Source organism: Serratia sp. CoH_134_PS_4 (assembly GCF_058190535.1).
Window position 1 is genome coordinate 57,078 of the sequence record NZ_JBXWKI010000003.1, and the last position, 113,333, is coordinate 170,410.

Annotated in this window: 109 protein-coding genes and 2 tRNA genes (2 of these 111 cut by a window edge); 53 read left to right on the forward strand and 58 right to left on the reverse strand. The window is 54.9% G+C overall.

Features of this window, described 5'->3' with window-relative positions; translation table 11 throughout:
- Positions 1–449, reverse strand: the start of a protein-coding gene (locus AC2FCQ_RS07245; protein WP_265556246.1) for a bifunctional 2',3'-cyclic-nucleotide 2'-phosphodiesterase/3'-nucleotidase. It extends 1,504 nt beyond the left edge of the window; 449 of the gene's 1,953 nt are visible here — the first part of the coding sequence; it begins with the start codon at positions 447–449; the stop codon falls past the left edge of the window.
- Positions 450–829: 380 nt separating this feature from the next.
- Between AC2FCQ_RS07245 and cysQ the strand changes: the two genes are divergently transcribed.
- On the forward strand, positions 830–1,570 hold the full coding sequence (gene cysQ / locus AC2FCQ_RS07250; protein ID WP_265556245.1) for a 3'(2'),5'-bisphosphate nucleotidase CysQ: 741 nt from the start codon (positions 830–832) through the stop codon (positions 1,568–1,570).
- A gap of 1 nt (position 1,571) precedes the next feature.
- On the opposite strand, the gene AC2FCQ_RS07255 is transcribed toward cysQ, so the two are convergent.
- Positions 1,572–2,129, reverse strand: a complete 558-nt coding sequence (locus AC2FCQ_RS07255) for a YtfJ family protein (RefSeq protein ID WP_037423240.1) — start codon at positions 2,127–2,129, stop codon at positions 1,572–1,574.
- A gap of 324 nt (positions 2,130–2,453) precedes the next feature.
- Here AC2FCQ_RS07255 and AC2FCQ_RS07260 point away from each other — a divergent pair, with 324 nt between their 5' ends.
- A complete protein-coding gene (locus AC2FCQ_RS07260) occupies positions 2,454–2,660 on the forward strand; it encodes a DUF1107 domain-containing protein (RefSeq protein ID WP_490307958.1) in 207 nt (68 codons plus the stop codon).
- A 68-nt stretch (positions 2,661–2,728) separates the two neighbouring features.
- Here the strand turns inward: AC2FCQ_RS07260 and paeA are convergent, their stop codons facing one another.
- Complete coding sequence (paeA, locus tag AC2FCQ_RS07265) at positions 2,729–4,060, reverse strand: polyamine export protein PaeA (RefSeq protein WP_209634314.1); 1,332 nt, start codon at positions 4,058–4,060, stop codon at positions 2,729–2,731.
- Between the two features lie 176 nt (positions 4,061–4,236).
- On the reverse strand, positions 4,237–4,875 hold the full coding sequence (gene msrA, locus AC2FCQ_RS07270) for a peptide-methionine (S)-S-oxide reductase MsrA (protein ID WP_265556264.1): 639 nt from the start codon (positions 4,873–4,875) through the stop codon (positions 4,237–4,239).
- 289 nt (positions 4,876–5,164) lie between these two features.
- On the opposite strand from msrA, the gene tamA reads away from it, so the two are divergent.
- The 3 genes from tamA to AC2FCQ_RS07285 are packed head-to-tail and all read left to right on the forward strand — an operon-like array spanning position 5,165 to position 11,066.
- Entirely contained in the window at positions 5,165–6,901 is a 1,737-nt protein-coding gene (gene tamA / locus AC2FCQ_RS07275) for an autotransporter assembly complex protein TamA (RefSeq protein ID WP_209634316.1), read from the forward strand.
- The gene (gene tamB, locus AC2FCQ_RS07280) at positions 6,898–10,716 is read left to right on the forward strand and encodes an autotransporter assembly complex protein TamB (RefSeq protein WP_490307959.1); all 3,819 of its coding nucleotides are present in this window, start codon (positions 6,898–6,900) and stop codon (positions 10,714–10,716) included. The genes tamA and tamB overlap by 4 nt, the downstream gene beginning before the upstream one ends.
- A gap of 2 nt (positions 10,717–10,718) precedes the next feature.
- Complete coding sequence (locus tag AC2FCQ_RS07285) at positions 10,719–11,066, forward strand: gamma-glutamylcyclotransferase family protein (RefSeq protein ID WP_209634320.1); 348 nt, start codon at positions 10,719–10,721, stop codon at positions 11,064–11,066.
- Positions 11,067–11,117: 51 nt separating this feature from the next.
- Here AC2FCQ_RS07285 and ppa read toward each other — a convergent pair whose 3' ends face one another.
- Positions 11,118–11,648 (reverse strand): inorganic diphosphatase, encoded by a 531-nt coding sequence (ppa, locus tag AC2FCQ_RS07290; RefSeq protein ID WP_209634322.1) that lies wholly within the window; start codon positions 11,646–11,648, stop codon positions 11,118–11,120.
- A gap of 256 nt (positions 11,649–11,904) precedes the next feature.
- Between ppa and AC2FCQ_RS07295 the strand changes: the two genes are divergently transcribed.
- Positions 11,905–13,458, forward strand: coding sequence for a methyl-accepting chemotaxis protein (locus AC2FCQ_RS07295; protein ID WP_265556242.1), 1,554 nt, complete (start codon positions 11,905–11,907; stop codon positions 13,456–13,458).
- 39 nt (positions 13,459–13,497) lie between these two features.
- Here the strand turns inward: AC2FCQ_RS07295 and fbp are convergent, their stop codons facing one another.
- A complete protein-coding gene (gene fbp, locus AC2FCQ_RS07300) occupies positions 13,498–14,502 on the reverse strand; it encodes a class 1 fructose-bisphosphatase (protein ID WP_099064485.1) in 1,005 nt (334 codons plus the stop codon).
- 168 nt (positions 14,503–14,670) lie between these two features.
- Here fbp and mpl point away from each other — a divergent pair, with 168 nt between their 5' ends.
- The gene (mpl, locus tag AC2FCQ_RS07305; RefSeq protein WP_209634325.1) at positions 14,671–16,050 is read left to right on the forward strand and encodes a UDP-N-acetylmuramate:L-alanyl-gamma-D-glutamyl-meso-diaminopimelate ligase; all 1,380 of its coding nucleotides are present in this window, start codon (positions 14,671–14,673) and stop codon (positions 16,048–16,050) included.
- Between the two features lie 200 nt (positions 16,051–16,250).
- On the opposite strand, the gene yhcN (AC2FCQ_RS07310) is transcribed toward mpl, so the two are convergent.
- The 3 genes from yhcN (AC2FCQ_RS07310) to argR all read right to left on the reverse strand — a co-directional run bounded on the left by yhcN (AC2FCQ_RS07310) (position 16,251) and on the right by argR (position 17,778).
- A complete protein-coding gene (yhcN, locus tag AC2FCQ_RS07310) occupies positions 16,251–16,514 on the reverse strand; it encodes a peroxide/acid stress response protein YhcN (protein WP_209635262.1) in 264 nt (87 codons plus the stop codon).
- Positions 16,515–16,638: 124 nt separating this feature from the next.
- Positions 16,639–16,902 carry a peroxide/acid stress response protein YhcN gene (gene yhcN / locus AC2FCQ_RS07315; protein ID WP_209634327.1) on the reverse strand — a complete coding sequence of 88 codons (264 nt, stop codon included), beginning with the start codon at positions 16,900–16,902 and terminating at the stop codon, positions 16,639–16,641.
- A 405-nt stretch (positions 16,903–17,307) separates the two neighbouring features.
- Complete coding sequence (argR, locus tag AC2FCQ_RS07320) at positions 17,308–17,778, reverse strand: transcriptional regulator ArgR (protein WP_020824937.1); 471 nt, start codon at positions 17,776–17,778, stop codon at positions 17,308–17,310.
- A gap of 465 nt (positions 17,779–18,243) precedes the next feature.
- Here argR and mdh point away from each other — a divergent pair, with 465 nt between their 5' ends.
- Positions 18,244–19,182 (forward strand): malate dehydrogenase, encoded by a 939-nt coding sequence (mdh, locus tag AC2FCQ_RS07325; RefSeq protein ID WP_490307960.1) that lies wholly within the window; start codon positions 18,244–18,246, stop codon positions 19,180–19,182.
- A gap of 67 nt (positions 19,183–19,249) precedes the next feature.
- Here the strand turns inward: mdh and AC2FCQ_RS07330 are convergent, their stop codons facing one another.
- Complete coding sequence (locus AC2FCQ_RS07330; protein WP_209634331.1) at positions 19,250–19,510, reverse strand: helix-turn-helix domain-containing protein; 261 nt, start codon at positions 19,508–19,510, stop codon at positions 19,250–19,252.
- A 181-nt stretch (positions 19,511–19,691) separates the two neighbouring features.
- On the opposite strand from AC2FCQ_RS07330, the gene AC2FCQ_RS07335 reads away from it, so the two are divergent.
- A complete protein-coding gene (locus AC2FCQ_RS07335) occupies positions 19,692–20,042 on the forward strand; it encodes a DNA-binding protein (protein WP_209635264.1) in 351 nt (116 codons plus the stop codon).
- A 48-nt stretch (positions 20,043–20,090) separates the two neighbouring features.
- Here the strand turns inward: AC2FCQ_RS07335 and ispB are convergent, their stop codons facing one another.
- Positions 20,091–21,062 carry an octaprenyl diphosphate synthase gene (ispB, locus tag AC2FCQ_RS07340; protein WP_209634333.1) on the reverse strand — a complete coding sequence of 324 codons (972 nt, stop codon included), beginning with the start codon at positions 21,060–21,062 and terminating at the stop codon, positions 20,091–20,093.
- A 269-nt stretch (positions 21,063–21,331) separates the two neighbouring features.
- Here ispB and rplU point away from each other — a divergent pair, with 269 nt between their 5' ends.
- From rplU to cgtA, 4 genes are all read left to right on the forward strand, one after another.
- Positions 21,332–21,643, forward strand: a complete 312-nt coding sequence (gene rplU, locus AC2FCQ_RS07345) for a 50S ribosomal protein L21 (protein WP_037423192.1) — start codon at positions 21,332–21,334, stop codon at positions 21,641–21,643.
- Positions 21,644–21,660: 17 nt separating this feature from the next.
- Complete coding sequence (gene rpmA / locus AC2FCQ_RS07350) at positions 21,661–21,918, forward strand: 50S ribosomal protein L27 (RefSeq protein WP_004933559.1); 258 nt, start codon at positions 21,661–21,663, stop codon at positions 21,916–21,918.
- 112 nt (positions 21,919–22,030) lie between these two features.
- Entirely contained in the window at positions 22,031–23,002 is a 972-nt protein-coding gene (locus AC2FCQ_RS07355) for a DMT family transporter (protein ID WP_209634335.1), read from the forward strand.
- Positions 23,003–23,018: 16 nt separating this feature from the next.
- Positions 23,019–24,191: an Obg family GTPase CgtA gene (cgtA, locus tag AC2FCQ_RS07360; protein ID WP_209634337.1), complete on the forward strand. Its 1,173-nt coding sequence runs from the start codon at positions 23,019–23,021 to the stop codon at positions 24,189–24,191.
- A 50-nt stretch (positions 24,192–24,241) separates the two neighbouring features.
- Here cgtA and pmrB read toward each other — a convergent pair whose 3' ends face one another.
- From pmrB to dacB, 3 genes are read right to left on the reverse strand one after another with little or no spacing between them, the layout of a single operon-like run.
- On the reverse strand, positions 24,242–25,306 hold the full coding sequence (pmrB, locus tag AC2FCQ_RS07365) for a two-component system sensor histidine kinase PmrB (RefSeq protein ID WP_490307961.1): 1,065 nt from the start codon (positions 25,304–25,306) through the stop codon (positions 24,242–24,244).
- Complete coding sequence (gene pmrA, locus AC2FCQ_RS07370) at positions 25,303–25,965, reverse strand: two-component system response regulator PmrA (protein ID WP_209634341.1); 663 nt, start codon at positions 25,963–25,965, stop codon at positions 25,303–25,305. The genes pmrB and pmrA overlap by 4 nt, the downstream gene beginning before the upstream one ends.
- An 8-nt stretch (positions 25,966–25,973) precedes the next feature.
- Complete coding sequence (dacB, locus tag AC2FCQ_RS07375) at positions 25,974–27,407, reverse strand: serine-type D-Ala-D-Ala carboxypeptidase (protein ID WP_400767683.1); 1,434 nt, start codon at positions 27,405–27,407, stop codon at positions 25,974–25,976.
- 256 nt (positions 27,408–27,663) lie between these two features.
- Here dacB and greA point away from each other — a divergent pair, with 256 nt between their 5' ends.
- Positions 27,664–28,140, forward strand: coding sequence for a transcription elongation factor GreA (greA, locus tag AC2FCQ_RS07380; protein WP_209634345.1), 477 nt, complete (start codon positions 27,664–27,666; stop codon positions 28,138–28,140).
- Positions 28,141–28,254: 114 nt separating this feature from the next.
- Here the strand turns inward: greA and yhbY are convergent, their stop codons facing one another.
- On the reverse strand, positions 28,255–28,548 hold the full coding sequence (gene yhbY, locus AC2FCQ_RS07385) for a ribosome assembly RNA-binding protein YhbY (RefSeq protein WP_004933536.1): 294 nt from the start codon (positions 28,546–28,548) through the stop codon (positions 28,255–28,257).
- Between the two features lie 144 nt (positions 28,549–28,692).
- On the opposite strand from yhbY, the gene rlmE reads away from it, so the two are divergent.
- From rlmE to yedF, 19 genes are all read left to right on the forward strand, one after another.
- Complete coding sequence (rlmE, locus tag AC2FCQ_RS07390; RefSeq protein ID WP_012004940.1) at positions 28,693–29,322, forward strand: 23S rRNA (uridine(2552)-2'-O)-methyltransferase RlmE; 630 nt, start codon at positions 28,693–28,695, stop codon at positions 29,320–29,322.
- Positions 29,323–29,378: 56 nt separating this feature from the next.
- Positions 29,379–31,310 carry an ATP-dependent zinc metalloprotease FtsH gene (gene ftsH / locus AC2FCQ_RS07395; RefSeq protein ID WP_037423171.1) on the forward strand — a complete coding sequence of 644 codons (1,932 nt, stop codon included), beginning with the start codon at positions 29,379–29,381 and terminating at the stop codon, positions 31,308–31,310.
- Positions 31,311–31,410: 100 nt separating this feature from the next.
- Complete coding sequence (gene folP, locus AC2FCQ_RS07400; RefSeq protein ID WP_209634347.1) at positions 31,411–32,244, forward strand: dihydropteroate synthase; 834 nt, start codon at positions 31,411–31,413, stop codon at positions 32,242–32,244.
- Between the two features lie 7 nt (positions 32,245–32,251).
- Positions 32,252–33,589: a phosphoglucosamine mutase gene (glmM, locus tag AC2FCQ_RS07405; RefSeq protein ID WP_490307962.1), complete on the forward strand. Its 1,338-nt coding sequence runs from the start codon at positions 32,252–32,254 to the stop codon at positions 33,587–33,589.
- A gap of 253 nt (positions 33,590–33,842) precedes the next feature.
- Positions 33,843–34,178 carry a preprotein translocase subunit SecG gene (gene secG / locus AC2FCQ_RS07410; RefSeq protein WP_020824951.1) on the forward strand — a complete coding sequence of 112 codons (336 nt, stop codon included), beginning with the start codon at positions 33,843–33,845 and terminating at the stop codon, positions 34,176–34,178.
- A gap of 77 nt (positions 34,179–34,255) precedes the next feature.
- Positions 34,256–34,342: transfer RNA gene (locus tag AC2FCQ_RS07415), tRNA-Leu, on the forward strand.
- A 60-nt stretch (positions 34,343–34,402) separates the two neighbouring features.
- A tRNA-Met gene (locus AC2FCQ_RS07420) sits at positions 34,403–34,479 on the forward strand.
- Positions 34,480–34,696: 217 nt separating this feature from the next.
- Positions 34,697–35,149 (forward strand): ribosome maturation factor RimP, encoded by a 453-nt coding sequence (gene rimP, locus AC2FCQ_RS07425; RefSeq protein WP_004952852.1) that lies wholly within the window; start codon positions 34,697–34,699, stop codon positions 35,147–35,149.
- Positions 35,150–35,170: 21 nt separating this feature from the next.
- Positions 35,171–36,679, forward strand: coding sequence for a transcription termination factor NusA (nusA, locus tag AC2FCQ_RS07430; RefSeq protein WP_012004946.1), 1,509 nt, complete (start codon positions 35,171–35,173; stop codon positions 36,677–36,679).
- 24 nt (positions 36,680–36,703) lie between these two features.
- Positions 36,704–39,391: a translation initiation factor IF-2 gene (infB, locus tag AC2FCQ_RS07435; RefSeq protein WP_209634351.1), complete on the forward strand. Its 2,688-nt coding sequence runs from the start codon at positions 36,704–36,706 to the stop codon at positions 39,389–39,391.
- A 68-nt stretch (positions 39,392–39,459) separates the two neighbouring features.
- Positions 39,460–39,870 (forward strand): 30S ribosome-binding factor RbfA, encoded by a 411-nt coding sequence (gene rbfA / locus AC2FCQ_RS07440; protein WP_037423156.1) that lies wholly within the window; start codon positions 39,460–39,462, stop codon positions 39,868–39,870.
- Positions 39,870–40,814: a tRNA pseudouridine(55) synthase TruB gene (truB, locus tag AC2FCQ_RS07445; RefSeq protein ID WP_209634356.1), complete on the forward strand. Its 945-nt coding sequence runs from the start codon at positions 39,870–39,872 to the stop codon at positions 40,812–40,814. The genes rbfA and truB overlap by 1 nt, the downstream gene beginning before the upstream one ends.
- 124 nt (positions 40,815–40,938) lie before the next feature.
- Positions 40,939–41,208, forward strand: a complete 270-nt coding sequence (rpsO, locus tag AC2FCQ_RS07450) for a 30S ribosomal protein S15 (protein WP_012004950.1) — start codon at positions 40,939–40,941, stop codon at positions 41,206–41,208.
- Between the two features lie 255 nt (positions 41,209–41,463).
- A complete protein-coding gene (pnp, locus tag AC2FCQ_RS07455) occupies positions 41,464–43,581 on the forward strand; it encodes a polyribonucleotide nucleotidyltransferase (RefSeq protein ID WP_209634358.1) in 2,118 nt (705 codons plus the stop codon).
- Positions 43,582–43,718: 137 nt separating this feature from the next.
- Positions 43,719–44,603, forward strand: coding sequence for a lipoprotein NlpI (nlpI, locus tag AC2FCQ_RS07460; protein ID WP_012004952.1), 885 nt, complete (start codon positions 43,719–43,721; stop codon positions 44,601–44,603).
- 244 nt (positions 44,604–44,847) lie between these two features.
- Positions 44,848–44,922, forward strand: coding sequence for a protein YrbN (gene yrbN / locus AC2FCQ_RS07465; RefSeq protein ID WP_223499600.1), 75 nt, complete (start codon positions 44,848–44,850; stop codon positions 44,920–44,922).
- Positions 44,912–46,870, forward strand: coding sequence for a DEAD/DEAH family ATP-dependent RNA helicase (locus AC2FCQ_RS07470; protein WP_209634360.1), 1,959 nt, complete (start codon positions 44,912–44,914; stop codon positions 46,868–46,870). The genes yrbN and AC2FCQ_RS07470 overlap by 11 nt, the downstream gene beginning before the upstream one ends.
- Before the next feature lie 146 nt (positions 46,871–47,016).
- On the forward strand, positions 47,017–48,231 hold the full coding sequence (yedE, locus tag AC2FCQ_RS07475; RefSeq protein WP_490307963.1) for a selenium metabolism membrane protein YedE/FdhT: 1,215 nt from the start codon (positions 47,017–47,019) through the stop codon (positions 48,229–48,231).
- Positions 48,228–48,467: a sulfurtransferase-like selenium metabolism protein YedF gene (gene yedF / locus AC2FCQ_RS07480; protein ID WP_004952879.1), complete on the forward strand. Its 240-nt coding sequence runs from the start codon at positions 48,228–48,230 to the stop codon at positions 48,465–48,467. The genes yedE and yedF overlap by 4 nt, the downstream gene beginning before the upstream one ends.
- Positions 48,468–48,501: 34 nt before the next feature.
- Here yedF and AC2FCQ_RS07485 read toward each other — a convergent pair whose 3' ends face one another.
- On the reverse strand, positions 48,502–49,515 hold the full coding sequence (locus AC2FCQ_RS07485) for a luciferase-like monooxygenase (RefSeq protein WP_490307964.1): 1,014 nt from the start codon (positions 49,513–49,515) through the stop codon (positions 48,502–48,504).
- A gap of 225 nt (positions 49,516–49,740) precedes the next feature.
- On the opposite strand from AC2FCQ_RS07485, the gene AC2FCQ_RS07490 reads away from it, so the two are divergent.
- Genes AC2FCQ_RS07490 through AC2FCQ_RS07500 form a run of 3 tightly spaced genes read left to right on the forward strand, consistent with a single transcriptional unit; the run spans position 49,741 to position 52,984 of the window.
- Positions 49,741–50,712 (forward strand): HlyD family secretion protein, encoded by a 972-nt coding sequence (locus AC2FCQ_RS07490; protein ID WP_209634367.1) that lies wholly within the window; start codon positions 49,741–49,743, stop codon positions 50,710–50,712.
- Positions 50,694–51,848, forward strand: a complete 1,155-nt coding sequence (locus tag AC2FCQ_RS07495) for an ABC transporter permease (RefSeq protein ID WP_209634369.1) — start codon at positions 50,694–50,696, stop codon at positions 51,846–51,848. Before AC2FCQ_RS07490 ends, AC2FCQ_RS07495 begins: the two co-directional genes overlap by 19 nt.
- A complete protein-coding gene (locus AC2FCQ_RS07500) occupies positions 51,845–52,984 on the forward strand; it encodes an ABC transporter permease (RefSeq protein ID WP_209634371.1) in 1,140 nt (379 codons plus the stop codon). The genes AC2FCQ_RS07495 and AC2FCQ_RS07500 overlap by 4 nt, the downstream gene beginning before the upstream one ends.
- Positions 52,985–52,999: 15 nt before the next feature.
- Here AC2FCQ_RS07500 and AC2FCQ_RS07505 read toward each other — a convergent pair whose 3' ends face one another.
- The 4 genes from AC2FCQ_RS07505 to ubiU form a co-directional block, all read right to left on the reverse strand.
- Positions 53,000–53,635, reverse strand: coding sequence for a CerR family C-terminal domain-containing protein (locus tag AC2FCQ_RS07505; RefSeq protein ID WP_490307965.1), 636 nt, complete (start codon positions 53,633–53,635; stop codon positions 53,000–53,002).
- A gap of 27 nt (positions 53,636–53,662) precedes the next feature.
- On the reverse strand, positions 53,663–54,919 hold the full coding sequence (locus AC2FCQ_RS07510; RefSeq protein ID WP_404760311.1) for a M24 family metallopeptidase: 1,257 nt from the start codon (positions 54,917–54,919) through the stop codon (positions 53,663–53,665).
- A 208-nt stretch (positions 54,920–55,127) separates the two neighbouring features.
- Positions 55,128–56,006: a U32 family peptidase gene (locus AC2FCQ_RS07515; protein WP_404760312.1), complete on the reverse strand. Its 879-nt coding sequence runs from the start codon at positions 56,004–56,006 to the stop codon at positions 55,128–55,130.
- 11 nt (positions 56,007–56,017) lie between these two features.
- Positions 56,018–57,013, reverse strand: coding sequence for a ubiquinone anaerobic biosynthesis protein UbiU (ubiU, locus tag AC2FCQ_RS07520; protein WP_209634379.1), 996 nt, complete (start codon positions 57,011–57,013; stop codon positions 56,018–56,020).
- A 257-nt stretch (positions 57,014–57,270) separates the two neighbouring features.
- Here ubiU and ubiT point away from each other — a divergent pair, with 257 nt between their 5' ends.
- Positions 57,271–57,792 (forward strand): ubiquinone anaerobic biosynthesis accessory factor UbiT, encoded by a 522-nt coding sequence (ubiT, locus tag AC2FCQ_RS07525; protein ID WP_209634381.1) that lies wholly within the window; start codon positions 57,271–57,273, stop codon positions 57,790–57,792.
- Complete coding sequence (locus AC2FCQ_RS07530) at positions 57,786–58,289, forward strand: GNAT family N-acetyltransferase (protein ID WP_209634383.1); 504 nt, start codon at positions 57,786–57,788, stop codon at positions 58,287–58,289. The genes ubiT and AC2FCQ_RS07530 overlap by 7 nt, the downstream gene beginning before the upstream one ends.
- On the opposite strand, the gene AC2FCQ_RS07535 is transcribed toward AC2FCQ_RS07530, so the two are convergent.
- The 4 genes from AC2FCQ_RS07535 to speFL form a co-directional block, all read right to left on the reverse strand.
- Positions 58,276–58,584, reverse strand: coding sequence for a GIY-YIG nuclease family protein (locus AC2FCQ_RS07535; protein ID WP_209635266.1), 309 nt, complete (start codon positions 58,582–58,584; stop codon positions 58,276–58,278). The two genes, AC2FCQ_RS07530 and AC2FCQ_RS07535, sit on opposite strands and share 14 nt — an antisense overlap.
- A 91-nt stretch (positions 58,585–58,675) precedes the next feature.
- Positions 58,676–59,992, reverse strand: a complete 1,317-nt coding sequence (gene potE / locus AC2FCQ_RS07540) for a putrescine-ornithine antiporter (protein WP_209634385.1) — start codon at positions 59,990–59,992, stop codon at positions 58,676–58,678.
- 63 nt (positions 59,993–60,055) lie between these two features.
- Positions 60,056–62,218: an ornithine decarboxylase SpeF gene (gene speF / locus AC2FCQ_RS07545; RefSeq protein WP_490307966.1), complete on the reverse strand. Its 2,163-nt coding sequence runs from the start codon at positions 62,216–62,218 to the stop codon at positions 60,056–60,058.
- Between the two features lie 276 nt (positions 62,219–62,494).
- Entirely contained in the window at positions 62,495–62,599 is a 105-nt protein-coding gene (speFL, locus tag AC2FCQ_RS07550) for a leader peptide SpeFL (protein ID WP_112363015.1), read from the reverse strand.
- 431 nt (positions 62,600–63,030) lie between these two features.
- Here speFL and AC2FCQ_RS07555 point away from each other — a divergent pair, with 431 nt between their 5' ends.
- Positions 63,031–63,465, forward strand: coding sequence for a YhbP family protein (locus AC2FCQ_RS07555; RefSeq protein ID WP_209634389.1), 435 nt, complete (start codon positions 63,031–63,033; stop codon positions 63,463–63,465).
- A gap of 172 nt (positions 63,466–63,637) precedes the next feature.
- Entirely contained in the window at positions 63,638–64,276 is a 639-nt protein-coding gene (locus tag AC2FCQ_RS07560; protein WP_490307967.1) for an NAD(P)H-binding protein, read from the forward strand.
- On the opposite strand, the gene phnP is transcribed toward AC2FCQ_RS07560, so the two are convergent.
- The 11 genes from phnP to phnF all read right to left on the reverse strand — a co-directional run bounded on the left by phnP (position 64,227) and on the right by phnF (position 72,589).
- Entirely contained in the window at positions 64,227–65,009 is a 783-nt protein-coding gene (phnP, locus tag AC2FCQ_RS07565; protein WP_490307968.1) for a phosphonate metabolism protein PhnP, read from the reverse strand. The two genes, AC2FCQ_RS07560 and phnP, sit on opposite strands and share 50 nt — an antisense overlap.
- Before the next feature lie 74 nt (positions 65,010–65,083).
- The gene (locus AC2FCQ_RS07570; RefSeq protein ID WP_209634397.1) at positions 65,084–65,686 is read right to left on the reverse strand and encodes a DapH/DapD/GlmU-related protein; all 603 of its coding nucleotides are present in this window, start codon (positions 65,684–65,686) and stop codon (positions 65,084–65,086) included.
- Entirely contained in the window at positions 65,683–66,252 is a 570-nt protein-coding gene (gene phnN / locus AC2FCQ_RS07575; protein ID WP_265556228.1) for a ribose 1,5-bisphosphokinase, read from the reverse strand. The genes AC2FCQ_RS07570 and phnN overlap by 4 nt, the downstream gene beginning before the upstream one ends.
- A complete protein-coding gene (gene phnM / locus AC2FCQ_RS07580) occupies positions 66,252–67,388 on the reverse strand; it encodes an alpha-D-ribose 1-methylphosphonate 5-triphosphate diphosphatase (protein ID WP_490307969.1) in 1,137 nt (378 codons plus the stop codon). Before phnM ends, phnN begins: the two co-directional genes overlap by 1 nt.
- A complete protein-coding gene (gene phnL / locus AC2FCQ_RS07585) occupies positions 67,388–68,092 on the reverse strand; it encodes a phosphonate C-P lyase system protein PhnL (protein WP_209634402.1) in 705 nt (234 codons plus the stop codon). The genes phnM and phnL overlap by 1 nt, the downstream gene beginning before the upstream one ends.
- A gap of 16 nt (positions 68,093–68,108) precedes the next feature.
- Positions 68,109–68,897, reverse strand: coding sequence for a phosphonate C-P lyase system protein PhnK (gene phnK / locus AC2FCQ_RS07590; protein ID WP_209634404.1), 789 nt, complete (start codon positions 68,895–68,897; stop codon positions 68,109–68,111).
- Positions 68,897–69,757 carry an alpha-D-ribose 1-methylphosphonate 5-phosphate C-P-lyase PhnJ gene (locus AC2FCQ_RS07595; RefSeq protein WP_037426030.1) on the reverse strand — a complete coding sequence of 287 codons (861 nt, stop codon included), beginning with the start codon at positions 69,755–69,757 and terminating at the stop codon, positions 68,897–68,899. Before AC2FCQ_RS07595 ends, phnK begins: the two co-directional genes overlap by 1 nt.
- Positions 69,750–70,835 (reverse strand): carbon-phosphorus lyase complex subunit, encoded by a 1,086-nt coding sequence (locus tag AC2FCQ_RS07600; protein WP_490307970.1) that lies wholly within the window; start codon positions 70,833–70,835, stop codon positions 69,750–69,752. The genes AC2FCQ_RS07595 and AC2FCQ_RS07600 overlap by 8 nt, the downstream gene beginning before the upstream one ends.
- Positions 70,835–71,416, reverse strand: a complete 582-nt coding sequence (gene phnH / locus AC2FCQ_RS07605) for a phosphonate C-P lyase system protein PhnH (RefSeq protein ID WP_209634408.1) — start codon at positions 71,414–71,416, stop codon at positions 70,835–70,837. The genes AC2FCQ_RS07600 and phnH overlap by 1 nt, the downstream gene beginning before the upstream one ends.
- A gap of 3 nt (positions 71,417–71,419) precedes the next feature.
- Positions 71,420–71,863, reverse strand: a complete 444-nt coding sequence (phnG, locus tag AC2FCQ_RS07610; protein WP_404760317.1) for a phosphonate C-P lyase system protein PhnG — start codon at positions 71,861–71,863, stop codon at positions 71,420–71,422.
- Complete coding sequence (gene phnF, locus AC2FCQ_RS07615; RefSeq protein ID WP_265556262.1) at positions 71,864–72,589, reverse strand: phosphonate metabolism transcriptional regulator PhnF; 726 nt, start codon at positions 72,587–72,589, stop codon at positions 71,864–71,866.
- 226 nt (positions 72,590–72,815) lie between these two features.
- Between phnF and AC2FCQ_RS07620 the strand changes: the two genes are divergently transcribed.
- The 3 genes from AC2FCQ_RS07620 (at position 72,816) to AC2FCQ_RS07630 (ending at position 74,552) form a co-directional block, all read left to right on the forward strand.
- Positions 72,816–73,874, forward strand: coding sequence for a permease (locus AC2FCQ_RS07620; protein ID WP_490307971.1), 1,059 nt, complete (start codon positions 72,816–72,818; stop codon positions 73,872–73,874).
- 103 nt (positions 73,875–73,977) lie between these two features.
- Positions 73,978–74,265, forward strand: a complete 288-nt coding sequence (locus AC2FCQ_RS07625) for a type II toxin-antitoxin system RelB/DinJ family antitoxin (RefSeq protein ID WP_261092233.1) — start codon at positions 73,978–73,980, stop codon at positions 74,263–74,265.
- Positions 74,266–74,273: 8 nt separating this feature from the next.
- Positions 74,274–74,552 carry a type II toxin-antitoxin system RelE/ParE family toxin gene (locus AC2FCQ_RS07630; protein ID WP_265556226.1) on the forward strand — a complete coding sequence of 93 codons (279 nt, stop codon included), beginning with the start codon at positions 74,274–74,276 and terminating at the stop codon, positions 74,550–74,552.
- A 2-nt stretch (positions 74,553–74,554) separates the two neighbouring features.
- Here AC2FCQ_RS07630 and nrdG read toward each other — a convergent pair whose 3' ends face one another.
- The 3 genes from nrdG to AC2FCQ_RS07645 all read right to left on the reverse strand — a co-directional run bounded on the left by nrdG (position 74,555) and on the right by AC2FCQ_RS07645 (position 78,398).
- Positions 74,555–75,019, reverse strand: coding sequence for an anaerobic ribonucleoside-triphosphate reductase-activating protein (nrdG, locus tag AC2FCQ_RS07635; protein ID WP_490307972.1), 465 nt, complete (start codon positions 75,017–75,019; stop codon positions 74,555–74,557).
- Between the two features lie 60 nt (positions 75,020–75,079).
- The gene (gene nrdD / locus AC2FCQ_RS07640; protein WP_490307973.1) at positions 75,080–77,218 is read right to left on the reverse strand and encodes an anaerobic ribonucleoside-triphosphate reductase; all 2,139 of its coding nucleotides are present in this window, start codon (positions 77,216–77,218) and stop codon (positions 75,080–75,082) included.
- A 271-nt stretch (positions 77,219–77,489) separates the two neighbouring features.
- On the reverse strand, positions 77,490–78,398 hold the full coding sequence (locus tag AC2FCQ_RS07645) for a LysR family transcriptional regulator (RefSeq protein ID WP_490307974.1): 909 nt from the start codon (positions 78,396–78,398) through the stop codon (positions 77,490–77,492).
- A 104-nt stretch (positions 78,399–78,502) separates the two neighbouring features.
- On the opposite strand from AC2FCQ_RS07645, the gene AC2FCQ_RS07650 reads away from it, so the two are divergent.
- Positions 78,503–79,027, forward strand: coding sequence for an NAD(P)H-dependent oxidoreductase (locus tag AC2FCQ_RS07650; protein WP_404760322.1), 525 nt, complete (start codon positions 78,503–78,505; stop codon positions 79,025–79,027).
- Positions 79,028–79,054: 27 nt separating this feature from the next.
- On the opposite strand, the gene treC is transcribed toward AC2FCQ_RS07650, so the two are convergent.
- Together treC and treB are read right to left on the reverse strand one after the other, a co-directional pair.
- The gene (gene treC, locus AC2FCQ_RS07655; RefSeq protein ID WP_490307975.1) at positions 79,055–80,719 is read right to left on the reverse strand and encodes an alpha,alpha-phosphotrehalase; all 1,665 of its coding nucleotides are present in this window, start codon (positions 80,717–80,719) and stop codon (positions 79,055–79,057) included.
- 65 nt (positions 80,720–80,784) lie between these two features.
- On the reverse strand, positions 80,785–82,200 hold the full coding sequence (gene treB / locus AC2FCQ_RS07660) for a PTS trehalose transporter subunit IIBC (RefSeq protein WP_209634426.1): 1,416 nt from the start codon (positions 82,198–82,200) through the stop codon (positions 80,785–80,787).
- Between the two features lie 299 nt (positions 82,201–82,499).
- On the opposite strand from treB, the gene AC2FCQ_RS07665 reads away from it, so the two are divergent.
- Complete coding sequence (locus AC2FCQ_RS07665) at positions 82,500–82,913, forward strand: Exc2 family lipoprotein (protein WP_209634427.1); 414 nt, start codon at positions 82,500–82,502, stop codon at positions 82,911–82,913.
- A gap of 42 nt (positions 82,914–82,955) precedes the next feature.
- On the opposite strand, the gene treR is transcribed toward AC2FCQ_RS07665, so the two are convergent.
- Positions 82,956–83,903 carry a trehalose operon repressor TreR gene (treR, locus tag AC2FCQ_RS07670; RefSeq protein ID WP_209634433.1) on the reverse strand — a complete coding sequence of 316 codons (948 nt, stop codon included), beginning with the start codon at positions 83,901–83,903 and terminating at the stop codon, positions 82,956–82,958.
- A 419-nt stretch (positions 83,904–84,322) separates the two neighbouring features.
- Here treR and mgtA point away from each other — a divergent pair, with 419 nt between their 5' ends.
- Both mgtA and AC2FCQ_RS07680 read left to right on the forward strand, forming a co-directional pair.
- Positions 84,323–87,031 carry a magnesium-translocating P-type ATPase gene (gene mgtA, locus AC2FCQ_RS07675; RefSeq protein WP_490307976.1) on the forward strand — a complete coding sequence of 903 codons (2,709 nt, stop codon included), beginning with the start codon at positions 84,323–84,325 and terminating at the stop codon, positions 87,029–87,031.
- A gap of 156 nt (positions 87,032–87,187) precedes the next feature.
- Positions 87,188–89,581, forward strand: coding sequence for a beta-N-acetylhexosaminidase (locus AC2FCQ_RS07680; protein WP_490307977.1), 2,394 nt, complete (start codon positions 87,188–87,190; stop codon positions 89,579–89,581).
- A 64-nt stretch (positions 89,582–89,645) separates the two neighbouring features.
- Here the strand turns inward: AC2FCQ_RS07680 and AC2FCQ_RS07685 are convergent, their stop codons facing one another.
- The 11 genes from AC2FCQ_RS07685 to AC2FCQ_RS07735 form a co-directional block, all read right to left on the reverse strand.
- Positions 89,646–90,374 (reverse strand): proteasome-type protease, encoded by a 729-nt coding sequence (locus tag AC2FCQ_RS07685; RefSeq protein ID WP_265556218.1) that lies wholly within the window; start codon positions 90,372–90,374, stop codon positions 89,646–89,648.
- Positions 90,375–90,448: 74 nt separating this feature from the next.
- Complete coding sequence (locus AC2FCQ_RS07690; RefSeq protein WP_209634444.1) at positions 90,449–91,243, reverse strand: transglutaminase family protein; 795 nt, start codon at positions 91,241–91,243, stop codon at positions 90,449–90,451.
- Complete coding sequence (locus AC2FCQ_RS07695) at positions 91,240–92,169, reverse strand: alpha-E domain-containing protein (RefSeq protein WP_265556217.1); 930 nt, start codon at positions 92,167–92,169, stop codon at positions 91,240–91,242. The genes AC2FCQ_RS07690 and AC2FCQ_RS07695 overlap by 4 nt, the downstream gene beginning before the upstream one ends.
- Positions 92,163–93,599: a circularly permuted type 2 ATP-grasp protein gene (locus tag AC2FCQ_RS07700; RefSeq protein WP_490308037.1), complete on the reverse strand. Its 1,437-nt coding sequence runs from the start codon at positions 93,597–93,599 to the stop codon at positions 92,163–92,165. The genes AC2FCQ_RS07695 and AC2FCQ_RS07700 overlap by 7 nt, the downstream gene beginning before the upstream one ends.
- A gap of 273 nt (positions 93,600–93,872) precedes the next feature.
- Entirely contained in the window at positions 93,873–94,259 is a 387-nt protein-coding gene (ridA, locus tag AC2FCQ_RS07705) for a 2-iminobutanoate/2-iminopropanoate deaminase (RefSeq protein ID WP_209634456.1), read from the reverse strand.
- 157 nt (positions 94,260–94,416) lie between these two features.
- Positions 94,417–94,881, reverse strand: coding sequence for an aspartate carbamoyltransferase regulatory subunit (pyrI, locus tag AC2FCQ_RS07710; protein WP_209634459.1), 465 nt, complete (start codon positions 94,879–94,881; stop codon positions 94,417–94,419).
- A gap of 12 nt (positions 94,882–94,893) precedes the next feature.
- Entirely contained in the window at positions 94,894–95,829 is a 936-nt protein-coding gene (gene pyrB, locus AC2FCQ_RS07715) for an aspartate carbamoyltransferase (RefSeq protein ID WP_490307978.1), read from the reverse strand.
- Positions 95,830–96,260: 431 nt separating this feature from the next.
- Complete coding sequence (locus AC2FCQ_RS07720; RefSeq protein ID WP_490307979.1) at positions 96,261–97,265, reverse strand: FecCD family ABC transporter permease; 1,005 nt, start codon at positions 97,263–97,265, stop codon at positions 96,261–96,263.
- The gene (locus tag AC2FCQ_RS07725) at positions 97,265–98,221 is read right to left on the reverse strand and encodes an ABC transporter substrate-binding protein (protein ID WP_490307980.1); all 957 of its coding nucleotides are present in this window, start codon (positions 98,219–98,221) and stop codon (positions 97,265–97,267) included. Before AC2FCQ_RS07725 ends, AC2FCQ_RS07720 begins: the two co-directional genes overlap by 1 nt.
- A 129-nt stretch (positions 98,222–98,350) precedes the next feature.
- Entirely contained in the window at positions 98,351–99,139 is a 789-nt protein-coding gene (locus AC2FCQ_RS07730; RefSeq protein ID WP_490307981.1) for an ABC transporter ATP-binding protein, read from the reverse strand.
- A 19-nt stretch (positions 99,140–99,158) separates the two neighbouring features.
- Positions 99,159–100,400 carry an amino acid deaminase gene (locus tag AC2FCQ_RS07735; protein ID WP_490307982.1) on the reverse strand — a complete coding sequence of 414 codons (1,242 nt, stop codon included), beginning with the start codon at positions 100,398–100,400 and terminating at the stop codon, positions 99,159–99,161.
- A 192-nt stretch (positions 100,401–100,592) separates the two neighbouring features.
- Here AC2FCQ_RS07735 and AC2FCQ_RS07740 point away from each other — a divergent pair, with 192 nt between their 5' ends.
- The 6 genes from AC2FCQ_RS07740 to AC2FCQ_RS07765 all read left to right on the forward strand — a co-directional run bounded on the left by AC2FCQ_RS07740 (position 100,593) and on the right by AC2FCQ_RS07765 (position 106,505).
- Complete coding sequence (locus AC2FCQ_RS07740) at positions 100,593–101,456, forward strand: MurR/RpiR family transcriptional regulator (protein ID WP_209634476.1); 864 nt, start codon at positions 100,593–100,595, stop codon at positions 101,454–101,456.
- Positions 101,457–101,494: 38 nt separating this feature from the next.
- Positions 101,495–102,955 (forward strand): N-acyl-D-amino-acid deacylase family protein, encoded by a 1,461-nt coding sequence (locus AC2FCQ_RS07745; RefSeq protein ID WP_490307983.1) that lies wholly within the window; start codon positions 101,495–101,497, stop codon positions 102,953–102,955.
- Positions 102,952–103,350 (forward strand): RidA family protein, encoded by a 399-nt coding sequence (locus tag AC2FCQ_RS07750; RefSeq protein ID WP_209634482.1) that lies wholly within the window; start codon positions 102,952–102,954, stop codon positions 103,348–103,350. Before AC2FCQ_RS07745 ends, AC2FCQ_RS07750 begins: the two co-directional genes overlap by 4 nt.
- A 136-nt stretch (positions 103,351–103,486) precedes the next feature.
- Positions 103,487–104,977: a sodium:solute symporter family protein gene (locus AC2FCQ_RS07755; RefSeq protein ID WP_490307984.1), complete on the forward strand. Its 1,491-nt coding sequence runs from the start codon at positions 103,487–103,489 to the stop codon at positions 104,975–104,977.
- A 15-nt stretch (positions 104,978–104,992) separates the two neighbouring features.
- Positions 104,993–105,904: a 2-dehydro-3-deoxygalactonokinase gene (locus tag AC2FCQ_RS07760; protein WP_490307985.1), complete on the forward strand. Its 912-nt coding sequence runs from the start codon at positions 104,993–104,995 to the stop codon at positions 105,902–105,904.
- On the forward strand, positions 105,891–106,505 hold the full coding sequence (locus AC2FCQ_RS07765) for a 2-dehydro-3-deoxy-6-phosphogalactonate aldolase (RefSeq protein WP_209634490.1): 615 nt from the start codon (positions 105,891–105,893) through the stop codon (positions 106,503–106,505). The genes AC2FCQ_RS07760 and AC2FCQ_RS07765 overlap by 14 nt, the downstream gene beginning before the upstream one ends.
- Here AC2FCQ_RS07765 and AC2FCQ_RS07770 read toward each other — a convergent pair.
- The 6 genes from AC2FCQ_RS07770 to arcA all read right to left on the reverse strand — a co-directional run.
- Positions 106,484–108,052, reverse strand: coding sequence for an ABC transporter substrate-binding protein (locus AC2FCQ_RS07770; protein ID WP_490307986.1), 1,569 nt, complete (start codon positions 108,050–108,052; stop codon positions 106,484–106,486). The genes AC2FCQ_RS07765 and AC2FCQ_RS07770 overlap by 22 nt on opposite strands.
- 355 nt (positions 108,053–108,407) lie before the next feature.
- Complete coding sequence (locus tag AC2FCQ_RS07775) at positions 108,408–108,899, reverse strand: arginine repressor (RefSeq protein WP_209634494.1); 492 nt, start codon at positions 108,897–108,899, stop codon at positions 108,408–108,410.
- Between the two features lie 61 nt (positions 108,900–108,960).
- Positions 108,961–110,391 (reverse strand): arginine-ornithine antiporter, encoded by a 1,431-nt coding sequence (gene arcD, locus AC2FCQ_RS07780; protein ID WP_490307987.1) that lies wholly within the window; start codon positions 110,389–110,391, stop codon positions 108,961–108,963.
- A 90-nt stretch (positions 110,392–110,481) separates the two neighbouring features.
- Entirely contained in the window at positions 110,482–111,486 is a 1,005-nt protein-coding gene (gene argF / locus AC2FCQ_RS07785) for an ornithine carbamoyltransferase (RefSeq protein WP_490307988.1), read from the reverse strand.
- 18 nt (positions 111,487–111,504) lie between these two features.
- On the reverse strand, positions 111,505–112,422 hold the full coding sequence (locus tag AC2FCQ_RS07790; protein WP_490308038.1) for a carbamate kinase: 918 nt from the start codon (positions 112,420–112,422) through the stop codon (positions 111,505–111,507).
- A 17-nt stretch (positions 112,423–112,439) separates the two neighbouring features.
- Positions 112,440–113,333: the 3' portion of an arginine deiminase gene (gene arcA / locus AC2FCQ_RS07795; RefSeq protein WP_209634502.1), read on the reverse strand. Its footprint extends 327 nt past the window's final position; only the last 894 of its 1,221 coding nucleotides appear in the window; its start codon lies off the right edge, out of view — the gene reads right to left on this strand; its stop codon occupies positions 112,440–112,442.

A 113,333-nucleotide genomic window follows, 5' to 3' on the forward strand; every position in this document is an offset into this window, starting at 1 on the left:
TGTGTTTTAGCGTCGATGACGTTGGCGTTGATATACGGGAATTTGGCTCCGGCAATGGCATTTTTCAGGTAGTCGAGCCCGTAGTTGAACTCGTGGTTACCGATGTTGCCAACCACATAGTTCAGGGTATTCATCGCTTTATACACCGGGTGAACATCTCCCGGCTTCAAGCCTTTGGCCGCCATATAGTCGCCGAGCGGGCTACCCTGAATAATGTCGCCATTGTCCACCAACACCGTATTGGCCGCTTGTTGACGAGCCTGTTCAATCAGGCTGGCGGTACGCACCAGACCGAATTTATCGGTCGGTTTATCCTTGTAGTAATCGAAGTCCATCATGTTGCTGTGCAGGTCGGTCGTTTCCAGCACGCGCAGATCGACCGTAGCCGCCTGCACCGAGGCGCAAACCAGTACAGCGAGGGCAGACAACGTCAGCGAACGCTTCATCATTTTTGGCTTTCTCCATTCCATTTTTCGAGTTTTATCGCAGAGGGACATGTAATTAACATTGGTTGTCTCACCAAACTGTGAAGTGTGGCAGAAAACTGACCGAGGTATCTGAGGAAATATCGCAGTTGTGACGGGAAAGACTTGAGTAATTACCGCAGGTTAAATCGTTATGATGGATATTCCCTGCAAAAAAAACTAGGCTGCTAGCAATGAGAAAGGGGAAATGCCCCACTGAACTGTATACCCGTCATACTTGAAGTTGCCTCTTTGTTGGCTACGTCTGGTCACTCCGGTCACATAGTGGACTGTGCTCCGGGGATTCGTAGACTTTCCACCGCGGTGCAGCTCCAGTTATTCAGGGTATTTATCTGAGGTGAATGATGTTAGAACAAATTTGCCAACTGTCCCGCGAGGCGGGTGCGGCGATCATGGCGGTGTATCAAGGTGAACAACCGCTTGATGCTGCAAAGAAAAAAGACGATTCTCCGGTGACAGCGGCCGACTTGGCGGCGCACCATATTATCAAACGCGGTCTTGCGGTATTAACGCCGGGCATCCCGCTGCTCTCAGAGGAAGATCCACCGGCGTGGACTGAACGGCAGAGCTGGACGCGTTATTGGCTGGTCGATCCGTTGGACGGCACCAAGGAATTCCTCAACCGCAATGGTGAATTCACGGTAAATATTGCGCTGATTGAAGACGGCCAAGCCGTGATGGGCGTGGTTTACGCCCCGGCGATTGACGTGCTGTATCTGGCCGAGCGCGGCAAAGCCTGGAAAGAAGAAAAGGGCCGACGCCAGGCCATTAGCGTCAGTAACGCCCACCCACCGCTGGTGGTCGTCAGCCGCTCACACAGTGACGAAGAATTGAAGGATTACCTGAACCAGTTGGGCGAGCATCAGACGGTTTCTGTCGGATCCTCGTTAAAGTTTTGTCTGGTCGCGGAAGGTAAAGCGCAGCTGTACCCACGTTTTGGGCCAACTAACATCTGGGATACCGCTGCCGGTCATGCCGTCGCCGTTGCGGCCGGGGCGCAGATCCACGATTGGCAGGGCAAACCTCTGCTCTACACACCGCGTGAATCGTTCCTTAACCCCGGCTTTCGGGTATCGCTGTTCTAATTTACTTTGCCAGAAGCTGGTGCAGTTGGGTCATGACCTGCTGCACTTCTTCCGGTGTCAGTGCGCCGTCTTTGGCAAACTGGATCCTGCCTTGATTATCCAACACCACAATGGCTGAGCCCTTTGGCTGCAGATCCCACGCTTTTCGTACATTGCCGTTGCTGTCGACAATAAACTGCGACCACGGGAACTCTTTCTTGCTGTCTTCAATGCTGTTGCGCACAAACATCGCGGTGCCGAGCAACGCATCGTCGGTATTCACAATTGTCGTCGTTTGGTAACGATCGTGCGGTAGCTTAGCTTTCTTAATCGCTTCTATCAGTGGGTCGTTCATGTCCTTGGCAGAACTGCGGCCGGCAATGTGTTGGATCACTCGCACTTTCCCACTGAGCTGCGCGCTATTCCAGTTTTGATAGCTAAACTTATTATTAGCGTAATCCAACTCTCCTTTATCGCTGACGCCAACCGGTGCGACGCGTTGCTGGAGCTGGAAGTTGTGCGCGGAGGCAAAAAGGGGAGCAAACAGCAGGGATACAATGAGCATGTGACTTTTTTTCATGCCTTCTCCTTAAGGGGAAATGGTGCCGACAGCACCCGATAGCCTAAAGCATAGGTGGTGATCAGAGGTCTGTCCTGTTAGCCGGATCGCAGTTTTTCCTTCTGGGGGCAAATGCCTGTATTTTGAAGGGATATACTGAAAAAGTTATATATTATCATATACAATTCTGTCAAAAAGTGTAAATCCAGTGCAGATCTCCAAGCGGAAATGAACGATATGGTCTTTACTGGGTCTACTACATGGCAATCACGTTGCGTTCTTATTTTAGAGGCTGCCACCTTGGCGGCTCGCTGAGCGCATGGACAAACGGAGGAGAGTAATAGAATGAAAATCTTCCAGCGTTATAATCCGTTGAAAGTGGCAAAGTATGTAAAGACCTTGTTTCGCGGTCGGCTGTATATCAAAGATGTTGGTGCGTTTGAATTCGATGAAGGAAAAATCCTGTTGCCAAAAATCCGCGACAGGCGCCATTTCAGTGTGATGTCAGAGGTAAACCGTCAGGTGTTGCTGCTGCAGTCTGAAATGGGGTGATTGGGCACAGAGCGCCAATCAAAAAATACGGCCCCGAGGGGGCCGTTTATGTTTTTGCTGTAGGTGCGTCAGGCTGAAGGGGTGTCGTCCGGCGCTTTTGGCAGCGTCGACGCCGGCTTATCGCTCAACCGGGTGACCAGCAGCTGGTCAATCTTGTAGCTGTCGATATCTACCACTTCAAACTTGTAGCCGGCATATTTGACGAAATCGGTACGCTTAGGGATCTTGCGCAGCATATACATCATAAAGCCGCCAATAGTCTCGTAGTTACCTGCTTGTGGGAACTCGTCGATATCCAGCACGCGCATCACGTCATCGATAGGCGTACCGCCTTCAATCAGCCATGAGTTCTCATCGCGCGCCACGATCTGTTCTTCCTGACCCTGGCCGACCAAATCACCCATCAGCGTGGTCATTACGTCATTCAGCGTGATGATGCCCACAACCAATGCATATTCATTGAGAATGACGGCAAAGTCTTCACCCGCCGTTTTAAAGCTTTCCAATGCTTCAGACAACGTCAGGGTATCTGGCACGATCAGGGCTGAACGGATCTGCACACCACTGCTCAATACCAGGCTTTGATTACCCAGCACGCGGTTTAACAAGTCTTTGGAGTCAACGTAGCCGACAACCTGATCGATATTGCCGTCACACACCAGGAACTTGGAGTGCGGATGCGTTGAGACTTTCTCGATGATGCTTTCTTCGCTCTCGCGCAGATCAAAGTAAACCACGCTTTCACGTGAGGTCATCGACGAAGGCACCGTACGTGATTCCAGCTCGAAAACGTTTTCGATCAGTTCATGCTCTTGCTTACGCAGAACGCCAGCCAGCGCACCGGCTTCCACCACCGCATAGATATCGTCGGAGGTGATGTCGTCTTTACGCACCATCGGCAGTTTGAACAGACGGAAAATCAGGTTTGCCATACCGTTGAAGAACCAAACCAGCGGCCGGAAAATCATGATCGAGAAACGCATCGGGTTGATGATCCGGACGGCGACCGTCTCTGGTGCAATCATACCGATGCGCTTCGGCGTCAAATCTGCGAACAGGATAAACAAGCTGGTCACCAGCACGAACGAGCAGATGAAGCTAACCTGCTCAGCCATCTCTGGGGATAAGAAACGGTCGAACAACACTTTAAAACTAGGAGAAAAGGCTGCATCACCGACGATACCACCCAGGATGGCGACGGCGTTCAGGCCAATCTGCACCACGGTAAAGAACAACCCCGGCGTTTCTTGCAGCTTGAGGACTTTGGTAGCATTGACGTTACCTTCGTCAGCCATCAGTTTCAGTTTAATCTTGCGTGACGCGGCCAGAGATATTTCCGACAGCGAGAAAAACGCACTCACTGCGATCAGAAAAAGAATCAGTAAAATACTGTTTAACATAATCTATCCATACGTGCCGACGGGATGACGGCGCTCTTGAGGAAGGGTAGTACATTGTAAAAAAAGTAGTGATAACAACCAGAAAGGAGGCTATCAGGCCGCAGATGCGGCCCGCACAGTATAGCAGCAGCCTTACAGGAGCCGCCAGCGGTTAAAAATTACCGCTGGCCAGTGAGTTAGCGTTGAGGAGGCAAGCAGACACCGATACCGCCCAAGCCACAGTAGCCTTCAGGGTTCTTGTACAGATATTGCTGGTGGTCATCTTCGGCATAGTAAAACGGCAGCGCGGGCACGACTTCAGTCGTGATGGTGCGCTTGTCGCCCGCTTCAACCATGGCCCGCTGGAAGCGCTGCAGGCTGTTTTCGGCTTCGGCCTGCTGTTCTGGCGTTAGCGTATAAATTGCCGAGCGGTACTGGGTGCCGACATCGCCACCTTGACGCATGCCCTGTGCCGGGTCGTGGTTTTCCCAGAAGACCTGCAGCAGCTGCTTATAGCTGATGATTTTCGGATCGAACACGACACGAACCACCTCAGTATGGCCGGTCTGGCCACTGCACACTTCACGGTAGGTTGGATTCGGCGTATAGCCGCCGCTGTAGCCCGCAGCGGTGCTGTATACCCCCGGCTGTTGCCAGAACAGGCGCTCCACACCCCAGAAACAGCCCATGGCGAAGATCGCTACCGCCATGCCATCCGGCACGTGAGTCATCGAATGATCGGTGACCACATTGAGTGTGGCAACCGGCATGGGAGTCGTGCGGCCAGGCAGTGCGTTCGCCTTGTCGACGGTTTGTGTTTTATCAAAAAATGGCACCACGGTTGACTCCTGTTGTCACAGTAAGAATTGGCCTAAGACGCGGCAGTTCGGTTGTATCTAACCGAAACTTTGCCCACAATAAGCTACATATTCAGATTATGTATCAGATTAACGCAGTATTTAGAGCGCCAAAAGCGAAGAATGCGCCAGTTTACTGCGACAGTAAAACCGTAACATGCAGCGTCTGGAATAATGCTGAAAGGGCTGCCGTCTTGATAGCGCGGAGTATGCCCTGGTACCAGAGCGAGTGTTATTACAGGAAAGTAAAATAAATTAAGGAGAACGCGTGCCACGATACCGAGCCCTGTGCTTTTTGTGTGCGCTGCTCGCGACGCCTGCGGCGTATTCGGCGAATGTGCGGCTGCAGGTTGAAGGACTTAGCGGGGAACTGGAAAAAAACGTCCGGGTGCGTTTGTCATCCATCACGCCGGAAGAGGTCAGCACTGACGGCCGTTTCCGCGCACGCGTGGATGAGGCTGTCCGTCAGGGGCTGCGAGCGCTCGGCTATTATCAACCCACCATCGACTTTACCCTGGACGATCGCCCTGGTCTGTCACGTCCGGTATTGCATGCCAAGGTGAACCCAGGTGAACCTGTGCGGATTGCCGGTGCCAATATTGTGTTGGAAGGCGGCGCGAAAACCGATGACGACTACCTGGCACTGGTCAAGAAAGGCAAGCCGACGATAGGCGAGATCCTCAATCACGGCAAGTACGACAGCTTTAAAGGGTCATTGACCGGCATGGCGCTTCGCAAAGGCTATTTCGATGCTGACATGACCAAAAGTCAGCTTGGTGTCGCGGAAGATCTGCATAAGGCCTATTGGGACATCGACTTCAACAGCGGACAGCGTTATCGCTTCGGCCAAGTGAAGTTCAGCGGCTCGCAAATCCGTGAAGACTATCTGCAAAATCTGGTGCCCTTTCATCAGGGGGATTACTACAGCTCGGAGGATTTGGCCGAGCTGAACCGCCGTTTGTCCGCCACCAACTGGTTTAACTCGGTGGTTGTGTCTCCTGATTTCCAAGACGCCAAAGAGAACAAGATTTTGCCGCTAGATGCGTTGGTAACGCCACGCACCCGCAACACCATTGAAACCGGGGTGGGTTATTCCACGGATGTTGGCCCGCGCGTGAAGGGCACCTGGAAAAAACCGTGGCTCAACGATCGTGGTCACAGCCTGGAAACCAGCGCCAGTGTTTCGGCCCCGGAACAGCAGCTCGATTTGACCTATAAAATCCCGTTGCTTAAGAATCCGCTTGAGCAGTATTACCTGCTGCAAGGGGGGTTCAAAAACGTCGACCTCAACGATACCAAATCCGTCACGTCAAAAGCCGTGGTCTCCCGTAACTGGGATCTGTCCAGCGGCTGGCAACGGGCGATAAACCTCACCTGGCGTTGGGACCACTTTACTCAGGGTACCGTGACCAATACGACTATGCTGCTGTATCCCGGGGTGAGCGTAAACCGGACCCGTTCCCGGGGTGGTTTGATGCCGACCTGGGGCGACAGTCAACGTTATTCTATTGATGTGTCTGACAGCACCTGGGGTTCGGACGTGGACTTTGCGCTGATGCAGGCACAGAACGTCTGGATTCGCACGTTGGCCGACAAGCACCGCTTTGTTGCGCGTGGGCAGGTAGGGTGGATTGAAACCAACGACTTTGAAAGAGTACCGCCAGACCTGCGATTCTTCGCCGGTGGTGACCGCAGTATTCGCGGTTATAAATACAAGGGCATTTCCCCTCGCGACGACGACGGCAAGTTGACCGGGGCCTCTAAAATGCTGACCGGTTCGCTGGAGTATCAATATAACGTGACAGGCAAATGGTGGGGCGCAGTGTTTGTGGATTCCGGTGAAGCCGTAAACGATATCACCCAGAGTAATTTCAAGACCGGTGCCGGTTTTGGTGTGCGCTGGCAGTCACCGGTCGGCCCGGTGAAACTGGATATCGCTGCTCCGGTTGGGGATAAAGATACCCACGGGGTGCAGTTCTATATTGGTTTGGGGCCTGAACTATGAGCCTGATAAAAAAGATTTGCCTGGGTTTCCTGATTATTCTGCTGCTGCTGATTGGCGGGGTTGCGTTCTTGCTGGGCACCACCAGTGGTTTGCATATGGTGATAAACGGTGCGGCGCGTTGGGTGCCGGGACTGGATATTGCCAGTGTCAGCGGCGGTTGGCGTGATCTGACGCTGAAAGGCGTGAAATATCAAATGCCGGGTGTCACCGTGAATGCCGGGCAGTTCCATTTGTCACTCGATCTGGCCTGCTTTAAAAACAGTGCGTTGTGCGTCAATGCGTTGACGGCACAGGACGTGGACGTCGTGGTGAAAACCAAAGAAATGACGCCGTCCGCGCCAGTCGAAGAGACCAGCGAGCCAACAACCAATCTCAGCACGCCATACCCGATTACTTTGCGCATGTTGGCGCTGAATAACGTCAAAGTCAGCGTAGACGACACGGCGATTTCGCTTGCTGAATTCCGTACCGGTGCTCAGTGGCAGGAACGTGCGTTGACACTGCTGCCAACCAAGATCAGCGGATTACTGATCGCACTGCCGAAAACGCCGCAAAATCCGCTGCCGGAGGCCGTGCAGCCGGTGGTAGACGCAGCGAAGAAAGTAGAGGAAAAGGCCAATCCGGCCACGAAACCCGTACCGCAGCCCGAAGAGAAGCCACTGGGCGAAACGCTGAAAGAACTGTTCGCGAAACCGTTGCTGCCGGACTTGCCGGATATCCGTTTGCCGCTGGACATCACCGTCAAGGAGATCAGGGGTGAACAGCTACGGCTGACAGGGGATACCGACGTACTGATCGCAAGCTTGCTGTTGCAGGCCAGCACTCAAGATCAGCATATCAAGCTGGACAATTTCGATGTGAAATCCCCACAGGGCACGTTGTCAGCGCAAGGGCAGGCAACGCTGACCGGCAGTTGGCCGGTAGAGATGGTCGCCAACAGCACGGTGAACATCGAACCGCTGAAAGGCGAAAAGATCAAACTGAACATTGGCGGTGGCTTACGCGAAGAACTCAAGGTCGCACTCAACCTCTCTGGGCCCGTTGGCGCGCAGCTTGATCTACAAACCCAATTGGCCGAGGCCGGTTTGCCGCTCGCGTTGACGCTGCAAAGCAAACAACTGAAATGGCCTCTGAGCGGTGAGGCGCAGTACCAGATCAATGATTTCCGCCTGCGTTTCAATGGCAAGGCGACCGATTATGCGTTGTCGACACGTGCAAATATCAAAGGGCAGGATCTGCCCCCAGCCGTATTGACGCTGGACGGTAAAGGCAACACTGACCAGTTTAAGCTGGAACGCCTGCGGTTGGCCGCCTTGCAGGGCAATACCGATCTGACGGCGCTGGTGGACTGGAGTAAGGCTATCAGCTGGAATTCACAGCTGACACTGAGTGGGATCAATACCGCTAAGCAGTGGCCGGAATGGCCAGCGAAGTTGGACGGTAAAATTACCACGCGTGGCAGCCTGCACGGCGGCAGTTGGCAATTGCAGGTCCCCGTCTTGCAACTCGACGGTAACGTGAAGCAGAACAAGGTCACTGCACGTGGCACGCTTAGCGGCAATGCCGCCGGTCAGTGGAAAATCCCAGGTATCGACCTGACGCTGGGACGCAACCAACTGAACGTGAAGGGCCAACTGGATGAAAAGAGTTGGAACCTGGATGCAAATATTGACGCACCGCGTCTGGACGGTGCCCTGCCAGGACTTGGCGGCACGGCGAAAGGCTTGATTAAACTGCGTGGTAACCTGCAGGCACCTCAATTATTGGCCGATCTGACCGCGTCTGGTCTGCAGTGGCAGGCGTTACGCATTAACCGTGTGAAAATCGACGGCGACGTGCGTTCCAGCGATCAAATTCAGGGCCAGCTGGCTGTGCGTGTTGAACGGCTCAAGCAAGATGCGTTGGACATCAACCTGCTGACGCTGGATGCCAAAGGCAGTGAAAAACAGCATCAGTTGCAACTGAAAATTGATGGCAAACCGGTATCCGGCCAACTGGCGTTGCAAGGCAGTTTCGACCGTCAGCAGCAACGCTGGCGCGGCAACCTGAACAACACGCGTTTCGATACGCCGGTGGGCGAATGGCGATTAACGCGCGCCATTGCGCTGGATTACCTGAATACCGCGCAGAAAATCAGTATTGGGCCACATTGCTGGCAGAACCCGAATGCCGAACTGTGCGTGCCGAAAACTATCGAAGCCGGTCAGAGCGGCCAGGCAAGCGTTGTGCTGAACCGTTTTGATCTGGCGATGATCAAACCTTTCCTTGGCCCGGAGACGGCCCTGAGTGGCGTCTTTACCGGACGGGCCGACGTTAGCTGGAAGCCTGGTGGTGCACTGCCAGAGGCGAAAGTCTCGTTGGTGGGCAACGGGGTTAAAGTGGTACAGCAGGTGCAGGGGAATCCATTGCCGATTGCCTTTGACAAGTTGAACCTCAATGCCGGCCTCACCAAGGGTCGGGCGCAGGCCGATTGGTTGATCAAACTGAATAACAATGGCCAGTTTGACGGCAATATTCAGGTGGCTGATCCACAGGTACGCCGCAATATCAGCGGTAACGTCAATATCACGAATCTTTCACTGGCGATGATTAACCCGGCGCTGATGCAGGGCGAAAAAGCCGCGGGTATGTTGAACGCCAACCTGCGTTTGGGCGGCAGTGCATTAAAGCCTTTAGTGTATGGCCGGATGGCTCTGGACAAGGTGAAGGTGCAGGGGCACTGGATGCCGTTTGACATGACGGAAGGCCGGCTGGCGATGAATTTCGACGGCATGACGTCGACGTTGGAAGGGTTGGTCAGCACGACCCACGGTCAGCTTAACCTGTCCGGTGATGCCGATTGGCGTGATATCAACGCATGGCGTGCACGCATTGCCGCTAAGGGCGATAAGCTACGCGTGACGGTACCGCCCATGATCCGGATTGATGTGTCGCCGGATTTGATATTCGAGGCCACGCCGCAGCTGTTCTCGCTCAACGGTTCCGTTGATATTCCTTGGGCGCGCATTACTGTGCAGGAACTACCAGAGAGCGCTGTGGGTGTTTCCTCAGACGAGGTGATGCTGGATGATCAACTGAAGCCGTTACAACCGAAAACGGCGGCGATCCCGATCAATAGCAACCTGATGATCCACGTTGGCAATGACGTGCGGCTTGATGCCTTTGGTCTGAAGGCGCGATTAAAGGGCGATCTGAAAGTTGTGCAGGATAAAAACGGGTTGGGCTTGAATGGTCAGATTGACATCCCATCCGGGCGCTTCCATGCTTATGGTCAGGATTTGATTGTCCGCAAGGGACAGTTGCTGTTCTCGGGGCCACCGGATCAGCCGTTGTTGAACCTTGAGGCCATCCGTAATCCGGAGTCGACCGAAGACGATGTCACCGCAGGGGTGCGCGTCACCGGGCTGGCTGATGCGCCGAAGTTGGAGGTGTTCTCGGACCCGGCAAAATCGCAGCAGGAAGCGCTGTCTTATCTGTTGCGTGGGCAAGGACTGAATAGCTCCGGCGCTGATGGTAACGCAATGACCTCAATGTTAATTGGGATGGGGGTTGCACAAAGTGGTCAACTTGTGGGTAAAATCGGCGAGGCGTTTGGCGTAAGTAATTTGGCCCTGGATACTCAAGGGGTCGGTGACAGTTCGCAGGTTGTCGTGAGCGGTTATGTTCTCCCAGGCTTACAAGTAAAATATGGGGTGGGTATATTCGACTCACTGGCCACGCTGACGTTGCGCTACCGCCTGATGCCTAAGTTGTATCTGGAAGCGGTGTCTGGTCTCGACCAGGCATTAGATTTGCTCTATCAGTTTGAGTTTTAGCGATGCGAATAATTGTCTACGGCAGTTTACGACGCAAACAGGGAAACAGCCATTGGATGACCAACGCCCAATGGCTCGGCGAGCATGAGCTCGAAGGCTATCAGATTTATAATCTGGGCCATTACCCGGCGGCGATCCCTGGAGAGGGCACGGTACATTGTGAGGTGTACCGTATTAACTCATCGATATTGGCCGAGCTGGACGAACTGAAAAGCAACACCCGGGACTATAAGCGTGAGCTGATTCAGACGCCTTATGGGAGTGCGTGGATCTACCTGTATAAACACAGCGTAGACGGTTACCCGCGGATTCAAAGCGGAGACTGGCTGAAGCGTCTCGACGAAAAGTAAAAAAAAACACCGCTCACTGAGCGGTGTTTTTTTTCGAGCGGCAGGTAAGAATTACTTCTTGGCTGCGCGTTCGAAAGAGGCAACGATTTCAGCTTTAGCCGCAGCAGCGTCTGCCCAGCCTTCCACTTTCACCCATTTGCCTTTTTCCAGATCTTTGTAGTGCTCGAAGAAGTGAGCGATCTGCGCTTTCAGCAGTTCTGGCAGGTCGTTCACATCTTTGATGTGATCATATTCTTTGGTCAGCTTGCTGTGCGGTACGGCAACCAGTTTCGCATCTTCGCCAGCTTCGTCAGACATCTTCAGCACGCCAACCGGACGGCAGCGGATCACAGAGCCAGGCTGCAGTGGGTATGGCGTCGGCACCAGCACGTCAACCGGGTCACCGTCCAGAGACAGGGTGTGGTTGATATAACCGTAGTTGCACGGGTAGAACATCGCGGTGGACATGAAACGGTCAACGAACAGCGCGCCGGTGTCCTTGTCGATTTCATATTTGATCGGATCGGCGTTTGCCGGGATTTCGATAACTACGTAGATGTCTTCCGGCAGGTCTTTGCCAGCAGGGACCAGGTTCAAGCTCATGTCGGTTTCCTTTAATCAAACCAGAAATGGAGTGGCGGCTATTATAGCGGACTCTTTTACGAATTCCTGCCCTTTTCATCATCCACGCCCCGGCGCAGGGCCATCCATCGAATTTCCAGATAAATCTTCCTGCGGCGTTAAGTTTTCCCAAGGGTTGCCGATAACTTCATCAAATAATAATGAGTCAGCGAAGTCTGACTCTCCGTTTTACCTCCTCTACGTAAGATCTCACTATTTCTGAAGCCGGGAAGAACTCATGCTAAAAAAGATTACGGTCAAGGCCGGGCTGATTGCCCTGTTGAGCCTGATGACGCTGCTGTTGATTATGGTCAGCACGATCGGCGTCAACGCGATTAACGAAGGATCGCGCTCGTTACACACTCTGAATCAAATCCTGGGGGAAGAATTGGGGTCGCTGGCCAGCAGCTCCAACCTGACGCTGCGCGCCAGAACCGCGGCCTCACTGGCGGTGCGCCAACGGGAAATCGGCCAGATTGAGGTTTCCGACGCGACAGTGGGGCGCATTTATGACTACCTTGCGCAATCGAAGCAGGAAATGGCGCGTTTTGTCAAAGTGGGCACCGTCACCGAACGTGGCCGCGAGCTGTCTGCCCGTCTGCAAAACAGCTATCGAGCCTATTTGGAGCAAGGTGTTGGTCCGATGGCTGATGCCATCAAGGCGGGTAAAGTCGACGATTACTACGAGATTCAGGAAACCAAAATCTCTGCCTTGAGTATTGCTTTTGAGAAAGACCTGAGCGATTTCCGCAGCTTTGCGATGAAGATTGGCCAGCAGCGGGTAACGGAAGCGGAAAGTAATGCCAGTACCAAGATTACCCTGATTGTGATCGCAGGTCTGCTGAGCGTATTGCTGGCAGTATTGGCCTGGTTTGCATTGAGGATGATTATCTTGCGCCCGCTCGATGAATCTATCGCCCAACTGGAATATATTGCAGGTGGCGATTTGACGCATACCATCACGGGCGAAGGGAATACCGAAATGGGCCGTTTGGTGCGTGCAATGCAGCGTATGCAGCAGGCGCTGGCGAGTTCGGTCAGCAAGGTACGTGATGCCAGCAGCCAAATTGATACCGGCTCGCGCGAGTTGGCTGCCGGTAACTTACATCTGGCCCAGCGCACTGAAGAGTCGGCCGCCTCGCTGGAAGAGACGGCAGCCAGCATGGAGCAATTGACCTCGACGGTGAAAATGAATGCCGAAAACTGCGAGCAGGCCAATCAACTGGCGTTGAGTGTATCTGGCATTGCCAATCAAGGCAGTGAGGTGGTCAGTCAGGTGATGAGCAAGATGCAGGCGATTACCGACAGTTCGCGTCGTATCGCCGATATCATCAGTGTGATGGACGGCATCGCTTTCCAGACCAACATTTTGGCGCTGAACGCGGCAGTAGAAGCGGCACGTGCTGGCGAACAGGGCCGTGGTTTTGCGGTCGTGGCCGGTGAGGTACGCAGTTTGGCCCAACGCAGCGCACAGTCAGCGAAAGAGATTAAAGGGCTGATTGAAGCGTCGCAGAATCGCGTGCAGGAAGGCGAGCAGATGGCAGAGTCTGCGGCGAAAACCATGAATGGCATTACCGGCGAAGTCGGGCGTGTAACGGCGTTGATGCGGGAAATCTCTGCGGCTACGCGCGAACAAAGCAGTGGGATTGAGCAGGTAAACCTGGCGGTGGCTCAGATGGACCAGGTGGCGCAACAAAATGCGGCGTTGGTCGAAGAGTCAGCGGCGGCGACACGATCGCTGGAGGATCAGGCGCAGTTACTGGCGCAGAGTATGGCGGCGTTCAAATTATAATGTAGGGGTGCAGCATGCTGCACCCCTGCGTTGGGCGCTTTATTCGTCCGGATTTTCGGCGATAAAGCGTTCTGCGTCTTCAACCATGGATTTGGTGCCGACGAAGAAAGGTGCACGCTGGTGCAGTTTCACCGGGGTAATGTCCAGAATACGGTTTTTACCGTCACTGGCTTTGCCGCCGGCTTGTTCTGCCAAGAACGCCATCGGGTTGCATTCATACAGCAGGCGCAGCTTGCCTTGTGGGTGGCTGGCGGTGCTTGGATAAATGTAGATGCCGCCTTTCAGCAGGTTGCGATGGAAATCTGCAACCAGTGAACCGATGTAGCGTGAGGTGTAAGGACGTTGTGTCGCTTCGTCTTGTTCCTGGCAATACTTGATGTATTTCTTCACACCGCGTGGGAACTTGATGTAGTTACCTTCGTTGATGGAATACATGTTGCCGCTGGCTGGGAAGCGGACTTTCTCATGGGACAGGCAGAACACGCCCAGAGAGGGATCGTAAGTAAAGGCATGCACGCCATAACCGGTGGTGTACACCAGCATGGTGGATGAACCATAAACTACGTAGCCAGCAGCCACCTGAGCACTGCCCGGTTGCAGGAAGTCTTCTTCGGTTACCGGAATGCCTACCGGGGTAATGCGACGATAGATAGAGAAAATCGTACCGACCGAGACGTTGACATCAATATTGGACGAACCGTCCAATGGATCCATCAGCACCACATACTTGGCATTTTCAGCCCGCTCGCCGTCGAATATCACGATTTCGTCTTCTTCTTCGGAAGCGATACCCGCAACTTCACCGCGCGCTTTCAACGCCGCTTTCAGCTTTTCATTGGCGTACAGGTCCAGTTTCATCTGAACTTCACCTTGTACATTGGAAACGCCGCTGGTGCCCAGAATATCAACCAGACCCGCTTTGTTGATATCGCGGTGGATGATTTTGGCGCCCAGTTTAATTGCAGAAAGTAGCGCAGTCAGCTCGCCGGTGGCGTGAGAGAAGTCGTGCTGTTTCTCGACGATAAATTCGCCTAACGTTTTCATGACACAATCCCTGAATCTACGGATGGGTAGCGGTTTGTTAACATACCGCCAACGTATTCGCGAGCAGTGTAGCCCAAAGATGAGCGCTATTCATAGGCAAATCCATTTCTTCTGGATGATTCTGGGCGTTAGAATAAGCCAACATTCGACGTACTCTATGAGAAAACTATGCGCATTCACATTCTTGGGATCTGTGGCACCTTTATGGGCGGGCTCGCTGTGCTGGCTCGCTCGCTAGGGCATGAGGTGACCGGCTCTGACGCTAATGTCTATCCGCCGATGAGCACGCTGTTGGAGAAGGAAGGGATCGAACTGATCCAAGGCTACGATCCCGCTCAGTTGGATCCCATGCCGGATCTGGTGATCATTGGTAACGCCATGACGCGTGGCAATCCCTGTGTTGAAGCGGTACTGGAGCAGGGCATCCCTTACGTTTCCGGTCCACAGTGGTTGCATGACTATGTGCTGCGCGATCGCTGGGTGCTGGCCGTTGCCGGGACTCACGGTAAGACCACCACTGCGGGTATGGCAACCTGGATCCTCGACGTCTGCGGATATAAACCGGGCTTTGTGATCGGCGGTGTTCCTGGCAACTTTGACGTTTCCGCCCGCTTGGGCGACAGCCCGTTCTTTGTGATCGAAGCTGACGAGTATGACTGCGCGTTCTTCGACAAGCGTTCCAAGTTTGTGCATTACAGCCCACGTACGCTGATCATGAATAATCTGGAGTTTGATCACGCCGATATCTTCGATGATCTGAAAGCGATCCAGAAACAGTTCCATCATCTGGTGCGCTTGGTTCCCGGCAAGGGCAAGATCATTTTGCCTGACAACGACAATCACCTAAAACAGGTGATGGCGATGGGCTGCTGGAGCGAGCAGGAGCTGGTCGGGGAAGAAGGCGCATGGCGTGCACAGAAGCTAACACCGGACGCCAGCCATTATGCGGTATTCCTGCATGGTGAGCAGGTGGGGGAAGTGAAGTGGTCGCTGGTGGGTGAACACAACATGCATAATGGTTTAATGGCCATTGCTGCTACGCGCCATGTTGGTGTGATGCCTGCGGATGCTTGCCGTGCGCTCGGTGATTTCATCAATGCGCGCCGCCGTCTGGAACTGCGTGGTGAAGCCCATGGAGTGACGGTCTACGACGACTTTGCCCATCACCCAACGGCTATCTTGGCAACCTTGGCCGCGCTGCGTGGCAAGGTTGGTGGCACTGCCCGTATTCTTGCCGTGCTTGAGCCCCGCTCCAATACCATGAAAATGGGGATCAGCAAGAACGATTTGGCGCCATCGCTTGGTCGTGCCGATGAAGTATTCCTGTTCCAGCCGCATCATATTCCCTGGCAGGTGGCAGAAGTGGCGGAAGCCTGCGTGCAGCCGGCCCATTGGAGCGCCGATCTCGACACCCTGGTAGAGATGATTGTGAAAACGGCTCAGCCGGGTGACCATATTCTGGTCATGAGCAACGGCGGCTTCGGCGGTATCCACGATCGACTGTTGGACGCTTTGGCTCGCAAGTCTGAACCGAAAGTCACCTATTGATCATATGGGGGGCGTGAAACAACCTTTCTAAGGGCCGGTCGCGGCCCTTTTTTTCGCGCATAAAAAAGCCCTCGCGAGCGAGGGCAACGGGGTTCGTCGGATAGGACGACGACATTTCTTCAGGGAATCAGTGCTTACGACAGAACTCGGCAGTGGCAGTGACGAGGGTAGTCAGCTCCGTAAGCACGTCCCCTGAATTGTTATTTATAGATTTCAGCCGTCGCGTGCCAATTACCGTTTTCATAGGCTTCAATTACACGGTAAGCCTTGGCACCTTGCTTATCAGCTTTGTCTGACAAGGCCTGGCGAATATCAGAAGGCGCGCCGGTGATGCCGCTGACGGTGATGGTACCGGCAGATTGCAGGGTATCGGCCTGGTCATTAGTGATTAACGTGGCGGCCGAGGCCCCGAACGAAACGACTGACAGCAGGCTAAGTGCGGCGAGGGTTGTTTTCATGTTCATCATATTGCGTCCTGTTGCGATAACCGCCTGGAAGGGCTTTTACAGCGTTTTTATTCTTGAAGGCAGTTATCGGTGATGCTGGGTACCAGAGTTCTTTTGCCCGTTTCCGGGTAACATTTTGTACTTACTTGTAAATTTCTGCGGTGGCGTGGAAGTTACCTTCGTTACGCGCCTCAATGACACGGTATGCAGTTGCGCCTTTGGCATCGGCCTTCTCAGACAGTGCCTGACGGATGTCGGAAGGTGCACCGGCTACGCCGCTTACGGTAATGGTACCTGCAGCCTGCATTTTTGCTGCCTGGCTTGCATCAACAGATTGTGCTGCAAATGCGCCGAAAGAAAGCATGGATAGAATGCTCATAGTTGCAACGGTAGCTTTAATTTTCATGGTTTGACCTCATCGTATTCTTTTATCAGTTCCAGTGAACTGTGATTTACGTCACGGAAATGAGTATACATCTAGTAACGCTAAAAATTAATAGTTAGCTAACAGTTTCTAGTGAAACTTTATCAGGGTGTTGTTTGTTTTTTATAACCAAATGGAATAAAAACGGGTCATAAAATGATCTTTTGATGTTAAATTTATGTAATTTCAATAAGGTAAGTGCTTTTGACCAAAAGTGCGAAAGATTGCAGTGGCTATCACTGGTTACACAGAAATGTCATTGAAATGTGCTGTGGTGTGAAGGAAATCTAGAGTTTTACGTGGAAAGGGATGAGAGAAACGTAAGCATAGGGTTAAAGAAGCGCTAACAAAACGCGACGGCTAGCCGCATTTTGTTAGCGCTAAGCATCATAACTCTTGTTCAAACAGCGTCAGGATGGCTTCGTACAATTGGCGAGCGGTAAAGCTGCTGGCCGGGGTAACAAAAATAGTGTCGTCGCCGGCAATGGTGCCCAGGATACCTTCGGACTTCCCTAATGAATCCAACAGGCGGGCAATGAGCTGTGCAGCGCCAGGGCTGGTGTGGATGACCACGACTGCATCGTTATGGTCGACATCGAGTACCAGGTTCTTCAGCGGGCTGGTGGTGGTCGGCACACCGAGTTCTGCTGGAAGGCAATACACCATTTCCATCTTGGCATTGCGCGTACGCACTGCGCCGAACTTGGTCAGCATGCGCGATACTTTGGATTGGTTGATGTTTTCGAAGCCTTCTTCTTGCAGCGCCAAAACGATCTCGCCTTGAGAACTGAATTTTTCTTCTTTCAATAACGCTTTAAACGCTTTGATCAGATCTTCCTGCTTTGCGGGATTACGCATTTTGCACCGTAGAATGTTGACAATAGAAGTGATTATTATGCATATAAATGAATTTTTATGCAATAAAAGGACGTCCAGGAAAAACAATCATGCCCGGACAATGAGGAAAGGGCGGCATTTTAACAAAATCCGAACCCCATGAATATGCCCTTTCGGCGACCTTAAAGTGGTTCGTGGTGGTAAAGAAAATGTTATTAAAATGATGTTGTTCTGATGTTGTGTAAGGGTGTAATGTAACCGCCGGTTAACTTGCTCGTGAATAACCTCGCAGTATTTTTGATTAGTGTGCGCTATGCCCTTAATGCGTAAGCTATTTAATCTAAAATGAGCGCGACATCGGCTGTTTTATTGCGCCAGTTCTCAAATGAACTGTTAAGAGATTGTTTTTAAAGGTGTAATAATCTAAGGTCCGTAACCAACATATTCACGGCGCTTTATATATTTAAGATAATAAAGGAGTATAGGATGAAAGTTGCAGTTCTCGGTGCTGCTGGCGGTATCGGCCAGGCCCTCGCCCTTCTACTCAAAACCCAGCTTCCTTCAGGTTCTGAACTCTCTCTCTACGACATCGCCCCAGTGACTCCAGGTGTTGCCGTCGATTTAAGCCACATCCCAACCGCAGTTAAAATCAAAGGCTTCAGCGGCGAAGACGCAACGCCAGCTCTGCATGGCGCAGACGTGGTGCTGATCTCTGCCGGTGTTGCACGTAAGCCGGGTATGGACCGTTCAGATCTGTTCAACGTGAACGCGGGCATCGTGCGTAATCTGATTCAGCAAGTGGCAACAACCTGCCCGAAAGCCTGCATCGGTATTATCACCAATCCGGTTAACACAACCGTGGCTATCGCAGCAGAAGTGCTGAAGAAAGCCGGTGTTTATGACAAAAATAAACTGTTCGGCGTCACCTCGCTGGACATCATCCGTTCTAACACCTTCGTGGCCGAGCTGAAAGGCAAGCAGCCAGAAGAGTTGAACGTGCCAGTTATCGGTGGGCACTCTGGTGTGACCATCCTGCCACTGTTGTCACAGATCCCTGGCGTGAGCTTTACCGAGCAGGAAGTGGTGGATCTGACCAAACGTATTCAGAATGCGGGTACGGAAGTGGTTGAAGCCAAAGCCGGTGGCGGGTCTGCAACCCTGTCAATGGGCCAGGCAGCAGCGCGTTTCGGCCTGTCCCTGGTTCGTGCACTGCAAGGCGAAAAAGGCGTGGTGGAATGTGCTTATGTGGAAGGTGATGGCAAATACGCTCACTTCTTCGCGCAACCGCTGGTGCTGGGCAAAAACGGCGTTGAAGAACGCAAAGACATTGGTACCCTGAGTGCATTCGAGCAGAAAGCGCTGACAGATATGCTGGATGTGCTGCATAAAGATATTGAACTGGGCGAAAAGTTTATCAATAACTGATCACCCCGCGATGTAAGATATGCATAAGCCGCCGGACAGTGTTCCGGCGGTTTTTTTATGCCTGCGGTTATGACCGAATTCGCGCTTTTCGATCCAGCAGGTTATGGGTGTGTGGATCGAAGTAACGGCTTGGCCAGATTTCTGCAGGATGAATGTCGAGTGTTTCGGCAATGAGCCATTCTCCTTTTGGCCAGGGGCGCGATAGCGCGTTTGCCAGCGTTGAAGAGCTAAGCCCCGCCTTGCGCGATACCGCCGCCAATGTCGTTCCCTTCTTACGTAAAGCCGCAATGATATCCGCCGGGTGCCAGTCCTTATTCTCTGAGTTCATGTTTGCATTCCTTTTTTTGATTAGCGAAAGTTCTGTTAGTGGTATAACTAACAGGTCAAGATTAATCGTTTAAACAACATGAATCGCTTATGCGGAAACTAGCATACCACTAAGTTTCTTAAAAAATACCCGAATAGTTTCCAAAAAAAAGATATTTGCCAACTTCCCAGAGATCATGGCTATGAAAAAAGAGTGGTTTACCGCCAAGGAGCTGACAAGCGTGGCAGGGTTACCTTCCTCACCACAGGGAATAAATTTGATGGCGCGCCGTGAAGGTTGGCTCAGCCGACGCCGTAAAGGCGTACAAGGCAAAGCGCTGGAATATCACATCGACAGCTTACCTAATAGCACCCGTAATCTTCTGATATTGAAAGAGGACTCGGCAATTTATGACGTTGAGCGTCAGGACCCACTGACGGTGTGGGTTGAGTATTACTATCACCTGACAGAGAGCGAACGTGAGAAAGTTTTGACGTTCTTGATGCGTGAAGGTATTGGTGGCCTGTTGGCGCGAATTTCACCGGAGAAATGAGCAGACCCGCCGAGCGGGCCTGTGGAAACAGCGGTTGCCTATAGTTTCTTAAAAATCACGTTGAACCGCGAGGTGCGCCAATCCTTCCAGCGCGGTGCGATGGGGGGATTCAGGCAGGGCCTGCAACGCGGCAATGGCCTTGTCGGCTTCTTCCTCCGCGCGCTGGCGAGTGTATTCCAGCGAACCGCATTGCTCCATGGCTTTCAGTACGGGCTCCAGCAAATGACGACCGTTGCCTTGCTCAATTGCGCCGCGGATCATGGCTTTCTGCTCGCCTTCACTATTATGCATGGCATGCAGCAACGGCAATGTCGGTTTACCTTCGTTGAGGTCGTCACCGGTATTTTTACCCAGGGTGCTGCCATCGGCGCTGTAATCGAGCAGATCGTCGATCAACTGGAAGGCGGTACCAAGATAGCGGCCGTAATCCTGCAGCGCTTTTTCCTCTGCAACGCTTGCGTCTGACAGGATTGCCGAAGACTGCGCCGCTGCTTCAAACAGGCGTGCAGTTTTGCTGTAGATCACCCGCATGTAGCTTTCTTCTGTGATATCCGGATCGTGCACGTTCATTAACTGCAGTACTTCGCCTTCGGCAATAACGTTAACGGCTTCGGACATCAGTGCCAGCACGCGGAGCGATTCCAGACTCGTCATCATCTGGAAAGCCCGTGTATAGATGAAGTCGCCAACCAACACACTGGCAGCATTGCCAAAGGCGGCATTGGCGGTCGCTTTGCCGCGACGCATGTCGGATTCATCTACCACGTCATCATGGAGCAGCGTGGCGGTATGAATGAATTCGATCAGCGCAGCAACGGTAATGTGTTTATCACCCTGATAATGCAAAGCCCGGGCCGCCAGAACGGCGATCATCGGGCGGATGCGCTTACCGCCACCACTGATAATGTAATAGCCAAGCTGATTGATGAGCGTGACATCAGAATTCAGCTGTTCGAGAATTGTTGCGTTCACGGCCGCCATATCTTGCGCGGTTAACTCGGTAATTTGCTCTAGGTTCATTGTATTTTTTTCAGCTGTGTTTCTCTTCACCGCGTTGAGATCGCTGCTCACATCGGTACATGGCGGTAACTGTCCTCCTGATTGTACTTGAAAAACGGTTCAGATAAACGCCATGAAAGAAACTGTGCTTTTTTTCTTCTTTTTTCTGCTTCTGGTCTTATTCTGCTCTTGTCATATGCGGGATTATTGCGTAGAATTCGCGCCCTATTGTGAATATTTATAGCGCGCTCTGTACTGAACAGTTGGGCACGCGGAAAGCGGAGTTTTATATGTACGCGGTTTTCCAAAGTGGTGGCAAACAACACCGAGTAAGCGAAGGTCAAACCGTTCGCTTGGAAAAGCTGGACATCGCAACTGGTGAAGCTGTTGAGTTTGACCAGATTCTGATGATCGCTAATGGCGAAGATATCAAAATCGGCGTTCCTTACGTCGATGGCGGTAAGATCAAAGCTGAAGTAGTTGCTCACGGTCGTGGCGAGAAAATTAAGATCGTTAAGTTTCGTCGTCGTAAACACCATCGTAAGCAGCAGGGCCACCGTCAGTGGTTCACTGACGTTAAAATCACCGGCATCAGCGCTTAAGTTAGGGGAGCAGATTAATGGCACACAAAAAGGCTGGCGGCTCGACTCGTAACGGTCGCGATTCAGAAGCTAAACGTCTGGGCGTAAAACGCTTTGGCGGCGAAGCAGTACTGGCAGGCAGCATCATCGTTCGTCAGCGCGGCACTAAATTCCACGCTGGTACCAACGTGGGTTGCGGCAAAGACCACACTCTGTTTGCTTTGAAAGACGGTAAAGTCAAATTCGAAGTTAAAGGCCCGAGCAATCGTAAATTCATCAGCATCGAAGCTGAATAATTTTCCGAGCCTGACTAAATAGATGTAAGCCCCGCAATTCGTTGCGGGGCTTTTTACATTCTAGGGTGTTGGGCTGCTTGTGCGCAGACCCGTTAGCGCTGGCAAAGGTAAGATGGAAACGAAACAGCAGGTCGGAATTGGCATTTCTCTGGCGGTGACTACAGCGGTTTGTTGGGGCGCATTGCCGATTGCGATGAAAGAAGTGCTGGTAGTGATGGAGCCGTTTACCGTTGTTTGGTATCGCTTTACCATTGCTGCGCTTGGGTTGGGGCTTATTTTAGCCGTGCGCGGCAGGCTGCCGCCAGTGACTCTATTTCGCCAACCGCGCTGGTTGCTGATTTTGGCTATCGCGACGGCGGGCCTTCTGGGGAACTTCATTTTCTTCAGCTCTTCGCTGCAGTATCTCAGCCCGACAGCATCGCAGGTGATCGGCCAACTGTCGCCGGTCGGCATGATGTTTGCCAGCGTGCTGATTTTAAAAGAGCGCATGCGCATCACTCAGGTGATAGGCGCGCTAATGCTGATTTTCGGGTTGTTGTTGTTTTTTAACGTCAGCCTGATTGAGATTTTCACTCGCTTGACGGATTACACCCTTGGGGTGCTGCTAGGCGTGTGTGCGGCGATGGTGTGGGTCACTTATGGCGTTGCGCAGAAAGTGTTGCTGCGCCGATTAGCCTCGCCGCAAATACTGGTAATGTTGTACACTTTATGTGCAATAGCTTTATTTCCTCTGGCCAAGCCAGGGGTGATTTTTCAGCTCAGCGGCTGGCAATTAGCCTGCCTGCTGTTCTGTGGCGCCAACACGCTGATTGGCTATGGTGCGCTGGCGGAAGCCATGGCGCGCTGGCAGGCGGCGCAGGTGAGTGCGTTAGTTACGCTGACACCGCTGTTTACCCTGCTTTTTTCAGATTTATTGGCGTTGGCCTGGCCACACGTATTCGCCGCCCCGACATTAAATGTCGTTGGCTATGTCGGTGCTTTCGTGGTGGTTGCGGGCGCCATGTTTTCCGCAATTGGTCACCGTTGGTGGCCGCGACGGGCAGAAACCCGCCTGGTTGCTCCTTTGAAGCAGCCCGGTGAATGATTTACGGAGACGGTAAATGAAGTTTGTAGATGAAGCAGCGATTTTGGTCGTTGCAGGTGACGGTGGTAATGGTTGCGTCAGCTTCCGCCGCGAAAAATATATCCCGAACGGCGGGCCAGATGGTGGTGACGGCGGCGATGGCGGCGACGTCTATTTGTTGGCGGACGAAAACCTCAACACGCTGATCGACTACCGCTTTGAGAAATCTTTCCGTGCCGAACGTGGCCAGAACGGCCAAAGCCGTGACTGTACAGGCAAGCGTGGCAAAGACATTACTATCAAAGTCCCTGTCGGCACCCGTGTGCAAGACCAGGGCACGGGTGAAATCCTCGGTGACATGACCCGCCATGGCCAGCTTTTGATGGTCGCGAAAGGCGGTTGGCATGGTTTGGGCAATACCCGATTTAAATCATCCGTTAACCGCGCTCCACGCCAGAAAACGCTGGGTACCGCAGGTGAAGCGCGTGACATCCTGCTGGAGCTGTTGCTGTTGGCCGATGTGGGCATGCTCGGTTTACCGAATGCCGGCAAGTCGACCTTCATCCGTGCAGTCTCCGCGGCCAAGCCGAAAGTTGCTGACTATCCGTTTACCACCTTGGTGCCAAGCCTGGGTGTGGTACGTATGGATCACGAACAAAGCTTCGTGGTTGCCGATATTCCGGGGTTGATCGAAGGGGCCTCTGACGGTGCCGGGCTGGGGATTCGCTTCCTGAAGCATCTGGAACGCTGCCGTGTGTTGCTGCACCTGGTGGATATCGCTCCTATCGATGAATCTGATCCGGTAGAAAATGCCAAAATCATCATCAATGAGTTGAACCAATACAGCGCAAATCTGGCAGACAAGCCACGCTGGCTTGTTTTCAACAAGATTGATGTGATTGGTGAAGAAGAAGCTGCCGTGCGTGCCAAGGCGATTGCAGAAGGCATGGGCTGGGAAGGCAAGTACTACATGATCTCCGCCGTTAATCGTGAAGGCGTCAACGCGCTGTGCTGGGATGTAATGCAGTTTATCAACACGCAGCCGAAGGCGATGGCGATCGAAGAAAGCGCGCCGGAGAAAGTCGAGTTCATGTGGGATGATTACCACCGTGAACAACTCGCAGAAGTGGAAGCTGAAGCGGATGACGACTGGGATGATGACTGGGACGAAGATGACGACGAAGGCGTCGAAATCGTTTACCAGAAGTAATCTTGTGAAGAGAAGGGCTCAGTTAACACTGGGCCCTTTTTTTATCGACACTATTTATTTAGCACGTTTTCCGGTAGCCAGCATTGGGCATTCAGCCCGTGGGTATCCTGGCGGTTTTCCATCGTCAGGCGCCCTTGGTGCAGCTGCACGATACGGGTCACTATATTTAGCCCCAATCCACTGCCGCCGTAGCGCTGGTCCATACGACGAAACGCCTGGGTGAGTTCGCCAACCATTTTTTCTTTGATTCCCGGGCCTTCATCAATCACTTGCAGCAAATAACCGTGCTTCTGCGCGGCAAGCTGTACCCGAATACTGCTGCCTTCTGGGCTGTAACGGTGGGCATTTTCCACCAAATTACGCAACAACAGGCGCAACAGGACAGGGTCACCATGAACCGGCGCGGTTTCAGGCAATTGCCATTGCAGTATTTGCTCGCGCTGGGCGACCAATTCCTCAAGCTCTTCCTGCAGCGGTTGGATCACGTTGTTTACCCAGTCGAACTGTTGGTAATGGCCGCTGGCAAAATCTTGCCCGGCGCGCGCGAGCATCAGTAATTGTTCGACGGTGTGCATCAGCTGGTCAATGCGGGCAATTAACGGGCCGCTTTGTGGAATGCCCTGTTTTTCCATGAGTTCCAGATGCAGCCGAATCCCTGCCAGCGGCGTGCGCAGTTCGTGTGCGGCATCGGCGGTAAAGAGCCGCTCTTGCTGAATAGTGTTATCCAGTCGTGAAAACAGTTGGTTGAGTGTGGTGGTAACCGCCATCATTTCAAGGCTGTCACTGCTGAGCGGGAGTGGCGTCAGATTATCGGCGGAACGCTTCTCCAGCCGTTCCTGCAATTGATTGAGTGGCCGGATAATCCAACTGATAGCCCAAAATGAGGCGAGCAGCGTGACTATCATCATGATTAACGAGGGGGCAAGTAGCGAGGCGATGGCTTCGGCGATCTCCGTATCGACACGTTCGGTACGCACTTTAGCCGACAGGGTTTCATCTACCAGAAAGCTGATTTGCTCCTGGCTTTCGTGCCAAAGCCAAAATGCGCTAATAAGCTGGGTGACCAAAAGGATCAGCGCCAGCATCAATAACAGACGGCGGCGCATGCTGATCATGATGAAGACTCCAGGCGGTAGCCGATGCCACGTACGGTACGGATACGGTCCTTACCTAATTTGCGGCGCAGGTTATGAATATGCACTTCTAGCGTGTTAGAGCCCAAATCATCCTGCCAGGTATAAAGATCCTGCTGTAACAACTCGCGGTTGACCGTTTGGCCGGCGCGCATCATCAGGCGTGACAGAATGGCGAACTCTTTCGGTGTGACTTCCACCGGCTGTTGCTGAACATAGACTTGTTGGCTGGAAAGATTGAGCTGGAGATCATCCAACTGCATCAGATTGTCACTGTGGCCCTGATAGCGGCGAATTAAGGCGCGTACACGCGCTTGCAGTTCAACCAACGCAAAGGGTTTTACCAGGTAATCGTCAGCACCGGCGTCCAGCCCATCAACACGGTCTTCAAGGGCATCGCGAGCCGTCAGAATGAGTACCGGCAGGTCAACTTGTTGACGACGCCACTGCCGCAGCAGACTGGCGCCATCCATGTCAGGCAGACCCAAATCGAGGATGATCATGCTGTACTGGCTAGTAATGAGCAGGGCGTTGGCCTCCGCCGCCGTCGCGGCGCAGTCGCAAGCATAGCCTTCCCCTGCTAATGCCAGCGCCAATCCTTGTTGCAGGAGCTCATCGTCTTCCACAATCAGCAGTTTCATCATAACCCTCAGTTATTCTGATAAATATCCCGGTACAGGCGACTTTCAAAACGCACCAATGGAGCGCGGCGCTGTTTTTGATCTTCCGGCGGTACGGCATAACCTGACAGATACTGTACGAATGCAAAGCGCTGACCGCTGGCGGTTGTAATGAACCCGGCCAGATTATATACGCCTTGCAGCGCACCGGTTTTTGCAGAAACCTTACCGTCAACGCCGGCTTCGTGTAACCCGCCGCGGTAGCGCAGGGTTCCGTCGTAGCCTGACAGCGGTAGCATCGAAATGAAGTTCAGCTCATTGTCATGCTGCGCAATGTACTGAAGCGCCTGCATCATGGTCGCTGGGGCCAGCAGGTTATGGCGTGATAACCCTGAACCGTCCACGACGATGCTATTGCCCAGATCAACACCGGCCTTCTGGCGCAGCACTTGACGTACGGCATCGGCGCCGGCACGCCACGTTCCTGGGACACCAAAACGTTCATGCCCGATCGTCCGGAATACGGTATCGGCGATCATGTTGTCCGATTTCTTCAGCATGATCTTCAGCAGGTCGTGCAGCGGTGCTGACTGCGTTTGTGCTATCACGGTCCCTTTCAGCCCTGGCTGGGTCTGGCGCTTTAGGTGGCCGTCTACCTGGATGCCAGCCTGTGTCAGCTCATCTTTCAGGATGGCTCCGGCATAGCTGGCACCATCCTGGATAGCGAAGGCCAGCGGCAATGGATCGCTGCGCTGGGTCAGACAGCCAGTCAGAGTAAAGCGGTTCAATTCGCCGGGTACCACATCCAGCTCACAATATTGAGCATCCGCAGAGCCTTTCGCCAGCGTGCGCACCTGGCTGAACATATTGACCGGGTAATAAGAGGCCACGCGAATAAAGGCCATATCGCCCGGATTCGGCGCGCTGTAGAGCGACACCGAGAAGCAGTTGCGATCGACAATCGCCGCGGCCGGCGGTGCGCTGAAACACTGCGTCAGATCGTTCCACGGCCAACCGGGAGCTTTGTCATGGCTGGCGAATACGGACGTATCGACCAGCACATCACCGGTAATTTGCCGCACACCCTGCTTTTTCAGTATGGCGACCATATTGCGCAGGTTCTGGCGCTTAAAGGTGGGATCGCCGCTGAAGCGGGCAATCAAATTGCCGCGCAAAACGCCGTCGCTGATATCGCCTTGGCTCTCCAGCGTGGTCGTGAAGCGGTAATCGGGGCCGAGCTGCAACAATGCAGCCAGCGCGGTCAGCACTTTTTGGGTACTGGCCGGTAACGCCATTTGCTGTGAATGATAATCGATGGTCGGCGTATCGGCGCCGATCTTCTGAACTACCAGGGCAAGGTTGGCCCCATCAGGCAAATATTGTGTGTAATCTTCAACCGGGGCCGCATTCGCATTTAGAACAAATGCGCAAGCCAATGCACTGACAATTCGTGAAAAACGCATAATCTCGGGATAACAGCTGGATAACGTGCCGTCATACTACGGTGCATTCAGGGAAAAAGTAAACGATGACCCTCAAGGAACTCTACGCTAAAATGCGTATCAAAATGCAAAATCGATCCTGACTTGGGCTAGTGTCCCGAGTCAGGCTTCTTTTGTTTATCGCCTGGAGGCGGCGGGCACGTACCCCCCGTTTTTTCATACGAACACGTCAGGATGACGGCTATTTGAACAGGAAAGATTTAGAGGTATTTACACGATGAAACAGATTCCGATGACCTTGTTTGGCGCAGAAAAACTGCGCGAAGAGCTCGAATTTTTGAAAAGTGTGCGCCGTCCGAAAATCATTGCGGATATCGCTGACGCCCGTGAACACGGCGATTTGAAAGAAAACGCAGAGTACCATGCCGCGCGTGAGCAGCAGGGATTCTGTGAAGGGCGTATCCAGGAAATTGAAGCCAAGCTGTCGAACGCGCAGGTGATCGATATCACCAAGATGCCCAATAATGGCCGCGTGATTTTTGGCTCCACCGTTTCGGTGATGAACCTGGATAGCGAAGAAGAAGTGACTTACCGTATCGTTGGCGACGACGAAGCTGATTTCAAGAAAAATCTGATTTCGGTCAATTCCCCAATGGCGCGCGGTTTGATCGGCAAAGAGCAAGATGATGTTGTTGTGATAAAAACACCGGGCGGCGATGTCGATTATGAGATCTTGAAGGTTGAATATCTCTGAATATTCGCTATTCGTTCAGAAATTCGCCAGGGTTTTGTAAAGAAAGGAAAAAGGCCGCACGCGGCCTTTTATCTGAATCAGGTGCATGGCACCTTTTCGTTAACCCAATGCTTATTAACGCGGTAGACTGATCTTGCGCTCTTTAGACGGGCGGTAAAGAATAAGCGTACTGCCGATAACTTGCACGTTGCAGGCACCCGTTTCACGCACGATAGCGTCGGCGATCAGGGTTTTGGTTTCGCGATCTTCAGCAGCGATTTTTACCTTGATCAGCTCATGATGCTCCAGAGCCTGTTCAATTTCAGCCAGCACCCCTTCGGTGAGACCGTTATTACCCAGCATGACAACCGGTTTTAACGGATGCGCCAGGCCTTTCAGGTGCTGTTTTTGTTTATTATTCAGATTCATTGTCTTTTTTGCTTAAGTTGGGATTGAAAACGGTACATTCTACCGCCATCTCATGTATATCACCAAATCGGTCTTCACCGGTGTGAGTCTACAAGAGCTGCGAACCTGACATTAAGACTCTTTTTATGATAGTTGGAAAACGAGATGGCTAATAAAAAGCGTTCTGCTAGCTCCAGTCGCTGGTTACAAGAACACTTTAGCGATAAATATGTGCAACAGGCGCAGAAAAAAGGGCTGCGTTCGCGCGCCTGGTTTAAACTTGATGAAATACAGCAGAGTGACAAACTGTTTAAACCTGGCATGACCGTAGTGGACTTAGGTGCGGCGCCGGGCGGTTGGTCGCAGTATGTCGTGACCCAGATCGGCGGTTCCGGCCGCATCATCGCCTGTGATATTTTGCCAATGGATCCTATCGTTGGCGTCGATTTCCTTCAGGGCGATTTTCGTGATGAACTGGTGCTCAAGGCTCTGTTGGAACGTGTAGGTGAAAGCAAGGTTCAGGTAGTCATGTCTGACATGGCTCCGAATATGAGTGGCACTCCGGCCGTCGATATTCCAAGATCGATGTATCTGGTGGAATTAGCACTGGGAATGTGTCGTGATGTCCTCGCACCAGGCGGAAGTTTCCTGGTGAAGGTGTTCCAGGGAGATGGTTTTGACGAGTACCTACGGGAAATTCGCTCCCTGTTTACGAAGGTTAAGATTCGTAAGCCAGACGCTTCCCGCGCACGTTCGCGCGAAGTGTACATTGTAGCGACAGGGCGCAAGCTGTAGTACCCTAACGCTGTTTGTTAACACAGTTGTAATATGAGGTTAATCCCTTGAGTGACATGGCGAAAAACCTAATTCTCTGGTTAGTCATCGCGGTAGTGTTGATGTCTGTATTCCAGAGCTTTGGGCCCAGCGAGTCGAATGGCCGTAGGGTGGATTACTCTACCTTCATGTCCGAACTGACCCAAGATCAGGTTCGCGAAGCGCGAATCAACGGACGTGAAATTAACGTTACCAAGAAAGACAGTAACAAATACACGACCTACATCCCTGTCAACGATCCTAAGTTGCTGGATACGTTGTTAACCAAGAATGTGAAAGTTGTTGGTGAACCGCCTGAAGAGCCGAGTTTGCTGGCTTCTATATTTATTTCATGGTTCCCAATGCTGTTGCTGATCGGGGTTTGGATCTTCTTCATGCGGCAAATGCAGGGCGGCGGCGGCAAAGGCGCGATGTCCTTTGGCAAGAGCAAGGCCCGCATGCTGACTGAAGACCAGATCAAAACCACCTTTGCTGACGTTGCAGGTTGTGACGAAGCGAAAGAGGAAGTGAGCGAACTGGTTGAATACCTGCGCGAGCCGAGCCGCTTCCAGAAATTGGGCGGTAAGATCCCTAAAGGTGTGCTGATGGTTGGCCCTCCAGGGACCGGTAAAACGCTGCTGGCGAAAGCGATCGCCGGTGAGGCAAAAGTGCCGTTCTTCACCATTTCCGGTTCCGACTTCGTCGAAATGTTTGTGGGTGTTGGTGCTTCTCGTGTGCGTGATATGTTCGAGCAGGCGAAAAAAGCCGCACCGTGCATCATCTTTATCGATGAAATCGACGCCGTTGGTCGCCAGCGTGGCGCCGGTCTGGGTGGCGGTCACGATGAACGTGAGCAAACGCTGAACCAGATGCTGGTTGAAATGGATGGTTTTGAAGGCAACGAAGGCATTATCGTCATCGCTGCAACCAACCGTCCAGACGTGCTTGACCCGGCATTGCTGCGTCCAGGCCGCTTCGACCGTCAGGTGGTTGTTGGCTTGCCAGATGTACGTGGTCGTGAACAGATCCTGAAGGTGCATTCACGTCGTGTACCACTGGCTCCAGATGTTGATGCTTCCGTGCTGGCACGTGGTACTCCGGGCTTCTCGGGCGCCGATCTGGCCAACCTGGTCAACGAGGCCGCGCTGTTTGCTGCCCGTGGCAATAAACGTGTCGTGTCGATGGTTGAGTTTGAAAAAGCCAAAGACAAGATCATGATGGGGGCAGAACGCCGCTCCATGGTGATGACCGAAGCGCAGAAAGAGTCGACCGCGTATCACGAAGCAGGCCACGCCATTATCGGTCGTCTGGTTCCTGAACACGATCCGGTGCACAAGGTAACGATTATTCCTCGTGGCCGTGCATTGGGTGTGACCTTCTTCCTGCCGGAAGGTGACGCGATCAGCGCTAGCCGTCAGAAACTGGAGAGCCAAATCTCTACTCTGTATGGCGGTCGTCTGGCTGAGGAAATCATTTACGGGCCAGAGAAAGTCTCTACCGGTGCGTCGAACGACATTAAAGTGGCAACCTCGATTGCCCGTAACATGGTGACCCAATGGGGCTTCTCCGAGAAGCTGGGGCCACTGTTGTATGCGGAAGAAGAGGGCGAAGTGTTCTTGGGCCGTTCCGTCGCCAAGGCGAAGCACATGTCTGACGAAACTGCGCGCATTATCGACCAGGAAGTTAAATCCCTGATCGAACGCAACTACATTCGTGCGCGTGCGTTGTTGATGGAAAACATGGACATCCTGCATTCTATGAAGGATGCCTTGATGAAGTATGAAACCATCGATGCGCCACAGATCGACGATCTGATGAACCGTAAAGACGTGCGTCCGCCAGCGGGTTGGGACGATGCGGGTAAAGGCAGCAATTCCGACAACGGCGGCACACCAAAAGCCCCAACGCCGGTTGATGAACCACGTACGCCAAACCCAGGCAATACCATGTCTGAACAGCTAGACAAGTAACTTTAGCTGTGTAATAACATCGAACCCCGGCATGCCGGGGTTTTTTATTGCCCGGTGGGCAGTAAACCAGGCAATCAGGCAATAGTAAGGTGAATTAGCCATGCAGTTAACCGTGCGAGACATGACTCTCGATCTTTCCCACCCAAGGGTGATGGGGATCCTCAATGTAACTCCGGATTCTTTTTCTGACGGCGGTAAGCACAACCAGCTCAATCAGGCGTTGCTACATGCACATGCGTTGATTTCGGCCGGTGCGACCATGATTGATGTGGGGGGTGAGTCGACCAGACCGGGAGCGTCAGAGGTCAGTGAAGAGGAGGAGATCGCACGGGTAGTGCCGGTAGTCGAGGCGATAGCTCAGCGTTTTGAAGTCTTTATCTCTGTGGATACCTCGAAAGCCGGGGTGATTCGCGAGTCGGCCCAGGCGGGCGCACACCTGATCAACGACGTTCGTTCGCTGCAAGAACCGGGTGCGCTGGCGGCGGCGGCAGAAAGTGGCCTGCCGGTGTGCCTCATGCACATGCAAGGTGAGCCGCGTACCATGCAGCAAGCGCCACACTACGATGATCTTATCGGCGATGTGCATGCATTTTTCCAACGACATATTGAACGTTGTCATGCTGCCGGTATTACAAATCAGAAATTGCTGCTCGACCCAGGATTCGGTTTCGGTAAGAATTTAGCGCACAATTATCAGCTTCTGGCCAGATTGTCAGAGTTTCATCGTTTCGGCCTGCCGCTATTGGTAGGGATGTCGCGCAAGTCGATGATTGGACAACTGCTGAATGTACCGCCTGATCAGCGAGTTATCGGCAGCGTGGCCTGTGCGGTGATCGCCGCCATGCAGGGCGCACAGATTGTCAGAGTGCATGACGTTAAAGAAACCGTCGAGGCGATGCGTGTCGTCGAGGCAACACTTTCAGCTAAAGGATGACAGAGACATGAGCGAGCGCAAATATTTTGGTACTGACGGCATTCGTGGCAAGGTCGGTGATAGCCCGATTACCCCTGATTTCGTTCTGAAACTTGGCTGGGCGGCGGGTAAAGTATTGGCACGTCACGGTTCACGTAAAATTATTATCGGCAAAGATACCCGTATTTCCGGTTATATGCTGGAGTCGGCGCTGGAAGCGGGGCTCGCAGCTGCAGGGTTGTCTGCCTCCTTTACCGGCCCCATGCCAACGCCGGCGGTGGCATACTTGACGCGGACCTTCCGTGCGGAGGCCGGTATTGTGATCTCGGCATCGCATAACCCGTTTTACGACAATGGCATCAAATTCTTCTCCATTGACGGGGCGAAGCTGCCAGACCACGTCGAAGAAGCCATTGAAGCTGAAATGGAAAAACCGCTGACCTGTGTCGAATCCTCAGAATTGGGTAAAGCCAGCCGAATTATCGATGCAGCGGGTCGTTATATCGAATTCTGTAAAGGTACCTTCCCGAGCGAACTGAGCCTGAAGGGCCTGAAAATTGTGGTGGACTGCGCCAACGGCGCGACTTATCACATTGCACCTAGCGTTCTGCGTGAACTGGGCGCCACGGTGATTGCTATCGGCGTTGAGCCGGATGGCATGAACATCAATGAAAAATGTGGTGCCACAGACGTGCGTCAACTGCAGGAGCGCGTGCTGCTGGAAAAGGCACATGTCGGTCTGGCGTTTGATGGCGACGGTGACCGCGTGATGATGGTGGATCACTTGGGCAACAAGGTTGATGGCGACCAGATTCTCTACATCATTGCCCGTGAAGGGCTGCGTCAGGGGCAACTGCGCGGTGGCGCTGTCGGCACGCTGATGAGCAACATGGGGCTGGAGCTGGCACTGAAACAGCTGGGCATCCCGTTTGCGCGCGCTAAAGTTGGCGACCGCTATGTACTGGAAAAGCTGCAGGAGCTGGGCTGGCGCATCGGCGCAGAAAACTCAGGCCATGTGATCCTGCTGGACAAAACCACCACCGGCGATGGCATTGTGGCCGGGCTACAGGTGCTGACTGCCATTGTTCGCAATAACATGAGCCTGCATGATCTGTGCAGCGGCATGAAATTACTTCCGCAGATTCTGGTCAACGTGCGCTTTGTCGGTGAGCACAACCCGCTGGAGTCTGAAGACGTGCGTAAAGTTACCGAGCAGGTTGAAGCTGAATTGGCGGGTCGTGGCCGCGTGCTGTTGCGTAAATCGGGTACTGAACCTTTGATCCGTGTGATGGTGGAAGGTGAAGATGAGCAGCAGGTTACTGCGCTGGCGCATCGCATTGCTGATGCGGTGAAGTCTGCGGGTTAATTGACCATTACTGCGTTCCGGGGGCACTAAGTGTCTCCGGAAATCACAGCCTGCGAATTTTATTGGTGTTTTTTTCTGCAAACGCGCCAGTGGCTGCAAATTGCCCTTGCGCGGTTTGGCGCCTTTGGTTAGTATTCACACCCGCTTCAGTGGGCAGTTTGATATAACGCCTGCGACTTCTTAATAGAAATAGAAGCCTTTGGGGTGTGAAGCATTTGGCACGCGGTGAAGCCGCAAGGATACGGGTACAACTATGTACGAAGCTCTTCTGGTAATTTTCCTGCTGATCTCAATCGGGCTGGTTGCTCTGATTATGCTGCAGCAAGGTAAAGGCGCTGATATGGGAGCCTCATTCGGAGCAGGTGCATCTGGCACATTGTTCGGTTCGAGTGGTTCCGGTAACTTCATGACCCGCATGACAGCTGTGCTGGCGACGTTGTTTTTCGTCATCAGTCTGATCTTGGGCAACCTGAGCACCAACCAGAGCAAGAAAGGCAGCGAGTGGGAAAATTTGGGTCAGCCAGTGAAATCTGAGCAGACTACCGCGCCGGCAGCACCAACCAAACCGAGCAGCGATATCCCGCAGTAAGCGCCAAGCAGTAACAGAGTTTGAAAACGGTTGTTGTTACCTCATATAAATAACAGCCGTTAGCAGTAAGAATCAGTACCGAGGTGGTGGAATTGGTAGACACGCTACCTTGAGGTGGTAGTGCCCTAACGGGCTTGTGGGTTCGAGTCCCATCCTCGGTACCAAATCCCAGAGATAACTTGCAATTTTGCGATTATCGGCGTAATATTTGCCACGTTTTCGGACGCGGGGTGGAGCAGCCTGGTAGCTCGTCGGGCTCATAACCCGAAGGTCGTCGGTTCAAATCCGGCCCCCGCAACCACTTTCCTTTAAGTGTTTATTTTCAAATACACTTTTCGATTGAATTCCGCTTTTCTCGATCAACATTTGAAAATGACACTTGTTAGAAAGTTGCACCGAAGCCGCTTAGCGGCAAACAGGGTCCAGTTGCATAAAGCCCCGAATTTTCGGGGTTTTTTGTTATTTGGCAACAGAATCACTGGGCTATTAGGCCCTTTTTTTATGTCTTGGGGGTGGGCTTGTCCACATTAGAGCAAAAATTAACAGAGATGCTTTCGGCACCGGTAGAAGCGTTGGGCTTTGAACTTGTAGGCATCGAATTTATTCGTGCGCGCCAATCGACGCTCCGTATCTATATTGATAGTGAAAACGGCATCAATGTTGACGATTGTGCTGATGTCAGCCACCAGGTCAGCGCTGTATTGGACGTTGAAGAGCCAATCACAGTCGCTTACAACTTGGAAGTCTCCTCTCCTGGCCTTGATCGCCCGATGTTCACCGCAGAGCACTATACGCGTTTCCTCGGTGAAGAAGTCAGCCTGGTCCTGCGCATGGCCGTACAGAACCGTCGCAAATGGCAGGGCATTATTAAGTCTGTCGATGGCGAGATGATCACGGTTACTGTGGAAGGGAAAGATGAAGTGTTCGCGCTGAGCAATATCCAGAAAGCGAACCTGGTACCCCACTTTTAAAGTTTGGATGAGGCAACTAGGATGAATAAAGAGATTCTGGCTGTTGTTGAAGCTGTTTCCAATGAAAAATCCCTTCCGCGTGAGAAGATTTTCGAAGCGCTGGAAACCGCATTAGCCACCGCCACCAAGAAAAAATACGAGCAGGAAATCGAAGTTCGCGTCAGCATTGATCGCAAAACTGGCGATTTCGATACCTTCCGCCGTTGGGTCGCCGTAGATGAAGTGACTCAGCCGACGCGTGAAATCACGCTGGAAGCTGCACAGTATGAAGAGCCAGGCATTGAGCTGGGCGGTTACATCGAAGATCAGATTGAGTCTGTTACCTTTGACCGTATCACCACTCAGACTGCGAAACAGGTTATCGTACAGAAAGTACGCGAAGCTGAGCGCGCCATGGTTGTTGATGCTTTCCGTCAGCACGAAGGTGAAATCGTCACCGGCGTGGTGAAAAAAGTTAACCGTGACAGCATTGCGCTGGATCTGGGTAGCAACGCTGAAGCAGTGATCGGTCGTGAAGACATGCTGCCACGCGAAAACTTCCGTCCGGGCGACCGCATCCGCGGCATCCTGTACGCTGTTCGTCCTGAAGCCCGTGGTGCGCAGCTGTTTGTCAGCCGCTCCAGCGCCGAGATGCTGAAAGAACTGTTCCGCATCGAAGTACCGGAAATCGGCGAAGAAGTTATCGAAATTAAAGCGGCAGCCCGTGATCCTGGCTCCCGTGCAAAAATTGCAGTGAAAACTAACGACAAGCGTATCGACCCTGTCGGTGCTTGCGTCGGTATGCGCGGTGCGCGCGTTCAGGCCGTTTCGAGCGAGCTCGGCGGTGAACGTATCGACATCATCCTGTGGGATGATAACCCAGCGCAGTTCGTCATCAACGCTATGGCGCCAGCTGATGTTGCCTCTATCGTGGTTGATGAAGATAATTGCACTATGGACATCGCCGTTGAAGCCAGCAATCTGGCACAGGCGATCGGCCGTAATGGCCAAAACGTGCGTTTGGCATCCCAGCTGTTAAAACAACATCGTGACGATGACCGTTGGGAACTGAACGTGATGACGGCGGACGATCTGCAGGCCAAGCATCAGGCCGAAGCTCATGCCGCCATTGATACCTTCACCAAGCATCTTGATATTGACGAAGATTTCGCCACCGTACTGGTTGAAGAAGGCTTCTCTACTCTGGAAGAGTTGGCTTACGTGCCAATCAAAGAGTTGCTGGAAATCGACGGTCTGGATGAAGATATGGTTGAAGCGTTGCGCGATCGCGCCAAAGCTGCATTGACCACGCTGGCCCTGGCACAAGAAGAAAGCCTGGGCGACCAAAAACCTGCTGATGATTTGCTCAACCTGCCGGGTCTTGAGCGCAGCATGGCCTTTAAACTGGCCGCGCGTGGGGTTTGTACGCTGGAAGATCTTGCCGAGCAGGGTGTTGACGATCTGGCTGATATTGAAGGGCTTAGCGATGAGCAAGCCGGCGAGCTGATTATGGCCGCACGTAATATCTGTTGGTTTGGCGACAACGCGTAATAAACTGTAGCAGGAAGGAACAGCATGACGACAGATGTAACCGTAAAATCGCTGGCAGCAGAGATTCAGACTCCAGTTGATCGCCTGGTACAGCAGTTTGCTGATGCAGGGATTAACAAGTCTGAGACAGACTCTGTAACCCAACATGAGAAAGAAGCTTTACTGGCGCACTTGAACCGTGAACACGGTAGCGCGCCGGGTAAGCTCACGTTGCAGCGCAAAACGCGCAGCACCTTGAATATTCCGAGCACCGGCGGTAAAAGTAAATCGGTGCAAATTGAGGTCCGCAAGAAACGCACTTATGTAAATCGCGATACGCCAGAAGCCCAACAGGCTGAAGCGGCAGAGCAGGCACAGCGTGAAGCGGAAGAGCAGGCACAGCGCGCAGCAGAAGAGCTAGCGAAACGCGAAGCAGAAGCAAAGCGCGTAGCCGAAGAGCAAGCCAAACGTGAGGCCGCGGAGATTGCTAAGCGTAATTCAGCGGAAAAAGAAAAAGTGACGAATCAACATACCGACGAAATGACCAAGCCAGCTCAGGCAGAAAAAGCACGCCGTGAAGCCGAAGCCGCCGAACTGAAACGTAAAGCGGAAGAGGAAGTACGACGTAAGGTTGAAGAAGACGCCAAACGTGTCGCGGAAGAAGCGCGCCGCATGGCCGAAGAGAACGGTGAGAAGTGGGCCGAAGCTGAAGCAGCAAGCGCTGCGGTTGAAACAGCCGACTACCACGTGACCACCTCTCAGCACGCCCGTGCAGCCGAAGACGAAAACGACGCTAAAGTTGAAGGCGAACGCCGCAGCCGTACGCGTGGCGGTAAAGCAACCAAGCAGAAGAAAGGCAACAAGCTTTCCGAGTCTAAAGCAGACCGTGAAGAAGCGCGCGCCGTTACCCGTGGTGGTAAAGGCAAGCGTAAGCCAAGCACTCTGCAGCAGGGCTTCAACAAGCCGGCTCAAGTGGTTAACCGTGACGTTGTGATCGGTGAAACCATCACCGTAGCTGAACTGGCTAACAAGATGGCGGTTAAAGGCTCTCAGGTCATCAAAGCGATGATGAAACTGGGCGCAATGGCCACTATCAACCAGGTCATCGATCAGGAAACCGCACAGCTGGTTGCCGAAGAGATGGGCCACAAAGTTATCCTGCGTCGTGAGAACGAGCTGGAAGAAGCGCTGATGAGCGATCGTGATACCGGTGCCGCTGCTGAGCCACGTGCGCCAGTTGTGACCATCATGGGCCACGTTGACCACGGTAAAACTTCTCTGCTGGACTACATCCGCTCCACCAAAGTGGCAGCAGGCGAGGCCGGCGGTATTACCCAGCATATCGGTGCTTACCACGTAGAAACCGAAAACGGCATGATCACCTTCCTGGATACCCCAGGCCACGCAGCGTTTACCTCAATGCGTGCCCGTGGTGCTCAGGCGACTGACATCGTTGTTCTGGTTGTTGCTGCCGACGACGGCGTGATGCCGCAAACCATCGAAGCTATCCAGCATGCGAAAGCAGCGCAGGTGCCGTTGGTTGTTGCAGTGAACAAGATTGACAAGCCAGAAGCTGATCCAGACCGCGTTAAGCAGGAACTGTCCCAGTACGGCGTTATGCCGGAAGAGTGGGGCGGCGAAGCACAGTTCGTCCACGTATCTGCGAAAGCCGGTACCGGTATCGACGAACTGCTGAACGCAATCTTGTTGCAGTCTGAAGTGCTTGAACTGAAAGCAGTTCGCAGCGGCATGGCAAGCGGCGTGGTTATCGAATCCTTCTTGGATAAAGGTCGTGGTCCGGTTGCTACCGTACTGGTACAAGAAGGTACGCTGAATAAAGGCGATATCGTTCTGTGTGGTTTCGAATACGGCCGCGTACGTGCGATGCGTGACGAACTGGGTCGTGAAGTGACCTCTGCGGGTCCTTCTATTCCGGTTGAGATCCTGGGCCTGTCCAGCGTTCCTGCTGCCGGTGATGAAGCGACTGTTGTGCGTGACGAGAAGAAAGCGCGTGAAGTTGCGCTGTACCGTCAAGGCAAGTTCCGTGAAGTTAAACTGGCGCGTCAGCAGAAATCTAAACTGGAAAACATGTTTGCGAACATGACCGACGGTGAAGTTTCTGAGCTGAACATCGTACTGAAATCTGACGTACAGGGTTCTTGTGAAGCCATTATGGATTCACTGCTGAAACTCTCTACCGACGAAGTGAAAGTGAAGATTGTTGGCTCCGGTGTCGGTGGTATCACTGAAACCGACGCAACGCTGGCAGCCGCTTCCAACGCCATCATCCTGGGCTTCAACGTCCGTGCCGACGCTTCTGCGCGCCGCGTGATTGAAGCAGAAAGCCTGGATCTGCGTTACTACTCCGTGATCTATAACCTGATCGACGAAGTGAAGCAGGCGATGAGCGGTATGTTGGCGCCTGAGTACAAGCAGCAGATTATCGGCCTGGCCGAAGTACGTGACGTGTTCAAATCCCCTAAATTTGGTGCCATTGCAGGTTGTATGGTTACCGAGGGTAACATCAAGCGTCACAACCCAATCCGCGTTCTGCGCGACAACGTGGTTATCTATGAAGGCGAGCTGGAATCCCTGCGCCGCTTCAAAGATGACGTTAACGAAGTCCGTAACGGCATGGAATGTGGTATCGGCGTTAAGAACTACAACGACGTGCGCGTCGGCGACATGATCGAAGTGTTCGAAATCATCGAGATCCAACGCACCATCGCTTAACGCTAGCACATCTGCTTAAGTCTGTTCTGGGGGGCCTTGTGCCCCCCGATTTGTCTGGAGAATCCAAAATGGCAAAAGAATTCAGCCGCGGTCAGCGCGTGGCACAAGAGATGCAAAAAGAGATTGCTATCATTCTGCAGCGTGAAGTCAAAGATCCGCGTATCGGCATGGCTACCGTTTCTGGTGTAGAAGTTTCTCGTGATTTGGCCTACGCCAAAGTTTATGTCACCTTCCTGAACGTGTTGACCGAAAACGCCGATCCGGAACTGGTGCCTAACGGCATTAAAGCATTGCAAGACGCTTCCGGTTATATCCGCACGCTGCTGGGTAAAGCTATGCGCCTGCGTGTCGTTCCAGAGTTGACCTTCGCGTACGACAACTCCCTGGTTGAAGGCATGCGCATGTCTAACCTGGTCACCAACGTCGTGAAGAAGGACGTCGAACGCCGTTCCGCATCAGGCGATGACGAGGAGGCTTAATGAGTCGCCCTCGTCGCCGCGGCCGTGATATCCACGGTGTCCTGCTGTTGGACAAATCGCAGGGCTTGTCATCCAACGACGCCCTGCAAAAAGTAAAACGTCTCTATAACGCCAACCGCGCGGGCCACACGGGTGCGCTCGATCCGCTGGCGACCGGTATGCTGCCGATCTGTCTCGGTGAGGCGACCAAGTTTTCACAGTTCCTGCTCGATTCCGATAAACGTTATCGTGTTATCGCCCGTCTTGGTCAGCGTACGGATACTTCGGATGCCGATGGTCAAATCGTGCAAGAGCGTCCGGTGAATTTCACCCAAGCCCAGCTTGACGTAGCGCTTGAAAGCTTCCGTGGCGATATCAAGCAAGTGCCTTCGATGTACTCAGCGCTGAAGTATCAAGGCAAGAAACTCTATGAGTATGCACGCCAGGGTATTGAAGTTCCACGTGAAGCACGCAGCATTACCGTTTACGAGCTGCAATTTATTCGCTGGGAAGGGGATGAGCTGGAGCTGGAGATTCACTGCTCAAAAGGCACTTACATCCGCACCATCACCGATGACCTCGGCGAGCTGTTAGGCTGCGGTGCGCATGTGATCTACCTGCGTCGTCTGCAGGTGGCGACCTATCCGACCGAACGCATGGTCACGCTGGAGCAGTTGAACGCACTGATGGAGCAAGCCCAGGCGCAGGAAATCGCGCCGGCAGAATTGCTCGATCCGCTGCTGATGCCGATGGATAGCCCGGTTGAAAACTACCCGGAAGTGAACCTGCTGCCCGTTGTTGCGGGTTACGTCAAGCAGGGGCAGCCGGTACAGGTCGCCGGCGCACCGGCTTCAGGTATGGTGCGCATCACTGAAGGTGAAGAACGTAAATTTATCGGCGTGGGTGATATTGCCGATGATGGTCGTGTGGCGCCGCGCCGCCTGGTCGTCGAATATTTCGACTGAGGGTAGAAAGCGCGCTGCCTTGCGATCGCACTGCGCTAAGAGTAGAATGGCGCAGCTTATGCATTGGGTTGCTGAATTAGAGATCGGCGCCTGTATTTATTATCTATAATTCTGGAGTATGACAATGTCTCTAAGTGTTGAAGCTAAAGCTAAAATCGTAGCTGATTTCGGTCGTGGTACTAACGACAGCGGTTCTTCCGAAGTTCAGGTTGCCCTGTTGACTGCGCAGATCAACCATCTGCAAGGCCACTTCTCAGAGCACAAAAAAGATCACCACAGCCGTCGTGGTCTGCTGCGTATGGTTTCTCAGCGTCGTAAGCTGCTGGACTACCTGAAGCGTAAAGATGTAGCACGTTACACCAGCCTGATCGAGCGTCTGGGTCTGCGTCGCTAATCTAGCGAGTTTCAGTGGAAAGGGGCCTATTTTGGCCCCTTTCTTCTAGGAAGCATAAGCAAATCAGGTTAATGTATTACTGATGTTTCCAAATAGGATCTTCCATTACAGAGGTTCGCGCGGCTAATGAGAGGCTTTGTCTCAGGCTTGAGATAAGGATTGTCATTAGTCGCGAGGATGTAGTGAGAAGGCAAGTCGAGTCACTGGCGTGTCGAGTCGTCAATACGATTGCGCGCCTAATCAAAGGATATAATTTTGCTGACACCGATCATTCGCAAATTCCAGTATGGCCAGCATACCGTCACTATTGAGACGGGCATGATGGCTCGTCAGGCCACTGCCGCTGTTATGGTGAGCATGGATGACACCGCCGTATTCGTTACCGTGGTTGGCCAGAAAAAAGCCAAACCAGGCCAGAGCTTCTTCCCACTGACTGTTAACTATCAGGAGCGTACCTACGCTGCTGGTCGTATCCCAGGCAGCTTCTTCCGTCGTGAAGGCCGCCCGAGCGAAGGCGAAACGCTGACTTCACGTCTGATTGACCGCCCAATCCGCCCACTGTTCCCAGACAGCTTCCTGAACGAAGTTCAGGTGATTGCGACCGTTGTTTCTGTAAACCCACAGGTTAACCCAGACATCGTTGCGATGATCGGTGCCTCTGCAGCCCTGAGCCTGTCCGGTATTCCGTTCAATGGCCCAATCGGTGCAGCGCGCGTCGGTTACATCAACAGCCAGTACGTGCTGAACCCAACCACCGACGAGCTGAAAGAAAGCAGCCTGGACTTGGTGGTGGCGGGTACCGCGGGTGCAGTGCTGATGGTTGAATCCGAAGCAGACGTTCTGAGCGAAGATCAAATGTTGGGCGCGGTGGTATTTGGCCACGAACAACAGCAGGTTGTTATCGAGAACATCAATTCTCTGGTTGCTGAAGCGGGCAAACCTAAGTGGGATTGGCAGGCACCTGCCATCAATGAAGCGCTGCACGCGCGCGTTGCAGAACTGGCAGAAGCCCGTCTGGGCGACGCTTATCACATCACCGAGAAACAAGAGCGCTATGCTCAGGTAGATGCGATTAAGAGCAGCGTTGTTGAAACCCTGCTGGCGCAAGACGAAACTCTGGACGTGTCTGAAATTCAGGACATCCTGGGCAGCGTTGAGAAAAACGTCGTTCGTAGCCGCGTACTGCGTGGCGAACCGCGTATCGATGGCCGTGAAAAAGACATGATTCGTGGCCTGGACGTGCGCACTGGCGTTCTGCCGCGTACTCACGGTTCCGCACTGTTCACCCGTGGTGAAACTCAGGCTCTGGTTACTGCAACGCTGGGTACTGCCCGTGATGCACAGAATCTGGATGAGCTGATGGGCGAGAAGACCGACAGCTTCCTGTTCCACTACAACTTCCCTCCGTACTCCGTTGGTGAGACTGGGATGGTGGGTTCGCCTAAACGTCGTGAAATTGGTCACGGTCGCCTGGCGAAACGTGGCGTATTAGCTATGATGCCTAAAGCAGAAGATTTCCCGTACACGGTGCGTGTGGTTTCTGAAATCACCGAATCTAACGGTTCTTCTTCCATGGCTTCAGTCTGTGGCGCTTCTCTGGCGCTGATGGACGCAGGTGTGCCAATCAAGGCTGCTGTTGCGGGTATCGCAATGGGCCTGGTGAAAGAACAAGACAACTTTGTTGTTCTGTCCGACATTCTGGGTGACGAAGACCACCTGGGCGACATGGACTTCAAAGTGGCCGGTAGCCGCGACGGTATCACCGCGCTGCAGATGGACATTAAAATTGAAGGCATCACCCGCGAAATCATGCAGGTGGCACTGAACCAAGCCAAGGGCGCACGTCTGCACATCCTGGGCGTGATGGAACAGGCTATCAGCACTCCGCGTGGCGATATCTCTCAGTTTGCACCACGTATTCATACTATCCGCATTAACCCGGATAAGATCAAAGACGTGATTGGTAAAGGCGGTTCTGTCATCCGTGCGTTGACTGAAGAGACCGGCACTACCATTGAAATCGAAGATGATGGTACAGTTAAAATCGCTGCTACCGACGGTGAGAAAGCGAAATTCGCTATTCGCCGCATCGAAGAGATCACTGCTGAGATCGAAGTTGGCCGTATTTACCAGGGTAAAGTTACCCGTATCGTTGATTTCGGCGCATTCGTGGCGATCGGCGGCGGTAAAGAAGGCCTGGTTCACATCTCTCAAATCGCTGACAAGCGTGTTGAGAAAGTGACCGACTATCTGCAAATGGGTCAGGAAGTGCCTGTGAAGGTACTGGAAGTTGACCGTCAGGGCCGTGTGCGTCTGAGCATCAAAGAAGCGACCGCACCAGAAGCAGGTTCACCTGCGCCTGAAGCAGAATAAGTAGAAAAACTGTATAGATAGATTTACAGCTCCCCGCCATGGGGTTGGGAGCTGTTCGTATCGCGCGGGTAGGATGCCTGCGTATTAGCAAACGGATGACAGGACGTTCATCCAATGTTTGTCTTCGGGAGTGGGAAATGAAGCCTTTCTTGCGCTGGTGTTACGTTGCGACAGCACTCATGCTGGCAGGATGCAGCAACCATGATTGGCGTAAAGACGAAGTTTTGGCAATCCCGTTGCAGCCAACTCTGCAGCAGGAAGTGATCCTGGCGCGCATGGAACAAATACTTGCCAGCCGGGCACTGACGGACGATGAGCGTGCGCAGCTTTTATATGAGCGCGGTGTGTTGTATGATAGCCTCGGGCTACGTGCATTAGCGCGCAATGATTTCTCGCAAGCGCTAGCAATACGTCCTGATATGCCAGAAGTTTTCAACTACCTGGGCATTTACTTAACGCAGGCAGGCAATTTTGATGCTGCCTATGAAGCGTTTGATTCTGTACTAGAGCTTGATCCAACTTACAATTACGCGCGTTTAAACCGGGGCATCGCACTGTATTATGGCGGCCGCTTCCCGTTGGCGCAGGATGATCTGCAGGCGTTTTATCAAGACGACCCAAACGATCCCTTCCGTTCGTTGTGGCTGTATCTTGTGGAAAGAGAAATCGATCCCAAGAAGGCTGACGTAGCGCTCCAGCAGCGTTATGACAAAGCGAACCGAGGGCAATGGGGATGGAATATTGTCGAATTCTACCTGGGCAACATTAGCGAAAAAACGCTGATGGAACGCCTCAAGGCAGATGCAACGGATAACACTTCGCTCGCTGAGCATCTCAGTGAAACTGACTTCTATTTAGGTAAACATTACCTAAGTCTGGGGGACAAGGACACCGCTTCGGCGCTGTTCAAACTGACGGTTGCTAACAACGTTCATAATTTCGTTGAGCACCGCTATGCATTGTTGGAATTGGCGCTGTTGGGCCAAGAACAAGACGACCTATCGGAATCGGACCAGCAATAGCTGACGAACACCTCTACCCAAAAGATTTCACGTTGCGGCAAGGCGGCAATCTAACGAATCCCTGGGAGCTTAGTTCACTAAGTGACGAGGATGAGGGAGAGCAGCTAACACAGCAGCTTGGAAGATGAAGGGTAATCAGCCTGATTGACATTGGTTTTATCGCCAAAGTTATCGCCTTTACGGGCGAGGGCTTTTTTGTTCGTTTTATAATCTAATTTGAGCCGGTTCACACTTTTCAATGAAAATGACTGAAAATTTTCTCGACGAGTTATGTAGACTGGCTGCCATTATTAATGAGGCACGTGTACATGACTACTGAGCTTGAAACCTCTTTTGTTGACCTGGGGCTGTCTGCTCCTATCATTTCTGCCCTGACCGATCTGGGCTACGAAAAACCATCACCGATCCAGGCTGAGTGTATTCCTCACCTGTTGAACGGCCGTGATGTGCTGGGCATGGCACAGACCGGTAGCGGTAAAACTGCAGCATTCTCGCTGCCACTGTTGCACAACCTTGACGCTTCCCTGAAAGCACCTCAGATCCTGGTGCTGGCACCGACCCGCGAACTGGCGGTTCAGGTTGCTGAAGCGATGACCGATTTCTCTAAACACATGCATGGCGTTAACGTCGTGGCCCTGTACGGCGGCCAGCGTTATGACGTGCAGCTGCGCGCTCTGCGTCAGGGCCCGCAAATCGTAGTAGGGACTCCAGGCCGTCTGCTGGACCACCTGAAGCGTGGCACCCTGAACCTCTCTAACCTGAGCGGTCTGGTACTGGATGAAGCCGACGAAATGCTGCGCATGGGCTTCATCGAAGACGTAGAAACCATCATGGCGGAGATCCCGGCTGAACATCAGACCGCGCTGTTCTCTGCAACTATGCCGGAAGCGATCCGTCGCATTACCCGCCGCTTTATGAAAGAGCCGCAGGAAGTGCGCATCCAATCCAGCATCACTACCCGTCCGGACATCAGCCAGAGTTACTGGACTGTACAGGGCATGCGTAAAAACGAAGCGCTGGTGCGTTTCCTGGAAGCTGAAGATTTTGATGCGGCGATTATTTTCGTTCGTACCAAAAACGCGACCCTGGAAGTGGCTGAAGCGCTGGAGCGCAGTGGCTACAACAGCGCCGCGCTGAACGGTGACATGAACCAGGCCCTGCGTGAGCAAACCCTGGAGCGTCTGAAGAGTGGCCGTCTGGACATTCTGATCGCGACCGACGTTGCGGCTCGTGGCCTGGACGTTGAGCGTATCAGCCTGGTTGTAAACTATGATATCCCTATGGATTCAGAGTCTTACGTTCACCGTATCGGCCGTACCGGTCGTGCTGGTCGTGCCGGCCGTGCGCTGCTGTTCGTAGAAAACCGCGAACGTCGCCTGCTGCGCAACATCGAACGCACCATGAAGCTGACCATTCCAGAAGTAGAACTGCCAAATGCAGAACTGCTGGGTGAGCGTCGTCTGGCCAAGTTCGCCGCTAAAGTACAGCAACAGCTGGAAAGCAGCGATCTGGACATGTACCGCGCACTGCTGGCTAAACTGCAACCGGAAGAAGAGCTGGAAATGGAAACGCTGGCCGCAGCACTGCTGAAAATGGCCCAGGGTGAACGTCCTCTGATTCTGCCACCGGATCCTGTATTCAAACCGCGTCAACGTCGTGAATTCAACGACCGTGACGATCGTGGTAACGACCGTCGTCGTGATTCACGTCCAGACAGCCGTGATGGTGGCGCTGAGCGTCCACGTCGTGAACGTCGTGACGTTGGCGAAATGCAGCTGTACCGCATTGAAGTGGGCCGTGATGATGGCGTGGAAGTTCGTCATATCGTTGGCGCGATCGCTAACGAAGGCGACATCAGCAGCCGTTACATCGGTAACATCAAGCTGTTCGCTGGCCACTCTACTATTGAGCTGCCAAAAGGTATGCCGGGCGAGATCCTGTCTCACTTCACCCGTACCCGTATCTTGAACAAACCGATGAACATGCAACTGCTGGGTGATGCACAGCCGCATGAGCGTCGTGAGCGTCCTGCTTCTGCCGGTAACGGCGAGCGTCGTGGCGGTGGTCGTCCATTCAACGGCGAACGTCGTGAAGGGGCAAACCCAGGTCGTCGTTCTTTCGGTGATCGTCGTGAAGGCGGTGCTGCTGCACCTGCTGGCAACGGTGGCGAGCGTCGTGGCGGCAACTTCAACCGTGATGGCCAGCGCGCACCACGTCGTGATGACGCCGCTCCGGCTACACCACGTCGTCGCTTCGGTGATGCATAACGCCTGATTTAACCGTTCGCGGTGAGTCGGACTAAAAACCAGCCTTCGGGCTGGTTTTTTTATGCCTGAAATTCACCATGAAGTGCAGGAAAATGGCGTATCATTTATAAGGTTTTTTCTTATGGATACTATGCACGGGAGATGCCATGAGTTGGCAGCAGTTTAAGTCTCAATACCTGGTGCGTTTTTGGGCACCTTTACCCGCGGTGATTGCTGCGGGGATCCTCTCTACCTATTACTTCGGCCTGACCGGTACCTTCTGGGCGGTAACGGGGGAATTTACCCGTTGGGGCGGCCATGTATTGCAATGGTTTGGTTTCCACCCTGAACAATGGGGTTACTTCAAAGTCATTGGCCTTGAGGGGACGCCGCTGCAACGCATTGATGGCCGGATGATCATCGGCATGTTCGCCGGCTGTATCGCTGCGGCGCTGTGGGCCAATAACATCAAGCTGCGGCAGCCACAGCATCGTATCCGTATTGTACAAGCGCTGCTGGGCGGTATTATCGCCGGTTTTGGGGCGCGTCTCGCGATGGGTTGCAATCTGGCTGCGTTCTTTACCGGTATTCCTCAGTTCTCGCTCCACGCTTGGTTCTTCGCGTTGGCAACCGCCGCGGGCTCTTACTTTGGCGCTAAATTTACCCTGTTGCCCATGTTCCGCATCCCGATAAAATTACAGAAAGTGAAGGCTGCCGCACCATTGACGCAAAAGCCGGAGCAGGCTCGTCGCCGCTTCCGTTTGGGGATGGTGATTTTCTTCCTGTCGATTGCCTGGTCATTGTGGACGTTATTTGATGCGCCGAAGCTGGGTATTGCCATGTTGTTTGGTATCGGTTTTGGCCTGTTGATTGAACGCGCACAGATCTGCTTTACCTCGGCGTTTCGTGATTTATGGATCACCGGACGTACTCATATGGCAAAAGCGATCATCATCGGCATGGCGGTCAGCGCCATTGGCATTTTCAGTTATGTGCAACTGGGTGTGGCGCCGAAAATCATGTGGGCCGGCCCGAATGCGGTACTTGGCGGCCTGCTGTTCGGCTTTGGCATCGTGCTGGCCGGTGGTTGTGAAACCGGCTGGATGTATCGGGCGGTGGAAGGGCAAGTCCACTATTGGTGGGTCGGGCTGGGTAATATTATCGGGGCCACGCTGTTGGCTTACTATTGGGATGATTTGGCCCCGGCATTGGCGACGGATTACGACAAAGTCAATTTACTCGATACCTTCGGTCCTATCGGAGGGTTGCTTGTGACCTACCTGCTGCTGGCATTGGCATTTGCCGCGATGCTGTGGTGGGAGAAGCGTTTTTTCCGCGCGAAACCCAATGCGCAGGTGGTTAATTTAAGGAGTATGTCATGAAGCAAGCGGCGATAGTGCCGGATTACCGGCTGGATATGCTCGGCGAGCCTTGTCCTTATCCGGCGGTGGCGACGCTGGAGGCGATGCCGCAGTTGAAGCCGGGGGAAATCCTGGAGGTAATCAGCGATTGCCCGCAGTCGATCAACAACATTCCTCTCGATGCGCGCAACCATGGCTACAAGGTGCTGGATATCCAACAGGACGGGCCGACCATCCGTTATTTAATCCAGCGCTGATAAAATGAGGGCGCCGTGCAGGCGCCCGAGTCGTTTAGCCTTTCACCAGATCGCCTTTGACTGCGGCAACAATCTCAAACGAATGTAGCCGTGCCTGATGATCAAAAATCTGGCCGTTGACCATGATTTCATCCGCGCCGGTTTCGCGCAGTAATGTCTGAAATCCGTTACGAACCGTGCTTTCATTCCCGACAATCGACATGCGCAACGCCTGATCGACCCCGTATTGCTCCCCGGCTGTCCACAGCGCGTGGATATTGTCCACTGGCGCTGGCAGCGGGCCCGGCGAGCCGCGGCGCAGATTAATAAATTGCTGCTGCATCGAGGTAAACAGGAAGCGCGCATCGGCATCGCTGTCGGCAGCCACCACGTTGACGCATACCATGGCGTGCGGGTGTTGGCATTGTTCGGAGGCCTTGAAATTATCGCGGTACAGGTTCAGTGCCTGGAACAGCATCTCCGGCGCAAAGTGGGACGCGAAAGCAAATGGCAGGCCGAGCTTGGCTGCCAGTTGGGCGCTATACAGGCTGGAGCCCAATAGCCAGAGCGGTACATGTAATCCTTGCCCGGGGACGGCCTGCACCGGCTGTCCTGGCTGCGCATCGCAGAAGTAATGTTGCAGTTCTTGTACGTCGCGAGGGAAGTTATCCACTTCGCCGGACAGATGGCGCCGGAGTGCCATCATCGTGCGTTGATCGGTGCCGGGTGCGCGACCAAGGCCCAAATCGATACGCCCAGGGTACAGCGATTCCAGCGTACCGAATTGTTCGGCGATCACCAACGGCGAATGGTTAGGCAGCATTACGCCGCCGGAACCAAGACGAATGCTTTGGGTGCCGGCCGCAAGATAACCTAGCAGCACCGACGTTGCCGCGCTGCCGATGCCGGTCATATTGTGGTGTTCAGCCAGCCAATAGCGTTGGTAATCCCATTTCTCGGCGTGTTGTGCTAAATCTAAAGAGGCATGAAACGCATCACGCGGTTTGGCCCCTTGCGGGATGGGGGATAAATCCAGTACCGAAACCGGTACCGCAGTTTTTTCAGTCATGTCATCGTCCATCAAAGAGTTGATCGCTTAAAGGGCGATTGCAGGGATCTGCAAACTACAAAGCAGAATGTGCTTTTAGTGTTAAAAGCATAATCCAATTTATGGTTATAAAAGAGGATATATGTGCTTGTAATATCCTTATGATAAAAATGGTTTTTTGGGAGCTTATTGAAATATGGACGTGTTGATTTCCGCCTGCCGCTTACCGCTCAGGGAGCTGAGATAATGAAAAAAAAGACATTGTTTACCCTGCTATTGATGGTGGTAGCGATCGCCATGGCGATTTTGTTCCGTGCCCATAACCAAGACCTGCTGCTGCAAGGGGAAGTGGACGCACCCGAGGTGATTGTGGCGTCTAAGGCCAAGGGGCGGGTCGTAGAACGTTTAGTGGAACGTGGCGATGACGTGAAGGTCGGGCAGGTGATGATTCAGCTCGACAGCCCAGAGCTGATGGCCCAACTGCGCTCCGCACAGGCGACGCGGGACGAAGCCAAGGCGCAGCTCGATCAGTCGTTGCACGGGACGCGTGAAGAAAGCATCCGTAACTTGCGTGCCAATCTGGCGCAGGCCGAAGCGCAATACCGTAATGCACAGAACGATTACAACCGTAACTTGAGCGTATCCGGCAAAGGCTATATTTCAAAGTCTGAGCTGGACAGCTCACGCCGTGCGCGTGATACCGCCTTCCAGCAGGTGCAAGCGGCCAAAGCCAATCTGGATGAAGGCACCAACGGTGACCGTATCGAACTGCGGCAACAATACGCGGCGGCGTTGCGGGCGGCGGAAGAAAATCTGCTGCAAGTCAAAGCACAGACGGACGATTTGCAGGTGTTAGCGCCGGTCGATGGTGAAGTGGGGCCTATTCCGGCAGAGGTCGGGGAACTGTTGAACGCCGGTAGCCCGCTGTTGACGTTGATCCGCATTCCTGACGCCTATTTCGTGTTCAACCTGCGCGAAGACATTTTGGCCCATGTGCGCAAGGGCGATAAGATCAAAATGCGTGTACCGGCGCTGAAGGACAAAATGATTGAAGCCGAAGTACGCTATATCGCCCCACTGGGTGATTACGCCACCAAACGCGCCACGCGCGCTACCGGTGACTTCGATCTGAAAACGTTTGAAGTGCGTCTGTATCCGTCACAACCGGTGGAAGGCTTGCGTCCAGGGATGAGCAGCTTATGGCTATGGAAAGAGTAAGGGCCGGTTGGCGCTGTTTTAGCCACGCATTCGATAACGAATGTCGCATGGCCTTCCGCAGCCCGGTTGTACACTGGCTAAGCTGGATCTTTCCGTTGATCCTGTTTGGGCTGATCAGCAGTAACTTTTCGGAAGGGACCTTGCTGGATCTGCCTGTGTCGGTGGTGGATAACGATCACAGCTCATTGTCCAAGTCGTTGACCCGCAGGTTGGATGCCGGCTCACATGCCCATGTTGAAGCTTATAACGGTGGGTTGGCTGAGTCGCTGCATCGTCTGCGCAGTGCGCAAGATTACGCACTACTGTATGTGCCACCGGATTTTGAAGCCAACGCGCTGGCAGGCAAGCAGCCCAGCGTAGTGATGTACTACAACGCGTTGTTTTACGGTGCCGGTTTGTATTCCACCCAGGATTTCAGCGGGTTGATGGCTGAGATTAACGCCAGCTACCGCAGTATTATCGCGGGTGAGATGGGTAAGACGCTGCCGCCTTTGGCGGACGTGACGTTATCGTATGGCAGCTTGTTTAACGCCAGCGGCAGTTACATCTATTACCAGCAGTTTGCCGCCACCATCCATTTACTGCAGCTGTTTGTGGTGACCTGCACGATCTACGTTTTGGCGCGCAGTAAATCGCTGTTGAAAGCCCGCCCGTTCAGCTTGGCACTGCTCGGTAAACTGGCGCCCTATACCCTTTGTTTCACCAGTTTGCTGATGGTGGAGATTGCCGCGCTGGTCGGTATTTTTGATGCTCGCGTCAGCGGCAATCCGCTGTTCATGCTGATGATCGCTTTTTTCTATGTCATGGCGGCGCAAAGCATTGGCCTGCTGTTATTTACCTTCACCAGCACGACCATCACCGCTTACAGCCTGATCGCCATTTTGGTGAGTATCGCTTTGACCTTCTCGGGCATGGCGGTGCCGGAACTGTCGATGCCGCTGCCTGCGCGTATTATCTCCAATATCGAGCCGCTGACCCACGCACTGTACGCGATGTTTGACGTGTTCCTGCGGCAGGTGCCGGCCAGTGCCATTTTCAGTGTTTGTGCGTTGCTGTCGATTTATCCGCTGGTGGCTGGGCTGTTGGTGCGCAACCGGCTCTTGGTGCGGCTGCAAAAAGAAGGGAGCGCAGGATGAAGCTCTATTGGCAAACTTTCGTCCGGGTACTGCTCGGGATGCTTGAGCGGCCGATGTGGCTGATGTTGATCCTGTCGCTGTGCGTGATGAGTATGGTCTATGCCAACCGTACGGTATGGGATTTGCCGGTGGGTGTTATCGATCAGGATCACAGCACTGCCAGCCGTCAACTTATCCGTCAACTGGACGCCACATCGAAAATCGCCATCGTGACCTACGACAGCCTGGAACAGGCACAGCGCGATCTCGGTTGGCGCAAGCTGTTCGCGGTGATCATCATGCCGGTGGATCTGGAGAAGAAGATCCTGAGCGGCCAAAATATTGTGGTGCCGGTTTACGGCGATGCGACCAACCGCCTGGCTAATGGCCAGATCCAGCAGGACGTCGTAGCGGCCTATCAGCAACTGCTGACCCAGTACAACAACGGGCTGTTGCTGCGCAGCGGCTTCAGTGAGCGCCAGGCGCAGGTGATCCTGACGCCAATAGTGGGGCAGACGTTGGATGTGTTCAACCCGGGTATCAGCTTTGCGGCAATTATCTTCCCCGGCCTGTTGGTGATGCTTCTACAGCACTCACTGTTGATTGCCTGTGTGCGAGTCAGTATTGCCATGAAGAGTATGCCTGGTGGGAAAGCACCGCTGGCAGCACATCTGGGGGGGCTGACGGCGTTGCTGCCTATCTGGTTATTTTTGTCTATCGTGCTGTTTGTGCTGTGGCCATGGGTGCTTGGTTACCGGCAAACCGCGGGCATCGCGGAAATTCTGCTGCTGACGTTCCCGTTTTTGCTGGCGGTATTGGGGCTGGGCAAGCTTGTGACCGAGTGTCTGCGCAGCGTAGAGATGATCTACCTGACGCTGGCCTTTATTACCACGCCAATATTCTACCTCTCCGGTACCATTTGGCCGCTGCAGGCAATGCCGGGCTGGGTGCGGGCGATTTCCTATTGTATTCCCTCCACTTGGGCGACCAAAGCCGTTGCGGGGGTTAACCAGATGGGGCTTTCGTTGAACGAAGTCGGGGGTGACGTAGTGATGCTGCTGGTGCTGGGGATCATTTACACCCTGTTGGGCTTCGGTGTGGGCTTTATTCGCAACAGCGTGGCGTTGCGCGGGATGTTCAGGAAACGGCGGGCGTAACCAATGCCGCCGCGTTCAGCCTTGCGCGGCGGCGACTGACATCGTGCCAACCAGAGCGGCGATCTGCGCGATATCCTGTGGCGACAGCGCGTTTTCTCCCAGCCTTCGCAACAGCGCCTCGCGCGCGACGGCGAAGGACAACGCCTGGCCGAGTATCGCGTGCGCGCGCAGGATATTCTCTTTCAGGTCAGGTCGGTCGGAGCGGATCGCCGTGACCAGCTCGCTGACGGCATGATGCAGCGGTGAGAATAAACGGGTATGCAGAGCATCGAAATCCGCACTGGGCTGGAGCTGTTCTCGCGCCAACAACAGGCTGCTTGCCGCAGATGTTTCCGACCCCAGCAAGGCGGTGACGAAATCTTGCATCAATGACCGTAACCCTTCCGCCGGGGTTTGCCCGGCGAGTAGGCGGCGCGGCAAGGCCAAATGAGCGACAATGCTACCGGCTACATGTTCCAGCACCGCCAGATAGACGCCCTCCTTGCCGCCAAAATGGTAGGGAATGGCGGACTGATTCACCCCTGCCGCTTCGGCAAGTTGGCGGGTGCGCACGCCTTCGAGCCCATGTTTGCTGAACAGGCTCAAGCCTGCCCGGATAAGACGTTCCTGGGTTTCGCGGGTACGCTCATTGAGCCTGTCCTGATTCTGCATTGAAACATTGTCTCCTGATTATCGATGTTAGCCGCCTGCGAACATCAGCCGGGTTGAGTTCTCATTCAGTGCCACGCCGCCTGTTTCACCCACCAATACCGTACCACCGATGTTGGCCATATGCCTGCCGAAAGCACAGTTGGGTTCAAAAGCGAAGCACATGCCCGCTTGCAGCGGCAGTTCACGCCCCACGGTAGGCAAACGCCTGAGCTGCGCATAACGGGCGGCTTCGGGGAGAGACTCTATGCCGGGCGCGGTGCCGAAACCGACCGGACCATAGGGATTAAGGCTATGGATCAGCGGATGCACGTGCCAGCCACCGGCGGCCAGCAGCGGTTGTTCCATGGCGTCGACCACATCGCCGAAGGTGTTACCCGTTCGTAGCGCGCCTAATCCCGCCTCATAACTCGCTCTGGCGATCGCCGCAGCGCTCAGAATATCGGGGTGTACCTCGCCGATGGCGACGGCGGCCTGATGCTGGGTTTCCATCATACCGTACAGCGCGAAGATCTCCGACAATACCAAATCGCCTTCTTGCAGAATCCGTGGCGCCTGAGCGCGATATTGCCAGGCCGGTGGCCCCCAACCGACGTATTCGGGGCCGGATCCCAACAGCAGCTCTGCAGTATAACCGCCCATCGAGAAGCAGGTCGCCGTCACCGCCGCCACCAGATCGGCTTCGGAAACGCCGGGGCTGGCAGTGGCTCGCAATGTTTCGCTCATGGCTTCGCCGATGTGTGCGGCATAGCGTACCAGCAGCAATTCCTCCTCGCTTTTTACCGAGGCGCGCCGGAAGAATTCGCGGTAGACCGGTATCCAATTGGCCGTTGGGAGCGCCTCCGTCAACCCCTGCAGCGTGCGGGCCGGCATGGCGCCGTCGAAGTAGAAGGGGGGGTATGGTTCCAGCCCGATGATGCCGATGCGGGTTCCTGCTAAACGGCGCTCGGCCAGCCAGGCACCGACATCGCGGCCGGTTTTACCGACGAACAGCTGTTCCGCACCGACCCACTGTAGATCGCCGCGCAACGAGGCCTGCAGGTGGTCGGCCACCATCATTGAAGCGAAGGTGTAAATGCGTGGTGATTCATCGCCGACGAAAACGACGATCGAACCGGGACGATCGTTGGTGAAGTAGCAATCCGGTGCGAAACCGGCAGGGGCGGCCGCTTCCCGGTCGCCATAGACGATCAGGGCCGCAAGATCTTCCGCCTGCATAATGTCCCGCGCCAACTGCCAGCGGCGGTCGCGCTCGGCCAGAGATAACGGTTCAGGGCGTGTCAACATGTCGTTACTCCTCATCTCATTTATTGAATGTCGTCTAAAAAATTAATTCATTCAAATGAATTAATCAAGAAGCACAGTGAACAAAACAGATAATGGCGCGTAAAGCGGGTGATTGAAGGTGGCAAAGTGAGGAATGCTGCAGAGAAAACAGGAGAAACGTACGGCGTAAACCAACACCGGCGGCAGAGTGCCGCCGGCGCTTACCTCGCTAAGACACCAATTCCAGCCCCGCCACCCGGCGCCAGTAGCCGTTGCAGTCGGTGTGATTGGTCAAAGCCAGCGGCTGCGCACCTTGCTCGTTGGCGCGGAAGCGCTCGACCAGTGCCAACGTCTCCGTGCTCTGCGGAGACAGGCGTACGATATCCACTAATCCCTGCATACTGGCCAACTCGTTACCCAGGTTGTAGCAGTAACCACTCATGGTCTGAATGCCATTGAGCACGAACACCTGCTGCTGTTCCTGCGAGCGCATCATTCGCCCCTGCGGGTATTTGATACAACAGGTTTCGCATTCATCTTTGGCGCGATCTTCCGAGCGTGCGGTAAAGCAGCGTGCAGAATAGGCCAGCGGCAGGTGACCATAACTCAGCACTTCAACCTCAAACTGCTGGCGGAAACCCAGTTCATCGCACTGTTCCAGCAGTTTAGCCAGCCAGTCACGTGACAATTCAACGGGCATACACCAGCGCATCATGCCCTGACGGTGCAGCAGGCGCAGGGTATAGGCGTTGTAGCAGTTTAGGGCATGACCGGCGATGAACGGCAGGCCACGTTCTGCCGCCATGTTCACACTGCCTAAATCGTTGGCCTCAATCAGGAATTCCCCGTTTTCCACATAGCGTTTGAGCTCGTTCAGCTCAGAGGGGGCCTGCAACAGCGCCAGCGTGGAGATCACCACCTGTTTACCGCGGCGGGCGATCTCTTGTGCCAACGCGAGCCAATCACCTACCTTCATCTCGCGCCGTTTGGTACAGACACTTTCGCCGAGGTAAATAATCTCTGCGCTGCTGCTCACCGCTTGCCGGTAAAAATCTTCGACCTCGGTTTTCGGCCAGTAGTACAGCACCGGGCCTAATGCGTATTTCATGTTTCCTCCTGCTACTGCCATTTGCGGTGATAGGCACCGAGCGTCGTTTGCGTACCTTCAGACATCGCCCCAAGGGCTTCCATCCAGCCGGCATCAGCATGATAGGCAGCCGGATCGGCCTGACAGCGGTCAATGGCCTGACGCCAAACGCGGGCAACCTGGCTGACATAGGCCGGGCTGCGCTGGCGACCTTCGATCTTCACAGAGGCAATATTGGCGGCCAGCAGCTCTGGCAGCAGCTCCAGCGTATTGAGGCTGGTGGGTTCTTCCAGCGCGTGATAACGCACGTCGTCGACTAAATAGCGGCCCTTACACAGGGTAGGGTAGCCGGCATTCTCATCATCCCGGTAACGGTCGATCAACACGCCGTTCAGGCGTGACTCCATACCTTGAGGCGTTTGTTGCCAGCGCACGTAGCGTGCCGGCGAGCAGGCACCGACGGTATTGGGCGACTCCCCCGTCAGATAAGAAGAGAGGTAGCAGCGTCCTTCGGCCATGATGCATAGGCTGCCGAAGGCGAAGACTTCCAGCGGTACTGGGCTGGTACGTGCCAACTGCTTGACCTGATGCATCGACAACACGCGCGGCAGGACGACCCGGCCGACATCAAAATGGCGTTGGTAAAAGCGGATTGCCTCTTCATTGGTGGCGGAGGCTTGCACTGACACATGACGCTCAAGCTGCGGGTAACGTTCGGCGGCGTATTCCAGCATGGCCAAATCAGCCAGGATCAACACGTCGGCACCCAATTGTGCCGCCATGTCTACTGCGCGCTGCCAGCGGGCATAACCGTCCGGGTGGGCGAATGTGTTGATGGCAATGTGCAGTTTACGGTTGTGGCGGTGCACGTAGTCGACCGCTTCCTGCAGCTTTTTCTCGGTGAAGTTAAGGCCGGCAAAGTGGCGCGCGTTAGTATCATCTTTCAGGCCGATGTACACGGCATCTGCGCCGTTATCCACCGCAGCCTTCAGGGCCGGCAGATTACCGGCGGGACAAAGCAGCTCCATAGATTTATCCTGACTCAGCCGCACACCCGTGACGGGCGTAGGCTGTCACAATGGTTGCCGGTGACCGTTTCCAACCGGCAAACGCTAATCGGGAGGCAATTTTAGTGAAAGCGCGATGAACAGGCTTTGATTTGGGGCAGCTTCTGGCGTATTGATAACGTTGGCGGTGAAATGCACTATTTGTTGATATAGAGCGCTTCAGCCGCGCGTCATTGTGGCAAAATAGCGCGAGTCTGTATTGAAAGGAGTGAACGACAGTGTTGGAACAATTACGAGCGCGCATTGTGCGCCAGGGGCCGTCGCTGCTGCGCGTACCGCTAAAATTCACGCCGTTTGTTTTGCAGCGTCAACTTCTGGAACAGGTGTTGGGCTGGCAGTTCCGTCAGGCGTTGGCGGATGGCGATCTGGCATTTCTCGAGTCGCGCTGGTTAAAGATCGAAGTTCGCGATCTGGCGCTACACTGGTTTATGACGGTAGAAAACGACAAACTGGTTGTCAGCCAACACGCCGAGGCTGATGTGAGCTTCAGCGGGGACGCCAACGATCTGATTCTGATCGCGGCGCGTAAGCAAGATCCGGATACGCTGTTCTTTCAGCGTCGGCTGCAGATTGAAGGGGATACCGAATTGGGCCTGTACGTAAAAAATCTGATGGACGCCATTGAGCTGGAAGCTATGCCTACACCATTGCGCGTGGGTCTGCTGCAACTGGCTGAGTTTGTGGAAGCAGGGCTGCAGGAGGGCACGGTGCACACTTCCCGTGTGCCGGTATCATGCTAATTCGCGTAGAAATTCCGGTAGATGCCGCGGGGATCGATGCGCTGCTGCGCCGCGCCTTCGGCCGTGATGATGAGGCTGACCTGGTGCAACAACTGCGCGAAGATGGCCTGCTGACGCTCGGCATTGTCGCCACCGACGATGAAGGCGGCGTGGTGGGTTATGCCGCGTTCAGCCCGGTAGATGTCGCAGGCGTTGATCGCCAATGGGTCGGTTTGGCTCCGCTGGCGGTAGATGAAAGCCTGCGCCGGCAAGGGTTGGGCGAAAAGCTGATTTACGAGGGGTTGGATGCACTGAACGAGTTCAGCTATGCCGCGGTAGTCGTACTGGGCGAACCGGCCTACTACGGGCGATTGGGCTTTAAGCCTGCCGCCGCCTACGGCCTGCAATGTCGTTGGCCGGGAACCGAAACTGCGTTCCAGGTGTACCCACTGGCGGAAGATGCCTTGACCGACGTAAGCGGATTGGTTGAGTACTCAGAGCCGTTTAACCGGCTTTAACATTAACGTCCGGCAGTAAATAATCCAATGAAAGAGGCGGGTGACTCACCAGCCTCTCTTTTTGCATTTTAGTCAGTTGTTTTACCCGGTATTCCAGTCTCAATGCTTTCGAGCGATCCCCCACCAGGCAGTGAAACGCCAGCACCAGTTCCCCTTTCCCTCGCAGTGCCTTCGCACCTTTACCGGCTTGATGTTGCGTTAACCGCCGTGCCACATCGGTGGTGATGCCGGTATATAGCATACCGCTGGGCATGCGCAGCATGTAGAGATGCCAGGCTGAGTGTGTTTCCGTCATGGATAAGCAGCAACGTTGGTGGCCAAGGTCGGAATATGATGGCATGTTCCCTGCCGTAATCCCATCCCCGGCCACCCAGAGTTGACGCCCGTTAGCCTTTTTTCCCCGCCATTTCAAAGCGCGGTGAAACCATGCCGTATAACGTCCAGCCGAGGAAGGTGGCAATTGCGCCCCACATCATGGCTTCTTCGCCGGAACTGTAGAGTGCATAGAAGCTGTAGAGTGCCCCAATACCGGCGATAATATTGGCGATCCGCGCTTTGTTCTCCGGCACTTTCGCCACCTTTTGAATAATGATCAGCGCTGCCATCGACAAGATGTAGGGGATGATATTGGTCACCACCGCCAGATTCACCAGCACGTTGAACTGTTTATTCAGTGACGGGCTGATGGTCATCAGAGACAACAGGCTCTGGATGACAACAATGGTCAGCATGCCTTTAACCGGTGCATCCGCCTTGCTGAGTTTTGAGAAAATTTTCGGGAAGAAGCCACTGTCGGCAGAGGATTTGAACACCTGCGCAATGGTGAACTGCCAACCCAGCAGCGAGCCGACGCAGGACATGATCATCAGCGCCATGATGATCTTACCGACCGTCGGGTTGAACATGTGTGAAAACGCCAACCCGAAAGGCGCGGTCGAATTCGCCAGATCCATGTTGGGGACGATGCCGGCGATGACGTTGGTTGAAACGATATAGATAACCGCAGCACTGAGGGTGCCGCCGAGTACGGCGATCGGAACATTCCGTTCAGGGTTTTCCACTACGTCAGTATTGGCACAGGCGGATTCAAGGCCCAGGAACGCCCACAGGGTCATGGAGATAGAAGCCCCAATGGCTTCAAAGGTGGGTACCGAATGCGGGTTCCATGCGGCGATATAGGCGCTGCCACTGAACCAATACCAGCCGATGATAGAGATCCCCACGACCGGAATAATAACGCCCCAGACCGTGATACCGCTGATCCTGCCGGTAATGCGCGCGCCACCGAAGTTAGCAACCGTCGCTAACCACAGCACGCCAATGGTGGCGATACAGATCCCCAGTGGGCTTAGATTGGCGCCAAACAATTCAGTGCCGTAGCCGACGGCGGAAATAGCGATGGCGATATTGGCAATCAACAGCGATACACCGTAGGTGTAATTCGCCATGAAATTCCCCGATTTACCGAAGGCGTATTCGGCATACCCGCCCATGCCGCCGGATTTTCGGCTGAACATGCCGCATTTGGCGAAGGCATAAGCGAGCGCCATTGAACCTATGGCAGTGACCAACCAGGATACGATGGAAATTGTGCCCACTTCGGCCAGTTTGGTCGGCAGCATAATTATGCCAGAACCCATCATGTTCACTGCGGTGAGGATCGTTAGCTGCACGACCCCCATTTTATTAGTAGACTTACTCATGATCATTCTCTCTTTTATAATGCGATCTGGGCGGTGAAGGGTATTCACCGCCTTGTAAGGTGTTTAATTTTTCATTACGTAACCGTAAGCACGGTTCCAGCCATCTTCATCTTTCTGGATATACACGCCTTGTAATTCCGGTGCGAAGCCAGGCAATAAATTGATGCCTTCTTCCAATGCCAGGAAATAACGCTGTGCAGCACCACCCCAAATTTCCCCAGGCACAACACACAAAACACCTGGGGGATAAGGCAAGGCACCTTCGGCGGCAATTCTGCCTTCGGATTTTGCCAGCGAGACTAATTCCACATTGCCGCGAACAAATGCGGTATTCGCATCCTGTGGATTCATGGCTACACGAGGGAAATAGCTCTTCCTGAACATTTCTTTTTGCAGTTCCTTAACGTCGTAGCTTACATAGAGGTCGTGCATTTCTTGGCAGAGCTGGCGAAGGGTATAGTTTTCATAGCGCTGCTGGTTATTTTTATAAACCGCAGGCAAAACGTCGCTAATTAAAGAGTCTTGTTCGATATGCTTTTCGAAACGGGCAATAAGCGCCACCAAATGCTGCATTTTGGCGATGTCTTCGGCCGGTGTAAGCAAGAACAAAATAGAATTGAGGTCGCATTTCTCCGGTACGATGCCGTTTTCGCGCAGATAGTTGGCCAAAATGGTTGCCGGAATACCGAAATCGCTATAATGGCCGCTTGCCGTATCAATTCCCGGCGTAGTGAGCAGCAATTTGCACGGATCGACAAAATACTGCGATTCCGCATAGCCTTCAAAGGCGTGCCATTTCTCGCCGGGAACAAAGTTGAAGAAACGCAAGTCGTTGGCCATTGTTTCAGTGTCATAGGACTGCCAGGCTTTGCCGTCGATTTGGTCTGGAACAAAAGGTTTGATTAGGCTGCAGGTGTCCAGCAGCATCTTGCGTGCTTCAATGCCGACGCGAACGCACTCTTTCCACAGACGCCGGCCACTCTTGCCTTCATGCATTTTGGCATTGACGTCCAGTGCGGCAAACAGGGGGTAGAACGGGCTGGTGGACGCATGCAGCATAAAGGCATTGTTAAAGCGTTTGTGGTTGCAGTAGCGATCTTGCCCCTTGATATGCTTGTCTTTCTTGTGAATTTGCGAGGTTTGTGAGAACCCGGCCTGCTGTTTATGGACAGACTGAGTAACAATGATCCCCGGATCGTTTTCGTTGAGCTCAAGCAGCAACGGCGAGCAGTCCTTCATCATTGGAATGAATTGCTCATAACCAACCCAGGCAGAGTCGAACAAAATGTAATCGCACAGATGACCAATTTTATCGACCACCTGACGGGCGTTATAAATGGTGCCGTCGTAGGTGCCTAACTGGATGATTGCCAAACGGAAAGGCCTGGCTTCATTGGCGCGTTCAGGGGCGACTTCGCGGATCTGCTGACGTAAATAGCGTTCTTCAAAGCAATGAGCATCGATTCCGCCGATAAAGCCAAACGGATTACGGGCAGTTTCCAGATAGATCGGCGTTGCCCCCGCCTGGATCAGCGCGCCATGGTGGTTAGATTTATGGTTATTGCGGTCAAACAGCACCAAATCACCGCGTGTCAGCAGGGCGTTGGTCGCGACCTTGTTTGAGGCAGATGTGCCGTTGAGAACGAAATAGGTTTTATCTGCGTTAAACACTTTAGCGGCATGCTGTTGTGCTGCGCAGGGGGCGCCTTCATGAATCAGTAAATCCCCCAACTTCACGTCTGCGTTGCACATATCAGAACGGAAAAGGGTCTCGCCGAAGAAGTCAAAGAACTGGCGTCCTGCCGGATGTTTACGGAAAAATTCACCCCCCTGATGCCCAGGGCAAGCAAAGGTCGCATTACCCATCTCGACATACTGCGTGAGCGTATTAAAGAAAGGGGGCAGCAGTTCACTCTCATATTTAACCGCTGCGGCTTCCAGCTGTTTGCCATAGAACTGGGTGTTTTTTCCACAGAGTTCAAATACGCCATGCAGGGCAGGCAGTATGGCGTTGTCCAACTCTTCTTCGCAGCAAACTGCGACGAACACAGGAATATTCAAGCCGATCTCTTCGAGATGCGCCACCATACCCTGCGTGACGTCTTCTACTGACAATACGATGGCAGCAATATCATTAAAGTCGCTCTGATGGACATCGACAATTTCGCGAGAAGTTTCAAAACAGCCTAGGGTTTTGGTATTGGCGGCAATTTTTAATTTATTCATTTTCATCATTCTTTAGGCAAAGGTATTCCACCGACAAGATGCGTGATCTTATCGTGGGTACCTTATATAAAATAAAGACGAGAGAAGAACGCAGCAGTGCTTAATAGCACAGCCTGAGTTCGCTCTTTTGTATTTTCTGATGCGGCGCTTACGCCATGCAGCTATTCACTTGCACGATTTATTGAAAAATTGAAGTGCATATCCGTCCCGATTTCTCAGGATAAATAATGTGGGTGTAATAGTGACAAGCCGCTTTGGGTAAAGCGAGAGGGGACGTTATCTGAAGTTAAAGAAGGCAAAGCTAAAGCAGCTGCGATGAGCCATCATCATAATATGTGTGGTGCGCCTAATATGCGCCATTTTGCGGTTGTTGTTTTCCATTTCTAATCCACCTTGCTGAGTGAAAAGATGGCGCTATTTTAACGCCCTTCAAGCTAAATTATGTGACATTAGTCACGTAAATGCGGCAATTGATAAATAATTATTCATTTATTATTCAGTTGTGTGCATAAAAAATGATTTATGGGATTTTCTGCATGTAAATAGATTGATAAAAGAAAAAGGGTTTTTTGCATTACGCTTTGCCCGAGATAGAGACTGAGCAAAAGAACCCCGTTTAAACCGGCTGTATAATGCACATATAAAGATGCTTTGTTTTTTTTATGTTATAAACCCACTTGCGATTGTTTGGAATATTAATGCACTTTTATTGTTTTTATATTCTATTTTCGTTTTTGCAGGCATTATCGTTATTTGTGACCCTCCTCAACAACGCAGGGTAAGATGAGGAGAGGTAAAAGGGAGAACAGACGTTGAAAACGACTGAAGAGCAACAACAGATCGTGCATTTCCTCAGTAAGCAGCATGTGCTAACGCTGTGCGCCGGCAATGGTATGGACATGTGGTGTGCCAACTGTTTTTACGTGCTTGATGCCGAGAATATGGCGCTGTGGGTGATGACGGAAACGCACACGCGTCACGGCGAACTGATGCTGAAAAACGCGGGGGTGGTGGGGACAGTCGCGCCAAAGCCGAAGACTATCGCACTGATCCGCGGCGTACAGTATCGGGCCGAAGCGGTGATACTGACCGGCGATGAAGAAGCCTTGGCCCGGGCGCGTTACTGTAAGCGTTTTCCAATAGCCAAGATGATGAAAGCACCGATTTGGCGGTTGGAACTGCAAGAAGTGAAAATGACGGACAACACGCTCGGCTTCGGTAAAAAGCTGCATTGGGCGCGGGCCTGACACAACACACTATACCCGTCATACTTGAAGCTGCCTCTTTGTTGGCTGCGCCTGCTCACCCCGGTCACCTGGTTGACCAGGCTCCCGGGGATTTACAGACTTGCCGCCTCGACGCAACTCCAATGATCTAGTGTGTATACTTTCTCATACTCATCAATTGGCGGGAGGATCTATGGCACGGGTGTTCATTGTAGGGGCCACAGGGCTGGTGGGCAGCGAATTGCTGCGTTTGTTGCAGGCCAATCCGCAGGTCACGGCGATCGTAGCGCCGACGCGTAAGCCGTTGCCGGCGCATGAAAAATTAGCCAACCCTGTGGGTGATGATCTGTTCGCGTTGCTGACAGAGCAGGAGCAACCGGCCGATATTGTTTTCTGTTGTTTAGGCACCACACGACGTGAGGCGGGCAGCGATGCGAATTTCCACTATGTCGACTACACGCTGGTGATCGAAAGCGCGTTGACCGGCCGGCGGTTAGGCGCCCAACACTGTCTGGTTGTCAGCGCATTAGGTGCAAATCCCCGCTCTACCTTCCTTTATAACCGTACTAAAGGGAACATGGAGCAGGCATTGCGTGAACAAAACTGGCCGCGCCTGACGTTGGTACGCCCCTCAATGTTGTTGGGCGAACGTTCGTCGCCACGTTTGCTCGAACGCATCACCGCGCCATTGTTCTCGTTGCTACCCGGCAAATGGCGCGCCGTTGCCGCGAAGGATGTGGCGCAGACGCTGCTGGAGCAGGCGTTCAGTCCCGGCAGCGGCGTTAAGGTATTGGAATCCGATCGGCTGCATTGTTATCACAGCACACGCTGAGATTATCGAACGCCAATTCCAGGCCGCGCGGTAATTCGTTATCCATCAGCCACAGATCGAGATGGTGGCTGATATGCGTGAGCAACGTGCGGCCCGGCTGCAGGCGCTGCTGGATCTCCAACGCACGGGTTAAATCGTTATGGTTGCGTGGCGCCTGTGGTTGGGGCGGTAGGCTACAGTCGAGTACCAGCAAATCCAGCGGCACTTGGCGCAGGAAAGCCTCGCTATCCGGCGGCAAACCGACGGTATCGGTCAGATAGGCCAGTGATTTCCCTGCGGCCTGGATCAGATAACCCAGCGTGAGTTTCGAATGCTGTAGGGGCAGTGGGGTGACGTGCAGCCCCCCCAGCGCAATAGGTTCGAAAGGTGTAAGCGGAGGCTGAAATGCCAGTATACCGGGGTGTTTAAAGAGGTCATCGCAACCCTGCTCATCCGCCGGACCGTACACGGGGATGAAATTTCCGCACCCCCAGCGCAAAGGAAATAACCCCTGAACGTGATCCATGTGGTAATGTGTCAGTAAAAAACGTTGAATTTCCCCCGCCGAAAAGCGCCGTTCTAGCGACGGCAATCCCGCATCCAGCAAGGTCGTTTCTCCCTGAAATTTAAGCATCGCGCTGCACGGTCGTCGCCGAAAAGCCGGTTCACGCCGCGCCCGCTGACACACCAGACAGTCACAGCCGAACACCGGGATCTGCTGCGCGCCGCCGGTGCCGAGAAACGTCAGTTGCATGTCGTCACTCCTATTCCCTTCGCCTTTGCCGCCTGGCCGCAACGCGAAATTCATTGGGTAATATTGATAAGGCCTTAGAGATATTTCTCCGCAAAGGCATGGATATCACGGAAATCCGCCAGCCGCTGTTGCAGCGTCTGATGATCCCAATGCCACCACTGGCTGCGTTCAATACGCTCTATCAAGGCATCGTCGAAACGCATGCCAATCTTTTTGGCTGCCACGCCAGCGACAATCTCATAAGGCCCGACATCTTTGGTGACTACCGCTGCGCTGCCGATGACCGCACCGTTACCGATGCTGACGCCGGGCATCACGATGGCGTTATGGCCGATCCACACGTCGTGGCCTATGGTCACGTGGTGCTCACGCCGCCAATCGAAGAATGCCTCGTCATCCTCACCCAGATCGTACTCTGAAGCGCGGTAGGTGAAATGATGTTGGGCAATGCGCTGGTAGGTAGGGTGGTTGCCAGGATTGATGCGTGCGTAAGAGGCGATGGACACAAATTTGCCGATGGTGGCGTAAAAAATCTGGTTATGTCCGGCAGTGTAGGAATAGTCGCCCATTTCTACTTCCTCCAGAATGGCGTCGTCAGCCAGATGGACATACAGACCGAGCCGACTGCGGGTAAGGGTCACGTTGTCGCCGATTCTCGGTTGTGCAAAGTCGCTCATGGTATGGCGTCCTGAGGGTATTTTGTGGATGAAGGCAGCAGCGCGAACAGTGCCGCCAGAGTGGCATCGAGGTTGCCGTCGTTATCCAACAAACGGCAATGGGGGGGCAGATGCTGTTGATACTCCGCCGCCCGAACCAGCCGCTGCTCGATCTGGTCGGCACTTTCGCGCCCGCGGTTGTGTAGACGCTGGCGCAGAATGTCGGTGCTGACCTGCAGGCAGACCGGCAGCAGTTGTGCACCATAGCGCTGCTGCGCTTGCGGCAGGTGGGCGCGCGAACCGTTGACCACGACATCGATCCCCTGAAGCAACCAGAGATCGACCTCGATCCCAAAGGCGTAATGGTGTTGGTGCGCTTGCCAGTCGAGGGCAAAAAGCCCCTTGGCTCGGCGGCGCAGAAATTCGCGTTCGCTGAGCGCAATATGGTTTTCGCAGCCAGCGTCTGCCGGCCTTGTGATATAGCGGTGTGCAACCAGCGGCGCGCTGTCAGCATCGGCACGCAGTGCAGCCAGCAGGCTGTCTTTACCTGAGCCGGAAGGCCCCATCAAATAGATAAGGTACGCCATCAGAACACCTGCTTGCCCTGGCGCCACACGTTTTGCACGTAGATGTGCTCACCGTGTGATCGCGCCAATACCAGGTCCGCGCGTAAGCCTTCGGCGATCGTCCCGCGATCGTGTAAATCCAATGCTCTGGCAGGGTTGCGGGTGATCATTTGCACCGCCTGCGGCAAGTTGTAGCCGTTGCGTTCATCGGCGGCGATGCGGAATGCCGCATCCAGCAGACTGGCCGGGTAATAATCGGAGGACAGGATATCCAGCACCCCCAGCGCCGCCAGATGGTGCGCTGCGACATTGCCGGAATGCGAACCGCCACGCACGATGTTGGGGGCGCCCATCAGCACCTGCAGCCCTTGCTGATGCGAAGCGAGAGCGGCGTCCTCGGTGGTCGGGAATTCAGCAATTACGCTACCCAGCCCGCAGGACTCGCTGACGTGTGCCGCGGTGGCGTCATCATGGCTGGCGAGCGAAATTTTGCGCGCTCGGCAATGGGCAGCGATCGCCTCGCGGTTCGGCGTTGCCCAGCGGGCAGAGAGGTTGACCTGCTGCTCTTCATACTCGCTCATTTGCTGGTCATTGAGGTGATACTTACCTTGGTAATACTCGCGGTACTTTTCACGCGAGGCGAACTGACGCTGGCCCGGCGAATGGTCCATCAACGACACCAGCGACACGCCAGGCTTGTCCATCAGCTGTTCGAACAGCGGCAGGGTGCTTTCGTTCGGCAGTTCACAGCGCAGGTGTAGCCGGTGTTCGGCGCGGTTGACCCCCGCACGCTGGCTGTGGATCACGGCATCGATCATTTTTTGCAGGTTTTCCAGACGGTGCCCGCCGTCACGCACGTCGCCGATTGCCACCGCGTCCAGCACCGTGGTGATGCCGTTGGCGACCATCAGCGCATCGTGGCTGCTCATCGCCGAATGTGCCGGCCAGTCGACATTCGGGCGCGGGGTGAAAAACTTGTCCAAATTGTCGGTGTGCAGCTCAATCAGCCCTGGCAGTAACCAGCCACCTTCGCCGTTCAGTGCTTGCGGCAACTGGCTGGGCGTATCGGTAAAGCTGCGAATAATGCCGTCGCTGATCTCCAGCGATCCTTCGACGATCTGATCTTCCAGCACCAGCTTAACGTTATTGATGATCATCAGAGGATCTCCAGCGCCTGTGGCGCCTGCATGTCATATAACCGGTCGGCGACCTGCTGACGGACGCCTTCATCATGGAAAATGCCGACAATTGCGGCACCGCGCTGTTTTGCCTGTTCGATGAGGCCGACGACCGCCGCGCTGTTGCGGCTGTCGAGTGAGGCCGTCGGCTCATCCAGTAGCAGGATCGGGTAGTCGACGATAAAGCCGCGCGCGATGTTGACCCGCTGTTGTTCACCGCCAGAGAAAGTGGATGGCGCCAACTGCCACAGACGTTGCGGCACGTTGAGTTGATTGAGCAGCGTCTCGGCGCGTTCGCGGCACTCGTTGCGGTTAACGCCTTGTTCCAACAGCGGCTGCATTACCACGTCCAGTGCGCTAATGCGCGGGATCACCCGCAGAAACTGGCTGACCCAGCCCAGAGTGTGGCGGCGTACGGCCAGAATCTGGCGTGCTTCGGCCTGCACCATGTCCAACCATTCGCCCTGGTGATTGACCCAAATATGGCCGCTGTCGGGCAGGTAATTCGCGTACAGCGAACGCAGCAGGGTCGATTTTCCACTGCCGGAATGGCCATGTAGAACGACACATTCGCCGCTGCTGACGGTCATATTGGCATCCTGTAGCACCGGCAGTTGTGTGCCATGTTGCTGGTGGAGCACAAAGGTTTTACTGAGGTGTTCAACCCGGATTTGAATAGTCATCTGTTATCACCTTGCGTTACGACAGCACCGAAGAAACCAGCAGTTGGGTATAGGGATGGTGCGGGTCGTCCAGCACCCGGTCGGTCAGCCCGCTTTCCACCACCTCGCCTTGTTTCATCACCAGCAACCGGTGTGCCAGCAGGCGCGCTACGCCAAGATCGTGAGTCACGATCACCGCCGCCAACTGCATCTCCACCACCAGGGTGCGCAGCAGATCGAGCAGCCGCGCCTGTACCGACACGTCCAACCCGCCGGTCGGTTCGTCCATGAATACCAGTTTCGGGTGGGTCACCAGATTGCGGGCGATTTGCAACCGCTGCTGCATACCGCCGGAGAAGGTGGTCGGCAGATCGTCAAGGCGCGACACAGGGATCTCAACATCCTCCAGCCACTGGCTGGCCTGGCGGCGGATATCGCCGTAGTGGCGCTGGCCGATAGCCATCAGACGTTCACCGATGTTGCCGCCGGCAGACACCTTGGGCCGTAACCCGTCAAGCGGGTGCTGATGCACCACGCCCCAGTCGGTGCGCAGCAGGCGGCGGCGATCGCTTTCCGCCATCGCATACAGATCATGCTGTTGCCCGGCTTGAGGACGATAGAGGATCTGCCCATTCTGCGGTGCCAACCGTGCAGAGATGGATTTCAATAGGGTGGTTTTGCCAGAACCGGATTCGCCGACAATACCCAGCACTTCACCGGGATAAATATCGAAAGACACATCGCTAAAACCTTTGCCGGGTGCGTACAGGTGGGTCAGGTTAGCCACTGACAGCAGCGGCGTGGTGCTCAACGGGGTAGAAGTCATCAGTGCTGCACCTTTTGCGAAGGTTGCGCCAGTTGCTGCTGGCAGTAATCGGTGTCGGAGCAGACGAACATGCGGTTGCCCTGGTCGTCGAGAACCACTTCATCCAGATAGCTGTGGCGTGAGCCGCACAGCGCGCAAGGTTCGTCCCACTGCTGCACGCTGAAGGGGTGATCGTCGAAGTCCAGGCTTTCTACCTTGGTAAACGGTGGCAGGGCGTAGATACGTTTCTCACGCCCAGCGCCAAACAGCTGTAGTGCAGGCATCATGTGCATCTTCGGATTATCGAATTTCGGGATCGGCGACGGGTCCATCACGTAGCGGTCATTGACCTTCACCGGGTAGGCGTAGGTGGTCGCAATATGGCCGTAGCGCGCGATGTCCTCATATAACTTCACCTGCATCACGCCATACTCTTCCAGTGCGTGCATCTTGCGGGTTTCGGTTTCACGCGGTTCGATAAAGCGCAGAGGTTCCGGGATCGGAACCTGATAAATCAGGATCTGGTCCTCGCGCAAGGCGGTTTCCGGGATACGGTGCCGGGTCTGGATCAGCGTGGCTTCCGGCGTGCGTTCGGTGGTGGCAACCCCGGCAACGCGTTGGAAGAAGCGGCGGATGGAAACCGCGTTCGTGGTGTCGTCGGCCCCTTGGTCAATCACTTTCAGTACGTCGGCACGGCCAATCACGCTGGCGGTCAACTGAATGCCGCCAGTCCCCCAGCCGTAGGGCATCGGCATTTCACGGCCGCCGAACGGGACCTGATAACCGGGGATCGCCACCGCCTTCAAAATCGCGCGGCGGATCATGCGTTTGGTCTGCTCGTCCAGATAGCCAAGGTTATAACCGGTTAATACTTCACTCATTGCGGGCCTCCTGACGCTCGCTGAATTCCTGGCGCAGACGCTTGAGCAATTCCAGCTCGGCCTGGAAGTCGACGTAGTGCGGCAATTTGAGATGGGAAACAAAACCGGCGGCTTCGACGTTATCGGCATGGGCCAGTACGAACTCTTCGTCCTGCGCCGGGCTGGCGATACCTTCGTCGTATTCGGGGCTTTGCAGAGCACGATCCACCAGCGCCATCGCCATCGCTTTGCGTTCAGCGCGGCCAAACACCAGGCCGTAGCCGCGGGTGAAATGCGGTGGCTGATCGACCGGGTCAATGAAACCGTTGACCATTTCGCACTCGGTTAACAGGATCTCGCCAATATCTACGGCGAAACCCAGCTCTTCAGGTACGATCTCCGCCGACACATAGCCGGTGCGGATCTCACCGGCGAACGGGTGGGTGCGACCGTAGCCACGCTGGGTGGAGTAGCTCAGGGCCAGCAAGAAACCTTCGTCGCCGCGCACCAGTTGTTGCAGGCGTGCCGAGCGTGAACAAGGGTAAACCGGCGGATTGCGGGTGATGTCATCTGGCGTGCTGCCGTCATCCTGTTCCGCCTGCGTTAATTGCTGCTGGCTAAGCAGACTGAACACGTGCGCGCAATTCTCTGGCAAGGGTTCGTCGGCATGGGGAGCACGCGGTGTTTCGCCTTCCGCCAACAGGGCAAAATCCAGCAGGCGGTGCGTGTAGTCGTAGGTGGGGCCGAGAACCTGCCCACCGGGCAAGTCTTTGTAAACCGCAGAAATACGGCGTTCAAGCCGCATATTTACGGTCTCTAAAGGCTCGCTGACCGCCAGCCGTGGCAAGGTGGTGCGATAGGCGCGCAGTAAGAAAATCGCCTCGACCAGATCGCCGCTCGCCTGCTTGATCGCCAGCGCTGCCAGCTCCGGGTCGTAGATACCGCCTTCGGTCATCACGCGATCCACGGCCAATCCCAACTGTTGTTCAATTTGTTGAGTGCCGAGCGCCGGCACGCTGTCGTCACCGCGTCGCAATTGCTCTTGTAACTGATGGGCGGCCTCAATGGCTTTTTCGCCCCCTTTAACGGCAACGTACATCAGCACACCTCCACGCGGGTGGTCCGCGGTAACGCCAGCAGACGTTCACCGCAGGTCAGTAGAAAGTCCAACCCCAGCGGGAAGCGTTGCGGTCGGTTGATGAGATAGTCCAGCAGTGCCGGGGGTAACGACGGTGAGATAACCCGTTGATGTTCAATGCCGGGGCCGGTCAGCCGTAATGCGGTGCCTTGTTCTAAACTCGCGATCTGCACCACCACGGTGGTACTGAATTCAGGGGAAATCTCACTGCCGTGTGGTAATGCTTGTAAATCAGTAGCTTGCAGTTGCATATCAAACAGGGCAAAACTCACGTTATCTGCCTGTGTTGCCAATGGCGCACCGCTGTGGAAGCGAATGTTTGTTAGTACTTGCTCACTTTCTAGCGCTGGGCAGAGTTGCAGTGGTGTCTCTTGATCTGCCAGTGTCAGTAGCGCGGCGGTACTGGCGGCGTTCAGGGTGCCCCAGGCGGGGCTACCCGGAAGCGTAACGACATGCCCAGGCTCGCTTAACGCTTTAAGAATCAAGCGAAAAGCGTGCTGTGATTGTTCGATCGGTTGTGCAAAACCTGTCAGTAGGCTCATGGATTAATCCCCCCGCACCAGCGTAAAGAAATCTACCCGGCTGGACGCCACTGCCCGCGCACGTAGCTGGCGCTGTTCATGTTGAAGGGCAGCCAGCGGCTCAATCAGCTGCTGTTGCAGTAACTCGGCCTGCTCCGGCTGTTGCAGCAGGGCATCTGCCAGTGCGCAAAGTTCGGCGTGAGCCTTGTCACGCCCGGCAATGTAGCTATAACCGTAACCGCCGTTGTCGAGCTGGACCACCGCACGGGTGACGGTCATATCACCCAATACAAAGCGGCGGCCGGTCGCGCCCATGCGCCCCTGCAACTGCGCCAGGCCAATCTCCGGTGCGCGAAGGGTTTGGAAGCGCGGGTTCAGGTTCAGCGCCTGCCAGTGGCTGCGCAACTGGGCGGGTTGGCTGTGCGCCAATACTGACATCCAGCGTTGTCTAGGCTGTAAGGTTTGCATTCAGTGCTCCATCGTCAGTTCAATCATGTCGGCGCGCGCCAGGCTGACGGAGTATTCCGCCACGCTGTCACTGCCGGTGCAGACGTTCAGGGTGCGTACGCACAACAGAGGTGCGTGGGTGGCAATTTCAAGTAACCGGCTCTCTTTAGCCTGAGCGCGGCGTGCGCTGATGCGCGTCTGGCTGCGGGTCAGCGACTGGTGGATGTTTGATTCGATAAATTCGTGCAGCGAACCGCTGTGGAACTGCTGTAGTGCCGGCCACCAGTCCAAATCAGGCAGATAATGGTCGATCACGCTCATCGGCACGCCGTTGACCCGACGCAGGGTACGCAGATGGATCACCATTTCGCCTTCTTCACGTGACAGCGCACTGGCGATATGCCCATTACACGGGCGTAATACTGCGAGTAAGCGCTCACTGGTGGGGTGACTTCCCTGTTCGAAAAGGTTCTGGCTAAAGCGGGTATTGGCATGCAGCGGGTAATCATACGGGCGCATTAGCACCAGAATGCCAATGCCGTGTCGGCGCTGTAGCCAGCCGCGGTCCACCAATTGGTCGACGGCGCGACGCAAGGTATGGCGGTTCACCTGATAGCGCTCTGCCAACTGCTGCTCGGAAGGCAAATAGTCGCCGCAGCGGTATTGGGTGCGTAACTCTTGCTCAAGCTGTGCCGCGATTTGCTGGTAACGGGTAGGGAAACTGGTCGGATGTCTAGATAAGTCCATCATAATAAAAACCTCGTCGTGCCGGATACCCACTCGCTGTATGCAGATGGTTGGCGTTGCATGATGTGTACCCCGTGGTGAAGTTGGCATAATCTTGCCGGGGCCAGATGACAATCGCGTTACGCGTCGGTGGCGAACAGATGAACTATTTAGGACAGGCCGATGATGCGCACGGGCCTGCGTCGCGCTAAGCTGATGCTATTGATGATTGAACCGAGCCAACCCCATGCCGCATCCCCTGACTGCAACTGAAAACCGTCCCCGCCCTTGGCCATTGTGGAAGCCGATCCTGTTTCTGCTGGTGATGGCCGTGGGCCTCTACTACGTCAAATGGCAGCCTTATTACGGCAAGGCCTTCCTGGCGGCGGATACTCACTCGATCGGCAAATCGATACTGGCTAACGGTGAGAGCAGCCTGTGGCTGGCGGCATGGCACTATGCGCTGGTCTACTTCACCGCGGTGTGGAAGGCGGCGGTACTGGGCGTGGTGCTGGGCTCACTGGTACAGGTGCTGATCCCACGTGATTGGCTGATACGCACGTTGGGACACCCGCGTTTTTCCGGCACCTTGCTGGGGGCGGCGATGGCTCTGCCGGGGATGATGTGCACCTGTTGTGCGGCACCGGTTGCCGCTGGGCTGCGTCGCCAGTCGGTATCCAGCGGGGCGGCGATGGCATTCTGGCTCAGTAACCCGGTGTTAAATCCGGCGACGCTGATTTTTATGGGGTTTGTGCTCGGCTGGCAGTTTGCCGCGATCCGGCTGGTGGCGGGCGTCGTTATGGTGCTCGGCATTGCCTGGCTGGTGCAGCGTGTTACGGCTAAGGATCCACACCCCGCTGCGCTGCAACAGCCTCTGATACCGCTGGATAAAACTGAGGATCACCCTTTCCTCGGCCGTTGGCTCAAGGCGTTGTGGTCGCTGTTTTGGTCAACCATTCCGATTTACATTCTGGCCGTGCTGGCGCTCGGGGCCGCGCGTGTTTGGCTGTTCCCGCATGCCGATGGCGCGATAGATAACAGCGTACTGTGGATTATTGGGTTGGCGATAGCCGGTTGCCTGTTCGTGATCCCGACGGCGGCGGAAATTCCGATTGTGCAGGCCATGATGCTGGCGGGGATGGGCACTGGCCCGGCGCTGGCGTTATTGATGACGCTGCCCGCGGTCAGCTTGCCTTCGCTGCTGATGCTGAACAAAGCCTTCTCTGCCAAAGCGCTGTGTCTGACTGCATTGCTGGTGGTGTTGTGCGGGATCATCACGGGCGTGGTGGGGATGGGGTTGGTGTAATTTGTTTAATAAATAGTCTTTCATTCGTTTTGTGTTGTCACAAGTGTGCTAACATTGGCTGCTTGTCAGAGGTGAATTATTGAGCGAATGTAGGAGTCTCAAGATGGAAAGTCGTATCCAGTTTCGCATTGAAGATGAGACTAAACGTTTGGCGCAGAAAACGGCAGAAGCCAAGGGGATCACGCTGAGTGAGGCGTGTCGACGTTTGACTGAACAAATGGCGGATGAGCAACGGGCTGTTGAACAGCATGAGAATTGGCTGCGAGAAAAAGTTGATGCCGCCTTTGCCCGTTTACATGAAGGAAGTGCGGTCTATCTTAGCCAGCAGCAGGTTGAAGAAAGCATGGATGCCTTTAAGGCAAAAGTCCGGGCGAAATACGACCAAAAATAGGGATTGTTATGCGCGTCGAATGGGATGATGAAGCGTTACGGGACAGGGAACGTATTTTTGATTTTCTCTATCCCTTTAATCCACAGGCTGCTGAGCAGGCTGATTCCGAGATAGATAAGGCAGTGAAGCGTCTGCTGGCTAACCCTGAACTCGGTAAGATTTGGTACGGACAGTCGCGTAAATTATTGATAAGTCAAGCTTCATTATTAGTTTTATACGTTGTTGTCGGCGATGTGATTAAGGTTTTAGCGGTTGCTCATCAACGAGAGAAATTCCCTGATTTGTAGCGTCATCGCAACCTATGCACCACCTGGTTGCTGCTGCCGCGCCAGATCAGCGCCGGGTCTTTCAAATCCTGCACGAACTTGCCGTCAATCAATACGTTAATCCTGTCTACTATCTGCATTTGCTGTGCGTCCAGCTCCGCCAGTCGATAACCGGTCCACAGCCAAATATCCTTGCCGGGGCATTCGGCGCGTACCCGTTTTACCAGTTGCAGCACCGCCGCTACATTGGCCGGGTGCAGCGGATCGCCGCCGGACAGAGACAGCCCCTGGCGCGGAATGCGCGCGTCGTTCAGATCGGCAATCAACCGGTCTTCCATTTCCTGAGTAAAAGGCTGGCCGGAGTTGAGCCGCCAGGTGCTTTTGTTATAGCAACCGGGGCACTGGTGCACGCAGCCGGCAACAAACAGCGTGCAGCGGGTGCCGGGGCCGTTGACCACGTCGAGGGGGTAATACTGGTGGTAATTCATATTTCGCTTTCTGACGGTAGGGGCTCAGCATGCTGAGCCCAGACTCATAACAGCCCGGCGTTAGCCGATCTGCCCATTCCCCAGGTGTTTCACCCGGCGCTTCACTTCTTCTTGTTTGCCGGCGTTGAACGGCCTAGCGTCCGGGCTACCGAGGTAGCCGCACACCCGGCGCGTAACGGACACTTTGGACGGCTCGTGATTACCGCATTTTGGACAGGTGAAGCCCTTGCTGGTACAGGAAAATTCGCCGGTAAAGCCGCACTCGTAGCATTCATCGATCGGCGTGTTGGTACCGTAATAAGGTACGCGGCTGTAGCTGTAATCCCACACGTCTTCCAACGCTTTCAGGTTGTGTTGCAGGTTCGGGTATTCGCCGTAACAGATGAACCCGCCATTGGCCAATGGTGGGTAAGGCGCTTCAAAATCCAGTTTGTCGTACGGATTGACCTTTTTCTCCACGTCGAGGTGGAAGCTGTTGGTGTAATAGCCTTTGTCGGTTACGCCCGGCACCACGCCAAAATCGGCGGTGTCGAGTCGGCAGAAGCGATCGCACAGGTTTTCGCTTGGTGTGCTGTAGAGGCTAAAACCGTAGCCGGTCTCTTCTTTCCAGCCGTCGGTGGCGGCCCGCAGGCGCGCAACGATGGCGACCGCTTTGGCGCGCAGGGCTTCATCGTCGTAAACGTGCTGTTCACTGCCGAATAGCGCATTGATCGTTTCATGCAAGCCGATATAACCCAGCGAGATCGACGCGCGGCCATTTTTGAAAATGTCGGCGATATTGTCGTCTGCTTTCAACCGCACACCGCAGGCACCTTCCATATACAAAATGGGGGCCACCCGGGCTTTGATACCCTCGAGCCGTGCGATGCGCGTCATCAGTGCCTTTTTCGCCAGCAGCAAACGTTGATCCAGCAAATGCCAGAAGCGGCTTTCATCCCCCATGGCTTCCAGCGCAATGCGCGGGAGGTTTAGGCTAATGACACCGATATTGTTGCGGCCATCGTGGACCAATTCGCCATCCTCTTCATAGGTGCCGAGGAAGCTACGGCAACCCATCGGCGTTTTGAACGAACCTGTGACTTTCACCACCTGATCGTAATTGAGGATGTCTGGGTACATGCGCTTGCTGGCGCACTCCAGCGCCAACTGTTTGATGTCGTAGTTTGGATCGCCATACTGGTGGTTCAGGCCGTCGCGGATCGCGAACACCAGTTTCGGGAATACTGCCGTCTTGCGGTTCTTACCCAGCCCGGCGATACGGTTTTTCAGGATCGACTGTTGGATCAACCGCGATTCCCAGCACGTGCCCAGGCCGAATCCGAAGGTGACGAACGGCGTCTGCCCGTTGGCGGTGTGCAAGGTATTGACCTCGTACTCCAGTGACTGGAAGGCGTCGTAACACTCTTTCTCGGTGCGTGCCATGGCGTAGCCTTGCGCGTCCGGGATCTGCCACTCTTCGGCGACCTGCCGATGCTTGTTGAAGCTTTCGCTGACGAAGGGGGCCAGGATTTCGTCGATGCGGTTAATGGTGGTGCCACCATAAATATGGCTGGCGACCTGTGCGATGATCTGCGCGGTGACGGCGGTCGCGGTGGAGATCGACTTCGGCGGCTCGATCTCGGCGTTACCCATCTTGAAGCCGTTGGTCAGCATGCCTTTCAAATCTATCAACATACAGTTGAACATAGGGAAGAAGGGCGAGTAATCGAGATCGTGGTAGTGAATCTCACCACGTTCGTGGGCCAGCACCACGTCACGCGGCAGGATATGCTGCTTGGCGTAGTGCTTGGCAACGATCCCGGCCAGGAGATCGCGCTGGGTGGGGATCACCTTGCTGTCTTTATTGGCATTTTCGTTCAGCAATGCCATGTTGCTTTGTTCCACCAGGCCGCGGATCTCTTGATTGAGTCGCCCGCGCAGCTCGCGCGCCACGTCACGATCGTGACGATACTCGATATAGGCGCGTGCCAGCTGTTTGTATTCGCCGGCCATCAGCTGATTTTCAACCGCCTGCTGTATTTCATGGATATCAACGCGCTGCTGCTGTGACATCCGTTGAGCGACCACACGGGCGACAGTAGCGCAGTAGTCGGCATCGACAATTCCGGCGGCCAGCGCGGCCCGCTCGACAGCTTGGCCAATGCGTGCTTCGTCAAAAGGTACCTGGCAACCGTCCCGTTTAATCACTACTGGTTTCACGTTGTTACTCCTTGTTCCCCGAGGGAGCACTGATGCCCTTGAGCCTGAAAGCTATTGGGTATCGGTATGATTTCGGCTTATCCACAGGGCAATGCCGCAGCGCACAAGGGCTGAGGCGACGTGTGGATGGTTTTGTGGATAACTACTATATATAGATGCTGATATTTCTTAATGCACTATATATAGATATTGGCGGGATTCTTTTGACGTGGAACAAAGAAATGGAAAGAGCGGACGTTAGCTGTACAAAGGATAATTTACGGCCTGAAATTCAGGCCGGGCGGTGGCGGAAATGCTCAAGCAGGAACTCAACCCAGACGCGTACCCGGGGCGGCAGATCGGCAGAGGCGTAATACAGCCACAGTTGGGTCGGCTGTGGCCAGCAGTCCGCCAGCACCGGCAGCAGGGTACCTTGCGCAAAATGCTGTTGCGTGTACCAGCGTGCCAGACAGGCGATACCTAATCCGGCCAGTGCTGCATCCAGCAGCATCTCGGGTCGGCTGGCAACCAAGCGACCATGCAGCTCCAGCGTTTTGGCTTCGCCGTGCTGGCGCAGCGGCCATTTTGCGCTGCGTCCGGTCGCTGGATTGCGGTGCAGCAGGCAGTTATGTTGCAACAGATCGTCAGGATCCATCGGCATGCCGCGTTGCGCCAGATAACCGGGTGAGGCTGCCAGCACCATCTGCATGGGGTACAGGGAGCGCGCTACCAGTCGGCTGTCGGGATCGACCCGGCTGCCGATACCCACGTCAAAACCTTCGCCCACCAGATTGACCACTCGCGCATCCAGTGAAAGATCGAGATCGATCTGCGGATAGCGATCGAGAAACTGGGGGATCAAGGGCATCAGCATTTGGCGGCCGAAACCGGGGATCATGCTGACGCGCACCGTGCCGGAAGGCGTCTGCTGCGCGCTACCGGCCGTTTCCAGCGTGGCGGACAGCGCTTGCCACAGCGGCGCCACCTGTTGCAACAGCACCTTGCCCTCGTCGGTCAGCACCACGTTGTGAGTGTTGCGCTGAAACAGCCGCAGTGCCAGCTTCTCTTCCAACACGCGGATATTTTTGCTGATCGCCGCCGGGGTAACGCCCAACTGGCGCGCGGCGGCGGAAAAGTTCTGTGCCTGAGCCGCGGCGAGAAAGGCCGGCAACAGGCGATGCACGTCATAGGGCAGCGACATAGTGGTTGATACTTTCGGTTGAAATTGAAGTGACAATCAGCAGCCTACACCTTGGGCAAAGGAAATGGAAAAATAGGCTATCAAATATCAATCAAGGATCTCTTATGTCGCGTATTTTAGTGTTGACCGCCCACCGTTTCCCGGATGATTCACGTATCAACAAAGCGTTGATCGAAGCACTGCGCCCTTTGCCTAACGTCACCGTCCACGAACTGATGCGTGCTTATCCGGACTATCAAATCGATGTGGCGCGTGAGCAAGAGCTGCTGCAAAACCATGATGCCGTGGTGATGCTGTTCCCCTTCTACTGGTACAGCTCACCGGCCATTCTTAGTGAGTGGCAGGATGCGGTATTAACCCACGGTTTTGCTTACGGCACCGATGGCACCAAACTGCAGGGCAAACCCTTGCAGCTGGTGGTGACTACCGGCGGTAATCAGCAGGCCTATACGGCAGAAGGCTATAACCGCTATCCGGTCGAGGATTTGCTGCGTCCGTTCCATGCGATGGCTAACCTGACCGGTATGGATTATCTGCCGCCGTATCTGGTACAGGGCGTATTTGATATGAGCGATGAACACCTGGCGCAAGAGGCGGCGGGGGTGGTGGCGCAGGTAGAAAAACTGTAGGGCGCAGCAGGCTACGCCCCGACAGCATTAGTCTTCTAATATCCACCATACGGCTTCGAATGGCCGTAAGGTCGCGGCTTGCGGCTGCGATGGCGCATCGGCGTAGTTGCTCATCAGTGGGCGCCACAACGCTGATGGCTCCATGCCTTCCGCTTGCCAGGCCAGCGGTTCGCGGCTGAGGTTAGCCACCACCAGCAGGCGTTGACCGTTCCAACGACGTTGGTAGCACCACAGCGCCGGGTGAGTCGGGGCCAGATCCTGATAGTCACCGTGGGTGAGCAGCGGGTACTGTTTGCGCAGGGTAATCAGCTGACGGTAGGCGTAAAACACCGAGTCCAGATCGGCCAGTGCGGCTTCGGTGTTGATCTGCGGGTAGTTCTCCGCACAGCTAATCCACGGTGTGCCTTGAGTAAAGCCGGCGTTCGGTGCGGCGCTCCACTGCATGGGAGTGCGGCCGTTATCGCGTGATTTACTGGCCAATATCGCCAGTAGCTCGGCGTCACTGTTGCCCTGTGCGCTGAGTTCGGCGTACATGTTCAGGCTTTCCACATCGCGATACTGCCCGATGGCGCTAAAGCCCGGGTTGGTCATGCCGATCTCTTCGCCCTGGTAGATGTAAGGCGTGCCTTGCATGCCATGCAGCACCATTGCCAGCATTTTGGCGGCCGGTACCCGCAGTTCGCCTTCATCACCGAAACGGGAAACGATGCGCGGTTGGTCATGGTTACACCAGAACAGCGCGTTCCAGGCCTGGTTATGCATACCCTGTTGCCAGTGGCGGAAAATCTGTTTGAGTTCAACGTAATCAGGTGCTGCCAGCGTCCATTTTTCGCCACCGGCGTAGTCCACTTTCAGGTGGTGAAAATTGAAGGTCATCGACAGCTCTTCACCACTTTTCGCCGCATACTGTTGGCAATGTTCCAATGTGGTGGACGACATCTCACCCACGGTCATCAAGCCGCGTGGCTGGAATACGTCATGGCTCATCTCCTGCAGAAACTCATGAATGCGCGGCCCGTCGGTATAGAAACGGCGGCCGTCACCCTGGTTATCGGAGGGGAAATCTTGCTGCTTGGAGACCAGGTTGATCACATCGAGGCGAAGACCATCGACGCCCTTATCGGCCCAGAATTGACACACTTTCTTCAGTTCTTCGCGTACCGGCGGGTGCTCCCAGTTAAGATCTGCCTGCTCGGTCGCGAACAGGTGCAGATAATACTGGCCACTGTCGGCGTGCCATTGCCAGGCGTTGCCGCCGAACTTGGAACGCCAGTTGTTTGGCGGCGTGTCGCCTTCGCCGTCGCGCCAAACGTAGAACTGACGGAACGGGCTGTTAGGATCCTGTGAGGCTTTGAACCAAGGGTGTTCGGTCGAGGTATGGTTGAACACCATGTCCATCACGATGCGGATGCTGCGCTGGTGGGCGGCAGCGATCAGTCGGTCGAAATCCTCCATCGTGCCGTAGGCCGGGTCGATGGCGCAGTAGTCCGCCACGTCATACCCGTTATCCACCTGCGGTGAGACATACACCGGCGTCAGCCAGATAGCGTCGATACCTAGTTCCTGCAGGTAGTCCAGCCTCTGGGTCACTCCGGCCAGATCGCCGTAGCCATTGCCGGTGCTGTCCTGAAAACTCTTTGGATAGATTTGGTAGATGACGCCGTTTTGCCACCAGGGGATTGGATTGCTCATAGTCATACCTTTGAATCGTGACAACAGGCCCGGCATGCCGGGCCCCTACATTCATATCGCGTGAGTTAAACCGGCAGCTCACCGCGGCTGGCTTTGCGTTTGTAAACCATGATGGTCAGTACCAGCGGGATAATGACCGCCACCAGGATCGCCACCGTGTAAATCATCCAGAACTGCGGTTTGATCGACAGGATGCCCGGCAAACCGCCGACGCCGATACCGTTGGCCATCACGCCGTCCAGACCACAGATTAAACCGGCGAAGGCGGAGCCGATCATCGCGCACAGCATGGGGAAGCGGTATTTCAGGTTGATACCGTACATGGCCGGCTCGGTGACGCCGAGGTAGGCAGAAATTGCCGCCGGTACCGATATTTCACGCTCGTTGGCTTTACGGCTGACAATGATAATACCCAGCACCGCTGAGGCTTGCGCAATGTTAGACAGCGCAATCAGTGGCCACACTGGGGTGCCGCCCATGCTTTGAATCATCTGCATATCGATGGCCAGCGTGGTCTGATGCACACCGGTAATCACCAGTGGCGCATACAGGAAACCAAACAGCGCGGCACCAATCGGCGCGAAGCTGCCGGTCATTACGGCTTTCACCGCCCAGGCTACGCCGTCGCCAATCATGCGGCCGAACGGGCCGATAAAGGCGTGCGCCAGGAACACCGCCAGCAGCAGTGAAACCACCGGCACCACCACCAGATACAGGTAATCCGGCACGATCTTTTTCAAGCGGGTTTCAATCCAGCCCAGCGCCATACCGGCCAGCATCGAAGGGATAACCTGTGCCTGGTAGCCGACTTTTTGAATGGTGAACCAGCCGAAGTTCCACACTTCTGGAATCTGCTGGCCGAGCTGATAGGAGTTCATCAACTGCGGGGACACCAAGGTGACGCCCAGCACGATGCCAAGCACCGGCGTGCCGCCCATTTTTTTCACCGTTGACCAACAGATGGCGACCGGCAGGAACATGAAGATGGCTTCGCCGAGCAGCCACAGGAAGTCGTAGATGGTTTTCCACGCCGGGTGCATTTGCGCCAGCGTTTGGCCGCCTGACATCGGGATGTCGCCGATCACGTTGCGGAAGCCGAGGATCAAACCGCCGCTGATCAGCGCGGGTAGCAGTGGGAAGAAGATTTCGGCGAAGTGGGAGATGGCACGTTCGCTCCAGGTCATATTCTGGCGTGCTGCCACTTTGGCCTGTTCTTTATCGGCTTCATTAACGCCAGTGGTGGCGATCAAAGCCTGATAATAGTCACCGACCTCCGGGCCAATCACTACCTGGAACTGCCCGGCATTGGTGAAGCAGCCTTTGACCATCGGCAGCTCTTCGATTTCTTTTGGTTTTGCTTGGCTGGGATCATTAAGAACGAAACGCAGCCTGGTAATGCAGTGGCTGACGGTGGCGATATTCTCGCGTCCGCCCACCAGCACAATCAGGCGATCGATATCCTGCTGTTTTACTTTGCCCATTATTAGATACCTTTCTTGGTATGAGACTGCCGCAGAGGTGTTGTCCGAATCATGATCAAAGCTTAGTCATTCCGCTTTTCTTATGGAATGGGAACGTTCCCGGTTTGGGGTGAGGATCACAAAACGATAAAAAAATGACCATTTTTACGGCAGGGGAATGTGAGCGCTGGCCGAAATATTCAGGGGCATTATTTTGAATACACGAAATGCTGGCTATACTATCAGCCTTAACAATCAACAGGTTGGTTTGTTTGGGTGGCATTCATGCCGCGACCACGCACTTTTCTCAAGGAAGAATGATGATACTGACAGTACCCCGTACCCTTATTTTGTTCACCGCCCTGTTCCTGAGCGCCTGTACCAGCCAAAAAAGCAGCCCGGAGCGCCATGCCCGGCATGCGATTTATCAGTTGGCGCGGGAGGATTTTTCCCCTGAAATGCGCACCCAAATTCCTGATTCGATAAAAGCGTCTATCCCGTTCTTTGATCAGTTCTATCAGATGGGGAAAACCGATCGGGCCAAGGGATTGACGCGCCAGCAGGCGGAGCAGAGGGAAGCCTATTTCCGCAGCCCTGAATTCATCGGTGAAACAGGCAATAAAAGTATCTTTATCAATCGTAAGTATTCAGTAGACAACCCGCAGAAGCGACAGCAGATCCTGCTGGATTCCGCCGTGGCTACTTACTGGGATGGCTATGAAGGCCGGCCTTGAGGGGCGGTATCACACTATCTAACAACCATAGCAAAACCGCTGTCAGGCGAGTTTGCTTGGTACGATGATCTGGCGGATACCCAATTCACCGCTGAGCTGGCCCAGTAACTGTTGGGCTGCCTGCAGCCCGGCGCTGCCGTAGCCGAGGTCAACAGAAAATGTCTCGGGGAACAGGAAGTTAAGCAGCGGGGTGTTACCGATGCCGCATACCTGCAGTGGGGCAATATGCTGTTGTTGCAGGTATTTGATGGCACCGAGGGCGATGGTGTCCGAGGCGCACACCAGTGCCGTGGTCTGGGAGTCGATGGCAGAAGCCGCCAGTTGGAAACCACTCTGATAGCTCAGCTCGCCCAAGGCGACGCTTGGGGTTATCTGTTGTTGTTGGCAAGCGTCCAGATAAGCCTGGTGGCGACGCAGGCCGGTGGTGGCGTCCGACAGTTGCACCCCCAGGTAGCTGATATGCCGGTGGCCTTGTTGTTGCAGGCGTTCCATCAACAGCCGTACGGCACCGTCATCGTCATAGCAAACGGAAGAAAAACCTTCGTATTCACGCGCCAGCACGACCATCTTGTCTTGCCACGGGCTGAGCATCGCCGCGGTCAGGCCAGTGAAGCCAAACAGGATCACCCCGTCGACGTTGCGCTGTTGCAGGACGTGCAGATGCTCTTTCACCAACCGGGTTTCAAACTGGCTTTCCATAACGATGGGGTCAAAGCCCTGTTGATACAGCAGCGGCAACATGGTGCGCACCGCCTGGTTTTCCGACGGCGAGTCGAGTCGGGAAACGATAATCCCCACCACTTTGTCGCTTTGGCCGCGCATCGCACGTGCCGACTTGGACGGCGTAAACCCCTGCTGACGGATCACCGCTTCTACCCGTTCGCGGGTCTGCGGGCTTACGCTGCCTTCGTTGTTCAACACCCGTGATACGGTGGATTTTCCTACGCCGCTCAGGCGTGCGATGTCCTTGATGGTCAGCCGGTTTTGCATGGTTTACTTGTCGTTTAGGTTAAAAGGCGTAAATTGACGGCGTACGCTGAATGCCCGTCAGCATAGCCTATTTTCCGCAACGGATCTTGGCGCAATAAGGGGATTTGTGTACTGCGCTGAACGGCCGCTCTTGTCGTTCGATCTTTTCATTTACCGGAGGTTATCACCCGTATGGATCCCGATCCGACAGCCTTAGACACTCACTCGGTGATCCGGTAAAACCTGCCCGCTCTGCGCTGCTGTTTTACCGGTGAAGTAAACGGTAACCGGTAGCGCACGTCCGTCGTTCGCTCCTGCTGCTTTTAAAAATACAAGAATCTGCCCCGGCAGAGGCTTTTTGGCGTGTCCGAAAGCCCGGCAGGGGAAAGATCCTGCGTTCACCCGCTGCCGTGAGGCAATGGGCGACGAGGTGCGAAAAAATGAAACTGAAAAATATCCCCCGTCGGCTGCTGGGCCTGCTCAGCCGCAATTTACCGCGCCGTTTGGTGCACCGTGACAGCCTGTTGGATGGCCTTGGCGGCAAAGCACAGGGGCTGCCCGCCGGCCTGGCGCAGCAACGTTTAGACTGTGCTGTTGCCGACACAACCCAGCTCTATTTGCGCTTCCATAGCCACCCGGAAGGGATGACCGCCCATGAGGCGGATGTGGTGCGCCAGCGCTGCGGTGAAAACATTATCGACGATCAGCAGCAAGAGGCCTGGTGGCAACACCTGTGGCACTGCTACCGCAATCCGTTCAATTTGTTGCTGACCGCGCTGGGCATGATCTCTTATGCGACGGAAGATCTGACCGGCGCGCTGGTGATCGCCCTGATGGTGGTGATCTCAACGTTACTGAATTTCATTCAGGAAGCGCGATCCAACAAGGCGGCGGATGCGCTGAAAGCCATGGTCAGCAACACCGCGACAGTGATCCGCAGTGACGCGCTGACGGGCAAAAGCGAGCATATTGAACTGCCAATATCTCAGCTGGTACCGGGCGATATCATTAAATTGGCGGCGGGCGACATGATCCCGGCAGATCTCCGCGTGCTGTCCGCGAAGGATCTGTTCATCAGCCAGGCCGCGCTGACCGGTGAGTCCCTGCCGGTAGAAAAGATCGCCGAGCTGCGCGGCCAGGCGGAAGATCCGCTGGAATGCCAAAACCTGTGCTTTATGGGGACCAACGTGGTGAGTGGCACGGCGCTTGCGATGGTGATCGGCACCGGTGGAGACACCTATTTTGGCCAGTTGGCGCAGCGCGTAATCAACCAGGATGAACAACCGAACGCCTTCCAGAGCGGCATTAGCAAGGTCAGCTGGCTGTTGATCCGTTTTATGTTGGTGATGACGCCGATCGTGTTGTTGATCAACGGCTACACCAAGGGCGACTGGTGGGAGGCCGCGCTGTTTGCGCTGTCGGTTGCGGTGGGGCTAACTCCGGAAATGCTGCCGATGATCGTCACGTCGACATTGGCCAAAGGGGCTGTGAAGCTGTCCAAACAGAAGGTGATCGTCAAACGTCTGGATGCCATTCAAAACTTTGGCGCCATGGACATTCTGTGCACTGATAAAACCGGCACCCTGACCCAGGATAAAATCGTGCTGGAACGCCACACTGACGTCTTCGGTGTCGCCAGTGACCGGGTGCTGCATTATGCCTGGCTGAACAGCTTCTACCAGACAGGATTGAAAAACCTGCTGGATGTGGCGGTGCTGAGCTGCGCAGAGCAAAATGAACAGCCGGATGTGCTGCAGCATTATCGCAAGGTCGATGAGATCCCGTTTGATTTTGAGCGCCGCCGCATGTCGGTGGTGGTCGCCAAAGACGCGCAATATCACGAGCTTGTCTGCAAGGGTGCGCTGGAAGAGATGCTGGCGATTTGCAGCCATGTGCGGCAGGAAAATGAGGTCATCCCGCTTACTGAAGCGCTGCTGGCTCGGATTCGGCGTATCACCGACGATCTTAACCAGCAAGGGCTGCGGGTGGTGGCGGTGGCGAACAAAATCCTGCCGGCGCAGGCTCATGAATATAGTGTGGCCGATGAATCCGATTTGATCCTCGAAGGGTATGTGGCCTTCCTCGATCCACCGAAAGAGAGCACGGCGCCGGCACTGGCGGCGTTGAAAAACAGCGGTGTCACGGTGAAAATTCTCACGGGTGACAATGAGCTGGTGGCGGCGAAAGTGTGTAAAGACGTCGGGCTGGCGGCGGATCATGTGCTGCGCGGCAGTGAAATCGAACAAATGGACGACGAGCAGCTGGCACAAGCGGCGGCACGCACCACGGTGTTCGCCAAGCTGACGCCGCTGCACAAGGAGCGTATCGTCAAGCTGCTGCGCCAGCAGGGCCATGTGGTCGGCTTTATGGGGGACGGCATCAATGATGCGCCCGCGCTGCGTGCGGCGGATATTGGTATTTCGGTTGATTCCGCGGTGGATATTGCCAAGGAAGCGGCGGATATCATTCTGCTGGAAAAAAGCCTGATGGTGCTGGAGCAGGGGGTGATCGAGGGGCGGCGTACCTTTGCCAACATGCTCAAGTACATCAAGATGACCGCCAGCTCCAACTTCGGGAATGTGTTCAGCGTACTGATCGCCAGCGCTTTCCTGCCGTTCCTGCCGATGTTGCCGCTGCACCTGCTGATTCAGAACCTAATGTATGATATTTCGCAGATTGCGATTCCCTTTGATAACGTGGATGACGATCAGATAACGCAGCCACAGCGTTGGAACTCTGGCGATATTGGGCGCTTTATGGTGTTTTTCGGGCCGATCAGTTCGATCTTCGACGTGCTGACCTTCAGCCTGATGTGGTGGGTGTTTAAGGCGAATACGCCAGAAATGCAGACGCTGTTCCAGTCAGGTTGGTTTGTTGAGGGCCTGCTGTCGCAAACGCTGATTGTGCACATGATCCGCACCCGCAAAATTCCGTTTATTCAGAGTCGTCCTTCGTGGCCGCTGTGTATCATGACTCTGGTCGTGATCACGACCGGCATTGGGTTGACGTTCTCGCCGTTGGCCGGTTTCCTGCAATTGCAGGCGCTGCCACTCGGTTATTTCCCGTGGTTGGTGCTGATCCTGGCCGGTTACATGGTGCTGACCCAGTGCGTAAAAGGCTGGTTTGTGCGCCGCTACGGCTGGCAATAATACCCGCGCCCCTCTTACGTCCGTAGGAGGGGCATCTGTGATCCAACCCGGCTTTTCAGCCTCAGGGTTGGACATCTGCACGGTGCTCAGTCTTTATTTACAGCTTCATTATCGTTTGCTGTTTTTATTGATATTTTTTCCTCTGAGGAATTTCTGATGCACAGAACTTTGCGTTATACGCTACTGGCTTCATCGTTATTGTTGTCTCTGGGCGCACTGGCGCAGCCGGCCGGCGATCTGCCGCTGATGCCCTGGCCGCAACAGGTTGACCTGACCCAGCCAGCGGGCAAGCTGGTGCTGGATCACCGCTTATCGATCAAGGTACAGGGCGACGATTTGGCCGATGCACCGCAGCGCTGGCGGCAGCGTATTGAACTGCAAACCGGCTGGACGTTGGCACCGCAGGCAGCAACAGACGCGGGTGTGGTCATTCAGGTCGATATCAAAGATAAGGTGGCGATGCAGCCGCTGCCGGGCAGTGACGAGAGCTATAAACTTGTGGTGAAGCCGGACGGCGTTACGCTGACGGCAAATACACGTTTTGGGGCGCTACGGGGTATGGAAACCCTGCTCCAGTTGGTGCAGACCGATGGGCAGAACACTTTCCTGCCGTGGGTGAGCATTACCGACGTGCCGCGCTTCCCGTGGCGTGGTGTGCTGTTAGATTCCGCACGTCATTTCCTGCCGGTGGCGGATATTCTGCGCCAGCTTGACGGCATGGCAGCAGCCAAGCTCAACGTATTTCACTGGCACCTGACCGACGATCAGGGTTGGCGTTTTGCCTCCGAGCATTACCCTAAATTGCAACAGCAGGCCAGCGATGGTCAGTTCTATACCCGCGAGCAGATGCAACAGGTGGTGGCCTACGCCACCGCTCGCGGCATCCGCGTCGTGCCGGAAATCGATCTGCCAGGCCATGCTTCCAGCATCGCCGTGGCCTACCCGGAATTGATGAGCGCACCGGGGCCGTATCAAATGGAGCGCAAGTGGGGCGTACATAAGCCCACCCTGGATCCGACACGCGATGAAGTTTATCAATTTGTTGACGCGATCATTGGTGAGCTGGCGGCGATCTTCCCCGATCCCTACCTGCATATTGGCGGTGACGAGGTCGATGCCAGCCAGTGGAAAGCATCAAAAACCATTCAGGCCTTTATGCAACAGCATCAGCTGGCAGACGCCCATGCGTTGCAGGCCTACTTCAACCAGAGGCTGGAAAAAATCCTTGAACAGCACCAGCGGCAGATGGTCGGCTGGGATGAGATTTATCATCCGTCTCTGCCGCGCACCATCGTTATCCAGTCTTGGCAGGGGCCAGACTCGCTCGGCGCCAGTGCGCAGGACGGTTATCAAGGCATCCTGTCCACCGGCTTCTACCTCGATCAACCGCAGAGCACGGCATATCACTATCGCAATGAGATCCTGCCTCAACCACTGGGCGTCGCTACCGAGGTACAGCCTGATGAGAAGGCGCAGAGCTGGCAGTTCAGCATGCCACGCCTGAAGGGCAGCGCAGTGGAGGGCAGTTTTACTCTGATTGAAGGGAAACAGGGCTGGCGCGGTTTTATTGACTTCAACGGCAAGTCGCGCCGTGCGTTGCACGATATTGTCTGGCGTTCCCCAAAACAGGTGAGTTTCCGTCTCGATACCTGGATGGGGGATACGCGTCCGGTGTTCAGGCTAGATCAAGACAAACTCAGCGGGTATACGTTGGTCGGCAACGTACGTTACCCGACGAGCGGCAGCAAGCTGGCGGCTATCCCGGCAGGCAAGATGCCGGTAGTGCCGGGGGTGAAGCAGCAGGCCAATATTCTCGGCGGTGAAGCGGCGCTGTGGGCGGAAAATATCAGAGCGCCCATCCTTGATCTCAAGCTGTGGCCACGTGGGTTTGCGGTAGCGGAGCGTTTGTGGTCGGCGCAGGATGTGACCGATGAAAACAACATGTATCGGCGCTTGGCGGCGGTTGATGCCTGGTCGGTGGTGTCGGTGGGGCTGCAACAGCATGCTGAGACCGCGCGCGAATTTACCCGGCTCGCAAATAGCGTAGAGATTGCACCGCTGCAAACCCTGGCCGAAGCCGTGGAGCCGGGCCAGTACTACACCCGTCAGCATCTCAAATTCAAGGCCGGCAATTACCATCAGTTCGAACCGTTGAACCGCTTTGCCGATGCCTTACCCCCGGAAAGTAACGTGGTACGTGAAATGGGCCAGCAGGTTGCCGCTTTGGTGAAGGATCGCAACGACCGTGCGTCAGCGCAGGCATTGCGTGAGCGCCTACAACGCTGGCAGCTCAATACTGCACCGGTAAAAACGGTGATTGCCGGTAACCGGGTGATGCAGGATCTGGCGCCCGTTGCGCAGGATGTCGGCGCGCTATCCGCGCTGGGGCTGATGCTGTTGGAGCGCTATCAACAGGACAAGCCGCTGAGTAAGGCAGAAGCGGCGCAGATACAGCAGCAACTGGACGCAGCGGCGCAGATACGGGATGAAGTGGTGATTGCGGCGGTATATCCGCTGGAAACGCTATTGCGCGCCAGCGCCGTCGAGTGAGATAAGTCAGCGGGCGTAGGGGCTCAGCATGTGTAGGGGCTCAGCATGCTGAGCCCTCAAAAGCCTACAGTTGCAACGGTGGCAACTGTTTGAAAATGCTGACTAACCCTTCGCCCCAGCCTTTACGGATGGCGCTAAAATGCGGGTGATCTTCGGTGATGCGGTACTGCTGCGCACTGCTAAAGCTGTCGCGTGGGTAGATCATCACGTCGAGCGGCAGGCCGACCGACAGGTTGCTGCGCAGCGTAGAGTCGAGCGAAATCAACGCGCACTGCATTGCTTGCTCCAATGGCGTGTCGTAATTCAGCACCCGATCAATAATCGGTTTGCCGTACTTACTTTCGCCAATTTGGAAATAAGGCGTATCGCGGGTGGCTTCGATAAAATTACCCTGCGGGTAGATATGGAATAACCGCATCTCTTCGCCCGTGATCTGGCCGCCAAGCAACAGGCTACAACTGAAGTCAGTGGTGCTGCCACTTTGCTGTGCTTCGCTGTCGCGCTGGATCACTTCACGCACCGTTTCGCCCACCAGCGTGGCGGCTTCGTACATACTGGGTGCATTCAACAGGTTGAGACGTTCGGTGTCCTTGCAGCGGCGCTGCAGCAGGCTAATGATACTTTGTGTGGTTGCCAGGTTACCGGCGCTTTGCAGCACCAGCATGCGGTCACCGTCTTGTTGGAACACGTGCAGTTTGCGGAAGGTGGAAATATGGTCCACTCCGGCATTGGTGCGTGAATCGGAAGCAAAGACCAGCCCGGATGACAAGCGCATGGCCACACAATAGGTCATACCAAATCCCTCAAAACAGTACTGGCACGCCGCCAAACGCCAGCGTGCCGTAAACCTTCGCTTTCGGCAAGAGGCTATTGCCCGGTTGGCATCATCTGCACTTCGGCCATGGTTTGCATATTTTCACACCCTCCCCCCAACCGCATGCCGCGTACCGGGCAGGCGTCCAGATAGTCGATGCCCACGGCCAGCTTAAGGTGCTGATTCGGCAAGCGGGTATTGTTAGTGACGTCAAAGCTGTGCCAGCGTTCATCGATCCAGGCTTCTGCCCAGGCGTGGGTGGCGACATGGGTGGAGTCTTCGCTGTAGAGATAGCCGCTGACGTAGCGCGCCGGAATGTTCAGGCTGCGGCAGCAGGCCAGAAACACATGGGTATGATCCTGGCAAACGCCGGTACCGGTCGCGAATGCCTGGGCGGCGCTGTCGGTGACGCTGGTGGAGCCTGGGCTGTAAGGCATTTTTAGCAACAGTTCGCCCATCAGGTTTTCCAGCCCGTCCAGCACCGCCTGTGGTTGATGATAGCGCAGGGCAAAGGCCTGTATCGCGCTGTCGGGCTGGGTCAACGGGCTGTGACGCAGAAAAACCAGCGGTGACAGATGCCCCGTGACCTGATCCTCTGCACTATCTTCAATCTCCACGACGCCATGGGCCTGAATGGTAATCGCCTGGTGTGGGTGATCCAGCGTCAGTACATGCAACACGTTGCCGAAGGCGTCGGTGGTGCATACCGCCTCTTCCGGCAGCGTCAGTTGCCAGGAGATGATGCGTTGATGCTCTGAGTCCTGTGGCGTCAGGCGCAGATACTGGGTGCTACGCTGTACCTGCTGGGCGTAGGTATAATGGGTGTTGTGCTCAATGTTCAGTTTCATTGTGCCTCCAGATAAGTGTGATGGACGCTCTCCGCGATACCGCTAATCTGCCCGAGAAACGCGTCTAACCAGTTGGTTAGCCCCACCTTGTTCAGGTCTTTCATGCTGCTGAATCGCAGCTCGGCGTGCAGCGTGTGCGCCAGTCGGCGTGGTTGATTTGAACGGTTACCGCCAATTTGCTCCAACTGCTGCACCATGTCGCCGACGCAGGCCAGCAGGGAGCGTGGGATTTCATTACGCAGGATCATCAGTTCGGCAATGGTGTCCCGGCTGAGCTGCTGTTTGTAGATGCTGTGATAGGCTTCGCGCGCGCTCACGGCCCGCAGCAACGTGTCCATGCGGTAATACTCGCGTACCGGGTCGCCGTCGCTGTCCATCAAGCTATTCTTGACTCCCAGCAGGCGTGCGGTGCCGTCGGCCCGCTCCAACAGGGTACCGAGGCGGATAAAGCACATGGCGTCACTGCGTAACAAGGTGCCAAACATGGCACCGCGAAACAGGTGTGAACGCTCTTTTACCCAGTCGAAAAAGGCATCTGCGCCTACCGAACCTATGCCTTGGCGGCGGATTAGCTTCATCTCGATCCAGGTGGCATTAATGCACTCCCACACCTCGGAGGACAGGCTGCCACGCACCGCATGGGCATTGTTCCACCCCATTTGCAGGCAGCTGTAAATGCTGCTGTGATTGCGGCTGTCGAGTGCGAAAAAACTCACCAGGTTGGCCATGGTTAGATCGGGATAGGCGGCGGCATACAGTTGCCCGGTGCTGGTCAAATTGAGTGGCACCTGCAAATCCTGATCTTCGCTGTCGCGGATTGGCATCATCGACAGCTTGTTGGTCACATCAAGTACCCGGGCAATGCTTTCTGCCCGCTCCAGATAGCGGGCCATCCAATAGAGTTCACTGGCAGTTCGGCTCAGCATATGTCGTCCTCCAACACCCAGGTGTCCTTGGTTCCCCCGCCTTGCGACGAGTTGACCACCAGCGAACCTTGCGCCAGCGCCACACGCGTCAGCCCGCCGGGCACCAGCCGAATTTCAGCCCCGCTGAGGGCAAACGGCCGCAGATCGATATGCCGCGGGGCCAAGCCTTCGTTGACGAAAGTCGGGCAGGTCGACAGCGCCAGGGTATTTTGCGCAATGTAGTTATGGGGTTTGGCTAACAGCAAGGTGCGGAAATGGGCGATTTCGTCTTTGGTCGCCGCCGGGCCGATCAGCATGCCGTAACCACCGGCACCGTGGACCTCTTTCACCACCATCTGATCCAGATTGGCCAACACATAGGACAGTTCATTCTTGTGACGACATTGCCAGGTGGGGACGTTGTTGAGGATCGGCTCTTCTTGCAGATAGAAACGCACCATGTCCGGCACATACGGATAGATCGACTTGTCGTCGGCCACGCCGGTGCCAATGGCGTTTGCCAGTACCACATTGCCGGTGCGGTAAACTGACAGCAGCCCCGGAACGCCGAGCATCGAGTCGGGGCGGAACGCCAGCGGATCGAGGAACGCGTCGTCCACCCGGCGGTAAATCACATCCACCTTGCAAGGCCCGGCGGTGGTGCGCATAAACACGGCGCCGTCCTTGACGAACAGGTCGGCGCTTTCCACCAGCTCAACCCCCATCTGCTGCGCCAGGAAACTGTGCTCGAAATAGGCGCTGTTAAAGCGGCCCGGAGTCAGTACCACGACCGTGGGATCGTTAATCGGCGAGCTTTCGCGCAGGGTTTGCAGCAGGTGCGACGGATAGCGTTCCACCGGTGCAATGCGTTGTTGGGCAAACAGTTCAGGGTACAGGCGCATCATCATCTTGCGGTTTTCCAGCATGTAGGAAACGCCGGAGGGCGTGCGCAGGTTATCTTCCAGCACGTAATATTGGCCGTCACCGTTACGCACCATGTCCACGCCAACGATGTGCGCGTAAATATTGCGGTGCAGATCGACCCCTTGCATACAAGGCTGATATTGATCGTTCGCCAGCACCTGTTCTGCCGGAATGATCCCGGCCTTCAGAATATGTTGTTGATGGTAAATGTCGTGAAGAAAGGCGTTTAGCGCCTGAACACGTTGGCGAATGCCGCGATCGAGCATCGCCCATTCGCTGGCGGGAATGATGCGTGGCACGCTATCAAACGGGATCAGGCGTTCGGCACCATCGTCATCACCATAGACATTAAAGGTAATCCCCACTCGGTGAAACAGCAGTGCAGCTTCTTCTCTTTTGCGTTGAATGGCCTTTTGGTCGGCCTCTTGCAGCCAGTGCCAGTAAGCTTCGTAGTGACCCCGGTGTTTACCCTCAGCCAGAAGCATCTCATCAAAAAACGGTGAAGCGGACAGATCGATATTTAGCATCATCACCTCGTCGACATTACAGGCTGTAAACGGATCCAGCATAAAATGTGCCAAGGTGAGAAAGGGGCGAAAATGGCGCGAAAACACAGGATTGGGACGAGAAGGAGCACTCTCTAGGTGCAATCAAAGCGAGGGGTGCCTTAAAACGGGGCGAAACTGCAGTGAGCGAGAGCCAGAGTGATCGTTAGTGGCGCGTCAGAAGAGGGGCATGCTGCAAGTGGAAAAATAAAAACGGCCAGCCGATGGCTGACCGTTGGGCGCGTTGCCGTAGAATTAACGACGAACGGCGATGGCTTCGATTTCGATTTTCACGTCTTTTGGCAGACGAGCAACTTCGACGCAAGAACGTGCTGGGAAAGGCGCGTTATGTTCGGTGAAGAAGCTTTCGTACGCGGCGTTAACGGTGGCGAAATCGTTCAGATCTTTCACGAATACCGTGGTTTTCACGATATCGGCGACTTTCAGGCCTGCGGCTTCAACGATCGCTTTAACGTTTTCCAGTGACTGGCGTGCCTGAGCGGTCACGTCGTCGGCAACGGCACCGGTTTTAGGATCGACAGGGATCTGACCGGAAGTGATGATCATGCTGCCCAGATCAACGCCCTGCACGTAAGGACCAATGGCTGCCGGGGCGAGTTCAGTGCTGATGTTACGTGACATTTTTTCTCCTAATTTACCCTTCGTCTTTCAAACCGTAGCGTTGTTGGCTACGGCTTAAAATCCATTGGGTAGCAACGTGGGTTGTTCTATCCAGAAACCCCATTATAGGGCGTCGCCGGGAGAATAACAGCGCCGTCTCCCGGCGAAAACCGCAGATTTAGTCTGCCTGCAATACGACTTGGTGTTCGAACTCTTTCTCGCAGTAATGGCACTTCAGGTGTACGTCACCGTCGCGGGATTTCACGCTAAAGCTGGACGATACCGGTTCACTGCGGCTGATGCAGTTGCTGTTCGGACAGGTCAGCACGCCGTCGATATGATCCGGCAGGCTGAGAGTCAGTTTACGCACCACCTCGTAATTATCGATGCGGTTAACCGTCGCTTTGGGGGCGTACATCGCCAATTGGTTGGCTTGTTGCTCCGTCAGGAACGTGTTCTCGATTTTAATCAGATCTTTGCGGCCCAGCTCATTGGACGGCAGGTTCAGGCCGATAGTGATGCGCTGATCGGTGGCAGTCAGTTTAAACAGCGTCAGCAGCTTAAACCCTATCTGTGCCGGAATATGGTCAATCACCGTACCGCATTTGATTGCTTCAACCTGCAGTTTGTTATCGTGAGTCATGACGGTTCCCCCTTAAAGAGCCAAATCTGCGTTTAATACCAGCGCCAACAGTGCCTGACGTGCGTAAATACCGTTGCCTGCCTGCTGGAAGTAGTAGGCGTAGGGTGTTTTATCCACGTCGGTAGTGATCTCGTCAATGCGCGGCAGCGGGTGCAAGACTTTGAGATGGGTACGTGCGTCTGTCAGATCCGCTGCACGCAGGACGAACTGCGCTTTCACGTTAGCGTATTCTGAAGGGTCCAGGCGCTCTTTCTGTACCCGGGTCATGTAGAGAATATCCAGTTCAGGCACCACTTCCTCGATACTGCTGTGCAGGCTGTATTGGATGCCTTTTTCTTCCAGCATTTTCAGGATGTAGGTCGGCATGGCCAGCGCGTCCGGGGCGATGAAGAAGAAGCGGTTGCCTTCAAATTTAGCCAGCGCCTGTGCCAGTGAATGCACGGTACGTCCGTATTTCAGGTCACCCACCATAGCGATATTGATGTTGTTCAGGCGGCCCTGCGTTTCCTGAATGGTGAACAGGTCCAGCAGCGTTTGCGTCGGATGCTGGTTGGCTCCGTCACCGGCGTTGAGCACCGGGATCCCGCCGGAGAATTCGGTTGCCAGCCGTGCAGCGCCTTCCTGTGGGTGGCGCATTACGATGGCGTCGACGTAGGTGCCAATGACCGAGATAGTGTCCGCCAGGGTTTCGCCTTTCTTGCCGAGTGAGGTGTTGCTGCCGTCGGCAAAGCCAACCACCGAGGCCCCCAGGCGGTGCATCGCGGTTTCAAACGACAAGCGGGTACGGGTTGACGCTTCAAAGAAGCAGCTGGCAATGACCTTGTGCTTTAGCAGCTCAGGCTGTGGATTGGATTTCAGGCTGGCGGCGGTGCGTAGCACCAGCTCCAGATCCTCGCGGCTGAGATCGTTAATAGAGATGATATTTTTGTGATACAGCGGATTGGCCATTTTTCACTCCTTCTCGACACATGCCCGTGGCGCGGGAATGCCCGTCATCTTTCGAACCGCAGCGGTGTTGGCTTCTCGCTTTTCCCCCGTCACTTAACTGACTAAGCGCAGGGTGATTCAAACGGTTACCTCTGGCTGCGCCCCGAAATCTCTCGGGCATGATTTTTTAAGGCAAAAAAAAGCCCCTCAACGAGGGGCTTGAAACGATCGGTTTAGCAACAGGAGAAATAACGGCAGTTGGCTGCCGATTGGCAGTCGGTTTTGTCGGTTGTGGCTAACAAAACAAACGTCGTTTTTCATGCTTTCTCCTGGCAAATTGTCGCGCATTATACTCGCGCTTTTGGACACTGCAAGCGCTAAAACGCCGATTTTTTGCCATTTCGCAATCGATTGGCTGGTTGCTTTTAGGAACCTGCCCTGTAAATCAAGGATCAGTGAGTGCGCCGCAGTAAAATAACCAGCACGAAAATCCCGCCAAGACCGGCAGTAATAATCCCGATGGGCAGTTCTTGGGGCGCGGCAATGACGCGGCTTAGCAGATCGCCGGCAGAGAGTAACATTGCTCCCATGACGCCAACCAACGGCAGCAGGCGCCGGTGACGTACGCCGGTAAAGGGGCGTGCCAGATGGGGAACCATTAAGCCGACAAACCCAATCACTCCGGTTAATGCCACCAGTAACGCGGTCGCCAGCGAACAACACAGAAAGACTTCCATGCGTAATCGGCTGGTGTTGATGCCCAGCGTGCCGGCAGTCTGTTCACCCGCCAGTAAAGCATCCAGCGATCGCCAGCGTAATGTAATCAATACCACCAGTAACAGCAGCGCGATCAAGGCAAAAATCAAATTATCCCAACGGGCCAGACCCAGCCCGCCCAGTGTCCAGAAGAGTACGCTGCCGGCTGTTCGTTGATCGCCGGAAAAAACCAGATAATTGGTGAAGGCCCCGAATAAAAAAGAGACCGCCAGGCCGCAGATGATCAGTTTCTCGGTGCCTTTCTGCGATTGGGTCATAAAAATAAGCATCACGACCGCGGCGGAGAGTATTCCGCCAACAAAAGAGGAAACGGGTAAAGCCCACGCCCCCAGGCTATTACCGAGACGGGTAATCACCAGCACCACGCCGGCAGAGGCGCCCGAGGAAAGGCCGAACAGAAAAGGATCGGCCAGATCGTTGCGGGTGGTGGTTTGCAAGAGTGCGCCGACCAGTGCCAATCCGGCTCCTGCCAGTAAACCCAGCAGCGTTCGTGGCAAACGCAGTTCCAGCACAATGCTTTTAATCATTGGCGGCACATCACCCTGGGCGATACCCAGCGCGGTCATCACCTGAGAAAAAGAGAGTGGCACACTGCCTTGCACGATATTGCCGAGGATGAGCCCTGCCAATAGCAGTGGGGCGACTGCCCATGCCAGCCTAAAACGGTTTTTTTCCGACATTAGCTGAAGGCGGCGGGATAAAGAGCGTGAGCCAGTTTATGGATGGCTTCAATATTGGCCGGCCCCGGCGTCAGTTCCTGATATTTTAATTTCAAATAACGGTGGTGAATAACCGCCAGTGTTTTTTTCATCAGGGGATGTTGTTCAAGGAAAAGCTGCCGTGCGTCGGTATCGCTGGAAGCCTCTGATTGGTAATCCACCAGAATGATAAATTCAGGTTCCATCGCCGCGACACTTTCCCAATTGGTGGTCGTCCAACTGGTGTTCAGGGCTTCCATCACATTCTTTGCCCCAGCGGCTTCAATAATTGCCGTCGGCATGGCGTAAGGCCCACTGGTATAGGGCTTTTCTTCACCGGAATCATAAAGAAACACCTTTATCGGTTTTTGAGTCGCAATTTTGCGATGGATACCTTCCACCTGTTTCTGCCAGCCATTGACCAGTGTTTCCGCATCTTCCTGTTTACCAAATACTTTACCGAGTCTAATGATGTCTCCGTATAACAAATCCATACTGGCGCGTGGGCGATGCTTGTCGACGTGGATGCAGCTTTCACTCAGCACCAGCGTTTTGACATTGAATTTTGCCAGCGCTTGCGGGGTAACGTCACCACGCAGACCATAATTCCAGCCTGCAAAGAACAGGTCAGGACTCACGGCGAGCAGGTTTTCGAACGTTGGGTATTTCGGCGCCAGTTCAGGGATCGCCCCCTGCTGTTGCGTGAATTCAGGGATATTTTTATACCAGCCGGAGATCCCCGTCACGCCAACCATCGCCGGCTGCAGCCGCAGGGCAAACGCCATTTGCGACATATTAATGTCTTGAATAACGGCGCGCTGTGGGGCTTGGGTAAAGGTCAGTGGCTGACCACAGTTGTCCACCGTGACAGGGAAACCAGAAGCGCCGGCGCTTCCTGCAGTTAATGCCAGTAATGTGGCGAGGGTTAACTTTTTCACATCGACTCCAGATTCAAAAACCGAAGTCAGTAACCCGGCTCGTTGGATACGGGGGCAACATACCTGAATAATTCATATGACAAATGTAGTTAGATCAAACAACCGTCGATTGTTGGGATTTGAGCGGGTTTATGTCGGCAATGCCTCGAAGAAGCGCAGGGCTTTGCCGGTTTCAGGATGGCGGGCTTGCAGGGATTTCATCCCAAACACCTGTTGCAGGTGCACCGACTCCAGCACGGCATCAGGGCTGCCATGGCAAACGATTTTCCCTTGATTCATCATGATGACCTGGTCTGAAAAGGGCTGTACCAACTCCAGATCATGCAGCACTTTTAACGTGGCTATCTTTTTTTTATGAATCAGCGACAGCAGTTGGTGGCGGGCTAGCGGATCGAGATGGTTGGTGGGTTCATCGAGTAAGAGCAGCATCGGCTGCTGCGCCAATACCCGGGCGAATCCGGCACGCTGGCGTTCGCCACCCGAAAGATTGCCCAACGGCACATGTTGCAGGGAGTGGAGGCCCACGTCATCCATCGCTTTTGCCACAATGCGTAGATGCTCAGATGGCAGGCTATCGGCCTGCCAGGGCAACCGACCCAGGGCCACATACTCGTTAACCTTAAGCCGTAAATCGGCATTATCGTGCTGGCTAAGCAAAGCGATAGAACGGGCACGTTGATGCGGCTTGATGGTGGCTAAGGGCGTTCCCTGAAAGCATATTTCACCGCCACTCGGTTTTAGCTCACCGGTAAGCAGCCGTAATAACGTGGATTTTCCACTGCCGTTTGGGCCGATAATGGTGACGGATTCATCTTGCTGAAGGGCAAAGGTGACGCCATGAATCCGCGGTGGCTTCCCTGGACTTGCCAGGGAGAGATTCTGCACCGACAAGAGACTGTCGGTGGGCAGGTTATTCATCAGATATCCTTTTCCATTATCAGAAAAACGTCTCTATGGTTTCGATGACATTGTAATCATCATCAATCAAAAATAGCGTTTTCCATTTATCGAAGGTCAGGCACGGGTGCGATGTGGCGAACACCAGAATATCACCGACCTGTACCGGGAACGTTGCCGGACAGCTCAGCATGGCGTGCTGATCCATAATCCCCTGGGTTGTCAGGCGTTGGACGTCGCTTTGTTGCTGAACACCGCTGCGGTAATGGGCGATCGGCTGTGGCAAGCCGGCGTCGAAGGCCGCATCCCGTTTGCCGAAATTGACGATAATCCTGCCGGGTTCCGGTACAGACTGGACCAGCGCAATCAGTTCCAGCGCTGAGGTTAACTCTCCTGCCAGGTCGCAGGCGTAGCTGTCACGGGCTAACACGGCATTTTGCGCGTCTTGGTAAATCCCCCGATCGTGGGTGATGTAACAGCCGGGGCGAATCACCAGACGGCAGTTTGCCGGCAGCGTCTCTTGGCTCCAGACGCTACAGACCACGTCATACCAGGAAGAACCGGCCCCGGTGAGGATCGCTTCTTCACCGCCAAATACACCTTGTTGGTGCAGTTCACGCAGCAAGCCGGCAGCGTCACGCAGAAACTGTTCGATTTTGCGCTGGGCATCGTCGCCGTGCATCACGCCTTCATACAGCTCGATACCGTGCAGACGTAATCCCGGCAGCCTGGCTATCTCCTGCGCCAGTTGCTCCGCTTGCGCCACGTTGCGGCAACCGCAGCGGCCGCCAGGGACGCCCAATTCCAACAGAACATCCAGCGTTTGCCCCTGCTGGCTGAAAAATGCCGAGAGGCTTTGTGCATTGCTTAGGCTGTCGACGCAGCAAAAGAACATTGTCGCGGGATGCTGCGCTTTCAGTTCGGCTATCAAGCGCATGTTGGCCTTGCCAACCAATTGGTTAGCCATCAGCACCCGTGGCACACCGGCTTCCATCGCTACCTTTGCCTGCCAGGCGGAACCGACGCCAACGGCCCAGGCGCCCTGAGCCACCTGGCGCTGGAAGATCCAGGGTGTCATGGTGGTTTTCCCGTGCGGCGCCAGCGAGACGCCGCGGGCGTCGGCATAGTGTTGCATCCAGGCGATATTGTTTTCCAGGCTGCTGAGCTTAATCACGGCGGCCGGCAGGCAGACATCTTCATTCAGCAGGTTCGCTGGCGCAGTCGGGTCACTGCGCATCACGGCGGCTTTGTGGGTAACGGTGAAATCGTTTTGGTATTTCATAACATTATCCTTTGGGTGTTCTATCTTTTTGAAATTAGGTATCTTGATTAATTGCTTTGATTTAACTGTATTTTTAATATTTATTATCGATATTAGGGTACAAAGTATCATTTTTGGAACTGTTTTTTGTGTAGTCTTCCACTGTTTTCTTGCATTGTAAATGACAAAATTTAACCACTATGAGGTGAAGCGATGGGTGTTGATATCGACATTATCTCGCGTATTACAGAGCGTTTTATTGAGCTGAGCAGCACCGAAAAACGCATCGCGCAATTCATTCTGGACGATGCAGAGGCGGTGACCGCGTTGCCGATTGCCGAACTGGCCCGACAGGCCGGCGTCAGTCAGGCGTCGATCACGCGTTTTGCCAAAACCTTGGGGTGTCGAGACGTACGCGATCTTAAGGTCAAACTGGCGCAGTCGTTGGCGGTGGGGCAGCGGTTCATTCATGAGGAGCCTGATCTTGAAGGGATCCAGGGGATTTATGAAACCATCATCAATGTCCTGAATATTAATCGTCGGACGATTGATGAGCCTGCGCTGGCCAAGGCGGTGGGGTGGTTAGGCGATGCGCGACACATTCTGGCGCTAGGCATGGGAGGCGGTTCAACCATTTGCGCAGCGGAGGTCCAGCATCGTCTGTTCCGCCTTGGTTTACCGGTGACCGCGCAAAGCGACGGTCTGCTGGTGCGGATGATGGCGGCGGCGGTGACGAAGCAAGATGTGGTTGTGGCGTTGTCATTGGGCGGCTACACGCAGGAAATGGTCGAAAGCGCAGCCATTGCGCGCCAGTACGGGGCCAAAGTGGTGGCGATTACCCCTGCAGGAACGCCGCTGGCGGCGCAGGCTGATGTGTTGCTGGCGCTGGTGGTGCGGGAAAATGATTACATCTACAAACCCAGCACGTCGCGCTATGCCATGTTGGCGATGGTCGATGTGCTGGCGACGGCGCTGGCCATGGCGAACAAGCGCCAGTCTCGTGACCGGCTGCGTCGCATCAAGCTGGCGCTGGACAGCCACCGCGGAGGGGCAGATCGCCAGCCGCTGGGGGACTGAGTCGGTGAGCCAAGACACTAACGGAAGGATGATGATTCATGCGGTATCAGTATCTGATTAAAAATGTCACGGTGATCGACGGCAGCGGCGGGCCACAATATCGCGCCGATGTGGCGGTAAAAGACGATCGGATAGCGGCGATTGCGCCTGCCCTCGACGCCGACGCCGAGGTGGTGATCGACGGGCAAGGCCGGGTGTTGTCTCCGGGATTTATTGACGTGCATACCCACGATGACACCAATGTGATCCGCATGCCCGAGATGCTGCCGAAGATTTCGCAGGGCGTGACCACGGTGATTGTCGGCAACTGCGGCATCAGCGCTGCCGGGGCGGTAATCAAAACCAGCGTACCTGACCCGATGAGCTTGCTGGGCGAAAAAGCGCACTTCGTTTATCCGACGATTGCCGCCTACCGTCAGCAGGTCGAGGCGGTGACGCCAGCGGTAAATGTGGCGACGCTGATTGGGCATACGACGCTGCGCAGCAATCAGATGGATGACCTGTTCCGCCCGGCCAGTGCCGAAGAGATCGCCGCGATGCGCGAGCAACTGCGCACCGCGTTGCAGCAGGGCGCCTTGGGTCTGAGCACCGGCCTGGCCTACGCCACGGCGTTCTCGGCACCCACGGAAGAGGTGATGGCGCTGGCGGAAGAACTGGCGGGCGAGCAGGGCATTTATACCACCCACCTGCGTTCGGAGTTTGAACCCATACTCGACGCAATGGAGGAAGCATTCCACATTGGGCGCCATGGCCGAGTGCCGGTGGTGATTTCGCACCATAAATGCGCCGGGGCCAAAAACTGGGGCCGTACGCAGGAAACGCTAAAGCTGTTCGACAAGGTGCGCCAGACGCAGGATGTCTCCTGCGATTGCTACCCCTATTCCGCCAGCTCGTCCACACTGGACTTAAAGCAGATCACCGATGAATTCGATATTGTCATTACCTGGTCAGAGCCACACCCGGAGATAGCGGGGCAATCATTGCGGGATATCGCCGGTACCTGGTCGATGAGCCTGCATGATGTCGGCAAGCAGTTGATGCCGGCGGGCGCGATTTACTACAACATGGACGAACAGGATGTGCGCCGCGTGTTGAGCTACCCGGTGACCATGGTGGGCTCGGATGGCCTGCCGAACGATCCTATGCCACATCCGCGCTTGTGGGGCGCGTTCCCGCGGGTACTTGGCCATTACAGCCGTGACGAAGGGTTATTCCCCCTGACCGTGGCGGTGCACAAAATGAGTGGCATGTCCGCGGCGCGTTATCAGTTGCCGCAGCGTGGGCTGATCAAAACAGGGTATTACGCCGATCTGGTATTGTTTGATGCGTTAAAAGTGAAAGACAGCGCGACGTTCAGCAACCCTCGGCAACCCGCTGCCGGAATCGACGCGGTGTGGGTGAATGGCGTACTGAGTTACGAACATCAGGCCGTGACCGGCCTGCGCGCCGGGCGGTTTTTGTGCCGCCAGGGCAACAAAATAGACAGGAGCAAGGCATGACGATTAAAAGATATGGCATTGACGGTGGCACCGGAACCGGCGGGCAACACTTGCCGTTTTCCCGCGCGGTAGAAGCCGGCGGCTGGTTGTACATTTCTGGCCAAACGCCGATGAAAGACGGCGAAGTGGTGGAGGGGGGGATTATTGAGCAGTCCCGCCTGGCGATCCAAAACTGTCTGGATATTATGGCAGAAGCGGGATACGGCCTCGAAGATGTGGTGCATGTGAAGGTCATTCTGACCGATGCGCGTTATTTCCAGTCATTCAATAAAGTGTTCCGTGAATTTTTTGCCGCTCACCCACCGGCACGTATCTGTGCGGTTGCCGATCTGGTGGTGGATTGCAAAGTCGAAGTTGATATTACCTGTTATAACGCAGCACGTATTACCCGATAAGTCCTTTCTAAAATATAAAACTGTATAGGGTGGTTAAACCACCCTTAATAATAAACGCCTGATTTAATTCGGGCGGCGTAACGCTATTTTATTTTTTCTTATTTTACTGCTACCCAACACTAACTGGATGTGAGACATGAATAATTTATCCTTCCTTATCTGGTTTTCTCTATATGCCCTGGCCATGATTACGCTTGGCTGGTACGTTTCACGCAATCAAAAAAACGGCGATGACTTTTTATTGGGCGGTCGTTCCCTGCCGATGATCCTGACGCTCGGTTCGACGGTGGGCACTATGGTCGGCACCGGCTCCAGCGTAGGTGCGGTGGGCTTTGGCTACGCCAACGGATGGGCCGGCATGCTGTACGGTATTGGCGGCGCGGTGGGAATACTCTTGGTGGCGTGGCTGTTTGCACCGGTCAGGAAAATGCGTTTTATGACCATGAGCGAAGAGATATCTTATTATACCGGCGGCAGTAAAATAATTAAAAACGTCGTTGCCCTATTAATATTCATTGCGTCTATTGGTTGGCTGGGTGCGCATATTTTAGGGGGCGGTTTATATTTGGCCTGGGCCAGCGGCATTGATATTAATGTGGCTAAAGTGATTATTGCCCTGGCCTTTGTGGTGTATGTCGGAATTGGCGGTTATTCTGCGGTGGTGTGGATCGACACGGTGCAATCTATTGTGTTATTCCTCGGCTTTATTTTGATGGCGGTGTTGGCGGTGCAGCACGTCGGCGGCTGGTCAAGCATCCAGCACGCGGTGGATCCGGCGGCGCAAAGCCTGTTTGCCATCGATAAACTGGGCATGCTGCCGGCGTTCTCGTTGGCACTGGTGATCGCCGTCGGCGTATTGGCGACGCCCTCTTACCGTCAACGGATTTACTCGGCCAAAACCGTCTCCTCGGTGCGTCAGTCATTCACTATTACCGGCGTGCTTTACCTGTTCTTCTCCTTCCTGCCGGCAATCATCGGCATGGCGGTGTGGACCATGGATCCCAATCTGGAAAACAGCGGCTTTGCCTTCCTGTACGGCACCCAGGTGCTGCCGCACGCGGTGGCGATGGTGATCCTGGTGGCCGGTATGTCGGCGAACATGTCTTCAGGCAGCTCGGACGCCATCGCCGGGGTGTCGATTATCCTGCGCGACCTCTACACGCTGTTTACCGGGCATATGCCGGCGGAAGACAAGGCGATTCGGCTGTCGCGGATCTTCCTGGTGCTGGTGATTGCGCTGGCGCTGGTGTTTGCCCTGACCTCCAACGACATCATCAGCTACATCACCAAGATGATCTCGATGATCATGTCCGGCCTGTTTATTTGCTCGATTCTGGGCCGATTCTGGACCCGCTTTAACTGGCAGGGCGCACTGGCGGCGCTGATCGCCGGGGCGGCAACCTCGATGGCCGTGTTGATGAACAGCCACTGGCTGGCGTTCTGGGGCAATCCTTGTTTCCCGTCGGTGCTGTTCAGCCTGATCGGGGCGGTGGTGGTCACGCTGGTGACACCGGCCAACAAAATGAGCCGCGAACAGGCGCTGGACATGATCACCCGCGAGCGGGAGAGCCGCCCAACGGTCAAGGTACCGCTGGGTAAAAATGCCACCGCTAACCGCAACGTTTAAGGCCAGGAAAGCAACATGACAGCAAATTATATCGCCATTGACTGGGGCTCCAGCCACCTGCGCGCCTGGCGGATAGAGAACGGTGAATGCGTCGCGCACCAGCAGACGGCGCAGGGGGTGAAGTTCATTGAACCGGGCAGCCACGACCAGGTATTGATGGCGCTGCTGGCCCCCTGGCGGGCCTGGATCGAGGCGCGACAAATTCCGGTGCTGATGGCCGGCATGATCGGCAGCGATCGCGGCTGGTTGGACAGCGGTTATCAAAAGCTGCCACTGCCGGTAACGGCGATCGCCGCCGGTTGCATTGCGGTGCCCTCCTCGTTGCGAAGCGCGGTGTGGCTGCGCCCAGGGTTGGCGTTGCAAGAAGAGGAACGCGCTAACGTGATGCGCGGTGAAGAGGTGCAACTGTTGGGGGCGCTGGCTTGCCAGCAGGCGGACGTTTATCTGTTCCCCGGCACGCACAGCAAGTGGGTGAAACCCGCGATTTCGCCGCAGGGGGCGTGGATAGCGGAATTCTCGACCGCCATCACCGGCGAGATGTATCAGTTGCTGCTGCAGCATAGCCTGTTGGGGCAGGGGCTACCGGAAGGCGAGAGCGATCCTCAGGCATTCGCCGACGGCGTGCTGGCGTCGCTGCGTGGGGAAGGCAGCCTGTTGAATCGCCTGTTCTACGCGCGTTCGCGACGGATTTTAGGGTATCTACCGGCGGCGAGCGTGGCGTCCTGGTTATCCGGTGTGCTGATAGGTGACGAATTGGCACAGCTGGCGCGGCGTTGGCCGCAGAGCGAACTGTTAGCGCTGGTGGGGGACACTCCGTTGGTGACGCATTACCTGGCCGCGTGTCGCATCGCTGAGCAAAAGGCGGTGGTTGTTGAGGCGCAGGTCGCCATGTTGAACGGATTCGGGAGGATTTATGCAGCCTTGTAAATTACCGCTGGTGGCTATTTTGCGTGGTATTACGCCGCCCGAGGTACTGGAGCACGCAGCTGCCCTGCTTGAGGCCGGGTTTGACATGATAGAAGTGCCGACCAACTCGCCCGACTGGCGCCAAAGCGTGCAACTGCTGCAGCAACACTACGGTGGGCGTGCACAGATTGGTGCCGGAACGGTGGTGGATGACGAAAAGCTGGACGCGCTGATCGCCAGCGGCGCGTCGCTGATGGTGACGCCCAATACCGATCCGGGGTTGATCCGCCGTGCCAAAGCGGCGGGGCTGATGACCTGCATCGGGGCGATGACGCCGAGCGAGATGTTTGCCGCGCTGGCGGCGGGGGCCGATACCGTGAAAGTCTTCCCGGCGAGCGTGCTGGGCGTGAGCTACATCGGGGCGTTGGCCAGCGTATTACCTAAAGGTACGTCGCTGTATGCCGTTGGCGGCATTACGCCGGAAAATCTGGCGGACTATCTGGCTGCCGGTTGCAGCGGCGCCGGGTTGGGATCGGATCTGTATCGCGCGGGCCAAACGCCGGATGTTACCCGGCATCAGGCCCGGCGTTTTGCCGCGGCTTACTTGCTGACTCGATCGTAGTAGACCATATCGGCGTTCAGACCTTGCTGATAGCCTTTGACGTTATCGCGCAGCACCACTTCGGTTTTCGCCTGATCGATAAAGACATACGGCGAGCTGCGCTGCAGTTCCTGCTGCATGGCGGTGTATAGCGCGGTGCGTTTGGCCGGATCGGCTTCGGCAACTGCCGCCAGCGTCTGCTGGTTCAGCTGTGGGATCTGCCAACCGTTGAGGCCTGCGACCGTGCTGGTCTTGCCGTCGTTATAGGCGAAGGCGCTGGCGTTGGAGTGGGCATCGAAATAATCCGGGATCCACAAACGGATCGCGGCTTGATGCTGTCTGGCTCTGACACGTGAATAGACCTGGCTGCCAGCCGCTGGCAACAGTTCTACCTTCACGCCGCCTTCGGCAAAGCTGGCCTGCAACGCCTGCGCGATGGTAATAAACGGCGGTTTGTTCTCTACGTCCAGCGTCAGCGAGGCATGGGTGATACCGGCCTTGGCCAGGATCGCCTTGGCTTTTGCCGGATCGAAGCTGAACGGGTTCTCTTTCAGTGCACCCGGTAGCCCGACGGGCAGGAAGCTCTGATGAACAAAATATTGGCCCTTCAGTAAATCTTTGGTGATGCCCTGATAGTCGATGAGGTAACGCGCCGCTTCCCAGAAGGCCGGGTTTTTCAGCAACGGGTTAGCGGTATTGCCGGTATTGAATACCAGATAGTTCTGCTCGGCTGAGGGGATCTCCAGCACCTTCACGCCCGCTTGATTCTTTAATGCGACGGTCTGGTCTGGGCCAAGCTCACGTGCCACGTCGGCGTCACCTTGCTGGATCAACAGGCGGCGGGTGGCGGAGTCCGGCACGCTTTTAATGATGATGCTTTTCAGCAATGGCTTACTGCCCGGTGACGTCGGGTTGGCGTCCAGCACAATGGCCTGATGGGGTTGGTAGACGCGCATTTTGAAGGGCCCGCTGCCGGCGGAGTGCATTTTTAGCCAGGCGTTGCCGTAGTCACCGTCTTTAGCGTTAGGATGCACCGCCTTGCTGTCGACGATCGAGGCGATCGGCGTGGAGAGAATGTTCAGCGCCACCGCCGGGCTTACGTTCGCCGTCCAGCTCAGTTGCAGACTGTGGTCGTCGATTTTCTTGAGCTGCGCGTCGATGTTGTCCGGTTGCCAGCCGAGTACGTTAAGGATAAACGCCGGTGACTTATTCATCTTCACGGCGCGGCTGTAGGAAAAGATCACATCGTCGGCAGTGAGCGGGTTGCCGGAGGCGAACACCGCCTGCGGGCGCAGTTTGACCGTCAGCGTTTTCGCTGCGGCATCGCCCTGCCAGCTTTCTGCCAGTACGGGCACGACTTTTGCCGGATCATCGCGGTCCGCCTGTACCAACCGCTGATACAAGCTGGGTACGGTCTGGATGCTGGATAATTCGTTGGCTTCCGCCGGATCGAGGCTGACAATATCGTCCAGCGATTGCACCACCACGAGCGTGTTGGGTGGGGTTGCAGCCAGTGCGGGGGTAGACAGGGCTGCGAGGACGAATAGCGGCAGAACTTTGGCTTTCATTGATGTTTTCCCTTGAATGCACCGTGGTCTCCGGTGTCTGGAACGCATTGTTATCATTGTTTTTCACGGCGTTTTCACCGCCAGGATGCCACGTTAAAATCTTTGTCGGCGACTGACAAAGGTCAATCGGCTATTTGATATGTCCAAAAGCACTATAGGACGCCGAGCCATCCTCCGCCCACCGCGACAGAAAATAAAGCCCTCATGCAGAGGGTGTGAGACTGCTGGCAAAACCTTCATCGGTGCCTGGCGTAGGGGCGCTGCATGCTGCGCCCGTTATAACAGTAAGCAGGGAAAAAGGCGGGTCGATACCCATTTAGCAAAATGCCCTCATGAAGAGGGCTTGGAAGGTTGGCTAAAGAAGAGGGACGTTTTCCAACAGCGCCTTCAGGCGCTGGTGCAGCTGCGCGACATAGCGCGTATCACGCGGTGCTACCCACACCACATTACTGCTGGCGATAACACCCAATACGGCGGGCCAGGCGCAAAGATCGATGATCCGCGCCATGGCTTTTGCATAGCCGGAATTCATGTGGATCAGCACAAAATTGTCGTTATGCTCGACATCAATCAGCATGGCTGACAGGGGTTCGCTGATACAGGGGGCCGGATGATGCAGTGCATTAAGGGAATAGACCTTTTTCCCTTTGGCATTTTGCACCTTCATGACTCCCAGCGCTTTCAGCAGGCGGGAAACGGTCGACTGGCTGATGCCCGTATAACCCCCTCGTATCATTTCACTGCGGATCTCCTCCTGTGATGAATAGCGTTGGCTCACGACCAGCTTGCGGCACAGGGCCAGTTTCCGTTGTTCTTTCTCCCACAGGGTTTCTGTTTTATTCGCCATTATGTTGCCTTGGTTTAAAAATGAGTGACAACTCTATATAAATCAATGCAATGAAGATGGGTTAACCGAGGGTGATATGACCCGTCGCAATCATATAAAGGGTAATAAGGGCGACAATGACCAAAAGAACGGCAATGAGCGCTTCATAACCCTTCAATAACCGCTCTGCATGCTGGTTTTTTTGATGCCAGAGGAAGACCAGCAAACCAGGGACAAACAACAATGAAGTCAGCAGCATCTGGCTACCGGCGGCATAGCACAGCCAGAAACCGTAGACGGTGCCTATCAGCCCGAGGATCAGATCGCGGGTACGCGTTTCATCCGGTTGGTAGCTTTCACCGGTGATCGCCAGCTTCAGGCCATAGGCGGCGCTGAACAAATAAGGGGGGAGGATAGCGGCAGTCGCGATGGAGAACAGCGCCTGATAGCCCGCGCTGTAGACCAATGTCAGCAACAAAAAGAGTTGTATCAGGCCGTTGGTGATCCACAGCGACACCGCTGGCGATCCATTGGCGTTAGTTTTGGTGAATACCTGCGGGAACATGCCGTCTTTGGCTGCGACAAACGGCAGCTCTGCGGCGAACAGCGTCCAGGCAAGCAGCGCACCGGCAACCGACAAAATCACGCCGGCGGCGACAAAGCGTGCCCCCCAGATACCGACCACGGACTCCAGCACCCCGGCCATTGACGGGTTTTTTAATCCGTTCAACGTTGCCTGATCGAGCACGCCCATCGACAACACGCTGACCAGAATATAAATCACCAGACAACCCAGCAGACCTATCACCGTCGCTTTGCCGATGTCAGCGCGCCTGGCGGCGCGGGCGGAGACGACCGTGGCGCCCTCAATACCGATAAATACCCAGGTGGTGACCAGCATGGTGTTTTTGACCTGATCAAACAGCGCGGGATGGCTGCCGTCGATCACCATCATGCGGCCCCAGAAATCTGCGGTAAAAATGCCGATGCGGAAGGCGATCACGACCGCCACAATAAACACCAACAACACCAGCACTTTGACCACCGTTAACACGGTATTGATCATCGCCGCTTCCTGCACGCCGCGCAGTACCAGCGCGTGCACCAGCCATAAAACGATGGATGCGCCGAGGATCGATTGCCAGTTATTGCCCAGGCCGAACACCGGGAAGAAGAAGCTGAGGGCACTGAACAGCAGCACCGCATAAGAGACGTTCCCCAACCAGGCCGAGAACCAGTAGCCCCAGGCGGATTGGAAGCCAATAAAATCGCCAAATCCCGCGCGAGCGTAGCTGTAAATACCGCCCTCCAACTGCGGGCAGCGGGCGCTTAGGTTCTGATAAATTAATGCCAGGCAGATCATCCCCACCGCGGTGATCAGCCAGCCAATCAGCAATGCGCCAGGCGAGGCGACGGAGGCGAAGTTTTGCGGCAAGCTGAACACGCCGCCGCCCACCATGGATCCGATGACCAGCGCAATCAGGGCTACCAGCCCCAGTTTTTTTTCAGACATGAGGGTTCCTCCAGCTGCGCAGGGCAGCAGGAAAATAATGATTCAGAGGGAGAGAGGACGCGGCGGCAGACGATACCGCCGCGTCGTCAATCAGTCGCCGAGGGTGGCGACCATCACGGCCTTGATGGTGTGCATGCGGTTTTCCGCTTCATCGAACACAATGGAGTGGGCCGACTCGAACACGTCATCCGTGACTTCCAGCCCTTTCAGGCCATAGGCGAGTTCAATTTCCTTGCCTACTTTGGTCTGCTCGTTGTGGAAGGCCGGCAGACAGTGCATGAATTTAACCTGCGGGTTACCGGTGGCTTTCAGCACTGCAGCATTGATCTGGTAAGGCTGCATCAGGCTGACACGTTCTGCCCAGGCTTCTTTCGGTTCCCCCATTGATACCCACACGTCGGTATAGAGGAAATCGACGCCTTTCACGCCTTCCTCAACCTGGTCGGTTACGGTGATATGCGCACCGGTATCGCGGGCGATGTCTGCGCACTGCGCCAGCAAGGTTTCGTCCGGCCAAAAGGCCTTCGGCGCAACCAGGCGGATATCCATGCCCATTTTTGCTGCGCCCACCATCAGCGAGTTACCCATGTTGTTACGCGCGTCACCGAGGTAGGCGAACGAGATCTGATCGAGGCTTTTGCCTGGCGCATGCTCCAGCATGGTCATCAGGTCTGCCAGGATTTGCGTCGGGTGGAATTCGTCGGTCAGGCCATTCCATACCGGCACCCCGGCAAACTCGGCCAGCTCTTCTACGATAGACTGCCCGAAACCCCGGTACTCGATGCCGTCATACATGCGGCCCAATACCCGAGCGGTGTCTTTCATCGACTCTTTATGGCCAATCTGCGAACCGCTTGGGCCGAGATAGGTCACCTGAGCACCCTGATCGAACGCCGCGACTTCAAATGAACAGCGGGTGCGGGTGGAGGTTTTCTCGAAAATTAGCGCGATGTTTTTGCCGCGCAGTTGCTGCTTTTCTACATTGCCGTATTTGGCTTTTTTCAGCGTGAAGGCCAGATCGATCAGGTGTTGGATCTCATCGCTGCTGAAATCCAGCAGTTTCAGGAAATGACGGTGACGTAAGTTAATGCTCATAATCGTGTTCCTCTCTGTTCAACGCGTTGGCGTAATTAACGTGCCTTTCTCACCGGCCAGGATACGGGTGGCATCCTGTAGCGCGCCGATGCCGGCGATGCCCTGGGCGTAGCGCACAAAATGGCTGGCGGCCGAGATCTTCGGCCCCATCGAACCCGCGTCGAAGGCGATACCGGCCAGATCGTCTGGCGTGGCCTTGTCCAGAGCGCGTTGTTGTGGCGTACCCCAGCCGAGATACACCGCGTCGGCATCGGTAAGGATCAGCAGCGCATCGGCTTTGATCTGCTCTGCCAGGAACGCGGCGGACAGATCTTTATCGATCACGGCCTCGATACCCTCCAGGTGGCCGTCGCGGCGTAACACCGGAATGCCGCCCCCACCGGCGCAGATCACCAGATGCCCCTGCGCAATCAGGGTGTTAATCGCGTCCGCCTCGATGATGTTGAGCGGCTTGGGGGACGGCACGACGCGGCGGAAGTATTGCCCGTCCGGCTTGATCGTCCAGCCTTTCTCCAGGCTCAGCGCCAGTGCACTTTTCTGGTCATAGACCGGTCCGATGTATTTGCTGGGGTTGCCGAACGCACTGTCGTCGGGGTCGACCTCCACTTGGGTTAGCAGGGCGCTGATCTGTTGTTTTGGCAGGCAGTTTTTCAGCGCCTGCAGCAGCAGGTAGCCGATCATGCCCTGGCTTTCCGCCCCGAGTACGTCCAGCGGGTAGGGGGCAACTTGCGGATAGGCGCTATTTTGCAGTGCCAGCAAACCAACCTGCGGGCCGTTGCCGTGCACCAGCACGATATTCCAGCTTTCGGTCAGTGCCGCAATTTGGCGGCTGGCGAGCAGGACGTTACGGCGTTGGATATCCGCTTCAAGCGGTTCTCCGCGGCGCAGCAGGGCGTTCCCACCCAGGGCAATCACCACTGTGGGTTTAGTCATGATGTTTACTCCGTTGGGGGTCAGATGGCGTCGCGTTCCAGCGGGCAGCTCATACAGCGTGCGCCACCGCGGCCACGTCCCAGCTCATCGCCGGGGATCGGCAGGACGGTGATGCCGGCTTTGTCGTATTTTTCGTTAGTCCAGGTGTTGCGTTCGTAGCCGACGACCACGCCAGGCCGGATGGTGAGAACGTTGTTGGCGTCATTCCACTGTTCGCGCTCGGCCTCAAAGCTGTCGCCGCCAGTGGTGATGAGCTGCACCTGGCTGATACCCAGTGCGCGTTCAATGGCAGTCAGGAAGTGTTTTTCCTGTTGGCGATGCAAACCCCCTTTGCCGTCAGGGGTTAACGTCCAGCACTGCGCTTCTTTACGCACCACTTCCGGGTAGACCGAGAAGGTATCCAGATTGATGTGAGTCATGACGGTGTCCAGGTGCATGCAGGAACGGTGCTTCGGCAATTCCAGCGCGATGACCCGCTCAGCCTGATGGGATTTGAACAGCGCCTGTGCCAGGAATTCGACCCCTTGCGGCGTAGTACGCTCCGACATGCCGATTAATACGGCACCACGACCAATGACCAAAACGTCGCCGCCTTCCAGTGTGGCATGATCGTAATTACGCTCCTCATCGCCAAAATAGGTGGTGAAATTGCCGTTGGCAAAATACGGGTGCCATTTATAGATAGCGCGCAGGTTATTTGTTTCACGCTGGCGTGCGGGTTTGGCCATGGGGTTAATCGATACGCCGTTATATATCCAGCATGAGGTATCGCGGGTAAATAAATGATTAGGTAATGGCTTCATAATAAAGTCGGTACCCTGATGGGTATCGACCACCATATTACTGAAACTGGCCGGCACTTCCTCATAGGTCAGGCCACCGGTCATATGTCGCGCCAATTGGCGGTCGGGTAA

Coding starts and splice junctions, on each gene's coding strand:
- argF (WP_490307988.1), bottom strand. CDS start 111,486: ATGAGCATTAACTTACGTCACCGTCATTTCCTGAAACTGCTGGATTTC.
- AC2FCQ_RS07700 (WP_490308037.1), bottom strand. CDS start 93,599: ATGCTAAATATCGATCTGTCCGCTTCACCGTTTTTTGATGAGATGCTT.
- AC2FCQ_RS07680 (WP_490307977.1), top strand. CDS start 87,188: ATGCACAGAACTTTGCGTTATACGCTACTGGCTTCATCGTTATTGTTG.
- AC2FCQ_RS07570 (WP_209634397.1), bottom strand. CDS start 65,686: ATGAGCGACTTTGCACAACCGAGAATCGGCGACAACGTGACCCTTACC.
- speFL (WP_112363015.1), bottom strand. CDS start 62,599: ATGGAAAACAACAACCGCAAAATGGCGCATATTAGGCGCACCACACAT.
- phnN (WP_265556228.1), bottom strand. CDS start 66,252: ATGGCGTACCTTATCTATTTGATGGGGCCTTCCGGCTCAGGTAAAGAC.
- AC2FCQ_RS07760 (WP_490307985.1), top strand. CDS start 104,993: ATGACAGCAAATTATATCGCCATTGACTGGGGCTCCAGCCACCTGCGC.
- nusA (WP_012004946.1), top strand. CDS start 35,171: ATGAATAAAGAGATTCTGGCTGTTGTTGAAGCTGTTTCCAATGAAAAA.
- phnH (WP_209634408.1), bottom strand. CDS start 71,416: ATGAGCCTACTGACAGGTTTTGCACAACCGATCGAACAATCACAGCAC.
- AC2FCQ_RS07750 (WP_209634482.1), top strand. CDS start 102,952: ATGACGATTAAAAGATATGGCATTGACGGTGGCACCGGAACCGGCGGG.
- AC2FCQ_RS07720 (WP_490307979.1), bottom strand. CDS start 97,265: ATGTCGGAAAAAAACCGTTTTAGGCTGGCATGGGCAGTCGCCCCACTG.
- AC2FCQ_RS07500 (WP_209634371.1), top strand. CDS start 51,845: ATGAAGCTCTATTGGCAAACTTTCGTCCGGGTACTGCTCGGGATGCTT.
- rlmE (WP_012004940.1), top strand. CDS start 28,693: ATGGCTAATAAAAAGCGTTCTGCTAGCTCCAGTCGCTGGTTACAAGAA.
- AC2FCQ_RS07645 (WP_490307974.1), bottom strand. CDS start 78,398: ATGTCGCTGCCCTATGACGTGCATCGCCTGTTGCCGGCCTTTCTCGCC.
- AC2FCQ_RS07630 (WP_265556226.1), top strand. CDS start 74,274: ATGCGCGTCGAATGGGATGATGAAGCGTTACGGGACAGGGAACGTATT.
- pmrB (WP_490307961.1), bottom strand. CDS start 25,306: ATGATCAGCATGCGCCGCCGTCTGTTATTGATGCTGGCGCTGATCCTT.
- treC (WP_490307975.1), bottom strand. CDS start 80,719: ATGAGCAATCCAATCCCCTGGTGGCAAAACGGCGTCATCTACCAAATC.
- rpsO (WP_012004950.1), top strand. CDS start 40,939: ATGTCTCTAAGTGTTGAAGCTAAAGCTAAAATCGTAGCTGATTTCGGT.
- AC2FCQ_RS07665 (WP_209634427.1), top strand. CDS start 82,500: ATGATACTGACAGTACCCCGTACCCTTATTTTGTTCACCGCCCTGTTC.
- AC2FCQ_RS07560 (WP_490307967.1), top strand. CDS start 63,638: ATGGCACGGGTGTTCATTGTAGGGGCCACAGGGCTGGTGGGCAGCGAA.
- cysQ (WP_265556245.1), top strand. CDS start 830: ATGTTAGAACAAATTTGCCAACTGTCCCGCGAGGCGGGTGCGGCGATC.
- AC2FCQ_RS07470 (WP_209634360.1), top strand. CDS start 44,912: ATGACTACTGAGCTTGAAACCTCTTTTGTTGACCTGGGGCTGTCTGCT.
- ubiU (WP_209634379.1), bottom strand. CDS start 57,013: ATGGAGCTGCTTTGTCCCGCCGGTAATCTGCCGGCCCTGAAGGCTGCG.
- AC2FCQ_RS07255 (WP_037423240.1), bottom strand. CDS start 2,129: ATGAAAAAAAGTCACATGCTCATTGTATCCCTGCTGTTTGCTCCCCTT.
- yhbY (WP_004933536.1), bottom strand. CDS start 28,548: ATGAATCTGAATAATAAACAAAAACAGCACCTGAAAGGCCTGGCGCAT.
- mpl (WP_209634325.1), top strand. CDS start 14,671: ATGCGCATTCACATTCTTGGGATCTGTGGCACCTTTATGGGCGGGCTC.
- AC2FCQ_RS07775 (WP_209634494.1), bottom strand. CDS start 108,899: ATGGCGAATAAAACAGAAACCCTGTGGGAGAAAGAACAACGGAAACTG.
- pmrA (WP_209634341.1), bottom strand. CDS start 25,965: ATGAAACTGCTGATTGTGGAAGACGATGAGCTCCTGCAACAAGGATTG.
- AC2FCQ_RS07330 (WP_209634331.1), bottom strand. CDS start 19,510: ATGAACTCAGAGAATAAGGACTGGCACCCGGCGGATATCATTGCGGCT.
- AC2FCQ_RS07695 (WP_265556217.1), bottom strand. CDS start 92,169: ATGCTGAGCCGAACTGCCAGTGAACTCTATTGGATGGCCCGCTATCTG.
- AC2FCQ_RS07505 (WP_490307965.1), bottom strand. CDS start 53,635: ATGCAGAATCAGGACAGGCTCAATGAGCGTACCCGCGAAACCCAGGAA.
- AC2FCQ_RS07730 (WP_490307981.1), bottom strand. CDS start 99,139: ATGAATAACCTGCCCACCGACAGTCTCTTGTCGGTGCAGAATCTCTCC.
- yedF (WP_004952879.1), top strand. CDS start 48,228: ATGAAGCAAGCGGCGATAGTGCCGGATTACCGGCTGGATATGCTCGGC.
- secG (WP_020824951.1), top strand. CDS start 33,843: ATGTACGAAGCTCTTCTGGTAATTTTCCTGCTGATCTCAATCGGGCTG.
- ppa (WP_209634322.1), bottom strand. CDS start 11,648: ATGAGCTTGAACCTGGTCCCTGCTGGCAAAGACCTGCCGGAAGACATC.
- phnG (WP_404760317.1), bottom strand. CDS start 71,863: ATGCAAACCTTACAGCCTAGACAACGCTGGATGTCAGTATTGGCGCAC.
- yedE (WP_490307963.1), top strand. CDS start 47,017: ATGAGTTGGCAGCAGTTTAAGTCTCAATACCTGGTGCGTTTTTGGGCA.
- arcD (WP_490307987.1), bottom strand. CDS start 110,391: ATGTCTGAAAAAAAACTGGGGCTGGTAGCCCTGATTGCGCTGGTCATC.
- AC2FCQ_RS07685 (WP_265556218.1), bottom strand. CDS start 90,374: ATGACCTATTGTGTGGCCATGCGCTTGTCATCCGGGCTGGTCTTTGCT.
- AC2FCQ_RS07295 (WP_265556242.1), top strand. CDS start 11,905: ATGCTAAAAAAGATTACGGTCAAGGCCGGGCTGATTGCCCTGTTGAGC.
- AC2FCQ_RS07745 (WP_490307983.1), top strand. CDS start 101,495: ATGCGGTATCAGTATCTGATTAAAAATGTCACGGTGATCGACGGCAGC.
- AC2FCQ_RS07755 (WP_490307984.1), top strand. CDS start 103,487: ATGAATAATTTATCCTTCCTTATCTGGTTTTCTCTATATGCCCTGGCC.
- ispB (WP_209634333.1), bottom strand. CDS start 21,062: ATGAACCTAGAGCAAATTACCGAGTTAACCGCGCAAGATATGGCGGCC.
- AC2FCQ_RS07495 (WP_209634369.1), top strand. CDS start 50,694: ATGGCTATGGAAAGAGTAAGGGCCGGTTGGCGCTGTTTTAGCCACGCA.
- AC2FCQ_RS07740 (WP_209634476.1), top strand. CDS start 100,593: ATGGGTGTTGATATCGACATTATCTCGCGTATTACAGAGCGTTTTATT.
- AC2FCQ_RS07515 (WP_404760312.1), bottom strand. CDS start 56,006: ATGAAATACGCATTAGGCCCGGTGCTGTACTACTGGCCGAAAACCGAG.
- phnP (WP_490307968.1), bottom strand. CDS start 65,009: ATGCAACTGACGTTTCTCGGCACCGGCGGCGCGCAGCAGATCCCGGTG.
- pyrB (WP_490307978.1), bottom strand. CDS start 95,829: ATGGCCAATCCGCTGTATCACAAAAATATCATCTCTATTAACGATCTC.
- yhcN (WP_209635262.1), bottom strand. CDS start 16,514: ATGAACATGAAAACAACCCTCGCCGCACTTAGCCTGCTGTCAGTCGTT.
- folP (WP_209634347.1), top strand. CDS start 31,411: ATGCAGTTAACCGTGCGAGACATGACTCTCGATCTTTCCCACCCAAGG.
- AC2FCQ_RS07595 (WP_037426030.1), bottom strand. CDS start 69,757: ATGAGTGAAGTATTAACCGGTTATAACCTTGGCTATCTGGACGAGCAG.
- truB (WP_209634356.1), top strand. CDS start 39,870: ATGAGTCGCCCTCGTCGCCGCGGCCGTGATATCCACGGTGTCCTGCTG.
- AC2FCQ_RS07620 (WP_490307971.1), top strand. CDS start 72,816: ATGCCGCATCCCCTGACTGCAACTGAAAACCGTCCCCGCCCTTGGCCA.
- rbfA (WP_037423156.1), top strand. CDS start 39,460: ATGGCAAAAGAATTCAGCCGCGGTCAGCGCGTGGCACAAGAGATGCAA.
- dacB (WP_400767683.1), bottom strand. CDS start 27,407: ATGCGTTTTTCACGAATTGTCAGTGCATTGGCTTGCGCATTTGTTCTA.
- AC2FCQ_RS07355 (WP_209634335.1), top strand. CDS start 22,031: ATGGAAACGAAACAGCAGGTCGGAATTGGCATTTCTCTGGCGGTGACT.
- rplU (WP_037423192.1), top strand. CDS start 21,332: ATGTACGCGGTTTTCCAAAGTGGTGGCAAACAACACCGAGTAAGCGAA.
- AC2FCQ_RS07735 (WP_490307982.1), bottom strand. CDS start 100,400: ATGAAATACCAAAACGATTTCACCGTTACCCACAAAGCCGCCGTGATG.
- cgtA (WP_209634337.1), top strand. CDS start 23,019: ATGAAGTTTGTAGATGAAGCAGCGATTTTGGTCGTTGCAGGTGACGGT.
- AC2FCQ_RS07485 (WP_490307964.1), bottom strand. CDS start 49,515: ATGACTGAAAAAACTGCGGTACCGGTTTCGGTACTGGATTTATCCCCC.
- mdh (WP_490307960.1), top strand. CDS start 18,244: ATGAAAGTTGCAGTTCTCGGTGCTGCTGGCGGTATCGGCCAGGCCCTC.
- potE (WP_209634385.1), bottom strand. CDS start 59,992: ATGAGTAAGTCTACTAATAAAATGGGGGTCGTGCAGCTAACGATCCTC.
- AC2FCQ_RS07765 (WP_209634490.1), top strand. CDS start 105,891: ATGCAGCCTTGTAAATTACCGCTGGTGGCTATTTTGCGTGGTATTACG.
- AC2FCQ_RS07650 (WP_404760322.1), top strand. CDS start 78,503: ATGTCGCGTATTTTAGTGTTGACCGCCCACCGTTTCCCGGATGATTCA.
- argR (WP_020824937.1), bottom strand. CDS start 17,778: ATGCGTAATCCCGCAAAGCAGGAAGATCTGATCAAAGCGTTTAAAGCG.
- phnF (WP_265556262.1), bottom strand. CDS start 72,589: ATGGACTTATCTAGACATCCGACCAGTTTCCCTACCCGTTACCAGCAA.
- rpmA (WP_004933559.1), top strand. CDS start 21,661: ATGGCACACAAAAAGGCTGGCGGCTCGACTCGTAACGGTCGCGATTCA.
- AC2FCQ_RS07285 (WP_209634320.1), top strand. CDS start 10,719: ATGCGAATAATTGTCTACGGCAGTTTACGACGCAAACAGGGAAACAGC.
- AC2FCQ_RS07535 (WP_209635266.1), bottom strand. CDS start 58,584: ATGACGGAAACACACTCAGCCTGGCATCTCTACATGCTGCGCATGCCC.
- phnL (WP_209634402.1), bottom strand. CDS start 68,092: ATGACTATTCAAATCCGGGTTGAACACCTCAGTAAAACCTTTGTGCTC.
- phnM (WP_490307969.1), bottom strand. CDS start 67,388: ATGATCATCAATAACGTTAAGCTGGTGCTGGAAGATCAGATCGTCGAA.
- AC2FCQ_RS07490 (WP_209634367.1), top strand. CDS start 49,741: ATGAAAAAAAAGACATTGTTTACCCTGCTATTGATGGTGGTAGCGATC.
- AC2FCQ_RS07770 (WP_490307986.1), bottom strand. CDS start 108,052: ATGAAAGCCAAAGTTCTGCCGCTATTCGTCCTCGCAGCCCTGTCTACC.
- ridA (WP_209634456.1), bottom strand. CDS start 94,259: ATGTCACGTAACATCAGCACTGAACTCGCCCCGGCAGCCATTGGTCCT.
- AC2FCQ_RS07260 (WP_490307958.1), top strand. CDS start 2,454: ATGAAAATCTTCCAGCGTTATAATCCGTTGAAAGTGGCAAAGTATGTA.
- AC2FCQ_RS07690 (WP_209634444.1), bottom strand. CDS start 91,243: ATGAAACTGAACATTGAGCACAACACCCATTATACCTACGCCCAGCAG.
- greA (WP_209634345.1), top strand. CDS start 27,664: ATGAAACAGATTCCGATGACCTTGTTTGGCGCAGAAAAACTGCGCGAA.
- mgtA (WP_490307976.1), top strand. CDS start 84,323: ATGAAACTGAAAAATATCCCCCGTCGGCTGCTGGGCCTGCTCAGCCGC.
- treR (WP_209634433.1), bottom strand. CDS start 83,903: ATGCAAAACCGGCTGACCATCAAGGACATCGCACGCCTGAGCGGCGTA.
- AC2FCQ_RS07335 (WP_209635264.1), top strand. CDS start 19,692: ATGAAAAAAGAGTGGTTTACCGCCAAGGAGCTGACAAGCGTGGCAGGG.
- tamB (WP_490307959.1), top strand. CDS start 6,898: ATGAGCCTGATAAAAAAGATTTGCCTGGGTTTCCTGATTATTCTGCTG.
- speF (WP_490307966.1), bottom strand. CDS start 62,218: ATGAATAAATTAAAAATTGCCGCCAATACCAAAACCCTAGGCTGTTTT.
- AC2FCQ_RS07600 (WP_490307970.1), bottom strand. CDS start 70,835: ATGTACGTTGCCGTTAAAGGGGGCGAAAAAGCCATTGAGGCCGCCCAT.
- nrdG (WP_490307972.1), bottom strand. CDS start 75,019: ATGAATTACCACCAGTATTACCCCCTCGACGTGGTCAACGGCCCCGGC.
- ftsH (WP_037423171.1), top strand. CDS start 29,379: ATGGCGAAAAACCTAATTCTCTGGTTAGTCATCGCGGTAGTGTTGATG.
- AC2FCQ_RS07530 (WP_209634383.1), top strand. CDS start 57,786: ATGCTAATTCGCGTAGAAATTCCGGTAGATGCCGCGGGGATCGATGCG.
- phnK (WP_209634404.1), bottom strand. CDS start 68,897: ATGACTTCTACCCCGTTGAGCACCACGCCGCTGCTGTCAGTGGCTAAC.
- glmM (WP_490307962.1), top strand. CDS start 32,252: ATGAGCGAGCGCAAATATTTTGGTACTGACGGCATTCGTGGCAAGGTC.
- infB (WP_209634351.1), top strand. CDS start 36,704: ATGACGACAGATGTAACCGTAAAATCGCTGGCAGCAGAGATTCAGACT.
- pyrI (WP_209634459.1), bottom strand. CDS start 94,881: ATGACTCACGATAACAAACTGCAGGTTGAAGCAATCAAATGCGGTACG.
- fbp (WP_099064485.1), bottom strand. CDS start 14,502: ATGAAAACGTTAGGCGAATTTATCGTCGAGAAACAGCACGACTTCTCT.
- nlpI (WP_012004952.1), top strand. CDS start 43,719: ATGAAGCCTTTCTTGCGCTGGTGTTACGTTGCGACAGCACTCATGCTG.
- yhcN (WP_209634327.1), bottom strand. CDS start 16,902: ATGAAAATTAAAGCTACCGTTGCAACTATGAGCATTCTATCCATGCTT.
- AC2FCQ_RS07625 (WP_261092233.1), top strand. CDS start 73,978: ATGGAAAGTCGTATCCAGTTTCGCATTGAAGATGAGACTAAACGTTTG.
- AC2FCQ_RS07510 (WP_404760311.1), bottom strand. CDS start 54,919: ATGTTGACACGCCCTGAACCGTTATCTCTGGCCGAGCGCGACCGCCGC.
- paeA (WP_209634314.1), bottom strand. CDS start 4,060: ATGTTAAACAGTATTTTACTGATTCTTTTTCTGATCGCAGTGAGTGCG.
- treB (WP_209634426.1), bottom strand. CDS start 82,200: ATGGGCAAAGTAAAACAGCAGGATATCGATCGCCTGATTGTGCTGGTG.